At 59.6% G+C, this 90,780-nt stretch carries 81 protein-coding genes and 1 pseudogene; 35 read left to right on the top strand and 47 right to left on the bottom strand.

Features of this window, described 5'->3' with window-relative positions; all coding sequences use genetic code 11:
* Positions 1-22: 22 nt before the first annotated feature.
* The gene (locus PMI01S_RS21630) at positions 23-925 is read right to left on the bottom strand and encodes a LysR family transcriptional regulator (RefSeq protein WP_084322140.1); all 903 of its coding nucleotides are present in this window, start codon (positions 923-925) and stop codon (positions 23-25) included.
* A 235-nt stretch (positions 926-1,160) separates the two neighbouring features.
* Here PMI01S_RS21630 and PMI01S_RS21625 point away from each other — a divergent pair, with 235 nt between their 5' ends.
* From PMI01S_RS21625 to PMI01S_RS21615, 3 genes are read left to right on the top strand one after another with little or no spacing between them, the layout of a single operon-like run.
* A complete protein-coding gene (locus PMI01S_RS21625; RefSeq protein WP_084322138.1) occupies positions 1,161-1,859 on the top strand; it encodes a CoA transferase subunit A in 699 nt (232 codons plus the stop codon).
* Between the two features lie 36 nt (positions 1,860-1,895).
* Complete coding sequence (locus PMI01S_RS21620) at positions 1,896-2,561, top strand: CoA transferase subunit B (RefSeq protein ID WP_057399619.1); 666 nt, start codon at positions 1,896-1,898, stop codon at positions 2,559-2,561.
* Between the two features lie 11 nt (positions 2,562-2,572).
* Positions 2,573-3,754: an acetyl-CoA C-acetyltransferase gene (locus tag PMI01S_RS21615; protein ID WP_084322136.1), complete on the top strand. Its 1,182-nt coding sequence runs from the start codon at positions 2,573-2,575 to the stop codon at positions 3,752-3,754.
* 266 nt (positions 3,755-4,020) lie between these two features.
* On the opposite strand, the gene PMI01S_RS21610 is transcribed toward PMI01S_RS21615, so the two are convergent.
* Both PMI01S_RS21610 and PMI01S_RS21600 read right to left on the bottom strand, forming a co-directional pair.
* A complete protein-coding gene (locus tag PMI01S_RS21610; RefSeq protein WP_084322134.1) occupies positions 4,021-5,340 on the bottom strand; it encodes an Nramp family divalent metal transporter in 1,320 nt (439 codons plus the stop codon).
* 232 nt (positions 5,341-5,572) lie between these two features.
* Positions 5,573-6,106 carry a chalcone isomerase family protein gene (locus PMI01S_RS21600; protein ID WP_084322130.1) on the bottom strand — a complete coding sequence of 178 codons (534 nt, stop codon included), beginning with the start codon at positions 6,104-6,106 and terminating at the stop codon, positions 5,573-5,575.
* A gap of 157 nt (positions 6,107-6,263) precedes the next feature.
* Between PMI01S_RS21600 and PMI01S_RS21595 the strand changes: the two genes are divergently transcribed.
* From PMI01S_RS21595 to PMI01S_RS21580, 4 genes are all read left to right on the top strand, one after another.
* Positions 6,264-7,055 carry a hypothetical protein gene (locus PMI01S_RS21595; RefSeq protein WP_084322128.1) on the top strand — a complete coding sequence of 264 codons (792 nt, stop codon included), beginning with the start codon at positions 6,264-6,266 and terminating at the stop codon, positions 7,053-7,055.
* Positions 7,056-7,136: 81 nt separating this feature from the next.
* The gene (locus tag PMI01S_RS21590; RefSeq protein WP_084322126.1) at positions 7,137-7,811 is read left to right on the top strand and encodes a glutathione S-transferase family protein; all 675 of its coding nucleotides are present in this window, start codon (positions 7,137-7,139) and stop codon (positions 7,809-7,811) included.
* 28 nt (positions 7,812-7,839) lie between these two features.
* A complete protein-coding gene (locus tag PMI01S_RS21585) occupies positions 7,840-8,166 on the top strand; it encodes a putative quinol monooxygenase (protein ID WP_084322124.1) in 327 nt (108 codons plus the stop codon).
* A 165-nt stretch (positions 8,167-8,331) separates the two neighbouring features.
* On the top strand, positions 8,332-8,901 hold the full coding sequence (locus PMI01S_RS21580; protein ID WP_084322122.1) for a DcrB/PsbP domain-containing protein: 570 nt from the start codon (positions 8,332-8,334) through the stop codon (positions 8,899-8,901).
* A gap of 3 nt (positions 8,902-8,904) precedes the next feature.
* Here PMI01S_RS21580 and PMI01S_RS21575 read toward each other — a convergent pair whose 3' ends face one another.
* From PMI01S_RS21575 to aotJ, 3 genes are all read right to left on the bottom strand, one after another.
* On the bottom strand, positions 8,905-9,621 hold the full coding sequence (locus PMI01S_RS21575; RefSeq protein ID WP_084322120.1) for an alpha/beta hydrolase: 717 nt from the start codon (positions 9,619-9,621) through the stop codon (positions 8,905-8,907).
* Positions 9,622-9,756: 135 nt separating this feature from the next.
* Entirely contained in the window at positions 9,757-10,869 is a 1,113-nt protein-coding gene (locus tag PMI01S_RS21570) for a M14 family metallopeptidase (protein ID WP_084322117.1), read from the bottom strand.
* Between the two features lie 202 nt (positions 10,870-11,071).
* Complete coding sequence (gene aotJ / locus PMI01S_RS21560) at positions 11,072-11,851, bottom strand: L-arginine-binding protein AotJ (protein WP_084322115.1); 780 nt, start codon at positions 11,849-11,851, stop codon at positions 11,072-11,074.
* Positions 11,852-12,024: 173 nt separating this feature from the next.
* On the opposite strand from aotJ, the gene PMI01S_RS21555 reads away from it, so the two are divergent.
* On the top strand, positions 12,025-12,663 hold the full coding sequence (locus PMI01S_RS21555) for a type 1 glutamine amidotransferase (RefSeq protein ID WP_084322148.1): 639 nt from the start codon (positions 12,025-12,027) through the stop codon (positions 12,661-12,663).
* A gap of 100 nt (positions 12,664-12,763) precedes the next feature.
* Here PMI01S_RS21555 and PMI01S_RS21550 read toward each other — a convergent pair whose 3' ends face one another.
* Complete coding sequence (locus PMI01S_RS21550; protein WP_084322114.1) at positions 12,764-13,192, bottom strand: rhodanese-like domain-containing protein; 429 nt, start codon at positions 13,190-13,192, stop codon at positions 12,764-12,766.
* 101 nt (positions 13,193-13,293) lie between these two features.
* On the opposite strand from PMI01S_RS21550, the gene ftrA reads away from it, so the two are divergent.
* Positions 13,294-14,268 carry a transcriptional regulator FtrA gene (gene ftrA, locus PMI01S_RS21545; RefSeq protein ID WP_084322113.1) on the top strand — a complete coding sequence of 325 codons (975 nt, stop codon included), beginning with the start codon at positions 13,294-13,296 and terminating at the stop codon, positions 14,266-14,268.
* 136 nt (positions 14,269-14,404) lie between these two features.
* Here ftrA and cobF read toward each other — a convergent pair whose 3' ends face one another.
* Positions 14,405-15,160, bottom strand: coding sequence for a precorrin-6A synthase (deacetylating) (gene cobF / locus PMI01S_RS21540; RefSeq protein WP_084322112.1), 756 nt, complete (start codon positions 15,158-15,160; stop codon positions 14,405-14,407).
* Complete coding sequence (locus tag PMI01S_RS21535) at positions 15,160-15,732, bottom strand: histidine phosphatase family protein (protein WP_084322111.1); 573 nt, start codon at positions 15,730-15,732, stop codon at positions 15,160-15,162. The genes cobF and PMI01S_RS21535 overlap by 1 nt, the downstream gene beginning before the upstream one ends.
* 539 nt (positions 15,733-16,271) lie before the next feature.
* Here PMI01S_RS21535 and PMI01S_RS21530 point away from each other — a divergent pair.
* From PMI01S_RS21530 to PMI01S_RS21515, 3 genes are all read left to right on the top strand, one after another.
* Complete coding sequence (locus PMI01S_RS21530; protein ID WP_084322110.1) at positions 16,272-17,288, top strand: arginine N-succinyltransferase; 1,017 nt, start codon at positions 16,272-16,274, stop codon at positions 17,286-17,288.
* 55 nt (positions 17,289-17,343) lie between these two features.
* On the top strand, positions 17,344-18,378 hold the full coding sequence (astA, locus tag PMI01S_RS21525; RefSeq protein WP_084322109.1) for an arginine N-succinyltransferase: 1,035 nt from the start codon (positions 17,344-17,346) through the stop codon (positions 18,376-18,378).
* Positions 18,379-18,532: 154 nt separating this feature from the next.
* The gene (locus PMI01S_RS21515; protein ID WP_084322107.1) at positions 18,533-19,402 is read left to right on the top strand and encodes an oxaloacetate decarboxylase; all 870 of its coding nucleotides are present in this window, start codon (positions 18,533-18,535) and stop codon (positions 19,400-19,402) included.
* A 55-nt stretch (positions 19,403-19,457) separates the two neighbouring features.
* On the opposite strand, the gene PMI01S_RS21510 is transcribed toward PMI01S_RS21515, so the two are convergent.
* Both PMI01S_RS21510 and PMI01S_RS21505 read right to left on the bottom strand, forming a co-directional pair.
* Positions 19,458-20,699, bottom strand: a complete 1,242-nt coding sequence (locus PMI01S_RS21510) for a M20/M25/M40 family metallo-hydrolase (protein ID WP_084322105.1) — start codon at positions 20,697-20,699, stop codon at positions 19,458-19,460.
* 155 nt (positions 20,700-20,854) lie between these two features.
* Complete coding sequence (locus PMI01S_RS21505) at positions 20,855-21,928, bottom strand: diguanylate cyclase (RefSeq protein WP_084322103.1); 1,074 nt, start codon at positions 21,926-21,928, stop codon at positions 20,855-20,857.
* 193 nt (positions 21,929-22,121) lie between these two features.
* On the opposite strand from PMI01S_RS21505, the gene PMI01S_RS21500 reads away from it, so the two are divergent.
* From PMI01S_RS21500 to hglS, 3 genes are all read left to right on the top strand, one after another.
* Complete coding sequence (locus tag PMI01S_RS21500; protein ID WP_084322101.1) at positions 22,122-23,576, top strand: flavin-containing monooxygenase; 1,455 nt, start codon at positions 22,122-22,124, stop codon at positions 23,574-23,576.
* A gap of 22 nt (positions 23,577-23,598) precedes the next feature.
* Positions 23,599-24,540: an alpha/beta fold hydrolase gene (locus tag PMI01S_RS21495; RefSeq protein ID WP_084322099.1), complete on the top strand. Its 942-nt coding sequence runs from the start codon at positions 23,599-23,601 to the stop codon at positions 24,538-24,540.
* A gap of 136 nt (positions 24,541-24,676) precedes the next feature.
* On the top strand, positions 24,677-26,056 hold the full coding sequence (hglS, locus tag PMI01S_RS21490; protein ID WP_084322097.1) for a 2-oxoadipate dioxygenase/decarboxylase HglS: 1,380 nt from the start codon (positions 24,677-24,679) through the stop codon (positions 26,054-26,056).
* Positions 26,057-26,176: 120 nt separating this feature from the next.
* Here the strand turns inward: hglS and PMI01S_RS21485 are convergent, their stop codons facing one another.
* A complete protein-coding gene (locus PMI01S_RS21485; RefSeq protein ID WP_084322095.1) occupies positions 26,177-26,854 on the bottom strand; it encodes a type 1 glutamine amidotransferase domain-containing protein in 678 nt (225 codons plus the stop codon).
* A gap of 183 nt (positions 26,855-27,037) precedes the next feature.
* A complete protein-coding gene (locus PMI01S_RS31755) occupies positions 27,038-27,205 on the bottom strand; it encodes a hypothetical protein (protein WP_159439529.1) in 168 nt (55 codons plus the stop codon).
* Between the two features lie 59 nt (positions 27,206-27,264).
* Between PMI01S_RS31755 and PMI01S_RS21480 the strand changes: the two genes are divergently transcribed.
* The 8 genes from PMI01S_RS21480 (at position 27,265) to PMI01S_RS21445 (ending at position 38,568) form a co-directional block, all read left to right on the top strand.
* The gene (locus PMI01S_RS21480) at positions 27,265-27,780 is read left to right on the top strand and encodes an Hcp family type VI secretion system effector (protein WP_007948242.1); all 516 of its coding nucleotides are present in this window, start codon (positions 27,265-27,267) and stop codon (positions 27,778-27,780) included.
* A gap of 132 nt (positions 27,781-27,912) precedes the next feature.
* Positions 27,913-29,955 (top strand): type VI secretion system Vgr family protein, encoded by a 2,043-nt coding sequence (locus tag PMI01S_RS21475; protein ID WP_084322093.1) that lies wholly within the window; start codon positions 27,913-27,915, stop codon positions 29,953-29,955.
* Positions 29,948-30,847, top strand: coding sequence for a DUF4123 domain-containing protein (locus tag PMI01S_RS21470; RefSeq protein ID WP_084322091.1), 900 nt, complete (start codon positions 29,948-29,950; stop codon positions 30,845-30,847). Before PMI01S_RS21475 ends, PMI01S_RS21470 begins: the two co-directional genes overlap by 8 nt.
* Positions 30,844-34,164: a toxin VasX gene (locus PMI01S_RS21465; RefSeq protein WP_084322089.1), complete on the top strand. Its 3,321-nt coding sequence runs from the start codon at positions 30,844-30,846 to the stop codon at positions 34,162-34,164. The genes PMI01S_RS21470 and PMI01S_RS21465 overlap by 4 nt, the downstream gene beginning before the upstream one ends.
* 36 nt (positions 34,165-34,200) lie before the next feature.
* A complete protein-coding gene (locus PMI01S_RS21460; protein WP_338061157.1) occupies positions 34,201-35,295 on the top strand; it encodes a DUF6708 domain-containing protein in 1,095 nt (364 codons plus the stop codon).
* 79 nt (positions 35,296-35,374) lie between these two features.
* Positions 35,375-36,367, top strand: a complete 993-nt coding sequence (locus tag PMI01S_RS32075) for a hypothetical protein (RefSeq protein WP_235864416.1) — start codon at positions 35,375-35,377, stop codon at positions 36,365-36,367.
* A gap of 27 nt (positions 36,368-36,394) precedes the next feature.
* Positions 36,395-37,498 (top strand): DUF6708 domain-containing protein, encoded by a 1,104-nt coding sequence (locus tag PMI01S_RS21450; protein ID WP_084322084.1) that lies wholly within the window; start codon positions 36,395-36,397, stop codon positions 37,496-37,498.
* A complete protein-coding gene (locus PMI01S_RS21445) occupies positions 37,495-38,568 on the top strand; it encodes a DUF6708 domain-containing protein (RefSeq protein WP_338061156.1) in 1,074 nt (357 codons plus the stop codon). Before PMI01S_RS21450 ends, PMI01S_RS21445 begins: the two co-directional genes overlap by 4 nt.
* 40 nt (positions 38,569-38,608) lie before the next feature.
* Here PMI01S_RS21445 and PMI01S_RS21440 read toward each other — a convergent pair whose 3' ends face one another.
* The 8 genes from PMI01S_RS21440 to PMI01S_RS21410 form a co-directional block, all read right to left on the bottom strand.
* The gene (locus tag PMI01S_RS21440; protein ID WP_084322082.1) at positions 38,609-39,430 is read right to left on the bottom strand and encodes a VanW family protein; all 822 of its coding nucleotides are present in this window, start codon (positions 39,428-39,430) and stop codon (positions 38,609-38,611) included.
* Between the two features lie 334 nt (positions 39,431-39,764).
* The gene (locus PMI01S_RS21435; protein WP_084322081.1) at positions 39,765-40,349 is read right to left on the bottom strand and encodes a hypothetical protein; all 585 of its coding nucleotides are present in this window, start codon (positions 40,347-40,349) and stop codon (positions 39,765-39,767) included.
* 86 nt (positions 40,350-40,435) lie between these two features.
* Positions 40,436-40,609, bottom strand: coding sequence for a hypothetical protein (locus PMI01S_RS31745; protein WP_167362924.1), 174 nt, complete (start codon positions 40,607-40,609; stop codon positions 40,436-40,438).
* A gap of 11 nt (positions 40,610-40,620) precedes the next feature.
* Positions 40,621-40,863 (bottom strand): hypothetical protein, encoded by a 243-nt coding sequence (locus PMI01S_RS21430; protein ID WP_084322080.1) that lies wholly within the window; start codon positions 40,861-40,863, stop codon positions 40,621-40,623.
* A gap of 148 nt (positions 40,864-41,011) precedes the next feature.
* Positions 41,012-42,079 carry a lipocalin-like domain-containing protein gene (locus PMI01S_RS21425; RefSeq protein ID WP_084322079.1) on the bottom strand — a complete coding sequence of 356 codons (1,068 nt, stop codon included), beginning with the start codon at positions 42,077-42,079 and terminating at the stop codon, positions 41,012-41,014.
* Positions 42,069-44,540: an FtsX-like permease family protein gene (locus tag PMI01S_RS21420; protein WP_084322144.1), complete on the bottom strand. Its 2,472-nt coding sequence runs from the start codon at positions 44,538-44,540 to the stop codon at positions 42,069-42,071. Before PMI01S_RS21420 ends, PMI01S_RS21425 begins: the two co-directional genes overlap by 11 nt.
* 1 nt (position 44,541) lies before the next feature.
* Positions 44,542-45,210, bottom strand: coding sequence for an ABC transporter ATP-binding protein (locus tag PMI01S_RS21415; RefSeq protein ID WP_084322078.1), 669 nt, complete (start codon positions 45,208-45,210; stop codon positions 44,542-44,544).
* Positions 45,211-45,444: 234 nt separating this feature from the next.
* Positions 45,445-46,251: a class I SAM-dependent methyltransferase gene (locus tag PMI01S_RS21410; RefSeq protein WP_084322077.1), complete on the bottom strand. Its 807-nt coding sequence runs from the start codon at positions 46,249-46,251 to the stop codon at positions 45,445-45,447.
* A gap of 170 nt (positions 46,252-46,421) precedes the next feature.
* Here PMI01S_RS21410 and PMI01S_RS21405 point away from each other — a divergent pair, with 170 nt between their 5' ends.
* Positions 46,422-46,817: a hypothetical protein gene (locus PMI01S_RS21405; RefSeq protein WP_084322075.1), complete on the top strand. Its 396-nt coding sequence runs from the start codon at positions 46,422-46,424 to the stop codon at positions 46,815-46,817.
* Here the strand turns inward: PMI01S_RS21405 and PMI01S_RS21400 are convergent.
* The 5 genes from PMI01S_RS21400 to PMI01S_RS21380 all read right to left on the bottom strand — a co-directional run bounded on the left by PMI01S_RS21400 (position 46,808) and on the right by PMI01S_RS21380 (position 55,278).
* Entirely contained in the window at positions 46,808-48,238 is a 1,431-nt protein-coding gene (locus PMI01S_RS21400) for a sigma-54-dependent transcriptional regulator (protein WP_084322073.1), read from the bottom strand. The two genes, PMI01S_RS21405 and PMI01S_RS21400, sit on opposite strands and share 10 nt — an antisense overlap.
* Complete coding sequence (locus PMI01S_RS21395; protein ID WP_084322065.1) at positions 48,207-49,712, bottom strand: sensor histidine kinase; 1,506 nt, start codon at positions 49,710-49,712, stop codon at positions 48,207-48,209. The genes PMI01S_RS21400 and PMI01S_RS21395 overlap by 32 nt, the downstream gene beginning before the upstream one ends.
* A 101-nt stretch (positions 49,713-49,813) precedes the next feature.
* A complete protein-coding gene (locus PMI01S_RS21390) occupies positions 49,814-50,845 on the bottom strand; it encodes an SCO family protein (protein ID WP_084322054.1) in 1,032 nt (343 codons plus the stop codon).
* Complete coding sequence (locus tag PMI01S_RS21385) at positions 50,842-53,649, bottom strand: multicopper oxidase domain-containing protein (protein ID WP_084322052.1); 2,808 nt, start codon at positions 53,647-53,649, stop codon at positions 50,842-50,844. Before PMI01S_RS21385 ends, PMI01S_RS21390 begins: the two co-directional genes overlap by 4 nt.
* A gap of 183 nt (positions 53,650-53,832) precedes the next feature.
* Positions 53,833-55,278: a sensor histidine kinase gene (locus PMI01S_RS21380; RefSeq protein ID WP_084322050.1), complete on the bottom strand. Its 1,446-nt coding sequence runs from the start codon at positions 55,276-55,278 to the stop codon at positions 53,833-53,835.
* Positions 55,279-55,550: 272 nt separating this feature from the next.
* Here PMI01S_RS21380 and PMI01S_RS21375 point away from each other — a divergent pair, with 272 nt between their 5' ends.
* From PMI01S_RS21375 to PMI01S_RS21360, 4 genes are read left to right on the top strand one after another with little or no spacing between them, the layout of a single operon-like run.
* Complete coding sequence (locus PMI01S_RS21375; RefSeq protein ID WP_084322048.1) at positions 55,551-56,897, top strand: hypothetical protein; 1,347 nt, start codon at positions 55,551-55,553, stop codon at positions 56,895-56,897.
* Between the two features lie 35 nt (positions 56,898-56,932).
* A complete protein-coding gene (locus PMI01S_RS21370; RefSeq protein ID WP_084322046.1) occupies positions 56,933-59,179 on the top strand; it encodes an Ig-like domain-containing protein in 2,247 nt (748 codons plus the stop codon).
* 59 nt (positions 59,180-59,238) lie between these two features.
* Positions 59,239-59,700, top strand: a complete 462-nt coding sequence (locus PMI01S_RS21365) for a curlin (protein WP_084322045.1) — start codon at positions 59,239-59,241, stop codon at positions 59,698-59,700.
* Positions 59,701-59,727: 27 nt separating this feature from the next.
* Positions 59,728-61,173 carry a curlin gene (locus PMI01S_RS21360; RefSeq protein ID WP_084322044.1) on the top strand — a complete coding sequence of 482 codons (1,446 nt, stop codon included), beginning with the start codon at positions 59,728-59,730 and terminating at the stop codon, positions 61,171-61,173.
* A gap of 1,243 nt (positions 61,174-62,416) precedes the next feature.
* Here PMI01S_RS21360 and PMI01S_RS21345 read toward each other — a convergent pair.
* From PMI01S_RS21345 to PMI01S_RS21250, 20 genes are all read right to left on the bottom strand, one after another.
* Positions 62,417-63,271 (bottom strand): CsgG/HfaB family protein, encoded by an 855-nt coding sequence (locus tag PMI01S_RS21345; RefSeq protein WP_084322041.1) that lies wholly within the window; start codon positions 63,269-63,271, stop codon positions 62,417-62,419.
* Between the two features lie 29 nt (positions 63,272-63,300).
* A complete protein-coding gene (locus PMI01S_RS21340; RefSeq protein WP_084322040.1) occupies positions 63,301-63,732 on the bottom strand; it encodes a curli assembly protein CsgF in 432 nt (143 codons plus the stop codon).
* The gene (gene csgE / locus PMI01S_RS21335) at positions 63,729-64,118 is read right to left on the bottom strand and encodes a curli production assembly/transport protein CsgE (protein WP_084322039.1); all 390 of its coding nucleotides are present in this window, start codon (positions 64,116-64,118) and stop codon (positions 63,729-63,731) included. Before csgE ends, PMI01S_RS21340 begins: the two co-directional genes overlap by 4 nt.
* Entirely contained in the window at positions 64,115-64,654 is a 540-nt protein-coding gene (locus tag PMI01S_RS21330; RefSeq protein ID WP_084322038.1) for a type II secretion system protein, read from the bottom strand. The genes csgE and PMI01S_RS21330 overlap by 4 nt, the downstream gene beginning before the upstream one ends.
* On the bottom strand, positions 64,629-65,003 hold the full coding sequence (locus PMI01S_RS21325) for a type II secretion system protein (RefSeq protein WP_084322037.1): 375 nt from the start codon (positions 65,001-65,003) through the stop codon (positions 64,629-64,631). The genes PMI01S_RS21330 and PMI01S_RS21325 overlap by 26 nt, the downstream gene beginning before the upstream one ends.
* Before the next feature lie 4 nt (positions 65,004-65,007).
* Positions 65,008-65,481, bottom strand: coding sequence for a type II secretion system protein (locus tag PMI01S_RS21320; protein WP_084322036.1), 474 nt, complete (start codon positions 65,479-65,481; stop codon positions 65,008-65,010).
* A 2-nt stretch (positions 65,482-65,483) separates the two neighbouring features.
* Positions 65,484-67,322: a secretin GspD/PilQ domain-containing protein gene (locus PMI01S_RS21315; protein WP_084322035.1), complete on the bottom strand. Its 1,839-nt coding sequence runs from the start codon at positions 67,320-67,322 to the stop codon at positions 65,484-65,486.
* Positions 67,319-67,837 carry a hypothetical protein gene (locus PMI01S_RS21310; RefSeq protein WP_084322034.1) on the bottom strand — a complete coding sequence of 173 codons (519 nt, stop codon included), beginning with the start codon at positions 67,835-67,837 and terminating at the stop codon, positions 67,319-67,321. The genes PMI01S_RS21315 and PMI01S_RS21310 overlap by 4 nt, the downstream gene beginning before the upstream one ends.
* Entirely contained in the window at positions 67,837-68,385 is a 549-nt protein-coding gene (locus PMI01S_RS21305; RefSeq protein WP_084322033.1) for a GspMb/PilO family protein, read from the bottom strand. The genes PMI01S_RS21310 and PMI01S_RS21305 overlap by 1 nt, the downstream gene beginning before the upstream one ends.
* The gene (locus PMI01S_RS21300; RefSeq protein WP_084322032.1) at positions 68,372-68,917 is read right to left on the bottom strand and encodes a PilN domain-containing protein; all 546 of its coding nucleotides are present in this window, start codon (positions 68,915-68,917) and stop codon (positions 68,372-68,374) included. The genes PMI01S_RS21305 and PMI01S_RS21300 overlap by 14 nt, the downstream gene beginning before the upstream one ends.
* 1 nt (position 68,918) lies before the next feature.
* Entirely contained in the window at positions 68,919-69,722 is an 804-nt protein-coding gene (locus PMI01S_RS21295; RefSeq protein ID WP_084322031.1) for a hypothetical protein, read from the bottom strand.
* On the bottom strand, positions 69,703-71,409 hold the full coding sequence (locus PMI01S_RS21290; protein WP_084322030.1) for a GspE/PulE family protein: 1,707 nt from the start codon (positions 71,407-71,409) through the stop codon (positions 69,703-69,705). Before PMI01S_RS21290 ends, PMI01S_RS21295 begins: the two co-directional genes overlap by 20 nt.
* 84 nt (positions 71,410-71,493) lie before the next feature.
* Positions 71,494-72,027, bottom strand: a complete 534-nt coding sequence (locus tag PMI01S_RS21285) for a response regulator (RefSeq protein ID WP_084322029.1) — start codon at positions 72,025-72,027, stop codon at positions 71,494-71,496.
* A gap of 222 nt (positions 72,028-72,249) precedes the next feature.
* Positions 72,250-73,203 carry a peptidylprolyl isomerase gene (locus tag PMI01S_RS21280; protein ID WP_084322028.1) on the bottom strand — a complete coding sequence of 318 codons (954 nt, stop codon included), beginning with the start codon at positions 73,201-73,203 and terminating at the stop codon, positions 72,250-72,252.
* A 15-nt stretch (positions 73,204-73,218) separates the two neighbouring features.
* Positions 73,219-74,769, bottom strand: coding sequence for a cytochrome c/ABC transporter substrate-binding protein (locus tag PMI01S_RS21275; protein WP_084322027.1), 1,551 nt, complete (start codon positions 74,767-74,769; stop codon positions 73,219-73,221).
* A 9-nt stretch (positions 74,770-74,778) separates the two neighbouring features.
* Complete coding sequence (locus PMI01S_RS21270; RefSeq protein ID WP_084322026.1) at positions 74,779-75,399, bottom strand: SCO family protein; 621 nt, start codon at positions 75,397-75,399, stop codon at positions 74,779-74,781.
* Positions 75,396-76,052 (bottom strand): SCO family protein, encoded by a 657-nt coding sequence (locus PMI01S_RS21265; RefSeq protein ID WP_084322025.1) that lies wholly within the window; start codon positions 76,050-76,052, stop codon positions 75,396-75,398. The genes PMI01S_RS21270 and PMI01S_RS21265 overlap by 4 nt, the downstream gene beginning before the upstream one ends.
* A 13-nt stretch (positions 76,053-76,065) precedes the next feature.
* Positions 76,066-78,018, bottom strand: coding sequence for a YncE family protein (locus tag PMI01S_RS21260; RefSeq protein ID WP_084322024.1), 1,953 nt, complete (start codon positions 78,016-78,018; stop codon positions 76,066-76,068).
* A gap of 101 nt (positions 78,019-78,119) precedes the next feature.
* Positions 78,120-83,945, bottom strand: a complete 5,826-nt coding sequence (mnxG, locus tag PMI01S_RS21255) for a manganese-oxidizing multicopper oxidase MnxG (RefSeq protein WP_084322023.1) — start codon at positions 83,943-83,945, stop codon at positions 78,120-78,122.
* 338 nt (positions 83,946-84,283) lie between these two features.
* Positions 84,284-84,892, bottom strand: a complete 609-nt coding sequence (locus PMI01S_RS21250; protein WP_084322022.1) for a lytic transglycosylase domain-containing protein — start codon at positions 84,890-84,892, stop codon at positions 84,284-84,286.
* Positions 84,893-85,087: 195 nt separating this feature from the next.
* On the opposite strand from PMI01S_RS21250, the gene gspG reads away from it, so the two are divergent.
* The 3 genes from gspG to PMI01S_RS32070 all read left to right on the top strand — a co-directional run bounded on the left by gspG (position 85,088) and on the right by PMI01S_RS32070 (position 87,461).
* Entirely contained in the window at positions 85,088-85,537 is a 450-nt protein-coding gene (gene gspG, locus PMI01S_RS21245; protein WP_084322021.1) for a type II secretion system major pseudopilin GspG, read from the top strand.
* Between the two features lie 12 nt (positions 85,538-85,549).
* Positions 85,550-86,737 carry a type II secretion system F family protein gene (locus PMI01S_RS21240; protein ID WP_084322020.1) on the top strand — a complete coding sequence of 396 codons (1,188 nt, stop codon included), beginning with the start codon at positions 85,550-85,552 and terminating at the stop codon, positions 86,735-86,737.
* A gap of 148 nt (positions 86,738-86,885) precedes the next feature.
* Positions 86,886-87,461, top strand: coding sequence for a hypothetical protein (locus PMI01S_RS32070; RefSeq protein WP_084322019.1), 576 nt, complete (start codon positions 86,886-86,888; stop codon positions 87,459-87,461).
* A gap of 139 nt (positions 87,462-87,600) precedes the next feature.
* On the opposite strand, the pseudogene PMI01S_RS21230 reads toward PMI01S_RS32070, so the two are convergent.
* Positions 87,601-87,768 (bottom strand): annotated as a pseudogene (locus PMI01S_RS21230) (LysR substrate-binding domain-containing protein); the annotation flags it as partial.
* A gap of 362 nt (positions 87,769-88,130) precedes the next feature.
* On the opposite strand from PMI01S_RS21230, the gene PMI01S_RS21225 reads away from it, so the two are divergent.
* From PMI01S_RS21225 to PMI01S_RS21210, 4 genes are all read left to right on the top strand, one after another.
* Positions 88,131-89,189, top strand: a complete 1,059-nt coding sequence (locus PMI01S_RS21225; protein WP_084322018.1) for a hypothetical protein — start codon at positions 88,131-88,133, stop codon at positions 89,187-89,189.
* A gap of 119 nt (positions 89,190-89,308) precedes the next feature.
* Entirely contained in the window at positions 89,309-89,530 is a 222-nt protein-coding gene (locus tag PMI01S_RS21220) for a hypothetical protein (protein WP_235864415.1), read from the top strand.
* A gap of 7 nt (positions 89,531-89,537) precedes the next feature.
* On the top strand, positions 89,538-90,194 hold the full coding sequence (locus PMI01S_RS21215) for a radical SAM protein (protein ID WP_235864414.1): 657 nt from the start codon (positions 89,538-89,540) through the stop codon (positions 90,192-90,194).
* A partial coding sequence (locus PMI01S_RS21210; protein ID WP_084322142.1) for a dTMP kinase occupies positions 90,191-90,780 on the top strand: 590 nt, incomplete at its 3' end. The genes PMI01S_RS21215 and PMI01S_RS21210, both read left to right, overlap by 4 nt.

Raw genomic sequence — 90,780 nt, 5'->3', positions numbered from 1 at the left:
GCTCCCACATTCGATCTGTGTTTTACCGTCCAGACAGGCGCTGGCCCAGGTTTTCTTCCTTGAGAATATCGAACAACGCCTGCGCCGCCGCCGACAATTCCACCCCCGGTTGGGTCAACACGCCAATCGCCCTTTCCACTACCGGGTCGCGTAACGTGATGCACCGCGCGCCCAGCTCGCGCATCTGCTCGGCGCACAGCGCCGGCACCGCGCTCACCCCCAAACCGCTGGCAACCATCCTTCCGACCGTCGCCAGCTGGTGACTCTCGAACTCCACCGGCAACTTCATCCCTCGCGCCTGCAAGTGCTCTTCCAGCATCACCCGCACCGTCGACGGTCGCTGCAAGGTAATGAACGGTTCTTCAAGCAACGTCTGCCAGTCGATATCGTCCAGTTCGGCAAACGCGGAATCAAACGGCACCACCGCAACAAAACGGTCGATGTACAGCGGCGTGAACGCCAGCGAGGAGCTTTGCGTCGGCTCGAACGCCACCCCGAGCTCGACCTGCCGGTCACGCACCATTTCCAGCACCTGTTCGTTGATCACGTCATTCACCGTGACGTTGACCTTCGGGTAGCGCGCGCGAAACGTCTTGAGGATTGGCGGCAGCAGGTTGCCGGCAAACGACGGCATCGCCGCCAGCGTCACCCGCCCGCGCTGCAGTGTAAAACGCTGGCGCAGTTCGTCCTCGGCATTGTCCCAGTCGGCGATCAAGCGACGGGCCAGCGGCACCAACGCCTCACCTTCAGCCGTCAGCGCCACATTGCGCGTGTTGCGCGTAAACAGCCGCCCGCCCAGGCCTTCCTCCAGCGCCTTGATGGTCAGGCTCAGCGCCGATTGCGACAGGTGCAACCGCTCGCAGGCCACGGCAAAGCTCAGACTCTGGGCCACGGCCAAGAACGCGCGGATCTGCTTAACGGTCATCTGCGGTATCTCCGAGGTATTGTAGGAGCTGCCGAAGGCTGCGATCTTTTGATCTTTGTCTGGCGATGCTGAATTCGCTGAACATCAAAACATCGCAACCTTCGGCAGCGCCGACAGATTGGTGAGTTTTATCTATCAATCAACCTTAAAAATCAACTTAACAAATGAATTCTCTGGCGAGACACTCCTTCCCATACGGCTAGCCAGCCGCCCACAAAGAATAAAAGAGGTGCATATGGCAGGTTTCGACAAGCGCGTGAGTTCCTACGAGGAAGCTCTGGCAGGTCTTGAAGACGGCATGACCGTGATCGCGGGCGGCTTTGGCCTCTGCGGCATCCCGGAAAACCTGATCGCCGAGATCAAGCGCAAAGGCACCCGTGACCTCACTGTGGTTTCCAACAACTGCGGTGTCGACGGTTTCGGTCTCGGTGTTTTGCTGGTAGACCGGCAGATCCGCAAAGTAGTGGCCTCCTACGTCGGTGAGAACAAACTGTTCGAAGACCAACTGCTCAAAGGCGAAATCGAAGTCGTCCTGACCCCTCAAGGCACCCTCGCCGAAAAAATGCGCGCAGGCGGCGCCGGCATCCCGGCCTTCTTCACCGCCACCGGCGTGGGCACGCCGGTCGCCGAAGGCAAGGAAGTGCGCGAATTCCATGGCCGCAAGTACTTGATGGAAGAATCCATCACCGGTGACTTCGCCATCGTCAAAGGCTGGAAAGCCGACCATTTCGGCAACGTCATCTATCGCCACACCGCTCAGAACTTCAACCCGCTGGCCGCCACCGCCGGCAAGATCACCGTGGTCGAAGTCGAAGAAATCGTCGAACCCGGCGAGCTGGAGCCGTCGCAGATCCATACCCCTGGCATCTACGTCGACCGGGTCATTTGTGGCACGTTCGAGAAGCGCATCGAACAGCGCACCGTGCGTAAGTGATCCCCTGCCCCCGGACCGAATGAAGGAATAACAACAATGGCACTTTCCCGCGAACAAATGGCTCAACGCGTCGCCCGCGAAATGCAGGACGGCTTCTACGTGAACCTGGGCATCGGCATTCCGACCCTGGTCGCCAACTACATCCCTGAAGGCATGGAAGTCATGCTGCAGTCGGAAAACGGCCTGCTCGGCATGGGTCCCTTCCCTACTGAAGAAACCATCGATGCCGACATGATCAACGCCGGCAAACAAACCGTGACCGCGCGGATCGGCGCTTCGATCTTTTCCTCGGCCGAGTCCTTCGCGATGATTCGCGGTGGTCATGTCGACCTGACCGTGCTGGGCGCCTTTGAAGTGGACGTGCAAGGCAACATCGCCTCGTGGATGATCCCCGGCAAGCTGGTCAAAGGTATGGGCGGCGCCATGGACCTGGTGGCCGGTGCAGACAACATCATCGTCATCATGACCCACGCGTCCAAGGACGGTGAGTCCAAGCTCCTGTCCCAATGCAGCCTGCCGCTGACCGGCGCCGGTTGCATCAAGCGCGTACTGACCGACCTGGCTTATCTTGAAATCGAAAACGGCGCGTTCATTCTCAAAGAACGTGCGCCAGGCGTCAGCGTCGAAGAGATCGTCGCCAAAACCGCCGGTAAATTGATCGTGCCGGACCACGTTCCGGAAATGCAGTTCGCTGCCCAGTGAGGAATCATCCCATGCAAGAAGTCGTCATTGTCGCCGCCACCCGTACCGCCATCGGCAGTTTCCAGGGCTCGCTGGCCAATGTGTCCGCCGTTGACCTCGGCGCCGCGGTGATCCGTCAGTTGCTGGCGCAAACCGGTCTGGACCCGGCGCAGGTTGATGAAGTCATCATGGGCCAGGTGTTGACCGCCGGTGCCGGGCAAAACCCCGCGCGTCAGGCGTCGATCAAGGCCGGCCTGCCTTTCGCCGTACCCGCCATGACCCTGAACAAGGTGTGCGGTTCGGGCCTGAAAGCCTTGCATCTCGCCACCCAGGCGATTCGCTGCGGCGACGCCGACGTGATCATCGCTGGCGGCCAGGAAAACATGAGCCTGTCCAACTACGTGATGCCGGGCGCACGCACCGGTCTGCGCATGGGTCACGCACAAATCGTCGACACCATGATCAGCGACGGCCTGTGGGATGCGTTCAACGATTACCACATGGGCATCACCGCCGAGAACCTGGCTGAAAAATACAACCTGACCCGCGAGCAACAGGACGCCTTCGCGGCGGCCTCGCAGCAGAAAGCCACGGCCGCCATCGAAGCCGGGCGCTTTGCCGACGAGATCACGCCGATCCTGATTCCGCAGCGCAAAGGCGATCCGCTGTCCTTCGCCACTGACGAGCAGCCACGCGCCGGCACCACCGCCGAATCCCTGGGCAAACTGAAAGCCGCCTTCAAGAAGGACGGTTCGGTGACCGCCGGCAACGCTTCGTCCCTGAACGATGGCGCCGCCGCCGTGATCCTGATGAGTGCGGAAAAAGCCAAGGCGCTGGGCTTGCCAGTGCTGGCGAAAATCGCCGCTTACGCCAACGCGGGCGTGGACCCGGCGATCATGGGCATCGGCCCGGTCTCCGCCACTCGCCGTTGCCTGGACAAGGCTGGCTGGTCCATCGACCAACTGGACCTGATCGAAGCCAACGAAGCCTTCGCCGCGCAATCTTTGGCAGTGGCCAAGGACCTGGAATGGGACTTGAACAAGGTCAACGTCAACGGCGGTGCCATTGCATTGGGCCACCCGATTGGTGCGTCGGGTTGCCGGGTGCTGGTGACCCTGCTGCACGAAATGATCAAGCGTGACGCCAAAAAAGGCCTCGCCACCCTGTGCATCGGTGGCGGTCAGGGCGTGGCGTTGGCGCTCGAACGAGCATAAAGCGTTCAACAGACGGCGCGGGGACCCACGAAGATCCGCTGCCGTCTGGCAACACCCCCGGTGTGACTCACATCACACCGGGCTCCGGCGAAACCCTGTAGGAGCGAGCTTGCTCGCGAAAAACGTCAGGGCAATGCGTTCATTCAGACGGCTTGCGTTATCGTTGACGTCCATCGCGAGCAAGCCCGCTCCCACATTAGATCGCGTTTGTTTGAACAACTCGGTCAAATGTGGGAGCGGGCTTGCTCGCGAAGAGGCCCTGACAGTCACCCAAAAAACTGCAGCATCAACCAGCTATTCGCCCCACTGATCACCACAAACAATCCCCACGCCAACACTCGCGTCGGCAGCCGATTCACAAACGGCCCCATCAATTGTTGGTCATTGGTCATCCGGATCAGCGGATACAGCGCAAACGGCAATTGCAGACTCAACACCACCTGACTCAGCACCAGCAACTTGCCAATCGCATTGTCACCCATCAGCCACACGCCGATAAACGCCGGGATCAGCGCCAGCCCTCGGGTGATCAACCGCCGTTGCCAGCAGGGAATCCGCAGGTTCAGGTAACCCTCCATGATCACCTGCCCGGCGATGGTGCCGGTGAACGTCGAACTCTGACCGGACGCCAGCAATGCAACACCAAACAACACGCTGGCCAACGCCCCGCCCACCAGTGGATCAAGCAAGTGATAGGCGTCCTGGATGTCCACCACGTCGGTGTGCCCGGTCTTGTGAAATGCCGCCGCCGCGAGGATCAGGATCGCCGCGTTGACCAGCAGCGCCAGTGCCAGGGAACCGATGGTGTCGATGCGCGCCAGCTTCACCGCGTCCTGCTTGCTGGCCAGGTCTTTGCCGATCATCCGGGTCTGTACGATCGAGGTGTGCAGGTACAGGTTATGCGGCATCACCGTGGCCCCGAGAATGCCGATGGCCAGGTACAACGGCGCGGCATCGCCGATGGCGGACAACGACGGCGTGAATCCCAGAGCGACCTCCGGCCAGTAAGGTTTGATCAACAACAGTTCAACGAAGAAACACACACCGATGGTACTCACCAGCACCAGCATGATCGCTTCCAGTCGGCGGAATCCCCGGTTCTGCAGGGCCAGTACCAACAGCGTGTCAAACGCCGTGAGGGCGATGCCGAAGGTCAGCGAGCAACCCAGCAGCAGATGGAATGCCAACGCGCAGCCGAGTACTTCGGCGAGGTCAGTGGCGATGATCGAGATTTCCGCCAGCACCCATTGGGTGCGCGCGGTCCGCGTGCTGTAGCGTTCGCGGGACAGTTGCGCCAGGTCCCGCCCGGTGGCAATGCCCAGGCGCGAACACAAACACTGCACCACCATGCCCGCCAGACTGGCCAGCAGGACCACGAACAACAAGCTGTAGCCAAAGCGCGAACCGGCCTCGATGGCGGTGGCCCAGTTGCCCGGGTCCATGTAGCCGATGGACACCAGCAAACCCGGACCGGCGAAACGCAGGACCCGCTTGAAGAATGACGCGCGAGGGTCAACGGCAACGCTGCCCGCCACTTCCGGCGGGCAAAACGGCGCAGTGGCAACTTTAGGCAAACTGAATTTCACGCATTCATTCCAGAAAACAGACGGGAGGGCGCAGCTTAGACGTTTCGCGCTTTTCGGTGTACAGACAAACGCAAAGATCGCCGCAGTTGCTTTTTGCTTTTGCTTTTGTAGGAGCAAGCTTGCTCGCGATGGATTCAAGGGCGCCGCGTTTAATCAGGAAGCACGCGTTATCGTTAACGTCCATCGCAAGCAAGCTTGCTCCTACAAAGGCAAAAGCAACGGCGGGTGATGTTCAGGGCTTGGCAATGCCCAGCAACTGCTCCCGCAACTCGGGATTGCTCGTACGCGGATCAAGCCAGATATCAAAAAACGCCCGGGCGAACACCGGGTCCGTCACCTCGTACTGCAACTGCGGGCCGACAAAAAAGCGCGCGCCCTGCCCCGGCAAGTAAACCCCGATGAGTCGGGGCCCGGCCTGCACATCGACAAACGCCTGCTGCATCTGCGCCTGCCATGCCGCGAGTTGCCCGACACTCACCGATGTGCCCGACAGTCGTTTGATTTCTTCGACGCTGGCCTGGACCAGATCGTCCCGGGAAATCCTGCGCTGATAAATCAGCTCCAGGGCGAACGGCTGGTCGCTCGCAAATGGCTGCGCGGCACTCCACAGACGAGCGTTGTAGATATCGAAACCGAACATCCGGAACTCGCCGGTACCAACGATTTGGGCGCCAGGCAAAGACTCCTGCCAATTGGCCAACGCGTGGTTGCCCAGTAATACCAACAGCCACAGGGTATGTCGCAGAGGTGATCGTGGTCGGGTCATGATCGGCTCGATTCAGCGCGTATGGGTTCTGTTACTTATACGCATAAAGTGTTGCTGTACAAGATTTCAACTTTGTATACAAAAACAGCCAATCCTTAGAGCAATCTACTTGTCGCAATGCTAACGTTGCCGCTTCGCTAAGGTCGGAGGCGCCTACGTGCTGCTGCTCAAACTGCTGGTCATTCCCGGGTTTCTCTTGTTGATCTCCCTCGCGGGCAAACGCTGGGGCCCGAGCGTCGCCGGATGGCTGTCGGGATTGCCGGTGGTGGTCGGGCCGATTCTGTTTTTCCTCGCCATCGAGCAGGGCGAAGTGTTTGCCGCGCAATCGGCGACCGCCGCGTTATCCGCGATGTTTGCGATGATCGCTTTCTGCGTCACCTACGCCCAGGTCGCACAACGGGCCGGATGGCCATGGGCACTGACGGTTTCGCTGCTGGTCTGGGCGACGGCCGCCGTGGTGCTGTCGGTGATCCCGCCGTCCCTGGTGTTCTCCGTCATCGCCGCCGCGACTGCGCTGCTGGCGGCGCCGTATCTGTTCCCGGCCGTGCAGCCCATCGTTTCGGGCCCGGCCCCCAAGTCCGACAAATTGTTGCTGCGCATGATCGCGGGCGCCCTCCTCACCCTCGCCGTGACCTTGCTGGCGAGCACCGTCGGCGACCGCTGGAGCGGTCTGCTCGCAGTGTTCCCGGTATTGGGCAGCGTGATGGCCGTGTTCTCCCAACAAACCCGCGGGCCGGCGTTTACCGCAGCCTTGTTGCGAGCCACGGCGACGGGCATGTATTCGTTTGCCGCGTTCTGCCTCGTTCTCGCCCTGACGTTGCCCGTCATGGGCCTGAGCGGGTTCGGCGTCGGCGTCGCAGTGTCCGTGGCCACGCTCGGCATCACCAAACGCCTGCTGGCCAAACCCGTGAGTATGCCGACAACTCGTTCAACTATTTCGAATGAGTAGAACAACAACCTCGTGCGTCAATCGAACGGGTTTCGCCCACCATCAGCCTCAGTTACTTACCCACTGACCGAGGCCTGCACCATGAAGTTCTTTTTCCACCCTTCGCCCAACCCGATGAAAGTTGCCCTGCTGCTCGAAGAGCTGCAAACGCCGTACGAACTGATCGGCGTCGACACCTTCAAGGGCGAGCAACACCAGCCAGCCTTTCTGGCGATCAACCCGAACGCCAAGGTGCCAGCGCTGGTCGATGGCGACGCCACGGTCTTCGACTCCCAGGCAATCCTGCTGCACCTGGCGCAAAAACATCAGCGCTTCCTGCCGACCTCGGTCACCGGGCAAGCCGAGCTGCTGTCGTGGCTGATGTTCATCGCCACGGGTCTGTCGCCGTTCTCCGGTCAGGCCGTGCATTTCCTGCACCACGCACCGGAAGACCTGGCCTACGCGAAAAACCGCTACCTCAAGGAAGTCGAACGTCACTATCGCGTGCTCGACCAGCGTCTGGCCGATCATCCCTATCTGGCGGGCGACACCTACAGCATCGCCGACATGGCGCTCTGGGGCTGGGCCAGTTACGCACCGTACATCCTCGGCGAGAATGGCTTGGCGGCGTACCCGAACGTCAAGCGTCTGTTCGACGAAATCAGCGCCCGCCCGGCAGCGCAGCGCGCCCAGGGTCTTAAAGAGAAACTGGTGTTGAAAGCCGAGTTCGACGAAGAAACCCGCCGCAATCTGTTTCCTCAGAACCAGGCGCAGTAAACCGTTTCCTACATTCGAAGGTGATGAAATGAGTGATCAAGTCGCGTTTATCGTTTACCTGCCGGCCAAACCGGAGCGTTTCGCCGAAACCAGGGAGCGGCTGCTGGACGTGGTGCACCAGATGTCGGCCGAGCCGGATTTCATCAACACCTGGGTCCATCAACTCCAGGACGATCCGAACACCCTGGTGCTCTATGAAACCTGGAACTGCAGCAAGGAAGACTTCATCACTCGTCACCTGAGCAAGCCGTATCGCCAGGAATATGAAAAACATTTGCCGGCGTTGTTGGCCAGCGAGCGCCGGATCGAGTTCATGGATGTGATCAAGGGCTACCCGGTGCGCCGCGAGGTGTAGTCGCGTCAGATCCCGTGGTGAGGGCTAGCCGCTCACCACGGGACACTGACTACATTCAAAAGCGGTTTGCTCACCGAAACCCGACCGTCCGTTAGACCACGCTGGAATGCGTCACGACCTCCATGGGATGATCGCCCCCCACCGCGACAACCCTGGAGATTTTGAATGTCACTGTTGAGTAAAAAAGCCGTTGTCCTGCTGCTGGCGATTGCCAGCCTGGGGGCTTTGAACGCGCAGGCTGCCAAGGTCGTGGCCAAAGAGGCGGCGTCAACGCAGAAAGTCTCGATGCTGGGCAACAAATTCACATTCACCCTGCCCAAGGGCTTCATCGCCAACGCTCTGCCACCGAGCTCGACCGGCGCGAGTGGCACCATGTACACCAACGAAACCACCAAAACCGTGGTCATTGCTGCTGAAAACACCATCCCCGGTGGCGTCAATGCCAAGGACAACGACGGTGAGTTCCTCGACGCCACGGCGTCCGACTTCGCCACCGAGCAAGCCAAGGCACTGCCGGATTTCACCAGGCTCAGTGAAAAAAGCATCACTCAGAAAGGCACCGGCCTGGGACTGCGACAGCTCGACAGCATCGCCACTCAAGGCGGCGGCAAAACCCTGGATACCACGCTGATGGCGGCCTCGGGCACGCGCATGGCGCTGATTCAGGTAATTTCCCGTCTCAGCGACAATGCCGGGCATGAAGCGCTGGTTAAACAGATCGTCAGCGGCAAGTAAGGCTCAGGGGTTGAGCCGCTGCAACCAGGCGCTCAAGTCCTGCATCTCGGTGGCACTGATGCTGTGACCGACGCCTGGGTAGGCATGAAACTCAGGCTTGATGGACAGGCTCTGCAACAGGCTGTCCGCCTCGGTGCCGTCGTTGAAGGGAAGGCGTTTGTCCGCCGTGCCATGCCCGATGAAAATCGCCAGCTTCTGGCGTTTTTCATCCGGTTTTAGCTCGGACTTGAGCACCGGGAGAATTCGCCCGCTCAACGCGGCAATCCCGCCCACGGCCTCGGGGTGACGCAGTGCAACTTCGTAGGACATGATCGCGCCTTGGCTGAAACCCACCAGGAAAACCTTGTTCGGTTCCGTGTGATATTTCTTCGCAGCCTGTGCGACGAAATCCAGCAACACCTGGCCGCTGGCCTTCAGATCATCCGTCTCGCCGTTGTAGGCACCTTCACCTTTCTTGCGAAACCATTGATAACTGCCCTCCTCCATCACGATCGGCGCCCGCACCGACAGGAAGTTGTACTGGGCAGGCAATTCATCCTTGATCCCGAACAGGTCCTGTTCGTTACTGCCGTAGCCGTGGAGAAAGATCACCAAGGGCTGATTGACGGATTCGGGGTTGGCCTGCTCCAGATACTTGAGCGGCAGATCGGTGTGCAGCGGGGTTTGAGCGTGGACGGCGGTGGACGCCAGAAGTGTCAGCAGAGCGAGAACCTTCAACATAAACCTTCCTTCACAGAGCGCAGGATTCGGGGCAGAGCCTAACACTGTGTAGCCGGCCGAGGGATTTTCGCTACCCCGCATGGCCTCTTCGACTTGCTCGCGAAGAGGCCCGATAGAGCACCAAAAACCTCGCGGTCAATCGTTAATCAACTTTCCAACCCGAATCGGCTCGCGCCCGGCAACCTTCGCCTGCCAAGTCCCCGGTTGCGTATAGCGCCCACGATCAATCGCAAACAATACCCCGCTGGTCCCGGCGCGCACGGTAGTCACCCGGTCGCTCAAAGGGTCAACCACTTCAAACAACGCATCGCCCTTCTCGACCCATTCACCCGCCTCGCGCAGAAAACTGACCACGCCATGATGTGGCGCAAACAGATACTCCGTGCCTTCGAACGGCACGCCTTCACAGCACTCACTCGGTACCGCTGGCCAGGTGCCTTTGATGAAACCCTGCTCGGCAAGGAACCCGAGAATGGCCTCGCAATTGGCCTGGGCCTGATCGACGCGGGTGTCACCCATGCTGCCCAATTCCAGGGTTGTCGCCAGGTTGGCCGGTGGAATCGCCGCCTCGGGGAACGCCCTGGCCAGTCGCAGCCACGGTGAAGAACAGGACTCGTCGAATGAGCTGCCGCCAGAATCTTCACACAGCAACGCGACCCCCGCCTTCAAGCGAGCCGCCAGTGGCTGCCACTGCGGCCAGTGTTGCGGCAAGGCATAAATGTGAATGGCCGCCTCGAAATCGCAATGCAGATCGAGAGTGATGTCAGCGTCGCAGGCGTGGCGCAGCAGCAAGCGGTGCATGGCTTCCAGTTGCGACGTTGGCGCAGGCAAATCATCGAGCACCTGGCCCATGGTCTGACGGATCAGCGCAATGTTGGCTTGTGCGTCGGTCCCCAACTGATCGCCGATCAACTCGCCCACGGGCGCGCTCAGTTCGACGAACGAGCGGTTGAAATTCTTGCCGCTGCCGAGCTCGAAACGGCCCATGTGGCTCCCTTGCAGGTGCTGATCCAGACCGATGGGATTGGCCACTGGCACCAGTTCGATCACACCTTGCAACTGGCCCTGGGTTTCGAGCTCCGTCAGGCGTTTCTTGAGTTCCCACGCCGTGCGCATCCCGGGCAGTTCATCCGCGTGCAGGCTGGCCTGGATGTAGACCTTGCGTGTGCCCGTGCCATAACGAAACACGCTGAGGGTGCGTTCGGTGCCCAGGTGGCTCCAGGGCAATGGGTGGTCGATGCGTTGCATGGAAACTCCGATGTAAAGGGCTGTGAGATCCCCTGTGGGAGCGGGCTTGCTCGCGAAAGCGGTGTATCAGACGACATCAATTTCGAATGTGCTGCCGCCTTCGCGAGCAAGCCCGCTCCCACAGGGGATCGCGGTCTGACTGGAGAGAACATAAAAAAAGTGGCAACCGCTTTCACGGTTGCCACTTTCTTATACGGCTGGATTACTCGCCGTAAACATCAAAATTGAAGTACTTGTCCTGCACTTGCTTGTACTTGCCGTTGGCGCGGATTTCAGTGATGGCAGTGTTGAATTTGTCTGCCAACTCTTTATCACCCTTGCGCACCGCGATACCGGCGCCACCGCCGAAGTACTTGGCGTCTTCATAGGTCGGGCCGACAAACGCGAAGCCTTTACCGGCGTCGGTTTTCAGGAAACCGTCGTCGAGGTTGACCGAGTCAGCCAGCATCGCGTCGAGGCGACCGGAGACCATGTCCAGGTTGGCTTCCTGCTGCGAGCCGTAACGCACCAGGATAATGCCGGCCGGTTGCAGCACTTCAGTGGCGAAGCGGTCGTGGGTACTGGCGCGCAGTACACCGACTTTCTTGCCCTTGAGCTCGGTCAGCGGGTCTTTCACATCGGAGCCTTCCTTCATCACGAAGCGCGCCGGGGTGTGGTAATACTTGATGGTGAAATCGACGTTTTTCTTGCGGTCGTCGGTGATGGTCATGGACGACAGGATCGCGTCGATTTTCTTGACCTTCAGGGCCGGGATCAGGCCGTCGAACTCTTGCTCGACCCAGGTACATTTCACTTTCATCTGCTCGCACAGCGCATCGCCGATATCGACGTCGAAACCGGTGAGTTTGCCGTCAGGGGTTTTCATCGAGAATGGCGGGTAACCGGCTTCGATACCGATGCGGATCGGCTTGGCGTCATCGGCCACAGCGGTCAGGGACAACATCGACAGTGCCAGGGCACCGAACATCACTAGCTTCTTCATTTATAACTCCTGTGTGCGGAGGCTTTTATTGGCAGCGTTCGATTGGTAGCTTTCGGTCAGCGCTTTTTATTGGAGAAGACCGAAGTGGCGGGCAGTCTAGAGCGGCTGCAGGCGTGCAAATTGTGCATATGCGACAAATACTTATAAAAAAGGCGAGCTGAATGAACAATGAAATGCGCGGATTGAACCTGATCCAGCACCACCCTGCCGAAGGTCCGGGCGCGATTGCCGAATGGGCCGAGTCGCGGGGATTGCCATTGAATATCTTTCGCGCCGATCTTGGCCAGTTACCCCCCGTGAGCGCGCAACCGCTGATTTTGTTGGGTGGGCCTTATGAGTCCAACGCCGGACCAACGTGGCTGGAGGCCGAACGGCAGTGGTTGGCGGGCTGCCTGGATCAGAACGCGGCGGTGTTTGCGATATGTCTGGGGGCGCAGTTGCTGGCGCTGGCTCTGGGCGCAAATGTGCGGCGGATGGAGGCCACCGAAACGGGCTGGACCTCAGTGACGTTTGCCGATGGCCAGAAGCTGAACGTGCTGGAGTGGCACGAAGACGCGATAGACCTGCCACCCGGCGCGCAGTTACTGGCCAGCAGCGATCAGTGCGAGCAGCAGATGTATCGCGTAGGCACTGCGCGAGTGGGTTTGCAGTTTCATCCGGAATGGAACGCAGCATCGGTGGCGACGCTCAATGCGCATTTTGCCGATGAGTCGCCGTTGCCTCGGGGTGAACCGGACAGCGCCGCCCATGCAGCCGTTTTTGAATGGTTGCAGGCGACGCTGGACGAGTGGTGGACGGTATCCGGAAATTGACCAACGATTTGTAGGAGCCGGCTTGCTGGCGATAGCGATCGATCAGCCGATGGACATGTCGACTGACCCATCGCCATCGCCAGCAAGCCGGCTCCTACCGTCAGCATTCGCAGCCGATGGCGGTGGGCCGTTGCACCTCGGTACTCAACTCAAGCCCTTCATCCAGCCACCCGGTCACCCCGCCAATCATTTCCTTGACCGGGTAACCCAGCGCCGCCAGTTTCACCGCAGCCTTGTTGGCACCGTTGCAGTGTGGACCGGCGCAATACACCACGAACAGCGTGGATTTCCCATAACCCGCCAACCCTTCGGCAGTCAGCAGTCGCCCCGGCAAATTGATTGCACCCGGCACATGTCCGCGCTCGAACGCCTGCGGACCACGCACGTCCACCAGGACAAAATCCACGTCCCCCGCCTGTTGGCTGCTGTAGACGTCGGAACAGTCGGTTTCAAAGGTCAGACGGTTACTGAAATGCATCAGGGCAATGGCCGATGGTGCAGCGGGAACATTGCGGACCAGGCTGGTCATGGGGCGTACTCCAGAGTCTCGGTGGGTGTGAGAAGACTTTATTCGCCAGTCGCCAGCGGCTAAAGTGGCGCACAAGACACTCACCGGGAATTTTCCGCCAAATGCAGCCCACCCCTGGATTGGTCGCGATTCTGGCCTTCGATGGCCTCTGCACATTCGAGTTCGGCATCGCCGTGGAGATCTTCGGCCTCGCACGGCCGGAGTTCGATTTTCCCTGGTACGAGCACCGGATCGTCGCCGTCGATCAGGGCCCGATGCGCGCCATGGGCGGGATTCAAGTGCTGGCCGATGGCGGCATGGAACTGCTGCGCGACGCCCGAACCATCATTATTCCCGGCTGGCGTGATCGCAGCGCCCCGGTGCCCGAAGCGTTGATCGCGGCCCTGCGTCAGGCCCACGGGCGAGGCGCACGGTTGCTGTCGATCTGCTCGGGTGTGTTCGTGCTGGCGGCGACCGGCTTGCTCGACGGTCACGGGGCTACCACGCATTGGCGCTACACCGCGGAACTGGCCGAGCGATTCCCGAACATTCTGGTGGACCCGGACGTGCTTTACGTCGACTCGGGCCAACTGATTACCTCGGCGGGCAGCGCTGCCGGTATCGATGCCTGCCTGCACCTGGTGGCTCGGGATTTCGGCACGCAAGTGGCCAATTCCGTGGCGCGGCGTTTGGTGATGTCACCGCAACGCACCGGCGGCCAGGCGCAGTTCATTCCGACACCGGTCAGTCCTACGCCGCGCAGCGATCTTTCACGCGTGATGCAGTGGGCTCGGGAACGCTTGCATGAACCTCTGGAGGTTCGCGACCTGGCCAGCGAAGCGGCCATGAGTGAGCGCACTTTTCTGCGTCGGTTCACAGAAGCGACCGGCATGCCGCCAAAGGCGTGGTTACAACATGAACGCCTGGCGCGGGCCCGGGAGTTGCTGGAAAGCACGGGCCAGAACACCGACCGGATTGCCGAACATTGCGGTTATCGCTCGGTTGAAAGTTTCCGGGTGGCGTTTCGCAACGTGGTCGGCGTACCGCCGTCGGTGTATCGGGAACGGTTTGGGCGGGGGGTCAAAGCGAATTCTTGAGGTGTGTTCGAGAGTCCCTTCGCGGGCAAGCCCGCTCCCACATTTAATCTCGGTCGTACACCAGATTGAGGTACACCATAGATCAAATGTGGGAGCGGGCTTGCTCGCGAAGGCGTCCGCCCAGACACCGATGCACTCAAGGCTTGCGCAACAGGTAAGTATCCATAATCCACCCATTAGCCAACCGCGCCGCCTTGCGCACCCGCTCGATCTCATCCGCCACGTCCTTGAGTTTGCCGCTGATGAGGATTTCATCCGGCGTCCCCAAGTAAGCGCCCCAGTAAATCTCTGTCTCCTGATCCGCCACCTGATGGTAGGAATCTTGCGCGTCAAGCATCACCACCAGGCTGTCGGCATCACTCACCTGCCCGGCCGCCAACCGCCGGCCGGTGGTGATTTCAATCGAACGACCGATCCGGTTCAGCGGCACCTTGTGCTGCGCCGCCAGTGCCTGAACGCTGGTGATGCCGGGGATCACCTCAAACTCGAAGTCACATCGGCCCGACGCCAGAATCGCCTGCAGGATCCGAAGGGTGCTGTCGTACAACGCCGGATCGCCCCACACCAGAAATCCACCACACTGGCCGTCGGACATTTCCTCATTGATCAGCCGCTCGAAGGTCAGCTGCTTGGCAAGGTTCAGGTCTTCCACACTGGCCTTGTAGTCCACATCACCACGCTCACGCTCCGGGCTGTGCGCTTCGACGAAGCGGTAATCATGCTCGCTGACGTAGCGTTCACAAATCTCGCGACGCAGGTCGATCAGCTTGTCCTTGCTCTGGCCTTTGTCCATCAGGAAAAACACGTCAACCAGGTTCAGCGCCTTCACGGCCTGCATCGTGATGTAGTCGGGGTTGCCGGCACCGATGCCGATGACCATCAGTTTTTTCATTAACAGGCTCCTTCAACGCCAGTGCCCGACAAACGCAAGCGCCAGCAACCGTTGAACCGCAACTCGATGGCTGACAGCGGTTCGACGTCGATCAGATTAAACGATGGGCTTTGCAACACCTGTGTCAACGCCGCACGAATGACAAATGGATGGGTGATGGCAACGATGTGCCCCGGCGTTGCTTCCAGTGTCTTGAGCCATGCAGCCACCCGCTCACCAAGTTGTGCCAGCGACTCGCCACCGTGAGGCGCCGAATCCGGATCATCGAGCCAGGCCTGCAGCGTCTGCGGTTCGGACTTCTGCAGATCATCGATCTGCGCGCCGTTCCAGCGTCCAAAATCGTAATCCCTCAGCGCCTCGACAATCTCTACATCACTGCCGAACAACCCGGCGGTCTGCCGTGCTCGAAGTTCCGGTCCGCTGAACAGGCGCGGTGCCCCCTTGAACCGGGAACGAAGGGAGCCCTGTGCCGATTGCCAATCCATCTCGACAGGCTCATCCGTAGGAAAACGCGCCAATTTCTGTGCGACGGTTCGAGCGTGGCACATCAGGGTCAAACGGGTTGCCTGCACGAAAGATCACTCGGTAGGAGGAAAAATAAACGGCATCAAGCCACTATTCAGGCGCAATTGTGCCGTAAGAAATGCGATCGGGGGCGTTTCATTACGCCGATCCTTCTTAAAAAACAGCTATCTCTGACATCACTGTCAGCGAGGGCCTACAGCGCTGATCGACATCCGTGTAGCCCCCGACCTACGGGCATTTCGCCCCATTTTGGGGCTGGACAGGAGCGCGCAAAAATTCACTAGACATGGGGTGCGGGTTAAATAAATACTGCTGTAACGGATTATTAAATGTAAACAATACGCCCCATCCAGCAGGAGCCCGGATGCCCTCTCCCAGCGACATGAACCACCGCCTCCGTAGCCAAACCCCCCGACCGGTCTCTCACTCCATGGGATACCGAAACAGTGCTGTCCCGAATAACGGCTGACTAGAAAAAGAGCGGCGCTGGCAAACCATCAAGCGACCGTCGATTAAACGCGTGGAAACCGACAGTGATAGTCAGGTTCGTGCCAATCGCCGAACCCTTTGATACAGGAGTGCATCCATGCTGGTCTTACGCCCAGTGGAGTTAACCGACCTGCCCCAGTTGCAGCGACTGGCGCGCGAAAGCCTGGTCGGTGTCACGTCCTTGCCGGACGATACCGAACGCTTGCGCGAGCGGATTCTCGACTCCTGCGCCTCATTCGCCAAAGACGTCCAGGGTCATGGCCCGGAAAACTACTTCTTTGTACTGGAGGACCTGACGAACCAGCACCTGGCAGGCTGCTCGGAGATCCTCGCCACGGCCGGTTTCGACGAACCGTTCTACAGCCTGCGCAACCGCCATTTCACCAGCGCCTCGCGAGAACTGAACATCGAGCACGGCGTGCCGGCGCTGTCGTTGTGTCATGACCTCAGCGGCCATACCTTGCTGCGCGGTTTTCACATCGATGCGGCGCTGGTGCGCACGCCGTCCTCCGAACTGCTGTCACGGGCGCGACTGATGTTCATTGCCGCTCATGCGCAGCGCTTTGCCGAAGCCGTCATCACTGAGATCGTCGGCTACAGCGACGATGAAGGAGGTTCGCCATTCTGGGATGCGCTGGGCAAACACTTCTTCGACTTGCCCTACGTTGAGGCCGAGCGCCTTTGCGGACTGGAGAGCCGGACGTTTCTCGCCGAACTGATGCCGCAATACCCGATCTACGTGCCGATGCTGCCCCAGGCAGCGCAGGACTGCATCGGCCGAATCCACCCCGATGGCCAGGAAGCCTTCGATATCCTTGAACGCGAGGGATTCGAGACCAACAGTTACGTAGACCTGTTCGACGGCGGCCCGACCTTGTATGCGCGCCTCGCCAATATCCGCTCCATTGCGCAAAGCCAGACCGGCACGGCAACACCGGGCGACGTCATCGATGCTCGCGGTCGCTACCTGGTGAGCAACGATTCGCTGAAGGACTATCGCGCCATCGTCGCCGACCTGGATTACACCGCCGGACATCCCGTGTTCCTGAACACCGAGATGTGCACGGCCTTGAACGTAAGCGAAGGCAGTCCGATCCGGTTGATCGCCCTGTGAGCATCATCCGGGCCCGAGCCCCACAACTGCGTCGCCCCGTAGAAGGAGCTGCATCATGATTGTCCGTCCGGTTCACGTCACCGACCTGCCCGCCCTGCTGGCACTGGTGCGGCAGGCCGGTCCGGGGTTTACCACCCTGCCCGCTAACGAGGATCGCCTGGCTCACCGGTTGCGCTGGGCACAACGGACCTTCGCCGAACAGGTCGAGCGGGCGGACGCCGACTACCTGTTCGTGCTCGAAGACGACGACCAGCAGGTGGTGGGGGTCAGCGCCCTGACGGGGGCCGTCGGGCTGCGCGAACCCTGGTACAACTATCGGGTCGGACTGACAGTCAGTTCGTCACCGGACCTGGGCATCCAGCGACAGATTCCAACGCTCTTTCTGAACAATGAAATGACCGGGCAATCGGAGATCTGCTCACTGTTCCTGCGACCCGATCAACGCCAGGGCAGCAATGGCCGATTGCTGTCGTTGAGCCGCCTGTTGTTCGTGGCCGAATTTGCCCACCTGTTCGGCGAGAAGCTCATCGCCGAACTGCGTGGCAGCGCCGATGAGCAAGGCTGTTCACCGTTCTGGGACAGCCTGGGCCGGCACTTTTTCAAGATGGACTTCAGCCATGCGGATCACTTGTCGGGGCTGGGCAGCAAAGCGTTCATCGCCGAACTGATGCCGCGCCAACCGCTGTACACCTGCCTGCTCACCGAGCAGGCACAGGCCGTGATCGGCAAGGCTCACCCCAACACCGAGCCGGCGATGAAAATCCTCACGGCCGAAGGTTTCACCCACAAAGGCTACATCGACATCTTCGACGCCGGCCCGGTCATCGAGGCACCGCTGTCGAAAATCCGCACCGTGCGCGACAGCCAGGCGCTGATGCTGAGCATCGGCACCCCGGACGAGCAGGCTCCGGTCTGGCTGATCCACAACCGCCGACTGGAAAACTGCCGCATCACTGCCGCCCCGGCCAGGCGAGTGGGCAACAGCCTGATCGTTGACCGACTCACCGCCAAACGCCTGCAACTGCAACCCGGCAACTCCGTACGCGCAGTCCCGCTGCTCAATCAACAGCAACAGGCTGTGGCAGCCTGAAAAACCTGCCCCCCGCCCTACAGGATGGGTTTCGATCAGGACCGTCCTGCAAATTCGTCATCATTCTCCCTCCTGTTGCGTGATAGCCTTTTGTATCTTCGGCGTTGACACTCTTGCTCAAGCCCTTCCATTCCTTTGTATTGGTGGAACTCATATGTCCAGGCTTTCTCATCAGGATTTGCGCCGTAACTTCCGTGAACTGTTCGCTTCCAACAAGTGCTATCACACGGCATCGGTCTTCGACCCGATGTCGGCACGCATCGCGGCAGACCTGGGTTTTGAAGTGGGGATTCTGGGCGGTTCGGTTGCTTCGTTGCAGGTACTGGGCGCCCCCGATTTCGCCCTGATCTCGCTCAGCGAGTTCGCCGAGCAGGCGACCCGTATCGGTCGCGTGGCCCAATTGCCGGTCATCGCCGACGCCGATCACGGCTACGGCAACGCATTGAACGTCATGCGCACCATCGTCGAACTCGAACGCGCCGGCGTGGCGGCCCTGACTATCGAGGACACGCTGTTGCCCGCGCAATTCGGCCGCAAGTCCACCGACCTGATCGGCGTCGCCGAAGGTGTCGGCAAGATCCGCGCGGCGCTGGAAGCCCGGGTTGATACGGAGATGGCAATCGTTGCTCGCACCAATGCCGGTATCCTGCCGGTGCAGGAAATCATCAGCCGCACCCAGCAGTACCAGAAAGCCGGTGCGGACGGGATTTGCATGGTGGGCGTGCGTGACTTCGATCACCTTGAACAGATTGCCGAACACCTGAGCGTGCCGCTGATGCTGGTCACCTACGGCAACCCGCTGCTGCGCGACGACAATCGCCTGGCCGAACTGGGCGTGCGCGTCACCATCGACGGGCATGGCGCGTACTTCGCGGCGATCAAGGCAACCTACGACAGCCTGCGGGAACAGCGGCAGATCTTCACTCAGGCGTCCGATCTGAGCGCGACGGAACTGACGCATACCTACACGCAGCCTGAGGAATACATTCGTTGGGCGGAAGAGTTCATGAGCGTCAAGGAGTAAGCGTGCGTCTGTTCTGACGCCAGCGTCTGTCGGCGATGACGTCAGAACAGACGACTTATTTCCTGGCCAACTCCATAATCATCCGCGACAACAGATAAATCCGCGGCGCCACACTCTCAACCTCCGCGTACTCCTCCGGCGTATGAATATTGCCGCCCACAATCCCGAACCCGTCCAGCGTCGGCGTACCCACGCCTGCTGACAGGCTCGCATCCGCCGCGCCGCCACTGCCCTCTTCCGTCAGCTTGCGCCCGATCTCGCCGTAGATTCCCTGCGCCATCGCCATCAACCGATCCGATTCCGCCGTTTGGGGCATTGGCGGCAAACCGCGCTGCAGTGTGGTGGTGACTACGGTGTCGGGTATCAGCTGGTCCCTGGAAACCCGCGCCAGATCCTTTTCGATCCGGTCGAACTCTTCCGGCACTGCCGCCCTCACGTCGGCCTTGGCCGTGGCTTGATCGGGAATCACGTTGGTGCGGTCGCCGGCCTTGAGCACGGTGAAGTTGATGGTGGTTTTCTTGGCTTCATCACCCAGTTTGCCAAGTTGCAGAATCTGGTGTGCGGCTTCCATGGCGGCATTACGACCCAGCTCAGGGGCGACACCCGCATGGGCTGCCTTGCCTTTGACTTCAACGACGGCGGTCGCGCTGCCCTTGCGCCATACCACCAGGCCATCCGCCGGACGACCCGGTTCGAGGTTAAGGGTGACGTCATGGGCCTTGGCGGTTTTCTTGATCAGGTCGGTGGCGATGTCCGAGCCGGTTTCCTCGCTGGCGTCTAGCAGAAAGGTAATTTGCGCATAGTCCTTGAAGTCGAGGTTCTTCAAGACTTTCAGCGCATAGATACCGGCGACGATGCCGCCCTTGTCATCCATCACGCCCGGCCCGTAGGCGCGCCCCTCCTTGATATGAAACGGACGCTCGGCAGCAGAGCCTTCCTTGAACACAGTGTCCATGTGCGCCATCAACAGGATTTTCGCTTTGCCGGTGCCTTTCAGGGTCGCGATCACGTGGTTGCTTTTGTCCGGCGTGTTCGGCACCAGTTCGATGGTGGCGCCGAGTTTTTTCAGTTCATCGATGGCGATGTCGCTGACTTGAGTCAGGCCGGGTTCATAGCCGGAGCCAGAATCGATGTTCACTAGCCGCTCCAGCAGCTTCAGGGCTTCACCCTTGTACTGCTCGGAATCGGCGAGGATTTGCTTGTGGGGTTCGGCGAATGCCGTGGGGGCGAAGGCGCCGAGGACGAGTGTGAGGCCGAGGCTGGTGGCCAGCAGGGAGCGAGGGAGATTGAGCGTCATGAATCGATCCTTGTTTCGTGTCGGGAGGTACGATTCACCCTACCTGACTACGGCGCGAGGCTCTAGGCCGGATGCGACGCCTATCCACCCGATTCACCGCATTCCCCTGTGGGAGCGGCGGTGCGGCGATCCCACATTGGGATTTGTGCAGACTTTCAGACCGAGTCGAGCAGTTCATGACGGGGCTTGCCGTCCCCACTGCAGATCACGCGATTACGGCCAGTGGTCTTGGCCTCATAGAGCGCTTGATCAGCGTCGTTGAGCCACAGCATCGCGTCATCGTGGGCCGGGTTGAAGGCGGAGAGACCAATGCTGAGGCTGACTTTCAACGCCGGGCTCTGTTCGTAACCGAGGGTGGCGAAGCGATCACGAAGCGCATCCATGGTGGTCGCGGCACGATCGAGCGCAAGGTCCGGGAGGATGACGCAGAACTCATCTCCACCGTAGCGACCCGCCACATCGGCCGCCCGCAGGTTCTGCTTGAGCATCTTGCTCAACTGACGCAACACGATGTCCCCGGCGACATGGCCGTAGGTGTCGTTGATGGTTTTGAAATGGTCGATGTCGATCAGTGCAATCGCCCCGCCCTGAGGCAGGCGTTTGCAGCGCTGGAATTCGATTTCCAGTTGATCCTTCCAGGCCCCGTGATTGAGCAGGCCGGTGAGGCTGTCGGTGCGGCTCAGGGCCAGCAATTCGCGCTTGTGCCGTCCCAGCGTGGTGGCCTGTCGGAAACAGATCCAGCCCAGCGCCAGCGGATAAAGGGTCAAAAGCGGCAGGCAGGCATACAACTGCAACGGGCTGGTTTGCGGAACGAAGGCCGGCGTAAACACCAGAAACCCGACCCCCATCCCCAACACCTGCGCAACGGTCCCTACCAGCAGAAAACGCAGGCCGCCAATGGCCACGTTGTTCATCGCCATCATGGCGATGGTGGCTGCGCTGGGCAGCGGATTGAATTGCATGGCGGCGACCCAGAAGCCACCAAGAAAGGCATCGACCAGCAGATTACGATGTTCGGCGTGGTAGGGAACTTCCGCCCGTCGCGCCCATTGGTAAGCCACGTGCGGCCAGAAGATACCGTTGAAGAGCATCAGCGCCCAGACCCATGGCGCCGGGTCGAGTGGGTACATCGCGGCGGCAACACACAGTAATCCCGCGGCCAGCCCCAGGGTACGCGTTGCATAGAGCCTTCTGGCCAGTGAAAGCCCTTTTCCGCCCGTTTTTTCCATTGGAGCCTCTACACCACTGCACGGTACCTGCTGACACCGGAGTTTCAGGTGTGCTGGAAGTCTAACAGGGCAAAGTCAAATAGCCATCACCGGTTAGCAGCCTGAATATCCCGGTATTGCCGTGAGGCGGGCGTAGAATGTTTGGCTATACATGAAGAGAGGGTTCAACAGACAACGATAAAAAAGGAGACCCATGCAAACTTTTCAAGTGTTGATCATCGGCAGCGGTTTTGGCGGACAGTGCGCGGCGATCAATTTGCTCAAGGCCGGCATCGATGACTTTCGACTGCTGGAACGGCGGGACTTTTTCGGCGGCACCTGGTGCCAGAACACGTACCCGGGTGCGGCCGTCGATGTGCCCTCGCCGCTTTATTCGCTGTCCTTTGCCCCCTACCGCTGGACACAAATGTTCGCCGAACAGGCCGAACTGCACCGCTACACGCAGTACGTGGTGGACCAATTCGGCCTGCGCGACCGCGTGGAACTGGAAGCCAACGTCGAACGCATCGAATGGGACGACGACAGCAAACGCTGGGCAGTGCACACCGCAAATAAAGGCACGTTCTACGCCCGGTTCCTGATCAATGCCACGGGGCCGCTAAGCCAACCCGTCATCCCGCATTTCGAGGGCCAGGAGCGCTTTCAGGGCAAGACTTTTCACACCAACAATTGGGATCATGCCTACGACTATCGGCAAAAACGCGTCGCCATCGTCGGCAGTGGCGCCAGCGCGGCCCAGGTGATTCCGGCCATTGCCCCGGACGTCGAGCATTTGCATGTGTTCCAGCGCACCCCGCACTGGGTGCTGCCACGGGCCGATCGCGCCTTCGGCTCCTTCCAGCGCTGGTTGCTCGGCCTCAAACCAGCCTACAAGCTGCTGCGCTGGATGATCTATTGGCAATTCGAAACCCGGGTGATTGCCTTCAAATACTCGAAACCGGCGATCCGCATGGTCCAGCAGCAGGCCCTGCGCTTCATGAAACGCCAGGTCCCGGACCCCGAACTCAGACGCAAACTGACACCGGACTACGCCATCGGCTGCAAACGAGTCATCATCTCGAGCACGCTGTACCCGGCACTCGGTCGGTCCAACGTAACGTTGCACAGCCGCGAACAGGGCATCGCGTCCATAGACGAAACCGGCATCGTCACCCTGGACGGGCAACACATCGATCTGGACCTGATCGTCTGGTCCACCGGTTACGACGCCACCGACGGGGTGATTTCCTACCCGGTCACAGGAAGAAACGGCACGCAACTCAGGGATTTCTGGGCGACTTATCCTCGCGCCTACCTCGGTACCAGCCTGCCGGACTTCCCCAACCTGTTTATCGTCACCGGGCCCAACACCGGCATCGGCCACACTTCGGCGCTGTTCATCATCGAATCCCAGATGAACTACATTCTCGATTGCATTCGCACACTGAAAGAACAGGGTTTGTGCAGCATCGAAGTTCGCCCCGAGGCAGAACGTACCTACACTGAAATGATCCACCGGGAAATGGAACGCACGGTGTGGAAATCCGGAGGCTGCCACAGTTGGTATCAAAGCAAGAGTGGTCATGTGATTGCCATGTTTCCCGGGTTCAGTTTCAGTTACCACCGATTGACCCGGACGCTGAAACCCGCCGATCACTTCTTGTCCTGATCAGAGAAAAGGGAGACGCGTGATGCTTTTGTTGGTTGTCGCAATCGCGGTTTTCGTGGCCTGGAGCTGGTTGAGCTACCCGGCCATCGGTCACTGGCTCTATGACTTGAACATGGCGGCCGAAGCCAAGCTGTATCGGCTGCACAAGATCGTCGTACCGATTGCCGAAATGACCGTTTCGACCTGGCAAGGCGGGCCGTACGAAGCGTCGAGCAGCGTGCTGATGCTTCACGGCTACAGCGCCGACAAGAATATCTGGCTGCGCTTCGCCCGGCATTTTGTCGGCACTTACCGGGTGATCATCCCCGACATCGCCGGGCATGGCGAAACCGGCTTCAAGGCCGGTGGCGGGTACGATATCCCTTTGCAGGCGAAGCGGATGATCCAGCTGCTCGATGTCTGCGGCGTCGAGAAGGTGCATGTGATCGGCAACTCGATGGGCGGCTACATGGCGGCGTGGCTCGCGGCGACTTACCCGGACCGCATCGCCTCGGTCGCCCTGATCGACCCGGCCGGTGTCACCGCGCCAGAAATCAGTGACCTGGAGCGTCATTTGTCCAAGGGCCACAACCCGTTCCTGATCAACTCCCGGGAAGAATTCCGGCGCTTCTACGCCATGACCATGGCCGAGCCGCCATGGGTGCCCGGCGTGGTGCTGGACGCCATCGCCCAGCGTTATGAACAGTCCCGGGATGAGCTGGAAGAAATCTTCAGGGACTTCCGTGCCAGCCCGCCAATGGAACCGAAACTGCCCGACATCAAGTGCCCGGCGCTGTTGCTGTGGGGGCGCAAGGACCGCTTGATCGACGTCAGTAGCGTGGCGATCTGGAGCAAAGGCATCGAAGACCTGCGGGTGGAAATCTGGGAAGGTGTCGGCCATATGCCGATGGTCGAGGCACCGGCGGGCACGGCGCGGCTGTATCGCGAGTTTTTGGCATCCCAGCGTACTCAACTCCATGTGTAATACCGGCCGAGCTTGCGAGGTTGCCGCTATAGCAGTCCTTTGCAGAATGAAGTCCGTAAGATTCTTCGTTTGTCGGCGCCGCTGAAGGCTGCGATCTTTTCCCCAACCTTCACGTCACCGCGCCTGGAATTTTTTCATGAGCCACCCAAGCTTTGTCAGCCCTGACCTGATCCGCCAACGCTTCTCCAAAGCGATGTCCGACATGTACCGCGAAGAAGTGCCGCTGTACGGCGCGTTGATGGAACTGGTGGAACAGACCAACCGTCATGTGCTGGACAGCGAACCGCAGATCGCCCGGCAGTTGAACAGCACGGGCGAAATTCAGCGTCTGGACCTGGAACGCCATGGCGCCATCCGCGTCGGCACCGCCGCTGAACTGGCGACCCTTGCCCGGCTGTTCGCGGTGATGGGCATGCAGCCCGTTGGCTATTACGACTTGACCCCGGCCGGCGTCCCGGTGCATTCCACGGCGTTCCGCGCAGTGCATGAGGCCGCCTTGCAGGTCAGCCCGTTTCGGGTGTTCACCTCGCTGCTGCGTCTGGAACTGATCGAAGACCCGGAGCTGCGCGCCTTTGCGCAATCGGTGCTGGATAAACGCTCGATCTTCACGCCGACGGCGCTGACCCTCATTGAACGCGCCGAAACCGAAGGTGGCCTCACCGAGTCCGAGGCCAAGGACTTCGTCGAGCAAGCGCTGGAAACCTTCCGCTGGCACCACAGCGCGACCGTCACCGCCGAGCAATACCAGAAACTCAGCGCCCAGCATCGCCTGATCGCCGATGTCGTGGCATTCAAGGGCCCGCACATCAACCACCTGACACCGCGCACGCTGGACATCGACATTGTGCAGGCACAAATGCCGGCCCATGGCATCACCCCCAAAGCAGTGATCGAAGGCCCGCCCCGCCGCCAGTGCCCGATCCTGTTGCGCCAGACCAGTTTCAAGGCGCTGGACGAACCCGTTGCCTTCACCGACCAAGCTGAAAGTCGCGGCAGCCACAGCGCCCGGTTCGGTGAGATCGAGCAGCGCGGCGCCGCGCTCACGCCCAAGGGCCGGGCGCTTTACGACCGCTTGCTGAACGCCGCTCGCGACGAACTCAAGGACTTCCCCAATGAAGCCAATGCCGCACGCTACAACGCGCTGATGACGCAGCACTTCAGCGAATTCCCTGACACCCTTGAGGGGATGCGTCAGCAGGAACTGGCGTACTTTCGCTATTTCCTGACGGAAAAGGGGCTGGGGTCGGCGCAAGCGCTTAAATCTTTGTCGCTGGAGGATTTGCTCGGCAACGGCTATATGCGAGCCGAACCGTTGGTCTACGAAGATTTCCTGCCGGTCAGTGCGGCGGGAATTTTTCAGTCGAATCTTGGGGATGCGGCGCAAACCCATTATGGCGAGCATTCGAATCGGCAGGCGTTCGAGAAAGCGCTGGGGCGATCGACCATCGATGAGTTGGGGTTGTATGCCGAGACGCAGCGGCGTTCGATCGAGGAATGTTTTGCATCGCTCTGTTAATCACCACCCAATCCTGTAGGAGCCGGCTTGCTGGCGATGGGGCCCTTGGATGTGTATTGCTTCTCAAGGACCTCTTCGCCAGCAAGCCGGCTCCTACAGGTTTTTTGGTGATTTCCGGTTTTACTTCAACTTCGCCAACAGCGCTTCAGCCGTGGCCTCGGACGACGCCGGGTTCTGACCGGTCAGCAGCAATCCATCAGTCACCGTGTAGCTCGCCCAGTCGTCACCCTTGGAGTAAATCCCGCCCTTCTCCTTGAGCATGTCCTCCACCAGAAATGGCACGACCTTGGTCAATTGCACCGCCTCCTCTTCAGAGTTTGTGAAGCCGGTCACCCGCTTGCCTTTGACCAGCGGTTGACCATCCGTCCCCTTGACGTGACGCAATACTCCCGGCGCATGACAGACCAAGGCGACCGGTTTACCCGCCTTGTTGAACGCCTCGATCAATGCGATCGAAACCTTGTCTTCAGCCAGATCCCACAGCGGGCCATGGCCACCCGGATAGAAAACCGCATCGTAATCGTCAGCCCTCACGCTGCTCAGCAGCGCGGTCGACGCCAATGCCGACTGGGCCGCGGAGTCTTTGCGGAAGCGATCAGTGGCCGCGGTTTGCGCGTCCGGCTCGTCGCTCTTCGGGTCCAACGGGGGTTGCCCCCCCTTCGGCGACACCAGCGTCAGTTGCGCGCCGGCGTCTTTGAAAGCGAAATACGGTGCGGCGAATTCTTCCAGCCAGAAGCCGGTTTTCTTGCCTGTGTCACCCAATTGATCGTGGGACGTCAAAACCATCAGGATTTTCATGTCGCGCTCCTTGAATTCGGGGAATGTTGAGTCAACTCGGCGCAGAGTTTGACCATCAGGCTGCGCTGTTCGTTGCACTTTTCACACCGGTGCTCTGAAGTGATGGCTAACCGCCTTGATGCGCAAGAAGTTGCGCAATCGATACGGCGAGACGCGCTGCTTCAGCGCTGAACGCCCGGTTTGTCAGGCCTTCCAGCCCGGTGCGCAAGAAGTTGCGCAGTGCTGCGCAAGTTCTTGCGCACATTGCGGGGTGAACGTTGCCGGCAATCCTTCCAGCGACCAAAAACTCACTGCAAAGCCCTGATTTATATGGCTTTCGATGTTTCTGGCACGGACCTTGATAACAGTCATGCACCCACCGGGCGATATCGCCTCCCGGGCACCTCACTTATTCAGCAAGGAGAGCATCCATGGCAACACCAGCGTACATGTCCGTCACTGGCGAAAAACAAGGTCTGATCACTGCCGGCGCATTCACCGCCGACTCGGTTGGCAACACCTACCAGGAAGGTCACGAAGACCAGGTCATGGTTCAGGCTTTCAGCCACGACGTGATCATCCCGCGTGACCCGCAATCCGGCCAACCGACCGGTCAGCGCGTACACAAGCCAGTCGTGATCACCAAGGTATACGACAAGTCTTCGCCACTGCTGCAGGCCGCTTTGACCTCCGGCGAGCGCATGAGCGAAATCGTTATCCAGTGGTACCGCACTTCGGCTCAAGGTACCCAAGAGCACTACTACACCACCAAACTGGAAGACGCGATCATCGTCGCCATCAACAACAAAATGCACAACTGCCAGGATCCGTCGAACTCGCACTTCACGCACCTGGAAGAAGTGCAATTCACCTACCGCAAAATCACCTGGACCCACGAAGTATCCGGTACTTCGGGTTCCGATGACTGGCGTCTGCCGGTGGCCTGATCCAGGTCGACCGTCTAAAGCATCGGCCAGCTCTGCTGGTCGATGTTGTTTACGCCCTTCCAGAATTTTCGCGTCCGCAAGCTCCCTGCACGGGTGCCGGCGAACGCCGCAGCACTGCACGAGGAACAAGGGATGTTCGCGCCGGCCAATCAGACTCACTTTGCCCTGACCATCGAAGGTCTTTCCAACGACTTCCAGGTGCTTTCCCTGCAAGGTCGGGAAGCCATCAGCCAGCCGTTTGTGTTTGAGGTGGAACTGGTCAGCGAAAAGCCGTCCCTGGACCTCGAAAGCCTGCTGCACAAACCCGCCTTTTTGCAGCTCTCGCCCGACGGCAGCGGCATCCATGGCCAGATCTATCGCGCCGCCCAGGGTGATTCCGGCAAACGCCTGACCCGCTACGCGGTGACCCTGCGCCCGCAACTGTCCTACCTCGCGCATCGCATCAACCAGCGCATCTTCCAGAACCTGACGGTGCCGAAAATCATCGGCATGGTCCTCGAAGAGCACGGCATCCAGAGCAATGCCTACGAATTCAAAGTCGGGGCGATTTATCCCGAGCGCATCTACTGCGTTCAATACGATGAATCGGACCTGCAATTCGTCCAGCGCCTGTGCGAGGAAGAAGGTATCCACTACCACTTCCAGCACAGCGCCACGGCCCACAAACTGGTGTTCGGCGATGACCAGACGGTGTTCCCGAAGCTCGCCCCCGTGGCCTATCAGCAAGACTCCGGCATGGTCGCCACCGACCCGGTGATCAAGCGCTTCGACCTGCGCCTGGAAACCCGCACCAGCCGTATCACCCGCCGCGACTACGACTTCGAAAAACCGCGCATCACCCTCGAAAGTGAAAACCGTGGCGACGCCCTGCCCGACCTCGAAGACTATGACTATCCCGGCCGCTTCATCGACCGCGAACGCGGCAAGCACCTGGCCAAACGCGCCCTCGAACGCCACCGCAGCGACTTCCAGCTGGCCGAAGGCAAAAGCGATCAGCCGTTGCTGGTCAGCGGCCATTTCCTGGCCCTGACCCAACACCCGAAAGCCAAATGGAACGACCTGTGGCTGCTGACCGAAGTCCTGCACGAAGGCAAGCAGCCGCAAGTGCTGGAAGAGTCGGTCACCAGCAGCACCACCCACCTGAAAGACGATTTCCACCAGGGTTATCGCAACCGCTTCCAGGCCACGCCGTGGGACGTTCCGAATCGGCCGCCGCTGACGCAGAAAAAACCGCGCATCCTCGGCAGCCAGAGCGCCGTGGTCACCGGCCCCAAAGGTGAAGAAATCCACTGCGACCAGTACGGCCGCGTCAAAGTGCAATTCCACTGGGACCGCGAAGGCCAGGCCGACGACAAGACCAGCTGCTGGCTGCGCGTCTCCTCCGCCTGGGCCGGCGCGCACTACGGCGGCATCGCCATCCCGCGAATCGGCATGGAAGTGCTCGTCACCTTTCTCGAAGGCGACCCCGACCAGCCGCTGATCAGCGGCTGCCTGTACCACAAGGAAAACGTCGTCCCGTACGCCCTGCCGGCGAACAAGACCCGCACCACCTTCAAAACCCTCAGCTCACCGGGCGGCGCAGGCTTCAACGAACTGCGCATCGAAGACAAGAAAGGCCAGGAACAGATCTTCCTCCACGCCCAGCGCGACTGGGATGAAAACGTCGAGCACGACCAGAAAATCCGCGTCGGCAACGAACGCCACGACACCGTCGAGAAGAACAGCTACAGCGAATTCAAGGCCGAAGAACACCACACCGTTTATGAAGACCGCAAAGTCGAAGCCCGCGCCAACGACCACCTGACCGTGGGCGTGAACCAGCACATCAAGATCGGCACCGGGCAATTCATCGACGCGGGCCAGGAAATCCACCTGAGCAGCGGCATGAAAGTGGTGCTGGAAGCGGGCAGTGAATTGACCCTGATCGGTGGCGGCAGCTTCATCAAGATCGATGCGGGCGGCGTGACCCTGAGCGGGCCGGTGATCAACATGAACTCCGGTGGCGGGCCGGGCAGCGGAACGGGGGCGGCGCCGTTGTTGCCGGGGCCGTTGAAGCAGGCGGATGCGGATAAAGCCGGGCAATTGTTGGTGCCGGCACAGCGACAAGCGTTGATGCAGAAGAAGCCGATCTGCGCGATCTGCGAAAAGGCCAAGCTGGAGGCGCAAAATGCTTAAGTCCGATTGGCCACTGGAAAACGGATTGCCTCAAGGATTGCCGTGGAATGGCTCCGTCGGATTGCTGCTGGACGGCGTCAGCGTCGAAAAACTGCCCCAGCACCTTTATCAATGGTCGGACGATCCGGTTTTCGAGCCTCTCTACCTCGGCACGCAATGGGCTGAGTTGGGCGACGTTTCGCCATGCCTTGTCCAGATAAACACCCAGAACAATCCCATCCTCGCGAAGTTTCTGGCTGAACCCCGCCAGGAGTGGGGTTACCTGGTGTTCAGCGATCAACCCTGGGCGCAAATGGTCGAGCATTTCCGCTGGCTGACCAGCGTCATGCACCCTCAGGGTGAAGAAGTCCTGCTGCGCGTCGCCGACCCTGCCGTGGCCCACGCATTGCTCAGCCACGCCGAGAGGATCAAGGACCCTACCCTGTTCGGACCTTGCTCGCAGATCGTCGCCGCCGACGCGGCGCTGGGCTGCTGGCACATCAACCAGCGACCGGGCAAAGCCCCCGAGCCCAACCACAGCAAACGCTACCGCTTGAGCGACGAGCAACTCAGCCAACTGGACGAAGTGAATTTTCGCAGCATCGTCCTGCGCCTCGACCAACACATGCACGAATACTTTCCGTCCTATCAGGCACAATCGATGCCGTTGCAGCGCCGGGAACACCTGCACGCATTGGCATCGACCTCGTACGATCGCGGCTTCAACACCGAACTCGACATCACTCTTTACGCCAACATTCACGGGTTCCTCGGCGAGCGAGCGCTGGAGGAGCATCCGGACCTGGATGCAATACTCAAGACCCCGTCGGAACAAACGCCCGCTCAGCGACTCGAACGGGTCGCTGATATTGCCCAGGAACGGGCTGAAACCCTGCACAGGAGCCAAGGATGACCACGCCCACATCGGCCGGCAAAAGCCCGAACAACGTTGCAAAAAGCCAGGATGACGGTAAGTGCGCCATGGGCGGCTGCTCCCTGATGAAGGCCAAGATCCAGCTCATCCCTCTGCGCTACGGCCTGGTCGAACGACTCGACCCATCCAGCGCACTGGCAATGCCGTACAAAACCACTTCCCGCCCATTGGGCATTCGCTTGATCCGCGACGGCTGGCTCTACGTCATCGTCGACAAAAAACCTCAAGCCGTCATGCACGAATACCGCATCCAGAACGGCATCGTGACCCAACTGCTGTGGGAAAAAGGCGAAATCACCGCCAACAAACGCGAAAGCAACGTGGGCGAAGCCGTGCTGGTCTTCCCGCGTTTAAGCAAGCTCTACGTCAACTACTCCGAAGTGCAATGGACCGCCGCCAAATGCGCGCAGGTCATCAAGCACAAGTCCGAGCGTGAATACTTCATGCAGGCGGTGGACCTGACCAAGGCTGATCCGGAGAAAGGCGCGGCTAATCTGCTGACGCCGAGTCAGGCGGAAAAGTGGATTGCGGAGGTTGCAGAGCAGCCGAGTAAGGAGCCGGCGGTTACGGGTGCCAAGCCTGAGGAAAGCAAAGACTATCTCTGGGAGCAAGCGTCGCACTTCAAGAAAACTCAGTTGGGCGCGCTCAAAAAGCAAGTCAAGGCAGAAAACGAGCGTGACCATCTGTACTTGGTCCTACAGGATGACCTAGGTGTACTGCGCGATCTTGCTGAGCATCAGGATTTGGTCACTGGCTGGATCAGCGACTGGAGCGACGCTGAGGCCAATCAAAAGAAGTATGTGTTTGGTTGCTACATTGAATCGTTGTACACCGTAACCGGCGAAACCATTCTGAATGCCGCCCAAGGCGACCCACGTTTTGCCAAACTCAAGGACGAAACGAGCGAAGAGCAACGGCAATCCATCGTCGACTACGTGAACGTTAAAAATCAAACCCAGTATTCAGGTGCTGGTACGCATCGTGGAGCTATCGCAGCTTCAAAGTCACGGATGCGTACGAGTCTTGGACCTTTGCATTCCAAGTACGAAGACCTGATCGAGACTATCGAAGACAATGCGGATGACGCGCTCGACGGCGCGAAAATGGGACAACAGGGCATCAACGATCTGATTGATCGGCCCGCTATGGAAGCCTTTCTGAAACAGCAACGCGCCCAACTCAGTCGTTGGAACAAACGGCTGGACCTGATCAGTGACGATCGCGCAAATCTGATCAGTGAAGAACGCTTCCAACGCTCAGCCTGGTATTTCGATCCCAAATTTGGCGATCAACTGGACACAACTCTCGCTACTGAATATGCCTGTATGAGAGACATTTGCCGGACAGATAAAGCGACTGAAAAGCTTGCCGATCTGATCGAGAAACAGCCGGGTTTTACCGTACCAACCTTCTTCACATTGAGCTTGACTGATCAGAAGGACATGCACGCAAAGGTCACATCGTTCATCAAGTCCCTGCGCGATACCTATATGGCCAAGGACGACTATCAGGGTGCGCAGGCACTCAGCGGAAAATTTGGCAATTTGCTCACGCAGAATCTCGCAGCAGCAATGCAATTGAGTGAAAACGGCATTGTCCTCGGTCAGTTGCGCGACACGGCGTATGAGCCGGCAAAGCAATTGCGCCTGGCAGGAGCGCTAGATGAGGCCATGCAAGCGCTACGCAGTGGCCAGCCGCTAGATCCAGCAAAAGTATTGCGCCGAATTCCTGGCTCGGCCTGGATAGATGTTCTTCGAGCCTTCGGTAAGGGAGGTATTACGTTGGAGTTTGCCTCTGCGAATCAAATTGCCACGTTCAAAGCTGATATAGCCAAACTGACAGATCTTCGCCAGCAAATGACCTCGCTGAAAAATCAGATTCGGCAAACCCTGGCCGACGAACGTAAAGGCAGGTCACCAAAAGGCGGTTACAAAACTTTGGTCTCTCGCCGCAAAGCCATTCAACAGACTGTCGCTCCACTTGAAGGGCGGGTAGCTCAGGCCATGAGTCCTGTTGGTGACGGACCGGGCAAGGCTGCCTTCAAGATCAAAGGGCTTAACAATGCTCAGGTGCTTGAGTTTGAGCGGATGGCCGATGACTATCGGCTTAAGCGTCCTTCCAAAGGAATAAGCAAGGCGGTTTTTGCATCAGCTGGAGGGGATTTGTTTTCTTCAGCTGCAGCGGTTTTGCAAATCATCAGCTTTGCGACTGTTTATAGCGAATTTTCCAGAAAAAAAGAGGCGGACTTCTCCGATAAGTTGGCTGTAGCAAATGCTCTTTTTTCAATGATTGGGGGGACTATTGCTGCAGCACAAGGAATTGCCATTACCGGCCTTTCTGTCGCAATTGAAAACTATGCGAGTGCCGCAGGTAAAATCAAATTAGCCGCCAAATTAGGCAAAATCACAGGAGTATTGGGCCCGTTTTCATACCTTTTTAGTGCTATTGCCGCAGGCACCGGTTTGTACGGTGAAAAAGGGTCTGCCGCGAGGTGGACCGAAGCTCTACGGTCAGGCGATGGCGCCAAGCTAGCTGGGGCTAGCATGACGCTGGCTGGGGACTCCGGCCAACTAGTTGTCAATGGCTGGGCGACCGCACGAACTGTTCAATACACGTTTGAAGCTATGACGAACGTAAGCCAAGCGCGCGCTCTTGCGTGGGTTACGGCAGGCGGTAAATTGCTCAGCGTCGCGGCACGGGCAAACCTGATTGGCCTAGTCCTGACAGGACTCCAGTTAGGTGGTGAATGGCTATACAACCGTAATAATAAGACCGAACTGGATAAATGGCTGCTTAAAGGTCCTTGGGGCAAGCAGAGCGCAAACCGAAGTCTTGCGGAGGAGCGTTTGATGTTAGCAAATATTACTGCCACTCCGCAGATAGCCCTACAACAAGTAAACAGCAAGCCCATGGCCGTCTTGAGCGTGCCGGGGATGACAGCCAATGATCTGGAAGATGTCAGTCTCGGCCTCAGTGCTTACTGGCTAACTAACCATCAGCGCAATGACTGGGAAGCGTGGAGCGAACCATTGCTTTATCAACTCAATCTGATAGGTGCCCCGGGCGAACCTCTCAAGCTTGGCTTGGAAATATTCCAACACGAAGCTAACGCCCAGCATGGCCTTGCCGTCGTTTTACGCTACCACCCCGTAGCCGGTGATAAATCTTTCCGAGAGAAGCGGTTCGAAACCACGACCCTAAACGCGCAAAATGTCAAACTCCTCCAATCAGTGTCTGTATTAAGGACGCGTACCACGGATGCTCCTTGGTTGCTAGTAACTAGCGACTCCCTGTAGTTGCCTAACCCGCCTACATTTCTTCGGTTGAATTGCATGCCATCCAAACCTGAACAGCAAGTCGAACTTGACCTCAAAAATCACCGTCCCACGGCAGGGGAAACTCGTCGTTTCGCCACAGGTGAAGCATTATTTTTCTCACCGCTGCCAGTTCCTACCGGGCAAATTCCAATGGATCTCGGCGGTAGTTTTGTTGAAGTCAACGACACCTATCTGGACTTGGGCAGCAGCAATCTCACCAAGTCTTTCCAAGCACGATTAGCGGTGTCACTCCCGACAGTCGTAGTTATCGTTTGTTTATTTGTTCTCCCAACCTTGATGGGCTTCGCAGCATTCATAAATCCATTCGGCAGAAGCTTTTGGTTTTACTTCAACGATTTTTTTGAGTTCGGGCTATCACTAGCGCTCTGGTGTGGAGGGGGAGCGGCGCTGATTGGCCTGTACGCGATTATCAGCACCACAAGAAGCAAAGCCCGCACCCGTCCCATCCGATTTAACCGTCAACGCCGAGAGGTCTGTTACTTCCCGAACGACTCCGATGAACCCGTGATCCAGCCTTGGGAAGACACGGTTGCGTGGATCTCAGTCAGCACCGGATTCACCGGAGTAGGCGTAATCAGTAGCTACACCTTTGGTATGGCCATAGATAATCCCAAGGCCGATACGGTGCACTTTCTTACACAGGAGGTCATGACTCCTGTTCATGGACTAGGCAAATGGGAAGCCATACGGGTCTACATGGAAAAAGGACCGGAGTTTTGCCCTGGCAAAGCACCGTACGAGGGTCGCCACACCTTCGATAAAGAACGACAAGACATGCACGAGGAATACCAGCACAACGAACGTTCCGCTTTAGGAGTTGGTTGGTGGTACCTGACACACCTGATCACCTGGTGGCGCTTTCCGTACTGGGTAGCGGAATGGGACCATCGGTTCAGCATGAAATCTCTACCTGAATCCATTGCTGAGTGGTCCAAACCGTTACCCTTTGAACAATGGGTCAAACCAAGTGCCGCTCTGAAAGAGCAAAGCGCGAAGATCGAAAAAGCCTTTGCTCAAGGACAGGATTTCATGACGTATTTCAAGGCGAATCTAAACAAAAGCAATACAGAAGAATCGGTCAATAACTGAATGGAAATCATGAGCCGCGTCGTTGATGCATAAATATGGTTGACTACCTCATGCCGGAGACTTTGAAAGCGAATCTGGCTTGGAGATTGCCTATCTGTCACCTATGCCCGTTCCTACTGGAGTGCTGCCTTTCAGTGCGCGCCAACTGCACAGCTATGCCAATGAAGTTTTCTTAGACTTTGCCCTTTCTCGAGGAAGTTTTGAGTTTATGGCCCGAGCAGGAATTGGCGCAGTGATGTTCCTGTTGATTTTTCTTTTTTTTACAACGGGGTTTGGGTCTTGGCTAAGAAGAGACGTAGAACCGTTTTGGAGTAGTTGGCTGGATTTCTTTACAAGCATTGCGGTTTGGGGTTTTGTGGGCGCGCTTGCCACTCTTTACCTTTGCGTATTTTTCTTTGCAATTCGCCAAGCCAGCAATCAACCTCCCATACGCTTTAATTGCCAGCGTCGGGAAGTTATTTTTGTTCCCAAGAAGGGAATATCCCCTCGTTATGTGCCTTGGGAAGAAGTAATCGCGAGCGTTTCAGTTAGCAAGCTGATGACTCAATATGCTGTAATCCCAGAGTTCAAACTAATGATCGGACTTCGCGACAAAAATGGCGACGTGCTTTGGGCCAGTGTTCCTAGTGGAAACTTGAACCAAGCCATAGCTGAGTGGGAGGCTATACGCGTCTATATGGAAGAAGGGCCTCAAGCATTACCCATGGGGCAATCAGATGAATTCGAAGCAGGATCAGTCGCGTATTTCCATATGTGTAGACAGGGATACCGTTCTCATCATTCATTCCTTCGGTATATCTGGGGGTTTTTGATAATTCAGTTTTTCAGTGGCTGGACGATACCTTGTTACATCGCAGCCTGGATCAACAACCGCCCCAAAGCCGCCTTCCCTAAAGAAGTCCTGGAATGGTCAAAACCTCTCCCCCTCGAGCAACACGCTATGCCGAGCGAAGCGTTGCTCAAGGAGAGCGCCGAAATCCGGAAGGCCTTCGCCAAAGGCCAGAACCTGTTGGATTATTTCAAGGTGAAATTTGCCGAACCGGATAAAGAGCCTGCAGTGGACGCGTCCTAGGCCGAATCCACTTTATGGTTATCCTGTATGACACCTACCTCTGCGCAGTACGATGAGTTCGATATTCAACAGCAGCGCCCTGTCGCTGGGGCAACTCGTCGGTTCCCCACTGGCGAAGCATTGTTCCTATCTCCACTGCCGGTTCCCACCGGGCAAATCCTCATGGATCTTGGCGGAAGCTTTGTTGAGGTGAATGACACATTCCTTGACGTAGGCAGTAGTAATTTCGGCAAGGCTTTCCAAGCTAGAGCAATGATTGGGCTCGGTATGATGTTCATTTTTTCATGCCTGATTGTTCTGCCTTTGCTTGCAGGATCTACTACCTGGGGAAATCCATTTTCCGAGTCCTTTGGGGACAGAGCAGCAGGCATGTTCCATTTCGGTGTGACCTTTAGTATTTGGGGAGGAAGAATAGCTGCGCTTCTGGGTACTTACGTTATCTTGAGCACTACCAGAGCGAAGTCACGCACCCGTCCAATTCGATTCAACCGCCAACGTCGTGAAGTCTGTTTCTTCCCCGAAGGTTCTGACATCCCCGTCATTCAACCATGGGAAGAGACAGTATCTTGGCTCTCAATCAGTACAGGTGTTACTGGAGTGGGAGTGACAATCGCCTATACCTTTGGTATGGCGTTCGACGACTCCAAAACGGACGTAGTGCACTTTGTGAGACAAGGCGTTATGACTCCTGCTCATGGCTTGGGTAAGTGGGAAGCCATACGTGTCTACATGGAAAAAGGTCCGGAGTATTGCCCTGGCAAAGCACCCTACGAGGGTCGCCACACTTTCGATAAAGAACGACAAGACATGCACGAGGAATACCAGCACAACGAACGTTCCGCTTTAGGAGTTGGTTGGTGGTACCTGACACACCTGATCACCTGGTGGCGTTTTCCGTACTGGGTAGCGGAGTGGGACCATCGATTCAGCATGAAATCTCTACCTGAATCCATTTCTGAGTGGTCTAAACCTCTTCCGCCTGAGCAGTGGGCGAAGCCAAGCCAAGCTTTAAAAGAGCAAAGTGTGAAGATCGAAAAAGCCTTTGCTCAAGGACAGGATTTCATGACGTACTTCAACGCAAACTTAAGTAAAACAGAGGCGAAAAAGTCAGCAGGTAGCTCGGCATTATGAATGCAGAGATCAAACAGCCCGGTGATTGGCGGGACTTGAGCAATCAGCGCCCTGTTACTGGCGAGTCCCGACGGTTTGCCACTGGCGAGGCGGTGTTCTTCTCACCATTACCGATTCCTACCGGGCAGACGCCAATGGACTTGGATGGAAGCTTTCTCGACGTCAACGATACTTATCTCGATGTGGGTAGTAGCAACTTTAATAAGGCTTTCCAAACCAGAGTAATGATCGCGAGTGTAATGCTCTTGCTGATTGTAAGTTTGATAGTGGGACCTTTCATCGCAGGTTTGATGAGTATCGGTGATCCCTACGGCCGAACATTTATAAACATTTTCATTGAGTTTTTCCCCACTGGCGCTGCCATCGGCGCTTGGGGAGCAGCTGGCGCAGCAGTTTTAGGACTGTATGTTGTGATCAGTACCACCCTCGATAAATCCAAAACCCGCCCCATCCGCTTCAACCGCCAACGCCGCGAAGTCTGCTTCTTCCCCAACAACTCCGACGAACCCGTCATCCAGCCATGGGAAAAACTGGTCTCCTGGCTCTCCGTCAGCACCGGTTCAACCGGCGTAGGCACAATGAGCACTTACACCTTCGGCATGGCCTTCGACGACCCTAAGGCCGACAAAGTCCATTTTGTGAATCAAGGTGTGGCGACACCCATACATGGGTTGGGCACGTGGGAAGCGATCCGCGTTTATATGGAAAAGGGACCGCAATACTGCCCCGGCAATGCGCCTTACGAAGGCCGCCATACCTTCGATCAGGAACGTGCAGATATGCACGAGGAGTACCGGCACAACGAGCGCTCAGCGCTGGGTGTTGGCTGCTGGTATCTGTCCCATGTAATGACCTGGTGGCGATTCCCGTACTGGGTCGCCGAGTGGGATCATGGCTACAGCATGAAAAGCCTGCCTGACTCGATTTCAGACTGGTCCCGGCCCTTGCCACCCGAGCAATGGGAGAAGCCAAGTGCTGAGTTGAATATACAAAGCGCCAAAATCGAAAAGGCCTTCGCCCAAGGGAAGAGCTTTAGTGCGTATTTCGAAACCAGGATAACCCCCGAATAAAACCCAAAAAAAACGGGCGATCTGATTGATCGCCCATTTTTTATCCCCCCACCTCAAACACCTCCTCCCCAACCTCATACTTAACCAACACCCGATTCTTATAAAGCCGCGCACTCTCCAACACCCGACTCTCCTGCCCCTTACTCCTTATCTCCCGCCAGATCTCATTCTCCCGAAACACCCGCTCCCCCTCACGCACAAACCGATGCCCACGTTGATAAACGTGATACCAAAACTCCCGCACCTGATCGCACAACAACTCCCCTTCCAACTGCTGCTCGCCCACCTTCAACTTCAGCTGAAAGTGCCGATCCGTCGGGTTATGCAATACCAGGTCGATGTAGTTGTAAAAGATCGCTGCCCCGGAACCGAAGGGCAGTACCCGCCCCTCATCCGGAAACGGATCGAAGCTGTGATTCGATCGCTCAATCACCACCAGCGGCGAGTGAATCGCCATCCAGTGAATCAGGTTGCTCAGCTGACAAATCCCGCCACCGACGCCGCAGCGCGCTTCACCAAATGACAGTTCCATGCCTTCGACATAACCACGTTTTCGGGTCGGTCGGCCGACGAGGCGGCAGAAGGAAAAGTATTCGCCAGGCCCGATGACAACGCCGTCTATCGAAGCCACGGCCAGTTTCAGGTTCACGACTTTGTTGTGTTGCAGGGCAAGGTCGGAGTTGCCGAGTTTGCGGATCAGTTTGGAGGTGTGTTTGAGGTAGCGGAACGGCAAACGCTCAAAGGCGTCTTTCGGGCGGGCGTAATGCTTGCGGGAGAAGCGCCAGGCCAGTTGGCGGAACAGTCTTTTTTGCCACACGCGCAGCCAGTAGAGAGCCGGGTGATAAAGGGAGAGTGGTTTCATCCGTGTCAGAACGGCGGCAGCCGTTTTCGTCCTTGATCTGAAAATGCTGCGTATCTTAACGGATCAGCACGCCCGAAGAAGGTGTTCGCCCAGTGTAATGGCCTTGGCAATCCATGCACCGGTAAAGAGCCCTGCCACTGGGCGAACGGAAAGTATTTTAGTGGAACTCTTTGAATAAGTCCGCGCATATAACATGAAATTTATCGAACAATGATTGAATGTCATACAAAATATAACTTACATACTCCCACCAAACTCACCAGTTCGACCATAAAAGCCGATTATTCTTGTACAAAAAGTTATACAAGAACAATCGGCACTATAGAGTCAATACTCAACTTTCGCGTTGAGTGGTCACTTTCAATACATCGGTGTAAGTGACGACAACGCTTTGTCCCACTTTCAAGTCCTTCAGTTTTTTCTGAACTTCAGGTTTCTCGACGTTGACGGTTTTCGACTGGCCCGCCGGGTTCTCGAAAGTGACCTGGTTTTTCTTCAGGTCGATGTCGGTGATTTTCAGCTGAACCTGTACCTGACGGAACGCTTCACCGCCCGGGCTGGGATTGTCTTTTGTTGCGCGGATTTCGCCGGTGCGCTCGATGGAGCCAGGCAATCCTTTGTCGACATCGGTATCGAGGTAGGCCGCCACCGAGCGGATCACTTCGACTTTGACCTGATCCCCGACCTTCAGGTTGCCCAGATTCTCGGCCTTGTCGCTGAGCTGGACATGAACCTGGCGGCCTTCGGCACCTTCAAGGACAACTTGGTGCTTGGCGGCGTCGACGGCCAGGACTTTGGTCGTGACCTGATCGGCTTCCACGGCGACAGACAGCGGGATATCCGCTGCCATGACGCTGAAACTGGCAGCAGACAATACGGTGGCGAGGGTGATGGCTTTGGTCAGTGCATGAAGTTTCATAAGCGCTACGTTCCCTGTGATGAATGGCAGCGGACGGCTCTGAACCGAGACTCAGCGCCGTCCGTGCCACTGAGCATAGACGCTGTTCAGCGATTTTCCGCCGTCTCCTGCGCGGTGGATTCGCCGCTGTCGGTGCCTTTGCCGCTGTCCTTGCGGCGAGTCGGATCAGTGGGGCGCAGGGCGTCGTTGTCGCGCTCGACTTCTCCGGGTGGACGCGGTTCGTCGGGATGTTCCGAGGTGTCAGGCGGTTGGCGGTTCATGATGGTTCTCCTCAGGCGTCGGGGTCGTCGACCTCGTGGGCGACGTTCACGGCAGGCGAGTCTTTGTGGGATTGATCGGCCTTGGCTTTCAGGGCCAGCCACTGGTCGAGGTCGATGGCGCCCTGCCCCAACAGATCGTCGGCCACGCGCAGCAGCTCGGTGTAATGGGCGTCAGGGGATTGCTGCCAGTAGGCATTGTCCTCGAACAGGCGCTGCCACGCGGCAAGGTCGGGGGGTTTGAGGTCGTCGCTCATGGCGGGCTCCGGTTGGCGTTCGTACGGTAGAGGGCCGGGCGATGGTCGTAGTTCCTGTGGATTCAAGATCAGAAAATCGCAGGCTTCGCCAGCGCCTACAGTGGCGCGATCTCCCGTAGGAGCTGGCGAAGCCTGCGATCCTTTGATCTTAATAACCGGTCATTTCCAGATAGCCCTGCCCCGCGTGACTGCCGCTCAGACGTACGGGGCCTTCCCAGTACGGAATGCGCAAATCCATCCAGGCATTGGGGTTGAGCGCATTGATGGTGATGTCGAGGTGTCTGGCGGGGATGTTGATCGACCAACGCACGGGCATTGAGCGCCCGGCGACGGTGGCGGTGTCTTGCGGTGTGAGGCGGATGTCGGAGGCATGCAGTAACTGTGTCTGGCCCTGGGCGTCGATCCAGGTGCCGGTGAGATACGGCTCGCCGTTCTTCTGCCGCATGCGGTACAGCATGACCTGTTCGCCGCTGTCCAGGTGCAGCGAAAACCAGTCCCAACCGCTCTGGTTCGCGGTCAACGGCTGGCTGCTCCACTCTCGATCGAGCCACGCCGGGCCACTGACCTGATAAGTCTTGCCGTCGACCTCCAGCGTACCGCTGGCCTGAAAAAACGGCTGGCTGTAGTAGTACGACGCCTGGCCCTGTTCGGATTTCTGGCTGAAGCCCTTTTCGCCTTGCAGTACCGGCGGACGCGTGGACGTGAGCCGCAGTTGGTAGCTGAAAAGCTTGTCGCGGGCGCTGAGTTGAAGGTCCGACAGCGCATCGGCACCCTGACTGCTGAACCGCCAATCGTCGATCCACGCATTGAACGGCTGCACGCTCACCCCGGCCTGCCCGACGCCGCCACGGGCGTAGCGTTCAGCCGCGTGATGCACCGTCGCCGAGGTCACGGCTGCATGGCCCAGCCAGATCGTCTGGTTAGCCCAACCTGCCACTTCGGGCGTGGCTTTCAAGGCACTGCGAAACAACGTCCATTGCACACCGAACTCGCGCCCCTGATCGTCCTTGAGATTGGCGGTGACGTACCACCATTCGATGCGAAATCCATCGTGAGGGCCGTGATCCGCCGGAAAGCTGAACACCCGACCGGGCACCACCGGTGTAAATATAGCGGCCTCACCGCCAAGACCGGCAAAGCCTTTATCAACCGGCGCCGAGTCGTCGCAGCCGCTCAACAGCAGCATCAGCAACCATGCGCCGAGTTTAATCCTCATGAGCAAAGGTCCTCAGCAGATCCGCCGGTTGCGAGCGATACAGCGAGTACAACGGCCACGCCGACGCCAGCAAGGTCGCCAGCAACGCCAGCCCCATCAACTGCGCCAGCTGCAGCGGGAACAACCGCAACGGCAGGCGCCAGCCGAACGCCTGAACGTTGATCACCGTGTCCAGGCACCACGCCAGTGCGATGCCCAGCGGCAACGCGAGGACCAGCGTCAGCACCGCCAGCAACCAGGTTTGCCCGAGGTTGAGCAGCATCAATTGCTGGCGCGTCACGCCCAACGCCCACAACGGTGCGAGTTGTCCGAGACGGCTTTGGCTCTGGGTCAGCAGGCTGATGAACAGCGCCACGCCCGCGACGCCCAGGGTCAGGCTGTTCAGCGCGGCGGTGGCGGCGAAGGTGCGTTCGAACACTTGCGTGGACCAGCCTTTGAGCCGGGCCTGATCGATGATGCGACTGTCGTCCAGGGCGAAGCGTGTTTGCAACGATTTGAGGAACGCCGGGATCAGCGGCGGCTCGATGCGCAGGTTAAAGCGGTTCGGTGTCAGTTGCGGCCAGCCGCGCAGCAGGTGGTCGACGTTGACCAGGATGTGGCCCTTCGGATTGCCGTAGTCGGCGTAGATCCCGACGATTCGCGGCGACCACGGGCCGGTTGGCGTGGGCAGCGTGAGGTGGTCGCCGAGGCGCACCTTCAGGCGCCGGGCCAGTTGCTCGCTGAGCATCAGCGCGTCGTCCTTGGCCAGTCGGTCCCATGGGTTGTCGCCCAAGGCTTCCAGCAACGGCCAGTGCTGGCGGTACGTCGGGTGATCGATCACGCCGAACACGTCCGCTGGCCAGCCCTGCAACTGGATCGACACTTGCCAGCTGGGCAGCACCGCGCTGAGTGAGGGTTGCTGTTTGAGCCAGCTCTGCAGTTCTCTGGCCTGGGCCGGGTTTTGCGGGTTCACGTACAGCTCGGCGGTCAGCCGTTGTTCGAGCCAGCCGCTGAAGGTCTGACGAAAACCGGCGGTCATGCTGCCGGCGCCGATGTTCGCCGCCAGTGCCAACAACAGCGCCATCAACGCCAGGCTCAGGGCCGGCAATTGCTGACGGCAGTCGGCGAGAAACCATTGACCGAGCACCGAACGGCTGCGCTGCAGTACCAGGTTCAGCACCGTATCGAGCATCACCGGCAGCGCCAGTGCCGCGCCGATCAGCAGCGCGGCCATCAGCAGGAATCCACTGGCCAGGCTGTCGCCAAAGATTAGCGCCAGCAGTGCGATCACGCCCGAAATCGCTGCAACCCAACCCTGTCGCCGCAACCAGCGCGCGTGGGCCTGATGCCAGGCTTGCGGATCGGCCAGGGCCAGCAATGGCAAACGCGCCGCCCGCAACAGGCTGTTGGCACCGGCCAGCAACGCGCCGAGCAGACTCAGGCCAACACCGCCGAGCCACCACCAAGGGCTGAGGCTCAACTGCCCCGCCACTTCGGCGCCGTACAACCCGCGCAGACTGGCGGCGACGTCTGGCAGCAGCACACTGGCCAGCAGGTAGCCGCTGGCGACGCCTGCCAGGCCCCCGATCATCGCCAGACCACCCAGTTCAACAGCGAGGCAAGCGATCAACATTCGAGCGCTGACCCCGCAGGCGCGCAAGGTTCGCAGCAGCCCTCGACGTTGTTCCAACGCCAGTCCGATGGCGGCATGGACAATGAACAGGCCGACCACGAAGGACAGAAAACCCAGGGCATCGAGGTTCAGGTGAAAGCTTTCGGTGAGGCGCGAAAGATTGTTTTCTTCGCCGCTGGTTTTTAATTGGAGATGGCCTTTGTACTGATCAGGCAACGTTCTGGTGAAATCCTTGGGCAACAGTAACCGTGACAGTTGATCCGGTAGCCCCAGAATCTGTTGAGCGAAGCCGATATCCACCAGCAATACACCAGGGGCCATGTCGGCTTGAACGTGCAACGGTGGCAATGCCGTACCGCTCAAACTCAAAGGCTGCTCGCCTTCGCGCATCCCCAACGTTTGCAAGGTCTGCGGCGAAATCCAGGTGCTGCCCGGCGGACTGAAGAACCCGACAATCTGCTCGATCTCCATCGCCTGCCCGGCCACCGCCGCACCGGTCGGTAGCGACACCGGCTCGATGCCCATCAGCTGCAAGCGCTGATCTTCATGGCCCTTGAGCGTGACTCGCCCTTGCAGCACCGGCGACACTGGCCAACCTGAACGGCGAAGTTCGACAAACAAGGCCTGGGAAAACGTCCCGCCACCCGGCGCACTGAGGCTGGCCTGGGGTTCGCCGCCGATCAACTGACTGGCCCGCGCATAACTTTCCCGCGCCTGGCTGTTCAGCGCCTGCACGCCGGTCAACAGACTGGTGGCGAGCCAGAGCCCGGTCAGCACACTGAAAAACTGCACCGGGTGCTGCCGCCAATGGCTGAGCAGCGCCCGCATCGTTTCGCGAAAAACCCGCACCTCAGCGCTCGTCCGCGCCAGCCAGACGACCACGGTGCAACACCACTTTCTCGGCCAGTCGCGCCGCCACTCTTGGGCTGTGAGTGACCATCAACAACGTCGTGGGGCTGTCGTCGAGCAGCTCCAGCAACAACTTCAGCACTTCATCGCTGGTGGTTTCATCGAGGCTGCCGGTGGGTTCGTCGGCCAGCAGCAGTTTGGGTTGCGACGCAAGCGCCCGCCCCAGTGCGACCCGCTGCTGTTGACCGCCGGACAACTGCTCCGGATAACGCCGCAGCAAATCCCCCAACCCCAGACGCTGCACCAGATGCGCCTGCCAGCGCGAATCGTGCCGCCCGGCCAGCCGCGCCTGAAACGCCAGATTGTCCTCCACGCGCAAACTGCCGATCAGGTTGAACTGCTGGAACACCAGACCGATTTCAGTCCGCCGCCAGTTCGCCAGTTGGCCCTCACTCATCCGTTCAAGCTGATGTTCACCACTGCGGATGCTGCCGCGATCGACCTTGTCCAACCCCGCGATCAAGTGCAGCAAGGTGCTTTTGCCGCTGCCCGACTCGCCCATCAGCGCCAGGCTGCTGCCGGGTTTCAGCGTCAGATCGACACCTTGCAATACCGGCAACGGACCTTGCGGGGTGGCGTAGCTTTTGTAGACGCCTTGGACCTGAAGCATGGGTGAACCTGTTTGAGGGGCGTGGGGCAAAGGATAGCGGGCCGGGATGGGTTTTGTCCGTTGGGGATTGCGGTCCTTCTGCGCCGACGAGCTGATCCTGCAAAGGTGATCAGGTGATTGGGCGCGGTGGTGAAGGCCTTTGCATGTGCGGTGAATGGGCCGGCCTCTTCGCGCGCAAGCCACGCTCCTACAGGTACAGCGGTGTTGTTGATTTTTGCAGGAGCCGACTCGGTCTCAGCGCTTCACCCCCACCCATGTAAAACACAACGGTAACTGCGCCGCTTGCTTCTGATAGCGGTCATAAAGCTCCTCACGATTGGAATGCGGATACTCCTTGAAGTGGCTGATCTGCAATCCCGCCTCGATGGCGCCAGTGAAGATCTCGCCCAGCGTATGGACGAACCAGTAAGACGTCGCGGCGGGCTGCTCGACCTTGCCTTCGTAGACGATCGGTTGATCCTGCACGAATGGCTCGCTGCGAAAGTATGAACTGGCCAAGCCATACGGGTCGGCGGCTTCGGGGTCGAACATTTCCAGAAACGGGTGGGTTTCGTACACCACCAGTGCACCACCGGGCTTGAGGGTTTGTGCGACGTGGCGGAAAAATTCGCCGATGTCCGGCATCCAGTTCAGGACGCCGATGGTGATCAGCGCCACATCGAACCGCTCATGCAGTTCCCTCGGCAGATGGTGGATGTCGGCCTCGATGAATTCAGGTGCGTGCGGCGAACGCGTCGCCAGCTCCCGCGCCTGATCGAGAAACGCCTCGGACTGATCAACACCCACGACGCTGCGGGCACCCAATGCAAACAGTGAAAGACTTTCCCGACCGTTGTTACAGCCCAGTTGCACAACGTCCTTGCCGTCTACGCCGACCTGTTCCAGCACACCGCGCAAGGTGTCGTCGATGCAGCAAAAATCGCCTTGAGTGACCGCCGTCAGAAGCGAGGGCCATTCAGGATTGTCTTTGTGGTGTCGGGCGGAGTCATTCCAGGCATCGCGGTTGCTGGCGATGGCCTTTTCATTTGACGGCATTTCCATTGCACACTCCAGAACTCGGGTTTTATCAGACCGGCCGAGTCTAGATCAGCGTTATTGAAAAACCCACGTGGCGTTTGTTGGAATCTTGTAAGCCAGGCATCGCCCACATCCGGCAGCTATAGTTAATGACCTTGGGGAAATGCGGGAAAACCGATTTCGCAGGTACTGCCATGAAACACACCCATCTGCCGTTGTTGTTCGCCCTCTGCCTGACCGCCGCCAACGGCGTTCACGCGCAAGACAGCCTTGTACCCACGTCCGAGTACAGCAGCGAGTTCAACTATTACGGCGAAAACCAGCCGTTCGCCCACCCCGTTCCGCCGACCCTGAGCACGGTACCGCCGCGCTCTTACATCCCGACACCTCCTCTGGATTTCATCCCGATCGCCAGCCAGCATGAGTTCTCCGACTCACGGTTGCCGACGGTCGCGGATGCCACCGTCCGGGTGTTCATCCGCTCCTACGATCCGGAACGCGGTGTCTACGTGAACGAAGAAGTCGTCGACCCCTCGTGCCTGCTGGCCTGCCTCAGTCGCCAGGGCCTGGCGACGCCCGTTTACCATTGACGTTTGTCCGGGCGCGCGAGGCCGAGTTTTTCGATCCGGTAACGCAGCATGTCGCGGCTCAGGCCCAGCAGCCGTGCGGACTTGGTGACATTCCAGTCGGTCCGGTCGAGCATCTTGCGCACCATGTCGCGTTCCACTTCCGGCAGGTTCATCGACTCGTTGCCGTTGTAGACCGGACGTGGTTCGCTGTGTGGTTGCGCCTCCGGCATCGCCGGCGGTTCATCCACCAGGCTCAGGCAGACGTTCAACTGGTGGGCGGCGATGGTGTCGCTCTGGGCCAGCAGCACGGTTTGTTCGAGCATGTTGCGCAATTCGCGCACGTTGCCCGGCCAGCTATAGCCGAGCAGCAATTCTTCGGCCTGATCGCTGAAATACAGGTTCGGTTTGCCATAGCGTTTGCCGTGGATCGCCAGGAAATGCCGGGCCAGTAGCAGGATGTCTTCACCGCGGACGTACAGGCGCGGCACCTTGATCGAAATGATCCGCAGGCGGAAAAACAGGTCGCGGCGAAACTTGCCCTGCTGGACCATTTGCTCGAGGTTGCAGTTGGTGGCGCTGATCACCCGCAAATTGACCTTGCGCTCTTTCACCGAACCGACCCGGCGAATGGTCCGGTCTTCGATCAGCTTCAGCAGTTTGGCCTGCAGCAGCAGGTCCATTTCACCCACTTCATCAAGAAACAATGTTCCGCCATCGGCCGCTTCGACCAGGCCAACGCGACGGTCCTTGGCGTCGGTGAACGCGCCCTTCTCATGGCCGAACAGCTCCGACTCCACCAGGTTGGAAGGGATCGATGCGCAGTTGAATTCAATGAACGGCCCCTTGGCACGCGGACCGTCAAAATGCAGCGCGCGGGCCACCAGCTCCTTGCCGGTGCCGGTCTCGCCCTCCACCAGCACGGGCGGCAGATCGGTGTTGGCCATCCGGCGCTCGGCGTCGAGCAACTGCGCAATAGTGCCTTTGAGATAGAGCATAGGCCCCGATTCGCCGATCAACGCCTGCACCCCCGATTTCTGCGCTTCGCGTTCCTGATAGAACGACAGCGTTCGCTCCATCCGGTCGGTAGCCAGGGCCTTGTCCAGCAACAGCTTGAGTTCCGGCAGCGCCACCGGCTTGGTGACGTAATGGAACGCGCCCTCTTTCATCGCCACCACGGCGTCTTCGACATTGCCATAGCCGGTCATCATGATCACTTTCAGCTCCGGCGCGCTGATGCGCAGCTTCTGGATCAGATTGTGACCGCTCATGCCCGGTAGCGAGTTGTCGGTCAATACCACGTCCGGGGCGAACATGCGCATTTGCTCCAGCGCCTCTTCAGCCGAGTGGCAGACCGTGACATCGAAGTCCTTGAGCTCAAGATAGGTCTGAATGTTCTCGGCAAGGAGTTCATCATCCTCGACCAGCAGAATGCTCTGCCCCATATTCCCCTCCCGTTGCCACTTTAAAGTTAAGACTGACGCGAGTTCCTTGCCGCTCCTGACTGGCCAGTTCGACCGAGCCCTCGAAGCGTTCCATTATTCGTTTGACCAGGGCCAGGCCGACGCCCAATCCGCCTTGTTTGGTGGTGAAAAACGGTTTGAAGACCATTTGCTGCTGCTGTTTGGTCATGCCCTTGCCGGTATCGCTCAGGGTCATGCGCACATGCCCGGTTTGCGGCGACTCAATCTCGATGCTCAGCACACCGCCCTTGGGCATGGCTTCCAGGGCGTTGGCAAACAGGCTGTTGAGAATCTGCGTCAGCAACACCTGCTGGCTGACGACCGGCGGGCAGGCGTTGGGGGTGAAGCGAACGTCGACATTGGAGCGGTTGATCAGCGCGTCGAAGGCACTCAGGGTATCGTCAATGGCGAGCACCAGATCCACTGTTTCATACTCGTCAGTCATCGGCCGCAACGACACCAGCAGCTCGCGAACCCAGCGCGACATGCGATCGACCTGACTGATGATGTCGCCGATGTTTTTCTGCGAGCTCTGGCTGGCGATCTCCTGGGCCAGTTCGGCGCTGGAGCGAATATTTGCCAGCGGGTTACGCAAGCTGTGGGCAACCGCCGAGGACATTTCCCCCAGAGCCACGAAGGTTTCGTTGGCGATCAGCTGTTTCTGCTGGCTCTCGAGCAGCTTGGCCGCACGCTGCACAATCCAGAACAGCCCAAGGTAGATGACGACACCGCCAAGCACGGTCGCCACCCATATCGACTTGAAACCGCGCTGGATGCGCGCAACCAGATCAACCGGCTCCTTGTAGACCTCGACCATGGCGATGACCTTGGTCTTGTCGGCATTGAACATCGGAATATAGTTTTCGATGAACAGATACTCCGGCTCGCGCAGCAGTTTCTGCTCGGGTCGTTCTTCATCGATCTCGTGGTAGCTGGTGGACACGGCTTCCTTCATCGCGAAAGACTCGTCCAGCTCCTCATCATCTTCAATTCGCACGCCGATCAACTCCGGGTTGGTCGACCACACCACGGTACGATCCAGCGCGTATACCGTGGCCAGCAGGACGTCCGGCAGATGTTCCACATGATCGAGAAACTCGTTGCGCGAGGCGGCACGAGCACCCGGATTGACATCGGGGTAGGCGTTGTCCTGACGCGGGTCGAGCATTTCGCCCATGGTTCTGTTCGGGGTGATCGATGCGTGGCGGATTTCGGCGTCACCGATGGCCTGAACGAATTGCGCGGTCAGCATGGAATCGCGTTCGATGCTCTCCTCGACCACGAAACGCGTGGAAATGTAGCCCAGCCCCAACGCCACGGCGGCGATGATCAAAAAGCTGCCGATGGAAAACCAGCGCAGCAGATTGAAGCGGCCCCGCCAGCCCGCATCTCCCGCCAGCGTGTTCGGCGGCGTGTTCGGCGGTGCAGGTACCTTGGGTTGTTCGAGTATCTGCATGGACGGGTCCTGGTGGCTGGCATGTAGCCTTTTCAGCGGCATTTCGAATCAGTGTAGGTGGCATTGATCGCGCCTGACGGCTCGATAACAGTAATTAGCTGCTATGGCACCTGCGCGGCCTGCAGCGGTTGTTGACGATCGGTTTCCTCCTGCAAAAATTCGACGATGGACTGTGCCGAGCGCTCATCCAGGCGAAGGTTTGGCATTGGGATCCTGTCAAAGCGTTGAAACAGCTCCAGCGCAATCGGGTCCTTTTCGGCGAGCATGCGATCCGGTTCGCGGATCCAGCGATTGAGCCAGGCGGGATCCCGCAGGCGGGTCACGCCGATCAGGTCCGGGCCGATGTTGCGCATGCCGATGCCCTGCCCGTCTTGCGGCCCGAGGCTGTGACACGAAGCACAACGGGTGCGGAACAACTCTTCGCCGTTGCTCGGCGGGCGGATCTCGGGCGCATCGGCATAATTCTCTTCAACGCTGGGTTGCTTCCAGTTCTGCAAGGTATTGGCCAACTGATCGGCGAGGATCCACGGGTTCTCGAACGGCGAGGCTTTCATCCAGCGACCAGTGCCCTGGTTGCCCACGATCAGGCTCAGGTTGTGGTCCTTGTTACGGCCGTTGTCGACGCCCTCGATGAACAGCCCGAGTTTTTTGCGCAACTCGGTGACGGCCTCAAATTCGCCGGTGAGAAACTGCCAGCCCGGTCCGACCTTGAACCGTTGGGCGTAGGCCTTGAGCACTTCGGGTGTATCGCTCAACGGGTCGATGCTGATCGAGTAGAAAAAAATGTCCTGGCCAACCCGGGGCCCCAGCAACTGTTGCACCTGGCGCAGGCGCGCGGTTTCCAGCGGACAGGAGTCGCTGCACGTGGTGAAGATGAAGTTGATCACCACCACTTTGCCCTTGATCAGGTCATCGAAAAAACGCACCTGCCGACCGTCCTGGTTGGTCAGCAAGGTGTTGGGGAAGTAATCACCGCCCCAGGGTGTCGCCGATTCCGTCGGCGCCAGTACTCCGTCATGAGCGTGAAGCACCTGACTGGCCAGCAGAAACGTCACCAGTACCAGAATCAGGTGCATGCCCAACGCACGGGAGCGCGGCGTGTGCAGTGTCATGTCGGCTCCCCTGCGGATCATGGTTTCATCACCGCTTGAGGGCCGTAGCCATCGCCGGTGCGGAAGGTTGGCAGCGCGGCCGAGTTCACGTAGCGCACGCCATCCCAGCTCGGCAGCGGAACCGGCATCAATTGCAGTTGCCCCGGTTTCTCAACGTCCCAACGCAACAACATGGAATTGTCCTCATGTTGAGTGTTGTGGCAGTGCTCCATGTACGTCCCGGCGAATTCGCGGAAGTGGATCGCAATTTCCACGCTGTCCAGGCCGTCCTTTTCCGGGCCGATGCGGTACACGTCCTTGCGTGCCCATTTTTCCCATTCCGGTGGTAGCTTGCCGCCGCGGCTGAGGATGATCCCCTCCTCGAAGTGCACATGCACCGGATGGCTCCAGCCCTCGCCGCCGAGCTTGATGTTCCACACTTCCAGGGTACCGAAACCGCTCATGCCGGCGTCGGTCGGGCCGGAGGCCAGTTTGGTCGAGACGTTCAGGCGACGGGGGTCCATGCTGAAACCGAAACCGCCGTCGGTCTTGATTGTCCACGGCGCCAGATCAGTGCCGTCGGAACGACCGAAGGTGAAGGTGCGGTGACGGGCCTTGGCCAGCAGCGCCTTGTCGGCCAGATTATCGCGGTGAAGTTTCAGCGGGATCATCACCAGGCCTTCAGCCTTGCCCGGTTTGGCCGGTTCATAGGCGGCCGGGTCCATGGCCAGGTCCTGACCGGTGTAAGCCTTGACGTTGAGTTGCAACACCTTGCCTACCGCCGGGTCACCGTCTTCCCACTTCGGCCCCTTGCTGGTTTGCTTGATGATCGCCTTGTATTTCTCGGACAGCACGTCAGCCAGGGAGGCGGGTTCTTCCGGGCCCTTGCCGTCTTCATGCACCAGCAGGTTGACGAAGAACAGCTTGTCGCCGGCCTTGACCCCGTTTTTCGCGAAGTTGACGATGATGTCGAAACGCTCGGCGATGCCCATGGTGGGCAGGATCGCGTTGTGATTCTTCATATCGCCGTCGGCATCCAGGTCCATGGTGCCGTCGAACGGCACGCTGTGCTCCATGATATTGCCGTCGTTGGCAATCATGTGGAACGGCACGCGAGCATACGACACGCCCGACCCGACAGGCCCCGGAAACTCGCCGCCGGTGCCCTTGATTTCGCGCACCAGCGCCAGTTTGAAGTAGCGCGACACCGAGCCATTGAGCATGCGTAACCGATAGCTGCGGGCGCGCACATCCAGGACCGGTTTCCACTGCCAGTTGACCAGCACCTGATCACCGAGGAAGCCGTCGGTATTGAACGGGTTGAACCACAGTTGACCGTTTTTATCCCACGCCTTGTCGGCAAACACGAGGTTGACGTCGTAGTCGCGGTTACCCCAAGGCAGGGCATTGCCACTTGGTAAACGCAGGTTGACGCCGTCATTCACCGATTCATTGCCACGGTCCAGGGCGCTGTAGTAGTTCATCATTGCCGCGTTGCCCTTGTAGACGTTCTGCGCGGTGAAATCGAGCATGTGGTCGTGAAACCAATGGCTGCTCATGGTTTCGCGCCAGTCGCCGCGGATCTTGATCGTGCCGTTGTCGCAGGTCTTGCGGCTGGGGGTGAGGTCGTTGGTCCACAGGGTTTCGCCCGGCGAGCACGGAAAAGCTGCACGCGGATCCTCAGCCTTGGTGTTGATGCTGTCGTAACCGGCCAGCTGGATCGGCCAGCGGTAGTCGTAGAATTGCCCGGGGAAGAAAAATGCGCTGGCATAACCATCGCTTTCCGCCGGTTGATGACCGTTGTGTTCGTGGGTGGAAAGGGTGTGCAGACCAAACCCCATGTTCGCTGACGGGTCGATCGGCAAGCCGTTGTAATGGCGCATCAACACGGGTTGTCCGTAACGCACCATGAGTAACTTGGGCGGGAAGGTGCCGTCGAAGGTCCAGACCGCGTTGTGGTTCTGCACCGGCATTTTCGGGTGAAAACGCGCATTGACGCCTTTGGCGGTGCCTGCGGTCGCCGGCAGGCCAGCCACGTTGTAATAGAGGCCGCCAGGGCCAAACTCGCCCATGGCATAGCGGTGCATCTGACGACTGTCACGCAAGCCGGTATTCACTCGTGCGCCGGTTTGCACAGTCTTGTAGGCCATCTGCGGGTAAAACTCGTTCCAGCGCTGGTGCGACCAGCCTTTTCCTGGTGGACGGCCTTCAGCCGACGAACCGATACGGCGGTTGAGGAAAAATTCGATCTGCTTCTGCCAAGGGTTGCGGTCGACCACGTTGGAATAATGACTGGGGAACGGAGTCAGCCCCGGTTGCCGCATGAAAGCGTCGAGCGCCGCGCTCGGTGGGGCACTGCGAGCGACGCTGGTGGGATCCTGTTGCGGCAGCGGACCAATGGCGGCCGGTGGAAACGGCAACGGCGCCGCCGGAGTGGTGGGGTCGAGTTTTTCCAGACCGAATTCTTCGAACAGCAGCAACTGCTGAGTGAACGGCAGAGCACCGTACAGCGGACTGGGTTTTCCGTTGGTGGGGTAATTGAAGCTGGTCTGCACCGCCGGCGGCAGGATGTTTTCCTTGAGCGGGGTGTCACGGGTGCCTTTGACGCCCCCCGGCAAATCGAAGGAATCCAGGTTGGCCGGTGGCATGGTCAAAATGGCGTTCAAGGCCCCCTGTCGGTCAGCCGGTTCGTCGTGGTACGCCGAAGGGTCGGTCGGTCCGGGCTGTCCTTCGTCGTCGATCGGGCCGGCGCGCAGGCTCGTTGTGCCGAGCATCGTTGCGAGCAGGACGCTCAGGGGCGTCAGAAGGCCAAGCCATTTGCAGGGGTGCCGCGCTTTTCTGTCCATCACCAGCCGCCTCGAAGATATGAAGGGGGTAATGGGGGTTTTGCAAGGAGTTCGCCAGACTTGTAACGGTTTTATGCGAAAGATTAATTCCCTGCGAAACAATGGCTTATCAACATCAATTTGCCATGTCCGAAAAAAAGACTGGGGAATGACACCCGTTACCGGGGAAAGTTCATCCCCGTTTCAGGGAATCCGCTTGAACGACAGGCGTGCGCACGTGCCCTCGCCCTCGCAACTTTCCAGGCTCACGGCACCGCCGTAGCGTTCCATGATTCGTTTGACCAGCACCAGCCCGACGCCCAGCCCGCCTTGCTTGGTGGTGAAAAACGGCCGGAAGGCCAGGCTGCGTTGTTCCTCGCTCATGCCTTTGCCCGTGTCTCTCAGGACCACACTGACGCCTCGGGCATCAGTGGTTTCCAGAGTGATGGTCAGGGTGCCGCCCTTGTCCATGGCTTCCAGCGCATTGGCCAGCAAACTGCTGAGGATTTGCGACAACTGTATTGGCTGGCTCAGGACCATCGGCGTGTCCTTCGGCTCAAACACCACGTGAACCTCGGCATTGGCGATCTGCTGTTCGAACGCCATGAGGCTGTCGTGCAACACCGCCACCAGGTTCACCGGTTCGGACTCATCATGCAGCGGGCGCAAGGATTGCAGCAGTTCCCTTACCCATTTCGACATGCGATCCGCCTGACCGATGATGTCGGTGATGTTTTTGTGCGCCGGGCCGCTGTCGAACTCCAGCGCCAGCTCGGCGCTTGAACGAATGGTCGCCAGCGGGTTACGCAAACTGTGGGCCACCGCCGATGACATCTCACCCAGGGCAACGAACGTCTCGTTGGTAATCAATTGCTTTTGTTGCTCCGCCAGCAGATTTGCCGCCCGGCGCACGATCCAGTAAAGCCCCAGATAAATCAGCCCGCCGCCCAGTGCCGTGGCCAGCCAGATCAACACCAGGCCGCGCTCCATACGGTTGATCAGGTCCTTGGGTTCCTTGTAGATCTCCACCATCGCGGTGACGTTCTTGCCATCGGCATCGAACAGCGGAATGTAGTTTTCGATGAAGATGAAATCCGGTGGCGATATGAACTTCTGTTCCATGCGTGTCTTGTCGACATTGTGGTAGCTGGTCGACACCGGCTTCCTGGAGGCAAACGCCTGCTCCAGGTCTTCGTCAGCCTGGATGGTGGTTCCCATCAATGCCGGGTTTGTCGACCAGACCACCATGCGATCGGGCGCATAAATGTTGGCCAGGATCACGTCTGGCAGGTGCTCGATATGGTCGAGAAATTCGCCCCGGACACTGGCGCGGTCCATCGGGTCGACGTCCGGGAAGTCCCGGTCTTTGCGCGGGTCCAGCAGCTCGCCCATGGTCCGCACATTCGGAATCGACACATGACGCATCTCGGCGTAAGCGATCGTCTGAATGAACTGCGAGGTCAACATCGCATCGCGCTGTACGCTCTCGGTAATCACAAACCGCGTGGACACCGCGCCCAGCGCCACCGCCACCGTGCCGATCACTCCCATGCTGATGAGCGAAAACCAGCGCAGCAGGTTGAACGGCTGCTTGCGCGAGTTCAGGCGTGTGCCCTCCTCGGACTGGAGCAATTGCGTAGGCAAGTTCATGGGCGTACTTCCCGGCGGTTCCCCCCATTGGTTATAGCCCACCCATGGCGGTTTGCCCGGCCCCGGGTCCGCACTTCCCCAATGTTCCATCTACCCCCAAATCTGGGGACAGTGGCCCTGATGCCAGACCGGCATTCCAGCGCCTCGAGAGCGTAACAAGCCCTGATTCCGGGCCTCTGACGGCCGTTTTCCGAGATTGGTATGGAAGTTGCCGACCCTCCCCGTCAACTGACCCCTCCCCACGGGGCAGGTCTCTGATAGAGGGAATACTCATGCACCCTTTACTGTCCAAAACCGCGATCGCCCTGGTCGTGTCCGCTCTGGCCCAAGGCTTCGCCCAGGCGGCGCTGTTTGCTGTCGATCCGGGGCCTTACTTGCCCGCCAACGGATCTTTCGCTGCCTGGTATCAGGACACGCATGGTCGAACCCTCGATCTTTGTCTGTCCAAGGCCGTCAGTTCACGGGTGCCCAGCGCTCCGGGCGCACCGACCTACATGTGCAACCTGCTGCCGACGCCAGGGGTGTTCGACGACGCGCAACCGATCGTCTTCCCGACCAACTTTCCCGATGAAGCGTTCTGGTTCACCGTCGACGGTACGATCGTCGATGCGGCCAGGGGCATCGACCTGGCCTATGGCTCGGCCATCGAAGCCGCCTTCGCCGCCGAAGAGCCGATTGACGGCGACCAGGTCAGCTTCGCCCGGGTGCGCATTCGTGTCGATGTGCCCATCGCCGGCACCTACGTCATCACCCATCCCTACGGTGTCGATGTGTTCAACGTCGACACGCCCGGTCGGCGCGCGATCAACATGACACGGGACATCGGCATTGGTACGCCGAAGACCTACGACGGCGCCCTCAAAGGTGATGTCGGCCCCTTTCTGCGCAGCGTCAACGGCCCCTACACCGAAACCAACCCGGTCACCGGTCAGGCGGAAACCTTCATCGGCGATCCGAACCTCGAAGAAGCCGTCACCGGCAGCCCGTTCAACACCAACTTCCTCCGTATCGAAGGGCCAGGAGGCCTGGACCTGCGGACCACGGTATTCGCCGTCTCGGGCAAATTGTCGAGCGTGATCCGGCCGACGCCGATGATCCCCCAGCGCAGCACCTATTCGCGACATGCCGGCGACAGCGCACCGGTGGCGCAGCAGGATGTATTCGTCATGGCTCCGCCGCCTCCCGCCACCGTCACCCTGGACAGCAACAACCCGGTGCTGAACCTGCGCGAAGCCAACACCACCGGCAACTGGTACGCGCAGTCGTCGACCAACCCGAGCTTGCCAGGCACCTTGCAGGTGACCGCCGACAACCACCTGGCCATCCCCACCAGCACACCGACCACCTTGCCCATGCCATTGACCGACCTGGTGGTGATCCAGCGCGCCGAGTACAGCCTGAGCACCGGGCAAATAACGGTCGTGGCCTCCACCAGCGACGAAACTTCGCCGCCAGTGCTGACCGCCACCTCGGGCACCGGCGCTGCCATCGGCGCGCTCAGTGGCGACGGCGCAGTGAAAACCCTCGCGACCGGGATCTCCCCGATTCCACCGGCCAAGGTTCGGGTGACGTCATCCAATGGCGGCAGCGATACCGAAGAAGTGGTCATCGTGCAATGAACGCTCACATGCCCAGATCCTCATCAGGAGGCATCATGAACAATTGGCCGCGCCTGGCGCTCAACGCCCTCGGGCTGACTCTATCGTTGTCCGGCAGCGCGTATGCGCAACTCGCCGCCGTCGACCCTGGCCCCTACACCTTCGCCACGGGGAAATTCCCCATGTGGTATCAAGACAATAATCAGCTGTCGATGGAGCTGTGTCAGTCCCGGGCCACGAGCTCCCGAGTACCGGTCACGGTGCCGCCATCCTACATGTGCACCCTGCTGCCGGAACCCGGCATCTACGACGACAGCCAGCCGATGGTGTTCCCGGATAACTGGCCGCCGGAAGCCTTCTGGTTCCTCGCCGAAACCTCCATCGCCAACAACGCCGCCGGCTATGGCATGGACGTCTACGTGGCCGGGATCGAAGCGGCATTCGCCTCGGAAAACCCCATCGATGGCGATCAGCAAAGCTTCGCGCGGATTCGCATCCGGGTGAACGTGCCCACCGCCGGGACTTACACCATCACCCACCCCTACGGCGTGGAAACAGTCAACGTCACCACGCCGGGCCGGCGTGCGATCAACATCACCAAAGATGTCGGCATCGGCGCGCCGGGCAATTTCAGCGGCGCCCTGAGCGGTGCCATCGGGCCATTCCTGCGCAGCGTCAACGGCCCTTACACCGAGGTGAACCCGGACACCGGCACCGTCGAAACCTTCGTCGGCGACCCGAACCTTACCGAAGCCGTCACCGGCAGCCCGAACAACACCAACTTCGTGCGCATCACCGGGCCGGCGGGGACCATTCAGACCAACCTCTTCACCCTCGCCGGCAAAGTCCTCGACAACCGTGCGCAAACCCATGTGGAAATGGACCGTGCCACCTACCGGCGCATTCCCTCCGGCACCGGCAGCAGCACCCGGATCGAAGTCTTTGGCAAAGCGGATAACAGCTCGACGCTGTGCTTCCGAGAAACCGTTGCGCTGGTTCCCGGGCCACCGCTTTCGCCGTGCCAGACCAACCTGGTGGGCGACAACAACGGGCTGTTCTTCGGCCAGCATCTGATCACCGGCACGGTGCCTTCGGTTGTCGTGCTCACCGCCACCAACCCGACGGGCACCACTCGCCCCACGGCGGTGTCGAGCAAGGTCACTGACCTGGTGAAAATCCAGACCGCTCGCTACAACTTCAGCAATCAGAGCCTGCTGATCGAGGCCACTTCCACGGATGAAGTGACAGTGCCGGACATGGTCGCTCAGGGTTACGGACGTCTGTCCAAGTCCGGCACCCTGCAACGCCTGACTGTCACCGACCTGCCACAGCCACCGGCCAGCGTCACGGTCAAGTCCGCTGCGGGCGGCAGTGACACCGAACCGGTTGTGGTGGTCGGAACGGCACCGAACAGCGGAGAGAACCAGCCGCCGCTGGCCGTTGCCGACAGCGGCAGCACCAGCTTCGGGGTGCCGCTGACCCTCAACCTGCTGGCCAACGACAGTGACCCGGACGGCAACGTACCGTTGAGCATCACCGCGCTGACCCAACCGGCCACCGGGCAAGGCACCGTGGCGTTGAGCGGTTCGACCGCCGTGGTCTACACACCGCCAGCCGTGGTCACGGTGCCGCTGACCACGACCTTCACCTACAAGGCTCAAGACGTCAAAGGCCTGGCCTCGGCAACCCCGGCGACCGTGACCATCACCGTGGCGCCTAACCGGCCACCCGTGGCTGTCGCGGACAGCATCGCAACGCTGGGCGTGGCGGTGCCGATCAATGTGCTGCTCAACGACACCGATCCGGAAGGCAACGTGCCGCTGGCCATCGCCAGTTTCACCCAGCCAGCGGCGGGTCGCGGTACCGTCAGCAGCAACGGCACGGTGATCACCTACACCCCACCGGCCACCGTCACGACGGCGTTCACCACGACCTTCACCTACCTCGCCCGAGACAGCCTGGGCGCCGTGTCGACGGCACCGGCGACGGTCACCGTGCAAGTCTCGCCCCGGCCACCGGCAGAAACCTTCACGGTGACCACGGCTACGGTGTCGGCACGTTCCAATAACCGCTTCACCTGGGACTTTGCGGGCACCTCATCGGTGACCACCGGCAACACCATCACCGTCCGGGTCAGCACCCCGACCGGGTTGACGACCCTGGGCACCACCACGGTACCGGTGACCGGTCGCTGGCGGCTGACGGTGAACAACACCACCACGGTGATTCCGTCGGCGAACCCGACCGCCACCATCACCTCGTCCCAAGGCACCGTGCGCACGGTGTCGGTGGTTTCGAACTGAGCCCTCGCCCCATCGACCGCACGGTTGATGGGGCGGGCCTCTGCCCAAAGGACAACACGATGAGAACGTCGATCGCCACCCTGCTCTGCCTGCTTCTGCTCTGCAGCAGCGCGGGCGTGCGCGCCGACGATCTGATGGAGAACGACGACGTGGGCCCCGGCACCGACCTCGGCGAGTTGCCACCGCCGATTGGCCAGCACGCGCTGATCGACCAGAACGGCCAGGCCAACGTGGCGCTGCTGCAACAGAACGGCCAGTCGTTGCTCGGCACCATCGTCCAGTCGGGGAGCAATCAGGAAGCCTTCATCCTGCAACACGGCAGCGACCTGATGGCGATGATCAATCAGCAAGGTTCCGGCAACTCCGCCTCGATCACGCAGACCGGCAGCCAGAACCGCGCGCAGATTTCCCAGAACGGCAACAACAACGACGCCAGCATCGACCAGGCCGGCACGGGGCTTACCAGCGCCGTGAGCCAGTCGGGAAACGGCATGAGCGTTTCGGTCAAACAATACCGCTAAAGCACTGCAACACATGGAGGTTTCACCATGTTCAAACTGACGCCCCTCACCGCCGCCATCCTGGTCATTGTCAGTGCCCAGGCGTTGGCCAACGACAGCCTTTCAACCCAGGACCAGACCGGCACCGCCAACGTCGCCGACGTGAAGCAGACCCTGTCCCCCTTCAGCACCGCCACACAGCAGCAACTCGGCCAGGGCAACGACGCGGCCGCCAAGCAGGACACGGCCACCAGCACCATCGACCAGAACCAGGTGGGCGATTACAACGCCGGTTACGCCGAGCAATTGTTCGAAAACAACAGCACCATCACCCAGCAACAGACCGGCAGTTTCAACACCAGCCACGCCAGCCAGTCGATCGGCGCAGGGGGCGGTGAAGTGCTGCAACAACAGCAAGGCACCGGCAACTTCTCATTCGTCTATCAGGACAGCCAGGACGGCACGACCGGGCAAACCTTCCAGTTCGGTGACAGCAATGAAGCCTACATCGAACAGATCCAGCCCGGCATCGCCAACACCGCGGTGATCATCCAGTACGGCACCACCAACTACGCCACCGCCGAACAGATCAACCACATGGGCGGCCAGATCGACATCAACCAGACAGGCACCAGCAACTATGCCTACGGCGACCAGCGCAATGGCGACGGCGGCAACCTGACCATCAACCAGCTCGGCGACGGTAACGGCACTGAAATCTGGCAGGACGGACAAGTCGGCAGCGGTGCCACCGTCAACCAGACCGGCCTGACCAACGAAACCGTGGTCGACCAGAGCTTCGGCGAAAACAACACCGCCCACGTGTTTCAGGTTGGCGACCTCAACGCGATCTACGCCGATCAGTTCGAATCCACTGGCTCGACCATCGCGCTGTACCAGACAGGCACGGGCAACACGCACTTCACCTACCAGACCGGCGAAGGCCATTCACTCACCGCCACTTCGGTGGGTAGCGACAACAAGGTCTACGCCAGCAACTGGAAAGGTCCGCAAAAAGGTGGCCAGTTCGGCAGCAACCAGAGCGCAACCATCACCCAGAACGGCAAGGAAAACATTGCCAACTTCACTCAGGACGGCGTCGGCCACATCATGACCACCCACCAGACCGGCACCGGCAACAAAACCACCGTTAGCCAGGCCGAAAACTACAACGAGCTGTACTTCGACCAGAACGGTAGCGACAACGTCCTCATCGCCGACCAGCGCGGCACCGCCAACCTGATCGAGGGCAGCAGCACCGGCATGAACAACAGCACCGCGTTCGACCAGTCCGGCACCGGCAACCTGGCCTCTACCAGCCAGTGGGGCAACGATAACCAGATCACGGTGAAACAGGCTGACACGATGAACGTGGCGTATGTGACCCAAGGCGGCACCGGGAACATTGCCAATGTGGATCAGAGTGGCGTGACGCAGATGGCGACCATTCAACAAGTGGGTATGGATAACCGGGCGACGGTGTTGCAGCAGTAATTGCAGGGGTATAAAAAAAACCGCGGCCCTTGAAGAGGACGCGGTTTTTTTTGCCAGATGTTTGCAGGGCGCACCGGTCCTTGTAGGAGCTGGCTTGCCAGCGATGGATGCCCAGACATCGCGTTCCTTCAGACAACACGCGTCATCGTTAACGACCATCGCTGGCAAGCCAGCTCCCACAGGGGATTTTTGGTGGGCATGAGATTGGTGTTTAACGCCGATGGCTTTGACAGACTTCAGGTCGGCTATCAGGCCGCCTCGCTTTGGCTTTTGATCTGGCTTTTGATCCTGATCTGCCCCGTCCAGTCAGTCGACATCAATGCTGAATGTCAGTCCGCATTCGCGAGCAAGTCGAATCGTCGCACCGCCGCTCCCACAGGGGATTGTTGGCGGGCATGACACTGGTGTGTGTACACCCCCGATGATCTGACGAACATCACGTCGGCTACCAGGCCGCCTCGCTTTGTTTTTGATTTTGATCTTGATCTGCCCCGTCGGAAGGCCGAGCGCAGGTTCTGCGCAGTGGGCAACCCGGCAAGGATGCCGGGTTAGCCGCCCCCGGCCATGGATGGCCGATGGCGGCGGGCCCACGGAGCAGGACCGGAGCGAGGGCATGGCGAGCCTAGGCGAGCCACCGTACGTCAGGGGCGCTGGCGCTTGGTTACTTGGCGCTCTTCCAAGTAACCCGCCGTCAGGGCGGAACCATTGGTAGCCATGACCACAGGAATGGATATGTACACCATCAAAAAACAAGCCGCCTGACGCTCAGCCATCGCTGGCAAGCCAGCTCCCACAGGGGATTGTTGGCGGGCATGACACTGGTGTGTGTACACCCCCGATGATCTGACGAACATCAGGTCGGCTACCAGGCCGCCTCGCTTTGTTTTTGATTTTGATCTTGATCTGCCCCGTCGGAAGGCCGAGCGCAGGTTCTGCGCAGTGGGCAACCCGGCAAGGATGCCGGGTTAGCCGCCCCCGGCCATGGATGGCCGATGGCGGCGGGCCCACGGAGCAGGACCGGAGCGAGCCACCGTACGTCAGGGGCGCTGGCGCTTGGTTACTTGGCGCTTTTCCAAGTAACCCGCCGTAAGGGCGGAACCCATAGCCGTCGTTACCGCAGCAATGGATATGCACACCATCAAAACCTATATCGCCTGACGCTCAGCCATCGCTAGCAAGCCAGCTCCTACAGGGGGTCCGGGTACATCAGCAAGAACCAGGTCGGCCCGAAGGCCGCCTCGGTTCACTCCTCTTCAGGCACCTTGTTCTGGGTCAGGTAACGATCGAGCGTCTCACTGCTCTGAGGCGAATTATCCCCCGCCACCTGCCACAAACGCCGCTCGATCCCCTGCGCCAACAGATGCCCCACCGCCGCCTCGATCGCCGACAACACACACAACTGCGCCGGCTCGTTGGTGGTATACCCGACCTCCGCCTCAAGCAACTTCTTGAACTCGATAAACTTGAACACCCCGGCACTACGGCCCACTGAGTAAATTGTTTTGCTGGTCATCACATTGGCCAGCACCTGCCCACTGCGCACATCCACCGCCCGCAGGTTCACCGTGACCTGATCCACCCGATACTCCCGGGAAATATCGATACCCAGGTAACGCGCCCCTTCCCCGCCACTTTTCACATTGGTGTCGTACGCAATAATCCCGCCCTCAAGCATCATGTTCGCGGCTTGCAACGGCGGTAGTTCACCCTGGATATTCAGCGGCGTATTCGGTTTTTTCTGCGAGGCGCGAATGATCTTGCGTTCGGTCAGCAGGTTCTGCAGCCCTTCCCGCTCCAGCACCACAAACCAGCCACTGGCCTGCAACGCATCCATCAGCATGCTCGCCGCCCCCTGGGTTACGCTGGTGGAAAACGAGCTGGCCGGCGTCGGTTTGTACTGGCCGGTCTGATCCCTGAAACCGTACACCACCGCCATCAACCGGCCCTTGGGTCGCGGCATATTGATCAAGTCGTAGTAGGTTGACGCCCTCGGGGTCAGCGTCGGTGTTTCGGTGTCCTGCTCAGCCCCGATCGGCTCGCGCAGGCTGCACCCTTGCAACATCGCCAACATCAGCCCCAGCACCATTATTCTTTTCATGTCCTTCCCTCCCCATCAACCCGATCCCGTCAAGGGGCCAGGCCGCTCACCTGGATCTCCGAGATTTCACCGGTCGCTCGGTCAGTCACGACGATGGTCAACTGCCCGGAATCATCGACGACGTTGACGATAAAAGCGTCGGTGGTCAGGCTCCCGGTGTTGCCCGCGGAAATGTTGTCCAGCAACTGCCCGAGCAACCGCGACTGCAACTGACTGGTGAACCGCTCCAGCGCCGAAGTACCGGCCGCGGTGGTGCGTTTTTTCAAGTCGGGATCGTCGTAGTCGTTCTGGGCCTGAGCGTTGTTGAGCAGCCAGGTCCCGTTCAACGGGTTACCGCCAAACGACGGGTTGATGGGCGTATAGACCAGCTCCGTGGCCTGGACCACACAACTGCCGAGCCCGAACAGGCACAGGCCTGCCCATGAAAGCCCGGGGCGCTGCGAGAACGTTTTTGTTTTCATAACTCGTCCCTCTCAAGGTCCGTTGTGTCCTGCAACATGGCTTCCAGCTTGCGCTGGACGATCTGCCCGCGAACCCAGTCGGCGGCATCATAGGCCTCGTCCTTGAGTTCCACGGTGTTCGGCGGCAGAAAACGCCGGTAAACCAGACGCTGCTGATATTCCACGGTGACCAGGGCGCCCCAGCGCGCCGAAGGTCGTTCGCGCACCACCAGGTTGAAATCCATCGGGCTGGTGGCGCGCAGGCGTTCACTGAACGAGTAGTAAAAGTCGTGGCCTATGTGCGAGATCGTGTCATCGACGATGAACCCCATCATTTCGTCCTCTTCGCCGGCCGCAGCGGCAGTGGACGTCAACATCAGGATCACGACCCAACAGAATCTGTTCATGGCTGTAACGCCTGGGGCAATTTCGACTGGCCTTTGGCAGGCCCGGATGTGCCATCGAGGAAGGATTTCTCGGCCACGAACTGCCAGTCCCTGTAACTGGCCATGCCGGTGAAGTCCGACCACTGCGCGGGGAAATCCGCCTGCTTCAGCGGCTTGTCCGTGGAGGCGCTGTTGAGGCCGGTGATGCGCCCGTCGAAACCACGCATCAAGATCCATTCACCACCGCTGATCGGGTCCGGATACAGCTGCCGAATATGGTGTTTCGGGTTGGGAAAACGCTCGTCCTGCAACAGGTCTTCGAGGTTTTTCGGATACTGCGCCAGCCCTGGCGAACTGCGGTAATAGCTGCGCAATGCCTGGGCGTATTGCGTACCGACCCAGAGCAGCTGGCGTTCACGATCCCGGCGCGAAGCGGTCGACCACAACTCGCCTGCACTGGCCAGGCCCATGCCCATCAGCATGATCAGGAACAGCACGCCCAGGTAAGTGAAACCGCCCTCGCCGAACGGCTTACCACTCGGAATAGAGGCTGCCATCCCGCGCCCTCCCTGTGGCTCCGCTTTTGATATCGGCGACCCCGCCGGGTACGCCGTCCGGCGGTGCGACCATGACCCACAGATCCTTGCGCTCGGCGATCGGGTCCATCGGCGAGTTGCGCAGGTAGCGCTGCTCCACCAGTTGCTCGAGGGAATCGGGATAACGCCCGGTGTCGCCGTAATAGTGATCCAACGCTTCACGCATCGCCGACAGGCTCTGGCGCAGCGTGGTCTCTTTCGAGGCCTCGAGGCTGTTGAAATAGCGTGGCATGGCGATGGTCATCAAGGTCGCGATGATTGCCATGACCACCATCAGTTCCAGCAGGGTAAAACCCTTTTCCCGACGCATAAGCTCACCACTCCCGGTACGCAATACCGTTGAGACCCTTGCCGCGCGCCTTCGAATAAACGTCAAAGACGTCTTGGCCTTCGCGGGGGTTCTGGGCCGTGCTGTCATAGGCGCGCAGCCCCCAGCCGCCTTCGTCGTCGCGCTTGACCGGGGCCAGCGGGTCATGGGGCACGCGGCGCAAAAAATAGAACTTGGCGCCCTTGGCGCTGCGCACATCGCGTACACCGTCCACCAGTACTTTCAGGTTCGGCGGATAGCCGCTGCTGTCCAGCGACTTCTCGATGTAACCGGCGTCGTAGGCGCGTTTGTAGGCGTCGATGGCATCGCGGATCTGGTACAGCGCCGTGCGCAGATCCTGCTCCTTGCCCCGGCGCACCACGGTCTCGGTCAGCGGCGCGGCCATGCCGGCCAACAGCCCGATCAGGGCCAGCGTCACCACGACTTCAATCAGGGTAAAACCACGTTGCGAGGCGCTCATGATCACGGCTTTCCGATCACGACCTGGGGTGCGGTGGACGCCACCGGCCGGTCGATGTGTTCGTTAGGCATCGACGATTTCATCTGCCGGTCCGGTGCCTGTATGTGCATGCTGGTTTCAGTGCCGGTCGAGAATTCCATGTCCGAGGGGCTCTGGTACGGCAGGTTGCGCACGATTCGCGGCGTGATCGACAGCACCAGTTCCGATTTGCTGACGTTGTCCTTGTTGCTGCCGAACAACCGGCCCAGGCCAGGGATGTCGCCGAGGCCCGGGATCTTGTTGCCGGTGGCGCCATGGTCGTTGCGCATCAGGCCGGCGAGGATCTGGGTTTCGCCATCATGCAGGCGCAGGGTGGTCTGGGCGTTACGGGTATCGACCTGAACCGGAATCGTGCCCTGGCGGGTCGGTTCCAGCGGCGTAGCGTTACTGACTTCCAGGGCGATCTTGATCGCTACTTCGTTGTTCAGGTGCACGGTCGGCTGCACTTCCAGCTTCAGACCGACGTCCAGGTACGTGACGCTTTCAGTGATCACCGGCCCTTGCGTCGACGGCACCGAGGTGGCACTGATGATCGGCACACGCTGACCAATGTGGATGCGCGCCTGCTCGCGGTTACTGACGCGAATCACCGGGCTGGCGAGGGTGTTGATGTCGTTGTCCTGGGCGTTGATCTTGAGCTGGGGCGATGGCGAGATGGTGATCCGGCCGGAGTCGATGCCTTTCAGTTGATTGAGCAACTGCACCGGCGAACCGTCGCTGTTGACCACGCCGAAGGTGTTCGGCCATTGCAGGCCAAGGTCAAGAATCCGCTGGGTGGCGACTTCCATCACCTCCACTTCCAGCACCACTTCCGGGTTTGACTGATCTTGCGATTGCAGAAGTTTTTCCGCCATGCGGACGGCGTCTTCGGTGTCGCGCATGGTCAAGGTGTTGAGGCGTTCATCGACAAACACGTCGCGGGTCTTGAGCATGGTCTTGATCATGTTCAGTGCGGTGTTGGCATCGATGCTGGTCAGGTAGAAGGTGCGCATCACCAGCTCCTGGTAATCCTTGAGCTTTTGCGGGGAGTCCGGGTAGATCAGCAAGGTGTTTTCGTTCACCACTTTCTGGTGCAACTGGTTCTGTTGCAACAGCAGTTCCACCGCGTCTTCGATGCGCACGTCCCGCACGAAGATCGTGGCTTTCATGTCAGGGCGCAGGTCCTTGTCGAAGATGAAATTCAACCCCGCGACCTGGGACAGCACTTCGAAAATGGTTTTCAGGTTGGCGTCGCGGAACTCCAGCGTCACCGGCCGGTTCAGGCGCGTACGCAGTTGTGGATACGGGATCACGTTGCGGCTCTGGACCAGGCGGATGCTGCCCTGCAGTTCGAGGGCGCCGTTATTTTGCGGGTCCAGTTCGAGGATCTGTTTGACCTGGCGATCAGCCGCGTAGATGTCGCCACGACGCAGGTCGCCGCGGGCCAACTCGAGTTTTTCGTCCATGCTGCGCATGTACTCGAGTTGGCGCATCGCATCCTGGGCGCGGCGGTTGTTCGGCTCGATGGTCAGTACCCGGCTGTAGTTCACCCGTGCCGAGGCGAAGTCCCGGTGTGCGCGATCATTATCGCCGGCGGTCAGCAATGCAGTAATGGCTTTGGTATGTGCAGTATTCAGGGCCAGATGCAGTTCGGTGTCGCGAGGGTTTTCCCGCAACCCTTCTTCGATGCGCGCCAGGCCAGCTTCGTATTGTCCCTGCTCGATCAGCTCGGACGCTTCCTTGTTGGCGACCCGTGCGGAGCTGCACGCCGCCAGCCCTGCGCAAAGGCAGGCCAGGCTCATCAGCAAACGGCTTCTGTTCATGGCGCGCTCCCCACAGACAAGGTCTGGAACACATGCAAAGGCAGGTAGACGAAGCTCAGTTCCACATCGGAAATGGCTTCGATCCGCCAGGTTTCGTCGATCACATCCCCTTTGCGTACGACGTATATTTTTTCGCCGTTCTGCAAAAACACTTGCAGGTCGGAACGGTCATCCAGCCTCCCGACGAACTGGAAAGGCATCGGCGGTGCGCTGGGGGCTTGCACCACCGGGGGTTCATTGGCGGGTTGTTCGATGACGCTGGCGAGGGTCGGCGCCGCTTTCCAGCTGCGGGCGGCGAACAGGTCACCTGCCGGGCTCAAGTCTTTCACCACCGCCGGTTTGCCAGACGCTGGTGCGGCAGGCAGGGCGCCACGGGTTTTGCTGTGGGTCGGGTTGGCGACGACGGCCACGCTGGCATCGTCCTCATCGGCCGGCATGAAGTAATCGGGCAACCAGGCCAGCGCCGCCGCGATGCCGAAGAACCCCACCCACCCCGCTACGCGCTTGGTATTCATCATGACCTCGACAGGTAAAGGGTCATGCGGATCCGCCCGGTCAGGTCGGTGTCGGCGATTTTCTTGCGCTGGAACTCCACGTCCTCCACCACCACCGCCGGCAACTGGCCGAGCAAGGCATGCAGAAAGCGCCGCAGTTGCGGGTAGCTGCCGCGCACCGGCAGCAGAATCTGATAGCGGGCCAGATGCGTCTTGGGGTCGATGCCCAGGGCGTATTCACCCCGTGCCAGGGTGATGTGTTCCTGGGCCGCCAGGGCGTAGATCCTGTCGATGGCCACCGTGGCCTGAGGTTGCGAAGGCAACTTGCTGTGGAAGTCGTCGAGCTGACGTTGCGGCACCACCGGGGGGGCGACGCTGCCGTCTTCAACCCTGGCCAGGTAATCGCCGGCTTCGCGGGTCTGCTGGCTGAGCTGTTGCAGCGACTGCCAGTCCGGTAGCAGTCCCGCCAGGCCATAGACCAACGCCAGCACCAGCATCGCCAGCCCCACCAGACCGGGAATGCCCAGGCCTTGCAGGTATTCGTGGACGATCAATCTAGGGATTCGCATCGCCAATCTCCCAGGTAGCCGACAGGTTGAATTGCACCGGGTGCTCCGGCACGTTGGCCACGATTTCGTGGCTGAGCAGCGACACATCGGACAGCTCGTCGCTGGCCTCGAGGTTGCGGTGGAAGTCGAGCATGGCATCCAGGTCTTTGGCCTCGGCGCTGATCCGCACCTGGCCCTTGCGGGCGTCGGGTGTCAGGGTCAGCAAGGCGATGTTTTCGCGAGGCATGGCTTCAAGCATCGCGAACAGGTTTTCCCAGGGCCGGCGCAGTTGCTGGGAGACCTTGCGCATCTCGGCGAGGTTCTGCGCCTGCTCGCGTATTTGCGCCGGGGTCAGGCTGACTTTGTCACCGCTGTCGCCGGTGAGAACGCGCTGGGTGGTTTGCAGATGCCCCTGCTGTTGCGCGGTTTCATCACTGAGGTGCTGCTGAACCAGGACGCAACTCAGGGTCAGCACCACGCCCCCGGCCAACAGGCTCCAGCCCAACGGGCCGGAGCGGCGACGCGGCTGAAAGTCCAGGTTCAGGGTGCGCATTTCAGGCCACCGCCCGGGACATGACGTACAGGCAATCGCGTACGGGTGTCCGGCCTTCTTCAAGGGTGCGCAAGTGCACGTCGGGGACATCGGGCTGCACGTCGATGCGTGCAGGGGCATGCAGGTAGACGTTCAATGGCCGCTCGTTGGTGGAGGCCTGCAATTGGCTTTCGCGGCCGATCAGTGCAGTCAGTGCGGCGTCGCTGTCGCTGCTGCCCACCGAACGCACCGAGGCCCAGCGGCCTTCCCGTGCCAGCAGCAACACGCTGCGCACCGGTTCAGCGACCACGAACAGGAAGTTGCCGGTATCGAGGCTTTTGTCGAAATGGTTGAACGCCGCCATCAGGTACGGCTGCACCGAACGCAAGCGCAGGCCACGGGCGCTGACCAGTGTGCGCAGACGCCCCAGCAATTCCTGCGGCAGCGCGCAGGCAATCCGGTCGTAACCCGCCGGTTCTGCCGAGAGCACCAGGCTCCAGGGTTGAGCCGGCGCACCGTAAAGGTCTTCGAAGCACAGCCGGGCAAAGCCGATCAACTCGTCGGGACTGCTGATCTGTTCGCTCCACGGCACCAGGCAAAAGCGGCTGAAGTGCCCGGAAATCACCACGCTCAATTCGGCACCGGCACGGGTGTGGTCGGCCAGCAGATGGTCAAGGGTGTCCAACGCCACCGCCCAGGCGTGAAAGCCTTCGTCGATGAATCCGACGCTGCCCAGCCACAGGGTTTCGCTGCCACGGCGTTGGCCGAGGCCGATACCACTGGCGCCGATGACGGCGACAAAACGATCACGAGACAAAAGTGACACGATTGATCTCCTCAAGCGTGGTCCGCCCCTCTGCAACCAGTTCCAGCGCCGACTCGCGCAGCAGGCGCAAGCCACGTTTGCACGCATGGACCTTGATTTTCGAAATCGGTTGGCGCTCGACGATCATCTGCCGCAGCTCGTCGTCCAGGTGCAGCAGCTCGGCAATCGCCGTGCGCCCGCGATAACCGGTGCCCCGGCAATGGCCGCACCCCTTGCCGTGAACGAAGCGATAGTGATCGACGTTATGCGGATCAAGGCCCGAGGCGCGCAATTCATCGTCGGTCGGGTGACTCGGCGCGCTGCACGTGGTGCAGACCAGGCGGATCAAGCGCTGGGCCAGCACGGCATTGAGCGCGGAGACGAGGCTGTAGGGGTCGATTTCCATCTGGGTGAAACGGCCGATGACATCGAACACGTTGTTGGCGTGGATGGTGGTGAACACCAGGTGCCCGGTGAGCGCCGATTGCACGGCGATCTGCGCGGTGTCGGGGTCGCGGATTTCACCGACCATGATCTTGTCCGGGTCATGGCGCAGGATCGAGCGCAGCCCCCGGGCGAAGGTCAGGCCTTTCTTCTCGTTGACCGGTATTTGCAGCACGCCCGGCAACTGGTATTCCACCGGGTCTTCAATGGTGATGATCTTGTCCACGCCGTGGTTGATCTCGGTGATCATCGCGTACAGCGTGGTGGTCTTGCCGCTGCCGGTGGGGCCGGTCACCAGCACCATGCCGTAGGGTTCGGCGGCCAGCCTGCGCAGCTGCCGCAGGGTTTCGTCTTCAAAGCCCAGCGCTTGCAACTGGACGCCGCAGACCTTGTCCGCCAAGTCCTGTTTGTCGAGCACCCGCAGCACCGCGTCTTCGCCGAAAATGCTCGGCATGATCGAGACCCGGAAGTCGATCTGCCGGCCACTGATGCCAATCTTGAAGCGACCGTCCTGAGGTACGCGTTTCTCGCCAATGTCCAGTTCGGCCATGACCTTGACCCGGGAAATCACCTGTTCGGCAAACTCGCTGCCCTGGATCTTGCTGATGTTGTTGAGCACGCCGTCGATGCGGTACTTGATCACCAGACCGCTGCCGGTGGTGCCCAGATGAATATCGCTGGCGTGCATTTTCAAGGCGTCGTACAAGGTCGAGTTGACCAGTTTGACGACGACGCTGGCGTCTTCGCTGATGCTGGTCAGGGACAGGCTTTGCAGGGTATCGACTTCGATGTTGGCGTCAGCCTGGGCGTTGAGCGATTCCACCGCGTGGAAGCTCTCTTCGTGGCGCGCCAGATACGCCTTCAGGTCGTCGGCATGCACCAGGTACAGCGGTGCGCCGTGCAGACAGTCATCGATCCAGGCCAGACGGGCCGGGTCGAACGGATCGGCAAACACACCGATGACCGCATCGTCGTGACGCAGCAGGATGAATTCGCGCTTGAGGCATTGGGCCAGGGTGACTCGGTCGAACACCGGGGTGGCCTTGAACAGGCTGTCGGTCTCGAGCACCGGGTAATGCAGGGTTGCGCCGAGGCGCTGGATGAAGGGCATGGGGGCCAGTTCGCACAACACCCCAAGGGCTTCAAGCATACGTTCGCCGGAACTGGCGGCCAGCGATCGTGCCTGGGACAGTTGCTCACTGGAAAAGCGAGACGGTTCACATTCCGACTGCGCCGGTTCGACGGCAAGGGATAGACGATCCATGGCTTGCTCTCCAACGCCGGGGGCTTTGAGCCCTGTCGACGCGGCGAGCAATTACGGCGATCACCGGAACGGCTTGTCGCGCCACTACTCCCCGGTGAGCAATTGTTCGTCGTCCGGTGCCCTGGAGGTCGATGAATTTCGTCGACGATCCGCCAGCACCCAACTGCCATCGTACAACTGCAGCGGGAAACTCTCGGTCTTGCTCTGGCGTCGCTCGACAAAACCTTCGGATCGGCTCATGCCTGCCTTGAGTCCGCGCTCCATGCCCAGAAGGTCACAGACTGCACGGGCCAGCTCCGCCAATGGAAACGGTTTGAACAGGATATGGCTGACTCCCAGTTGCCGGGCCCGCTCACAGACTTCAGCGGTTGGGTGCCCGGTAATCAGCACAAAATGACACTTCCTGTTCTGGCGGATGGCACCGAGCACTTCGAAGCCTTCCATATCGGGCAAGCGGTAATCGAACACCATCACATCGGGTGCAAACTGTTCGGCTTCACCGATACCCGTCGCACCGTCATGTGCAATCCGGACGTCCAGTTCTTGCGCCTGAAGGTAATCCTTGAGGTTTTCGGCAAGAAGCTCTTCGTCTTCGACAACCAGTACTTTGTTTAACAAGGTGGACTCCTTGAAACCGCAGGTCCGAGTTCCGAGCCTGACGGAGTGCGCGCCTTACTGAGGCTAACGCACACTTCATGCCAGGCTGAGCACCGGCTGATTTACCGCTGCATGTAATTGATATCCATGGAAAAGCCTTTTCGTTCGGGCAACCCTCGCCCCCAAAGGCGGGGAAGCACACGGCGTTGCGCTGAAGCTTTCCCCACTATTGGGGGGGAACCTTCAGTCATCGTCAATCCGTTCGATTCGATTGCGCGATCGCAACTGCGCCAGAACCCGAAGACGGACCTCGACCTGTTGTTGTCGGGAAAGGTACGCCCGAACCCGTTCAAGTCCCTGTTGCTCTGAGACATCGGCCGCCTCCAAGTGGTTCTGTACGTAGATCAAGTGCCAGCCCAGCGGTGTGCGAACAGGTTCACTGACCGTACCCGGCGCCAGGGCAAAGGCTGCCGTTTCAAACGCGGGCAGCATTCGTCCACGAGGAAAATAACCCAGATCTCCACCTTCGCTCGCGGACGCATCTTCCGAACCGGTCCGGGCCACGCTGGCAAAGTCGGCGCCCTGGCTGATTTTCACTTGCAACTCGAGCAAGCGTAGCCGGGCCGCTTCGACTGTGGCGGCATCGGCATCCTGAGGCACCTTGATCAGGATGTGCCGCGCCTGTACTGCTTCGGGCCGACGCATCTCGGCGCGGTGTTCTTCATAGAATGCCCGGACCTGTTTTTCGTCCGGTCCATCGACGGTGGTCAGGTCGGCAAACACCTGCCGGGCCGCGAGCTCACGGCGGGTGTATTCGACAAAACCGGCCTCGTCGAAACCGGCGTCCTCCAGACGACGAGCGAATTTCTCGGCACCGCCAATGGCCTGCCGGGTCTGTTCAACCTGGCTTTGCACCGCGGCATCGCTGATCACCACTCCACGCCTGAGCGCTTCCTGCCACAGCAACTCGCGGTCGATCAACGCATCCAGCGCCTTCTGGCGCAATTGCTTGTACGCCGCGGGATTGCGAATGCTGCCCAGCGCCCGGCCCTGATCCTCCAGGTACTCGGCGAAGTAACGCTCGAGACGAAACTCGGAAATCTCCTCGCCATTGACCCGCGCGGCCACTGGACCATTGCTGCCGAATGCCGCGGGCAACCACAGGGTCAGCAGGATCAACAGGGTCTTGAGCTTCATGATCGAGGCCTCCGGTCAGGGTGTCGCGGTAATGGGCTTGTAAGGCGCGACCAGGTAGAAGCGCTGATCGGGCAAGTCCACGGTGACGATATGCGCGCCGTTCAGGCCCAGGCGTCGGCCCGGTCCGAAGCTGAGGCGCGGAGTCAGTCCGGTATCGAAGTCATGCAGGCCTTCCAGCGCATTGATCAGCTTCTCGCGGCTGGCGTCGCGCCCGGCCTGCTTCATGCCTTCACTGAGCAGCAGCATCGAACTGAACGCGCCGACTTGCAGCACCGCGTGCTGGCCGCCAAGCCCCTGCTGTTCGCGCAGTTGGGTCAGGGCCAGGCGTCCGGCCAGGGTCCAGTCGCTGGGCACGAACGGATAGGACAGGAACACCCGCCGGGAAAAACCGTTGGGCACTTGTAAAAGGTCACCCGCCACCTGATTCGACATGGCGAACAGGTACGGAACCTGCCCCGCCGTCTGCAACCGCTCGGCGAGGTGGCTGAAATCACTGCCGCAGCCCAGGTAAAACACTGAGCGCGAACCCAGCGGCAGTTCGTCCTGTGCCGAGTCGTAGGCCTTGAGGCTGACATTTTGCCAGGCGTGATCTTGCAGGTACTGGCTGAGGGTCTGCGCTGCCAGTCGTTGACCGGGATCTTCGGTGTAGGTAATCAGCGTGGGGCCCTGGAGTACGCGCAAACTGGCGGAGGCGTAATCGGCCAGGGCGATCAGTTGTTCGCGCGCCCCCGGCATCGGTTCGAAAATCTGCCGACTGCTCTGCGCCGTGCCCTGCAACGAAAGTGGGCCGATCAGCGGAATGCCCGCCTGCTCCAGACGCGAAACCAGTTGCGTGTCGAGTGCCGGTGCCAGTGGCGCGATCAGGGCAAACACCTGCTCCTGATCGATCAACTGATCCAGCGCCCGCTCGGCACTGATACGGTCCGGCCCCGGATCGAGGATTGTCAGGCGCAACTGCCGACCATGAATCCCCCCCGCCTTGTTGATTCGCGCCACGCTGCCGTTGAGCACTGCGGCCACCGTCGCGCCCTCCTCGGCCAACGCTCCCTGACTGGGCAACAGCGTGCCCACGTGCAGGCTGTCAGGCGTCAAGCCGGGGTCGCGCTCATCGGCCAGGCGTTTGAGGTAGGCCGTGAGGTTGCGCTGATCGTTCATCGAGAGCACGAACCGCGGCATCGCCGGGTCGAGGTGATTGTTGCCGGGATCACGGCCCTCCTGGATCGCCCGCGCCAGGGTGCCTTCGGTGTACGCCGGGTAGTTGCGGCCGTTGATTTGCCGTTGGCCGTAGGTGCTGGTCAGACGCGACCAGCTCAGTTCCGGCGGTCGCACCCCGCCCTCGGGCCGGCCCAGGCCATCGGTGCCGTGGCAGTTGGCGCACGGCAGGCTGGTGGCCGGCAGCAGCATGCCCGCCGCCCCGACCCGGGCCATGATCGGCTCGCCGCTACTCGACACACCCTCGCGGTACAACCGTTTACCGGCGCTTTCCTCAGGGCTCAAGGGCAACGTATCGGCGATGCAATGAAGGCTGCCGGTCAGGAGCAGGCCGAGGATCAGGGAGGTTTTCATGGCGCGGTCTCAGCGACCGGCCACGGGCATTGTCAGCAATTGCAAGCGCTGGGCAATGGCGGCGGCCGAAGCATCGGGCCGGATTTTGCTCCAGCGTTTGTTGGCCACGTCACCTACGATCAGCTGTGTTGAATGTTGCTCGGGGGTCGGCACGATCTGGCCGATACGGCCGAGTACAAGGTCCATTTGCGCCTTGTCGCCGGTGAGAAAAAGCCAGTGGGGGCCATCGACGCCCTGCTTCAAGGTGTAAGCCTTGAGTACCGCCGGGGTGTCCCGCAGCGGATCACTGGTAAGGGAGATAAAAGTGATGCTGTTCGCCTGGTCGCCCAGCAACTCACGCACTTCCTTGAGCTTGCGGGTGATCAGCGGGCAGGCATCGTTGCAACGCGTGAAAATCACATTCAGCAGCACGACGCGGTTGTGCAACGCATCGCTGTAGAAGCGCAGGGTCTCGCCGTTCTGGTCCTGCAACGGCGTATCGGTGAACCAGGTTTTCGCATCCCGCGTACCGCTCGCCGGTTGTGCGGCAGCCATCGCTGGAGCGGGTTCCTCGTGCCCTTCATGAGCAAATGCCATCGCACTGAAAATCAAGAAGCACGCCATCAGGGTGATCCAGTCGAGGGGTCTCATGGCTGCTGCTCCATGGCAATGGCGGTGTGCTTGGCATGGGCATTGCGCTGGCCGCTGAGCTTTTCCACTTCACGGGTCAGCACGACGGGGTCGGTGAAACCGTAATAGCGCGTCCAGTGGCGGCTGTTGCCGTCGCCGACGAGGATCAGCGGTTGATGGTTTTTGAAGTCACCGCTGAAGGTGCCGAGGCCTTTGAGGGTGGCGTTGATCGATTGCGAGCTCCCCGTCAGCCAGCTCCAGCCCGGACCGTTCTGAAAGGCGCGGGCGTAATCGTTCAGGCGCCTGGCGTCATCGCGCTGCGGATCGATGCTGATCGACACCAGCTGCACCTCGCTGCCCACCCGTGCACCCAGCTTTTTCTGCACTTTGCCCATGATCGACGACACCACCGGGCACACCGTGGTGCAGTTGGTGTAGATGAAACTCATGACCACGATTTTGTTGGTCACCAGGTCTTTTTCCAGACGCACCGGTTGGCCGTTCTGGTCCACCAGCGTCACGTCGGCGAATTTGACCTGGGCACTTTCCGAGCTGGTGCTTTTGGCCGGCATGTCGTGCCCGGCGTGTTCATCCGCCGAGTGCGCCAGGGCTTGCCCGATACCGGCGGCCAACAGGTAGAACGTCAGCAGTCCACGGCGTGCGAATCGGTTCATGTCGAGTTCCTCTTCAGTGGGCATCGCCGGGCAAGACCCGAACGCTGGCAAAAGTCTTGTCGTCGAAATTCGCGCCGAGGGACGCGGCCCGTACGTACAGGTACCAGGCGCCGTGCAGGTCGAGGGTCACCGGCGCTTCATAGATACCGTTGCCCACTTCGAACGCGGCGACTTCCCGAGCCCGCGACGTCGGGGCGCGGAAGTAGCGCACCTGAACATCCTTCACGCCGCTGCGCTGAGCCTTCTGTTGGCCTTGAACGATGCGAAATCGCACGGTGTATGGACGGTCGAGGACCGCTGTGGACTTGTCGAGCATGAACTCGACTTTCGGCACGCCAGGGTGCCGGGTGAGGCTTTTGTCCGGTTCAACCAGCGCGGTGAAGCAATGGATGATGTTGGGTTGATTGAGCAGGAACGCCACATCGAAACGCCCGGCGTTTGGCAGTTTGATCCGCGCGCCGTACAGCCCCGGCTCGACTTCTCGCAGGCTGTGATCGATGACCATGGCCGCCCGCGCCACCTGCCCGCGATTGGGGTACCCGGACATCGGCGCGTTCATGCCTTCGGCGTAATAATAGGTGGTGTTGTCCACCGGATTGACCACGAACACTGCGTTGTCGTCCCGCGACACCGCGAGGCTCGACGCCAGCGGTAAATCGCCGGCCAGCCGTGGCGCCTGCGGCCCGGCTTCGAAACCCTGGCTGATCGGCGTGCGGCCCTCGCCCAGCGACGACAGGTTGACCATTGTCACCTTGGGCGACGCCAGTCCGCGCACGTAGGCGTAGGCCTTGGTGAACACCACCTGGTAGGGTTCGGCGGACACGTCCAGCTCATGGATCAGCGAATCGGTGGCGGCGTCGATCACGGCAACCTGGTTCTCCAGCGTGTTGAGCACGACGCCGAAACGACCGTCAGCGCCGAAACCCATCGGGCCCAGGCCCTGTTTGATTTTGATCACCCGGCGCACATCGAGGCTGGCGCCATCGACCACGGTGATGGTGCCGTCCTTGCCGTCAGCGACATACGCCGCCTGGGACAGCGGCGAGTACGCCACCGACAACGGGTTCGAACCGGTCTTGAGTTGCTTGCGGATGGTCAGGCTGGCGATGTCGATGATGCTCAGCGTGCCGTCATCGCGGTTGCTGACGAAGGCGTAACGGCTGTCCTTGCTGAAGGCGATTTCGTGATGCCCGCGGCCGGTCGCCAGCTGTTTCAGGGGTTTCAGGCTTTGACTGTCGATTACCGTGACCCCGGACGCTTCAGCTTTCGCGGCATTGTTGCCGACCCACAGCAGGCGCTCGTCGGGTTGCAAGGCCAGGCGCACGGGCTGGCTTCCAGCGCTGACCGAATCGATCAGCTTGAATTGCTCGCTGTCGATCACCGCCACTTCGCCGGCCGTGGGCATGGAGATGAACACGCGTTTGTTGTCCTTGCGGGTGACCCAATCCATCGGCGGCTGCTTGATGTCGATGCGCCCCAAGGTGCTGGTGATGCCACCCACCGAGACCGACGGATCGACCACCGAGACGCTCGCATCGCGGTTCATCACCAGCAGGAAGTAGCTGTTCAGGTCGAGCAACGGTCGCGCGCCGATGCTCGATTTAAGGAACACCCCAACCCGGGATTTGCAGCTCCGTTCACGGCCCTGAGCCTGATCGGCGGCGACGGTTTCCGGGTCCATCCACGCTCCGGGATTGACGCCTGAAAGGGGTTGGCCCGACGAGCTGTCGCTGACCCGGAAGAGCACGTCGGCAAACTCGCCTTCGCGCAACACGCCGTCCTCGGCCAATGGCCGCAGGTCCAGCTCTACCGATACACCGTCGCGTTCAAGCTTCTGGCTGCTCCAGGTATCGGGCAGCTCCACCTCGCTGAGCAGGGCCGCCGGTGTCGTGCGCCAGACGCCGATCCAGATCAGCGCAATCCCGACAATCGACGCACAACTGGCAATTATTATTGTTCTGTTCATCAAATTTGACCCCATCAGATCACTGCCAGAACCCCGCTGAATCCCCTCACCACAAAGGCTCACTCCCACAGGGGTGGTGTGATCCACCCCATTCCCGGTATCTACGGCGCCGGGGCCGGTTCTGGTTCATTGGTCACCCGCAGCAACCCCCACAACCCGGCGGTGTTGCCGTAGGCGGCGTAATCGCGGAACAGGTAGTCGCCCGGTATCGCGTTGCTGCCCCCGGCGCTCGGGTGCATGAAGCTGAAGTGCGCTGCCGGCAGGATGCTTTCGTGGGCGCCGATGTACATCGACATCGGGTTGTAGCCGAACCGCACCGAACCCACGCCCGGTGTACTCATCGGGTAACCCCCGGTGTCGCTCTTCTCCGACTGGAACGGGTTGAGCGACCAGACGTGACCGTCCAGCTGGAAGGTCGTGCCACGACTGCCACCGGAGGGCATCAGGATGTGCGTTCGGAACGGTTGCCCCGGTTTCACGTACAGCACCGGCGTCTGCGGATCGCCTCCCACCAGCGCATTGCTGAACGCCATGTGCGCGTTGGGCATGTCGCCGTAACCCGCACCGTCGGCGTGGCCGAACGGTGCATCCGGCGCCAGGCCAAAGCGATACCACAGCGGCTCGGCCTTGTAGTTGATGGCCATGCTCGAGTTGTCCTGCGGATCGGTCGGCACGCCGAAGCCTTCCGCGGCGATGCCTTCCACCGGCCGGCCGTTGGCCCAGCGGATGTTCAACGCTTTCTGCCAGACCATCGCAAAGTCGCGGTAAGTGGTCTGCCCCGGCGCGGTGACGGTCGCGTTCGCCTTACGCACGTCTTCAACCCAGGTGGCGCCGATCGGCAGGATGCTCATCGCTCCGCCCAGGCCTTTCTGCGGTTGCTTGATCACGTCCGCCGGGGTGAAATTCAGCCCGCCGAACTCCACCGCCGTGGCGTTGATGTTGTCGACGCTGCGGCCCAGTTGGGTGATCGGTTTGCCTTCACGCTCCAGGTGCCCGGCGTAGTACTGATAAGTACGGTTGGGGTACGCACCGCTGTTGCCGACCCGTGGCGGTACAGTCTGGATCGGGTTGGCGCCGACGTTGGTGCCGTCGGATTTGGTGATGTCGTACGCCAGCAACTGCGCGTGCAGCCCCACGTGGCTGGACGGCCGCATCAAGTTGTTGCTGAAGGTGGTCGAACCCTGGCCGCTGTTGCGATCACGCTTGACCACACCTTGCATCACCGCCGTCTGGACGAGGTCCGGCATGACCATCGGCAGACGGTTTTCCAGAGTGATGTTGATGCAGTCACCTGCCGTCGCGCGCAGCACCAGCGGTTCGACAGGCACACCGGGCTTGAGCTTGCCGGTGACCGGATTAAGGTCGGCCTTGCGCACATAGAGGATCGCGGTCGGGTCATGCAGCGGTCCGCTTTGCCCGCCGATGGTGATGGTTTCGCCGTCTTCAGGGTCCTCCACGGTGACTTGCGCAATAGTGACCAGCCGCGAATTGAACACCAGGGTGCCGCCCGCCGGATTCAACGGCCCGCCCACGTGTTGCCCGATCCCCGCCGGATCGCCGAGGGTCAGGTTCAGCGGATTGCCGAGAATGTCATTGGCCAGCGCTGCGACCACTTCGTAGTTGCGCTGCACCGTCGGCCGGGTGCCGATGCCGTTAGGGTTGGCGCTGATACGAGGGCAGACGCCGTCGAAGGCCACCGTGTTGCGCATACCGGCCGGTTTCGGGTTGTTCGGCAACGCGAACAGATCATTGCGTTGTGCGGTGTAGTTGCGCATCACGCCCCAGATCCCGCTCCAGTAACCTTCCAGAGAAGCATCCATCGAGTACAGATAGTCGCCCGTCGTCGCCGCTGAACTGGACATCATCGCAACCGGCGCATTGAAGCCCATCTGCTCGGAAATCCCGACCATCTGCGATGAGCGCCAGCCAGAGTTGGAGCTGTTGCCGTAACCGGAACCGCTTTGCAGCCACTTCACGCCGTGCAGGGTCACGTTGTGCTCTTCTTCATGGCCGCCGGCATGCACCCGCAGCCGCACGTTGTCACCGGTGTAGGTGCGCAGCATCGGCGTGAACGGATCGCCCGGTTCGGCGCCACCACGGTTGATGTGTGGCGGGAACAGCGTGCTACCGCCGGTCGGGCCGGTCGCCGCGGTGATCAGGTTCGGTGCCAGGTTCATCGCCGGGATGGCGCGGTCGGTGCGGCTTTGCATGGCATATGCGAGGTCGCCGCCCAGGCCGTCTGCCTGCATGCCGCGCTTGCCATCCGGGCCGACCTTGTTCGGGTCGTACACCCGCAGGGCCAGCGGTTCGTTGCGGTAATTGACCACGAACATGCCGGGGTCATCGACCGAGATCGCTTGCGGGCATGGCCGGCTCGGGCAGCCTGGAACCATGCCGCCCTGCACTTCGAGGACGCCATCCAGCAGGGTGCTGGCGTTATTGCGCACCGGCGGGTTGATCGCGTAGCGGAAGCTGTCCGCGGTGGCCGGGAACGCTTGCGGGTTCGGCACGCCATTCGGGCCTGCGCCGACGTACACACCGGCTTCATAGGCGTGCTGGAAGTCGCTGTATTCGAGGAAGAATTCACGGAAGCTGTCGTTTTTTCCGTCGCCGTCCAGGTCACCGGTGGACACCACCGCTTGCCACGACGTCGGCCCGCCGTCCTGCCGCGTACCGCTGTACAACGGCTCGCCGGTTTCGGCGTGGAACCAGGTGGAACCGGCCGGTTCAGCCAGCACGGTGGCGTACAGACCAATCTGTTGGTGCGTCGATGGGCCGAGGTGGTCATGGGTGAAGATGGTCCCCAGGCCACGGTCGACACCTTTGCTGTTCACCACCGGATCGATAAACCAGCGCTGCATCGCCGTGCGCGCACCGACCCAGTCGGCCCGACCGAATTGACCGAAGTACGGGTGATTTTTGGCTTTCGGGCAGGCTGCCGTGCCGTCACGCGGGTCGCTGCCCGTGCACTGGTTGAACTCGCGAATGGCGTGGATGCGTTCTTGCACCGCACCGGGGGAAAGTACGCCGTCTTCGTAGTTCCAGCCGTTGGCCGAGCCGTCGGCCGCCGTCAGGTCCCACTTCGGCAGGTGAATGTGCTGGCCGATCACGTCGGTGGGCGTGCGCACCTGATAGTCGTCCATTTCATAGGCAGCCGGCACCAGGTTGGTTTGTTGGTATTGCACGCAGTCGAAGGTGTTCATGCGCATCACCAGAGGTTCTGGCGGACGCTGTTTGGTGATCACCGGCCAGGCGTCTTCCCACAGCGCCAGAATGCGTGCTTGCGGGAAGTGATAGCCGACCTTGTTGTACACCGCGTCAAACTGAATGTTCGCCGCTTTGTAGACCCGTGGACGGTCAGCCGTGAACGTCGAAGCCCCGCTGAAAGACATGCCGTCGAGCCGTTCGCCGCTGGCAAACTCACCGATGCCAGCGCTGCTGGTCAGGCGTTTTTGCCGGTCGTCCATGCACGGTTCGTAGAAAGGCGCACCGGCGATTGGCAGCGCACCGTTAGTGCGGAAGGCGCGCGCGACAACTTGATTACCGGGCAGCACGGCGTAGCTTGGGTGGTCCTTTTTTGCGTGGAAGGCCATGGCCGCCTGTTCCACTTCGGTGCCCTCTTCCGGCAGGTAAAGCGGTTTGGCGCGGGTCACTGCCTTGGAGAAATCCAGCGATGTGGTCACGGTGTTCGCTTCGCCACCGGCAGAGAATCCGTCGAGGGAGTGACGCCCGAGACCGCCATCCCAACCACCGGACTGCGCCGGGTCGAGATTCGCCCACAAGGCATTGCCGCTGGTCTTCAGGGCCTGGGCCCTGGCGGCGTCGAGCATGTCCAGCGGCGGGGTTGGCGGGCGTTGGCCGACTGAACTTTCCATGCCGCCGATCCAGAACGGATAGCCCGGGTTTTTCAGACTGCCGTCGGCATTGCGGTTGGCTTCACTGCGGTCGACCAGCGCCAGGGAGCCAATGGCCTGGACGCCACCGCCCTGATGCTCACCGTTATCGCCCTCTTCATCATCGTCGTCGTTGGCGGCGATAAGGGTCTGCCCGATTTTCGGCACGACCGCAACTTTGCCCGGCATCGGCGGCATGGCTTTGCCCGGCAGCGGCACGACCGCCGGAATCGGTGTACCGGCAATGATCTCGCCATCGGGCAAGGCACGGGCGCCAGCGGCCGGTTTGCCGCTGCGCAGCGCGTAAGGTTCGCTGTGATAACCGTCGGCACCTTGCTGGGAGACTTCCAGTTTGGTGCCTTCTTCAAACACGTCGTGCACCCGCCACATGCTCCACATGCCCTGGGCAAAGTGCGGATAGAAATGGCAGTGATAAATCGCATCGCCCGCCACACGGTTGCGGTTGCCCGAACCGCCGTTGGCGATTTCATAGGTGTAGCCGGCACCCGGCCCGATGCCTTGGGCATCCACATAATCGGAGTTGTCGTCATTGGGGTTGAACAGCCACTGGTGCCCGTGCAGGTGGAAGATGTGCTGCTCGTGGCCGTTGTGGGTGTTGCGGAATTTGACGAAGTCGCCGATGTAGCTGTGGTTGACATTGGCCGGCTCGGACGGATACAGCGCCATGGTCGCCTTGACCCCGACCTGATCGGCACGCGGTGTTTCACCGGGGCGAATGTTTTCCAGGCCTGCGTTGGCTGGCACGTCCACCAGCATCGCCACGTCGCCGACAGTGTGCGAGCTGAGGAAGAATTCTTCATAGGCGCAGGACAGGCAATCGTGCATCGGCCCTACACCCAGCCGGTTGGCCACCACCTCGGCACCCATGCCACCGGAACCGTAATTGATCATGAACGAATCGCGAGTCGGCTCCAGCACATGGGCCATGACCGGGTCTTCCCAGTACGCGGGAAATGCCTGGGTCGCGGCGGTTTCGTCCTGGAACTGCGACGCGAAATCGCGGAACGGTTCCAGCCGGTTGGGCAGCGCGGGGTTGCGTTTGCCGACGGCTTCCAGCGGATAGGTCGACGGTGGGAAGCTGCCGTCGGCGTTGCTGCCCATCACGATCGCATCGCTCTCGCTGGAAATGATTTCGGTGCCGTCGACCATGTTGATGATCGGCGTGCCGGCCTTGCCTTCACGGATCCACGGCTCGCGCTGCGGGTAGCGCGCCTGGTAATCGACAATCGGTTGACCGGCCGGTGTACGGCCGGTGCTGGCCAGGCGCATTTCTTCTTCGGTCAAGGTGTTGCGGTAGGTACGCCCCCCCTTGGGCACCACCACCACTTCGCCGAACAGGCCGTTGGCCACGTTGCCTGCATCGCCTTCGCCACCGAAAGTTGCGCCGCGGCTGCTGGCGGCGAAGGCGCCTTCACGTTCGGCGTACAAGGTGTAGGAACGGGTCGCGCCCGGCGGGATCAAGGTGTTGGCGTTGCGCCCGGTAAAGGACGCAATGTCGTCGATGCTGTTGACCGCTTGCATTCCGTTGACCTGGAAGCCGACATGGCGGTCGGTGACCTGCTCATCGACTTTGAACTCGTCTGCGGCACCCATTTCTACCTCACCCTCAATCTCACCCTCTTCTTCCCCGCCGCCGTCGTGGCTGCCGGGGTTGGCCTGATAAGCGAGCAAATTCTGCAGGTTGATCGTCAGGCAATCACCGGCGGCCACCCGCAGCACCAACGGACGCGGGCGCTTGTCGGGCCGCAGCGAGACTTTGCCCGGCACGGCCGCACCACCGCGGGCCAGGGATATTTCATGGTCATCGACCACATCGCGACGCAGGGCGAACATCATGCCGTTGACGTTCTGTGCACCGAGGCGGTTGAACATCAGCGGCTGATCCAGCGCCACGACGTTCGCCACCAGATTGCGCTCGCACCGTACGGCGGCCTCGGCCAAACCGACGCCCAGCATCAACGCGAGAAACAGCAGCAGGTTAACCGGGTGATGGGCGTGGGTTCTGCCGGTCATGATCGCGGGCCTCTCTGTGGGTGCTGCTCACAGGATTAATTCTCGACAAATCCCCTTGAGCAATCCGCATGCCATAAATATTTTTGTTATTTTTCATAATGTTATGTAAATGATTTGATAAGTCGGGGGATATTCCCCACCCACTTCCCCCCCACATTTCAAGCTGGAATCCATCTCGCCCAAAACGCAAATCCCTGTAGGAGCGAGCTTGCTCGCGATGGTGGGTCAGCGACATAGGTGTCGACTGACACTCCATCGCGAGCAAGCTCGCTCCTACAGAGAATTGGGGTGTTCAGGGATAAGGGGGGGCTTTGCCCCACTTTTGGGGCAACTCCCGATCACAGCGGCGCATCCACGGCCAGGCCCTGCAAGCGGCGGTATTGGCGCAGTACGCTCGGCACATAACGCCGGGTTTCGGCGAACGGCGGAATCACCCCGCCACGGCTGAGCACCGCTTGCGGCCCGGCGTTGTAGGCCGCCACGGCGAGGGCGATGTCGTTGTCGAACAGGGTCATCAGGCGCTTGAGGTATTTGGCCCCACCCTGGATGTTGGCCTTGGGGTCGTAGACGTTGGTCACGCCCATCTCACGGGCGGTGTCGGGCATCAATTGCATCAGCCCTCCCGCACCTCTGGCTGACGTTGCGTCAGAGTCATAATGGGACTCGGCCTGGATCACCGCATGCAACAGCGCCGCGGGTAATTCATTGGCCTTGGCGGCCGCGGAAACCAGCTCGGCGTAGGGTTGTCGGGCAATCATCTGGGGCTGTTGATCGAGGCTGACCAGCGGCGATTCCGGTTCACGAATCACCCGTTCATAAGTGCGACCGGGGCGGTGGACATTGGACAGAACGTAGCTGCCCTTGGTGTCCACGGAAACGAATACATCGGCCTGAACAGTGCCCGCCAGCAGTACACAGCCAAGCAGTCCTGTGGTGAGTGTTTTCATTGTTCTGTCTCCCCTGACCGGCCCCGAAAAATGGGGCTAATGCCCCAATAACCGGTAGTTCACCAGCCATACGCAAGCACTGTGCCGTCAGCGCCAAGGCCAGTAATTCAGGGGTTTGAGCAGGATGTCCGGGGGTGAGCATGGCTATTGCATAGTCCTTCATGGCGACCCTTCTGCCGACTGTGTGAGGTCATCATGAATCAGCGTCTGTGTAGTGCACCGCGTCACTGTTCACCGCGAACTCACCGCGGGTTCACCCTGCTCGAACTGTTGGTGGTGCTGGTGGTGCTGGGACTGTTGGCCGGCATCGTCGCGCCGAAGTATTTCGCCCAGTTGGGCCGCTCCGAAGTGAAGGTGGCCAAGGCGCAAATCGAAGGCCTGGGCAAGGCACTGGATTTGTACCGTCTGGAGGTCGGCCACTATCCGTCGACCGAACAGGGTTTGCAGGCGCTGATCACCGCGCCCAGCGACGAAACCCGCTGGACCGGCCCCTACCTGCAGAAAAAACTGCCGCTGGACCCATGGGGCCGCAACTACACCTACCGCTACCCCGGCGAAAATGGCGAATACGACCTGCTGTCCATGGGCAAGGACGGCCAGCCCGGTGGCGAAGGCGAAAACGCCGAAGTCACCAGTTGGCAGTGACGGGAGGCGAACATGCGCTTTCATCTCAAGGCGGTCGGCAAGGCCGGTGTGGTCGCGATGACGGTCGAGGCCCAAGGGGACAGCGAAGCCCGGCGCATCGCCGAAGACCAGGGCTTGCGAGTGGTCAGCCTGCACGCCGAGCGCCATTGGCGCGCCTTGCGATTGCACAAGCGTGAGACCTTCAACCTGGTGCTGTTCAGCCAGGAACTGACCACCCTGCTTAACGCGGGCCTGCCGTTGATCGATGCGCTGGAAAGCCTGGCGGAAAAAGAAACCGCGCCACAGGCCCGCAAGACCCTGAGTGAACTGGTGCACCTGCTCTACGAGGGCAAATCGTTCTCCCAGGCGTTGGCCCAGTTGTCGGCGGTGTTCCCCCCTCTCTACGTGGCGCTGGTGCAGTCCAGCGAGAAGACCGGCGCCGTGGGCGATGCAATGGGTCGCTACGTCAGCTATCGCCAGCGCATGGACGAGGTTCGACAGAAGATCGTCAGCGCGTCGATCTACCCCATGCTGTTGCTGGTGGTGGGAGGTGGCGTGGTGTTGTTTCTGATGGGCTATGTGGTACCGCGCTTCAGCCTGGTGTTTGAAGGGCTGGGCAACAATCTGCCGTGGCTGTCGCAAATTCTGATGAGCAGCGGGATGTTCCTGCACGCCCATCAGGTCGAATTCTTCGGTACGTTGGCGGCGACCGTCGTCGCCCTCGCGCTCCTCCAGCGCCAACCGGCCTTTCGCCGGGGAGTGGACCGGGTGATCGAAAAACTTCCGGCCGTTCACCAACGCATCTTCATGTACGAACTGGCGCGCTTCTATCGCTCACTGGGGATTCTGCTGCAGGGCGGCATCCCCCTCGTCACCGCCATGGGCATGGTCCGCGGCCTGCTCACCGTTGCTTCCCGCGTACGCCTGGACCAGGCCTGCGAACGGGTGCGTGAAGGTCAATCACTGTCGGCCGCGCTGGAGCTCAACCACCTTGTGACCCCGGTGTCCCTGCGGTTGCTGCGCGCCGGCGAGCAGTCCGGCAACCTCGGGCAGATGATGGAACGCAGCGCCGATTTCTACGACGAAGAAATCAGCCGCTGGATCGAATGGTTCGTGCGGCTTTTTGAACCCTTGCTCATGACCTTCATCGGCCTGTTGATCGGGGTCATTGTGATCCTGATGTACATCCCGATTTTCGAGCTGGCCTCAAGCATTCATTAACCTCTGGAACAGGGTTGGGTCGTACCGCTCATCGTTCATCGACGTTGCACCTGAATAAACCCGTCCGTTGTGGTGTTCATCCACTGAATCAGCAGCACGTTGCAGTGTTCATCAACGTTCCAACCCGAATAAGAAGACGGAGAACGGCATGCACATCAACAAACTTTTACTGGCAGTAGCCATTGGCGCAGTTTTGTCGGCGTCTACCGTATTGATCCCGGACAGCCTGTCCGGCATATCAAGCGCTCAGGCCAAGGATGGAGGGAGTGGTGGAGGCGGCGGTAGCGGCGGAGGCGGAGGTGGCAGTGGCGGAGGTGGAGGTGGCGGCGGTCACGGTGGCAACGGCAGCGGTCACGGTGGCAGCGGTCATGGCGGCGACGGCAATGGTCATGGCGGCAGTGGCCATGGCCACAGTGGCAACGACCATGGCTCGGGGCGTTCCGGGCATTCGGCCAACTCCGGACGAAACGGCAACCACGCCGAGCCGGGAGACGATCACGGGGTTCATCACGCTGGTGAAATCGGCCATAACCGCGGCGTTCATCACGCCGGCGAAATTGGCGACGACCACGGCGTTCATCGCTCCGGTGAAATCGGTGATGACCATGGGGTGCATCGTTCCGGCGAAATCGGTGATGACCATGGGGTGCATCGTTCCGGCGAAATCGGTGATGACCATGGGGTGCATGTCGGTGGCGAGCCGGGGGATGACAAAAGGACCTGATCACCACTGATCTCAGGAACGCCGTCACCCCCCTGTGGGAGCGGGCTTGCTCGCGATAGCGGTGTGTCAGACGACATCAATGTTGAATGACACACTGCTATCGCGAGCAAGCCCGCTCCCACAAGTGACCGCGTGAAACCTACAGACCACCCTCAGCCTGATCCAGCCGCTCGCGCAAGAACTCGATCAACGCCTGCACCGGTCGTGAACTCTGGCGATGCTGCGGGTACACCGCCGACAACGTCAGCGGCTGCGGGCGAAACTCGTCCAGCACCGGCACCAGCCGGCCTTCCTTCAACGCCGCCCCGCCGAAAGTTACGATTGTTTAATCTTCTTGTTCCATCAGGGATCCAGATCAATGGATCACAGCCGTGGATAATTAAGAGTGCCTAGACGCTTACTCCGTAGGAATAATCTCTCAACAAAAAAGGAAGCTTCTTTCGTCGATTCAATAACTAGAACACACCGCATGTAAGACAATTCTGATTTTCCATATGTATATTGACGTCCAGTTCGTATGGATACTAGGGTTTGAGTACGTAAACACCGTTACTCTAGGACGATGATATAGCGCAGGTATCTCGAAACGCCCATATCATTCGAATCGCCACACCCTGAATCATTAATTTTACCGAGCTTTTCCTTTCTTAATGTAAGGAGTAACAGAAATTGACCCCCCTTATCAAAACAGCACATTCAAAAATTTCAGACAGCGAGATTTCCATATTAAATGGAAGAATCTCAATCCCGAAAAAATATTTACGCGAAAAAGCCTTCTTAGAAAGTACAAGCATCCTAGTGATCTCAGGCTCATTAATCGAGGGCATTGGCACTATCCATTCTGATATCGATTGCATTATTTTCTGCGAACAGCGACCCAAAGCAAACAGTATTCAAAACTTCGAACACGCACTAGTGACAGATATTAACTATCATTACATAACCCAAGACGAAGAAGTTCATAACACCACAAATTTTTACGGTGAAACCAGCATCCACATTGACGCTGACTATATAACGTTTACCGAACTAGAAAATATAATTACCAAGATTGAGACAGCGTTCGATGAAATTTCTGAAGACCAACGATTTCTGTATGCCCCAGTTCTGTCAAACACAGAAAACAACGTCATCCATAGATCATTAATTGGATACGCCTTGGAGAACGAGGAAAAATTCAATCGACTGAAATCCAAGATACCCCTGGAAAAGCATATTTATGTAGCTCATCGTGAAAAGCTGCCCGTATTTTATGCATTTCAAGATATTCAAGGTTGCTGGCAATCGGGAAACCTTTGGATGGGGTGTGAGATTGCTCGGGACATGATGCTTAAAACCTCAATGAGCTTTACCTACTTAACAGGCACAACAAACAAGCACTACAAGTGGGTTTATTCAAATATGTTCAGAGTTAATGGATTTAATGAAATAAAGGATAGCTTTTTCTCTTTAACCAGGCGAGGAGCCGTTACAGAAGCTGAATGCCGATCATACATACAAGATACTTTGACGTATATGGACCTGGTTTTTTTAGCAATTGAAAAACTCCTAAAAAATTCTGAAATTTACCCTTCAGCGCAAAAATCTCTTTCCGCGCTGGATGATGAATTCAAGAAACGAAAACAAACCGAGCACAAAATTTCGATGTGCGAATACTACTTCAGGAGAAAATATTTTGCGGCAGAAGGGACTCCATCTTTAACGGCTCTACTCAAAGAGTGGGATTAGAAAAGCGCAATTCCATTAAAATCTTTACATCCTTGGTGCCTCCATTTTTTTAGCACGGGCTACAAAATATGGAAATTACCCGAATAGCCATTCCACTAATATTCTCCAGAGTAGGAGAGATGACCGCCTCATTACTATATTTTTCGTTTATTGGACATTACATTGTTGATTCACTAAGTCAAGCTTCGCTGGCATGGGCGGCAATTTCTTTTCTAACCGTGGTAGCTATTGGATTTTTTTCATCATCGCTAATAAAAATAGCTGGATCGACTGACTTAAACAGCGATGAAATTGAAAGAGATTTGATTATCTCGTTTAGCAGCGAGAGAAACACTATCTGACCACAAGATGCGAATAAAGGGCGATATCGCTGGGGAAGCAGTAGCTACAGCCGTTAAGGAAGAGAACGGGCGATATAAAAGGGTTCTATTGAACGGCGGCACAATTCCAAACTACGACAAAGGATACTCAATACATATAAACTTACTGGAGCGAGTAAAGGAATCCAATCTTCATAGTGCCTTGGACTACCACTTGATTTCTATGCCACCAAAGGATTTCAGACTTTTCGATCGTTTCAAAAAAATCGGAAACAATATGTCAATGAGTTTGGAGGTATTCAACCCATCTTTATTTAAAGAGGTTTGCCCAGGTAAGGCACGTGATTATACGCGCGAACGGTTTTTAGCCGCTTTCGAAGCCGCTGTGGATATTCTAGGCCGAGGCAACGTTTATGCAGGATTTGTCGCCGGAATGGAACCGTTGGAATCGATCATTGAAGGTATTGAACACTTCGGAGACATGGGTGTAGTACCCGCTGTTGCAGTATTCCACCCTGACGCCGGATCGCAATATTCTAACAGACCGCGCCCTTCAGTAGATTTCCTGATGAAAGTTGGAAAGAAAATGTCCGAAATATATGACAGAGAAGGATTTCTACCATTAATCGAGGGAAGCGGTAGAAACTCACTAGATACCGAGGCCTACTTAGGAGGATTTACATGATCGGCTCATCGAACAAACCAATATTTATTGCATTCGAAGGTACTGACGGCGCAGGAAAATCAACTGTTGCAAGGGCAACTTTTGACATAGTTTTTGAAAACTGCTCAAAAATTACTTACATAGACAAAAATCGGCCACCCGTATTTTCAGGATATACAGAGTTCCATATGTCTCGTATACGTGAGATTCTTTGGGATTATCCGGACAACGCTCCTCTGGACCAATTGGGTGATAGACATTGGGTTAATTTAATATCCGCCTGGTTTCAAGCCACAGACTATGCCGCCATCAGACCGCTGATAGATTCTGGCGTCAACTGCATTGCTGATGGTTGGTACTATAAATATCTAGCGCGCTTCTTACTTAAAAATAAAGACTTGGCTGAAGAGGCGTTAACCATCTTCTCGACAATTAGAAAACCGGATGCCGTCATTTTCCTGGATGTCGATCCCGCCCTTGCAGCACAAAGGAAGGGATCCTTCCGTCTTAGTGAAAGTGGAGCCTATGATGGTGGCAATGAAGATCGCCTTAAAAGCTTCATTGCATATCAAAATAGGGTTCGATCCAGCTATGAGCAATGTGGACT

Origin of the sequence: Pseudomonas migulae NBRC 103157 (genome assembly GCF_002091715.1) — a bacterium.
GTDB classification, from domain to species: domain Bacteria; phylum Pseudomonadota; class Gammaproteobacteria; order Pseudomonadales; family Pseudomonadaceae; genus Aquipseudomonas; species Aquipseudomonas migulae_A.
This window is presented reverse-complemented; position numbering and strand designations above follow the sequence as displayed.

Excerpts from the sequence above, each read along its gene's own strand:
- PMI01S_RS21630 (WP_084322140.1), bottom strand. The coding sequence starts at position 925 with ATGACCGTTAAGCAGATCCGCGCGTTCTTGGCCGTGGCCCAGAGTCTG.
- PMI01S_RS21625 (WP_084322138.1), top strand. The coding sequence starts at position 1,161 with ATGGCAGGTTTCGACAAGCGCGTGAGTTCCTACGAGGAAGCTCTGGCA.
- PMI01S_RS21620 (WP_057399619.1), top strand. The coding sequence starts at position 1,896 with ATGGCACTTTCCCGCGAACAAATGGCTCAACGCGTCGCCCGCGAAATG.
- PMI01S_RS21615 (WP_084322136.1), top strand. The coding sequence starts at position 2,573 with ATGCAAGAAGTCGTCATTGTCGCCGCCACCCGTACCGCCATCGGCAGT.
- PMI01S_RS21600 (WP_084322130.1), bottom strand. The coding sequence starts at position 6,106 with ATGACCCGACCACGATCACCTCTGCGACATACCCTGTGGCTGTTGGTA.
- PMI01S_RS21590 (WP_084322126.1), top strand. The coding sequence starts at position 7,137 with ATGAAGTTCTTTTTCCACCCTTCGCCCAACCCGATGAAAGTTGCCCTG.
- PMI01S_RS21585 (WP_084322124.1), top strand. The coding sequence starts at position 7,840 with ATGAGTGATCAAGTCGCGTTTATCGTTTACCTGCCGGCCAAACCGGAG.
- PMI01S_RS21580 (WP_084322122.1), top strand. The coding sequence starts at position 8,332 with ATGTCACTGTTGAGTAAAAAAGCCGTTGTCCTGCTGCTGGCGATTGCC.
- PMI01S_RS21575 (WP_084322120.1), bottom strand. The coding sequence starts at position 9,621 with ATGTTGAAGGTTCTCGCTCTGCTGACACTTCTGGCGTCCACCGCCGTC.
- PMI01S_RS21570 (WP_084322117.1), bottom strand. The coding sequence starts at position 10,869 with ATGCAACGCATCGACCACCCATTGCCCTGGAGCCACCTGGGCACCGAA.
- aotJ (WP_084322115.1), bottom strand. The coding sequence starts at position 11,851 with ATGAAGAAGCTAGTGATGTTCGGTGCCCTGGCACTGTCGATGTTGTCC.
- PMI01S_RS21555 (WP_084322148.1), top strand. The coding sequence starts at position 12,025 with ATGCGCGGATTGAACCTGATCCAGCACCACCCTGCCGAAGGTCCGGGC.
- PMI01S_RS21550 (WP_084322114.1), bottom strand. The coding sequence starts at position 13,192 with ATGACCAGCCTGGTCCGCAATGTTCCCGCTGCACCATCGGCCATTGCC.
- ftrA (WP_084322113.1), top strand. The coding sequence starts at position 13,294 with ATGCAGCCCACCCCTGGATTGGTCGCGATTCTGGCCTTCGATGGCCTC.
- cobF (WP_084322112.1), bottom strand. The coding sequence starts at position 15,160 with ATGAAAAAACTGATGGTCATCGGCATCGGTGCCGGCAACCCCGACTAC.
- PMI01S_RS21530 (WP_084322110.1), top strand. The coding sequence starts at position 16,272 with ATGCTGGTCTTACGCCCAGTGGAGTTAACCGACCTGCCCCAGTTGCAG.
- astA (WP_084322109.1), top strand. The coding sequence starts at position 17,344 with ATGATTGTCCGTCCGGTTCACGTCACCGACCTGCCCGCCCTGCTGGCA.
- PMI01S_RS21515 (WP_084322107.1), top strand. The coding sequence starts at position 18,533 with ATGTCCAGGCTTTCTCATCAGGATTTGCGCCGTAACTTCCGTGAACTG.
- PMI01S_RS21510 (WP_084322105.1), bottom strand. The coding sequence starts at position 20,699 with ATGACGCTCAATCTCCCTCGCTCCCTGCTGGCCACCAGCCTCGGCCTC.
- PMI01S_RS21505 (WP_084322103.1), bottom strand. The coding sequence starts at position 21,928 with ATGGAAAAAACGGGCGGAAAAGGGCTTTCACTGGCCAGAAGGCTCTAT.
- PMI01S_RS21500 (WP_084322101.1), top strand. The coding sequence starts at position 22,122 with ATGCAAACTTTTCAAGTGTTGATCATCGGCAGCGGTTTTGGCGGACAG.
- PMI01S_RS21495 (WP_084322099.1), top strand. The coding sequence starts at position 23,599 with ATGCTTTTGTTGGTTGTCGCAATCGCGGTTTTCGTGGCCTGGAGCTGG.
- hglS (WP_084322097.1), top strand. The coding sequence starts at position 24,677 with ATGAGCCACCCAAGCTTTGTCAGCCCTGACCTGATCCGCCAACGCTTC.
- PMI01S_RS21485 (WP_084322095.1), bottom strand. The coding sequence starts at position 26,854 with ATGAAAATCCTGATGGTTTTGACGTCCCACGATCAATTGGGTGACACA.
- PMI01S_RS31755 (WP_159439529.1), bottom strand. The coding sequence starts at position 27,205 with ATGACTGTTATCAAGGTCCGTGCCAGAAACATCGAAAGCCATATAAAT.
- PMI01S_RS21480 (WP_007948242.1), top strand. The coding sequence starts at position 27,265 with ATGGCAACACCAGCGTACATGTCCGTCACTGGCGAAAAACAAGGTCTG.
- PMI01S_RS21475 (WP_084322093.1), top strand. The coding sequence starts at position 27,913 with ATGTTCGCGCCGGCCAATCAGACTCACTTTGCCCTGACCATCGAAGGT.
- PMI01S_RS21470 (WP_084322091.1), top strand. The coding sequence starts at position 29,948 with ATGCTTAAGTCCGATTGGCCACTGGAAAACGGATTGCCTCAAGGATTG.
- PMI01S_RS21465 (WP_084322089.1), top strand. The coding sequence starts at position 30,844 with ATGACCACGCCCACATCGGCCGGCAAAAGCCCGAACAACGTTGCAAAA.
- PMI01S_RS21460 (WP_338061157.1), top strand. The coding sequence starts at position 34,201 with ATGCCATCCAAACCTGAACAGCAAGTCGAACTTGACCTCAAAAATCAC.
- PMI01S_RS21450 (WP_084322084.1), top strand. The coding sequence starts at position 36,395 with ATGACACCTACCTCTGCGCAGTACGATGAGTTCGATATTCAACAGCAG.
- PMI01S_RS21445 (WP_338061156.1), top strand. The coding sequence starts at position 37,495 with ATGAATGCAGAGATCAAACAGCCCGGTGATTGGCGGGACTTGAGCAAT.
- PMI01S_RS21440 (WP_084322082.1), bottom strand. The coding sequence starts at position 39,430 with ATGAAACCACTCTCCCTTTATCACCCGGCTCTCTACTGGCTGCGCGTG.
- PMI01S_RS21435 (WP_084322081.1), bottom strand. The coding sequence starts at position 40,349 with ATGAAACTTCATGCACTGACCAAAGCCATCACCCTCGCCACCGTATTG.
- PMI01S_RS31745 (WP_167362924.1), bottom strand. The coding sequence starts at position 40,609 with ATGAACCGCCAACCGCCTGACACCTCGGAACATCCCGACGAACCGCGT.
- PMI01S_RS21430 (WP_084322080.1), bottom strand. The coding sequence starts at position 40,863 with ATGAGCGACGACCTCAAACCCCCCGACCTTGCCGCGTGGCAGCGCCTG.
- PMI01S_RS21425 (WP_084322079.1), bottom strand. The coding sequence starts at position 42,079 with ATGAGGATTAAACTCGGCGCATGGTTGCTGATGCTGCTGTTGAGCGGC.
- PMI01S_RS21415 (WP_084322078.1), bottom strand. The coding sequence starts at position 45,210 with ATGCTTCAGGTCCAAGGCGTCTACAAAAGCTACGCCACCCCGCAAGGT.
- PMI01S_RS21410 (WP_084322077.1), bottom strand. The coding sequence starts at position 46,251 with ATGGAAATGCCGTCAAATGAAAAGGCCATCGCCAGCAACCGCGATGCC.
- PMI01S_RS21405 (WP_084322075.1), top strand. The coding sequence starts at position 46,422 with ATGAAACACACCCATCTGCCGTTGTTGTTCGCCCTCTGCCTGACCGCC.
- PMI01S_RS21400 (WP_084322073.1), bottom strand. The coding sequence starts at position 48,238 with ATGGGGCAGAGCATTCTGCTGGTCGAGGATGATGAACTCCTTGCCGAG.
- PMI01S_RS21395 (WP_084322065.1), bottom strand. The coding sequence starts at position 49,712 with ATGCAGATACTCGAACAACCCAAGGTACCTGCACCGCCGAACACGCCG.
- PMI01S_RS21390 (WP_084322054.1), bottom strand. The coding sequence starts at position 50,845 with ATGATCCGCAGGGGAGCCGACATGACACTGCACACGCCGCGCTCCCGT.
- PMI01S_RS21385 (WP_084322052.1), bottom strand. The coding sequence starts at position 53,649 with ATGGACAGAAAAGCGCGGCACCCCTGCAAATGGCTTGGCCTTCTGACG.
- PMI01S_RS21380 (WP_084322050.1), bottom strand. The coding sequence starts at position 55,278 with ATGAACTTGCCTACGCAATTGCTCCAGTCCGAGGAGGGCACACGCCTG.
- PMI01S_RS21375 (WP_084322048.1), top strand. The coding sequence starts at position 55,551 with ATGCACCCTTTACTGTCCAAAACCGCGATCGCCCTGGTCGTGTCCGCT.
- PMI01S_RS21370 (WP_084322046.1), top strand. The coding sequence starts at position 56,933 with ATGAACAATTGGCCGCGCCTGGCGCTCAACGCCCTCGGGCTGACTCTA.
- PMI01S_RS21365 (WP_084322045.1), top strand. The coding sequence starts at position 59,239 with ATGAGAACGTCGATCGCCACCCTGCTCTGCCTGCTTCTGCTCTGCAGC.
- PMI01S_RS21360 (WP_084322044.1), top strand. The coding sequence starts at position 59,728 with ATGTTCAAACTGACGCCCCTCACCGCCGCCATCCTGGTCATTGTCAGT.
- PMI01S_RS21345 (WP_084322041.1), bottom strand. The coding sequence starts at position 63,271 with ATGAAAAGAATAATGGTGCTGGGGCTGATGTTGGCGATGTTGCAAGGG.
- PMI01S_RS21340 (WP_084322040.1), bottom strand. The coding sequence starts at position 63,732 with ATGAAAACAAAAACGTTCTCGCAGCGCCCCGGGCTTTCATGGGCAGGC.
- csgE (WP_084322039.1), bottom strand. The coding sequence starts at position 64,118 with ATGAACAGATTCTGTTGGGTCGTGATCCTGATGTTGACGTCCACTGCC.
- PMI01S_RS21330 (WP_084322038.1), bottom strand. The coding sequence starts at position 64,654 with ATGGCAGCCTCTATTCCGAGTGGTAAGCCGTTCGGCGAGGGCGGTTTC.
- PMI01S_RS21325 (WP_084322037.1), bottom strand. The coding sequence starts at position 65,003 with ATGCGTCGGGAAAAGGGTTTTACCCTGCTGGAACTGATGGTGGTCATG.
- PMI01S_RS21320 (WP_084322036.1), bottom strand. The coding sequence starts at position 65,481 with ATGAGCGCCTCGCAACGTGGTTTTACCCTGATTGAAGTCGTGGTGACG.
- PMI01S_RS21315 (WP_084322035.1), bottom strand. The coding sequence starts at position 67,322 with ATGAACAGAAGCCGTTTGCTGATGAGCCTGGCCTGCCTTTGCGCAGGG.
- PMI01S_RS21310 (WP_084322034.1), bottom strand. The coding sequence starts at position 67,837 with ATGAATACCAAGCGCGTAGCGGGGTGGGTGGGGTTCTTCGGCATCGCG.
- PMI01S_RS21305 (WP_084322033.1), bottom strand. The coding sequence starts at position 68,385 with ATGCGAATCCCTAGATTGATCGTCCACGAATACCTGCAAGGCCTGGGC.
- PMI01S_RS21300 (WP_084322032.1), bottom strand. The coding sequence starts at position 68,917 with ATGCGCACCCTGAACCTGGACTTTCAGCCGCGTCGCCGCTCCGGCCCG.
- PMI01S_RS21290 (WP_084322030.1), bottom strand. The coding sequence starts at position 71,409 with ATGGATCGTCTATCCCTTGCCGTCGAACCGGCGCAGTCGGAATGTGAA.
- PMI01S_RS21280 (WP_084322028.1), bottom strand. The coding sequence starts at position 73,203 with ATGAAGCTCAAGACCCTGTTGATCCTGCTGACCCTGTGGTTGCCCGCG.
- PMI01S_RS21275 (WP_084322027.1), bottom strand. The coding sequence starts at position 74,769 with ATGAAAACCTCCCTGATCCTCGGCCTGCTCCTGACCGGCAGCCTTCAT.
- PMI01S_RS21270 (WP_084322026.1), bottom strand. The coding sequence starts at position 75,399 with ATGAGACCCCTCGACTGGATCACCCTGATGGCGTGCTTCTTGATTTTC.
- PMI01S_RS21265 (WP_084322025.1), bottom strand. The coding sequence starts at position 76,052 with ATGAACCGATTCGCACGCCGTGGACTGCTGACGTTCTACCTGTTGGCC.
- PMI01S_RS21260 (WP_084322024.1), bottom strand. The coding sequence starts at position 78,018 with ATGAACAGAACAATAATAATTGCCAGTTGTGCGTCGATTGTCGGGATT.
- mnxG (WP_084322023.1), bottom strand. The coding sequence starts at position 83,945 with ATGACCGGCAGAACCCACGCCCATCACCCGGTTAACCTGCTGCTGTTT.
- PMI01S_RS21250 (WP_084322022.1), bottom strand. The coding sequence starts at position 84,892 with ATGAAAACACTCACCACAGGACTGCTTGGCTGTGTACTGCTGGCGGGC.
- gspG (WP_084322021.1), top strand. The coding sequence starts at position 85,088 with ATGAATCAGCGTCTGTGTAGTGCACCGCGTCACTGTTCACCGCGAACT.
- PMI01S_RS21240 (WP_084322020.1), top strand. The coding sequence starts at position 85,550 with ATGCGCTTTCATCTCAAGGCGGTCGGCAAGGCCGGTGTGGTCGCGATG.
- PMI01S_RS32070 (WP_084322019.1), top strand. The coding sequence starts at position 86,886 with ATGCACATCAACAAACTTTTACTGGCAGTAGCCATTGGCGCAGTTTTG.
- PMI01S_RS21220 (WP_235864415.1), top strand. The coding sequence starts at position 89,309 with ATGACCGCCTCATTACTATATTTTTCGTTTATTGGACATTACATTGTT.
- PMI01S_RS21215 (WP_235864414.1), top strand. The coding sequence starts at position 89,538 with ATGCGAATAAAGGGCGATATCGCTGGGGAAGCAGTAGCTACAGCCGTT.